Origin of the sequence: Phytohabitans maris (genome assembly GCF_031085175.1) — a bacterium.
Lineage (GTDB): Bacteria > Actinomycetota > Actinomycetes > Mycobacteriales > Micromonosporaceae > Phytohabitans > Phytohabitans maris.
This window is the reverse complement of sequence record NZ_JAVHUY010000001.1, coordinates 115,343-229,987: the sequence shown is the minus strand read 5'-3', so window position 1 is coordinate 229,987 and position 114,645 is coordinate 115,343. Positions and strand designations below refer to the sequence as shown.

Genomic DNA, 114,645 nt, shown 5'->3' with positions numbered 1-114,645 from the left:
CGGCCGCGCTCGGCGTGATCATGCTCGTCGTGCTGGGCGGCTTCTCCTTCGTGTACGTGCGCCTCACCTCGCGACAGGACGAGACATGACCCGGACCCTGATCTCCTCCGCCCAGATGCGGCGCGGGCGGGGCAAGTACATGTACTGGACCCTGCTCACCGTCGTCATCGTCGTCTTCACGCTGGTCTTCGTCGGGCCGCTGTACTGGATGGTCACCGGTGCGCTCAAGTCCGGGCAGGAGATCGCCCAGACCCCGCCGACGCTGTGGCCCGAGGATCCCCGGCTGACCAACTACACGGACGCCTGGCACCAGCTCGACCTGGCGAAGCTGCTCTTCAACACGTTCTACTACGCGGCCGGCGCGCTCGTCTTCCAGCTCGTGCTGGACACCGCGGCGGCGTACGCCCTGTCGAAGCTGCGCCCCGCGTTCGGCAACGTGATCCTGGCGCTGATGCTCGCCACCCTGATGATCCCGGCGATGGTGCTCATCATCCCGCAGTACGTGACGGTCATCGACCTGCCGATCCTGCACGTCAACCTGCTCGACTCGCCGCTGGCGCTGTGGCTGCCCGCGGTGGCGAACGCATTCAACATCTTCCTGCTCAAGCGCTTCTTCGACTCGATCCCCGAGGAGATCATGTCAGCGGCCATCATGGACGGTGCGACGCCGCTCCGTACACTGTGGTCGATCATCCTGCCGATGTCCCGGCCGATCCTCGGCGTGGTCTCCATCTTCGCGGTGACCGCGGTGTGGAAGGACTTCCTCTGGCCGAAGCTGGTCATGCCGTCGCCGGAGACCCGGACCGTCAGCGTCGGCATCTACGCGTTCTCCGGCGGCACCCCGATGAACGTGGTGGTCGCGGCCGCCGTCATCGCCGCGATCCCGACCATCGTCTTCTTCCTGATCTTCCAGAAGAGCATCATGTCCGGCCTCACCGCGGGCAGCCTGAAGGGATAGGTTCTTTCGTTGGGTGACAACCAGTGGTGGCGGTCGGCCGTCATCTACCAGATCTATCCGCGCAGCTTCGCCGACAGTGACGGCGACGGCATCGGCGACCTGGGCGGCGTCCGTGCCCACCTCGACCACCTGGCCGGCCTCAGTGTCGACGCGGTGTGGTTCAACCCGTGGTACGCCTCGCCGCAGGCGGACGCCGGCTACGACGTCGCCGACTACCGCGCGATCGACCCGGTCTTCGGCACCCTGGCCGAGGCCGAGGAGCTGATCCGGGAGGCGCACGCGCTGGGCATCCGGATCATCGTGGACGTCGTACCGAACCACTGCTCGGACAAGCACCCGTGGTTCGTCGAAGCGCTTCAGAGCGGCCCCGGCTCGACCGCGCGTGACCTGTTCTGGTTTCGCCCCGGCCGGGGTGAGTCCGGTGAGCTGCCGCCGAACGACTGGCAGTCCATCTTCGGCGGCCCGGCCTGGACCCGTACCACCAATCCGGACGGCACGCCCGGCGAGTGGTACCTGCACCTGTTCGCGCCCGAGCAGCCGGACCTCAACTGGGACAACCCGAAGGTGCGCGAGGAGTTCGAAGACGTGCTGCGGTTCTGGCTGGACCGGGGCGCGGACGGGATCCGGATCGACTCGGCCGCGCTGCTGGTGAAGGATGGCGGGCTCGCCGACTTCGACCCGGCCGACCCGCCGTTCCCGCACCCGTTCCAGGACCGCGACGAGGTGCACGACGTGTACCGGGCGTGGCGGGCGATCGCCGACAGCTATCCGGAGCCGCGGGCGCTGATCGGCGAGGTGTGGCTGCCGGACGCGGAGCGGTTCGTGGCGTACATGCGCGAGGACGAGATCCACACCGCGTTCAACTTCGCGTTCCTCGGCTGCCCCTGGGACGCGGCCGCGCTGCGCGCCACCATCGACGAGACGCTCGCCGTGCACGCCCCGGTGAAGGCGGCCGCGACCTGGGTACTGTCCAATCACGACGTTCCCCGGCACGTGACCCGGTACGGGCGCGCGGACACGTCGTTCACATTGGACTATCGCCAGCTCGGCGCCCCAACCGACCGGGCGCTCGGGCTGCGCCGGGCCCGCGCCGCACTCCTGCTCAACCTCGCCCTGCCCGGCTCGGTCTACCTGTACCAGGGTGAGGAGCTCGGCCTCGAAGAGGTCGAGGACATCCCGGACGCCCTGCGGCAGGACCCGATGTTCTTCCGCACCGCCGGGGCAAACCTGGGCCGCGACGGCTGCCGCGTACCGATCCCGTGGTCCGGCACCGCCCCGCCGTTCGGCTTCAGCCCGCCGGGCGCGACCGCGGAGCCGTGGCTCCCCCAGCCGGCCGCCTGGCGCGACCGGACCGTCGAGGCGGAGTCCGGCGACCCCGACTCGATGCTGGAGCTGTACCGGCGGGCGCTGGGGCAGCGGCGGGGCCAGCCGGAGCTCGGCGACGGCCCGTTCGCGTGGCTGCCCGGGCCCGACCGGGTGCTGGTCTTCAGCCGGGGCCGCGACGCGACGTTCGCCTGCGTGGTCAACCTCTCCGGCGAACCGGTCGCGCTGCCGGTCGCCGGGCGGGTCGCGCTGACCAGTGGTCCGCTCGACGGCGACCGGCTCCCGGCGGACACCGCGGCCTGGATGGTTATGGAGTAGAAATCCGGCTATTGCTGCATAAACCTCTCATATGCGGTTGGCCGTGAAGATCCTTCGGGTTACTCTTTTGGCCGGTCAGGGGGCATGACGGGCGGCTGAGGGGGTGCTGCGTGGCGGCGGTGATCGCGGCGGAAGGCCGGTGGGGCAGGCAGCACCTTCTCCGGCTCTACACGGTGGCGATGGGCGGCGCCGGGGTGCTCGTCACAGCGCTATCCGCGGGCCAGGTGGTGGACGCCGCGACCCGGCACCCGGCGATGTGGCTGATGACCGCGCTCGCCGTGCTGGCCGGAGCCCTCGCCTTCATCGACACGCCGGCGCCGGGCCGGTCGCCGCTGATCGTGTGCCCGACGATCTGCTTCACGTTCGCGATCCTGCTCTGCTGGGGCCTCGGCCCGGCGATCGTGGCGCAGGCGGTCGCGGTGCTGATGGTGCGCTGGAAGCTGCGCGCCCCGATGAGCGAGGGAGTCAAGGCGTGGGGGCAGTACACCCTCGCCTTCGCCGCCGCCGCGGGCGTGCTGTGGCTGGGCCAGCCGGATCCGTTCGAGCGCGCCGGGCCGACGAACATCGTCACCGACGCGGTCGCCGTCGTCGGCGCGGTCGCCGCCTGGCTCGTCGTGTACGCGGTCCTGGAGTTCGGCCACTCGGTGCTGCGCGGGGCGTCGGCACACCCGCGCGGGCTGGGCCGGGCGATCGGCAACCAGTTGCTGTTCAAGGCCTCCCTGCTGCTGCTGAGCCCGGTGCTGGCGGTGGCCGCGCACATCAACGTCGGCTTCGTACCGCTGATCTTCCTGCCGCTCTTCGCCGTGCAGCGGATGGCCCGCCTGTCGGCCGAGCGGGACCGGGCCGCCCGCATGGACCCGCTCACCGGCCTGGCCAATCGCACCGGCCTGCGCGCCGGCTTCTGCGACCTGATGGCCGCCCGCGACCGGGTGGCGCCGGACGGGGTGCCGGCACCCCGCGCGCTGTCCTTGCTGATGCTCGACCTCGACCGGTTCAAGCACGTCAACGACTCGCTCGGCCACGACGTCGGCGACCGGCTGCTGGTCGGGGTGGCCCACCGGATCGCCTCGGTACAGCCCCGGGACGCCATCGTGGCGCGGCTGGGCGGCGACGAGTTCGCGATCCTGCTCGCCACGCACACCCCCGAGGAGGCCGAACGCGTGGCGTGTTCGGTGGTCCACGCGCTCGTCGAGCCGGTGCGGCTGGACCGCCTGCAGATCGACGTCACCGCCTCGCTCGGCATCGCGTCCTATTCGGACGGCGAGGACTTCGCCACCCTGCTGCGCCACGCGGACGTGGCGATGTACGAGGCGAAGCAGCGCGGCGACGCGGTCGCCACGTACGCGGCCCGGGCCGACCAGAACAGCCCGGAGCGGCTCAAGCTCCTCACCGACTTCCGGGACGCGCTCAGCTCCCCGCGAGCCGACCAGGTCACGATGCACTACCAGCCGCAGGTGTCGCTCGCCACCGGTGAGGTGGAGGGTGTGGAGGCGCTGCTGCGCTGGCACCACCCGACGCACGGCCTGGTATCCACCCGCGAGCTGCTCAGCGTCGCCGAGCACAGCTCGGTCATGCGGCAGCTCACCATGCGGGTCATCGACGACGTGACCGCGCAGGCGGCCGGCTGGCCGGCGGCCGGGCTGGACATCCGCGCCTCGCTCAACGTCAGCGTCCGCGACCTCTACAGCGACGACCTGGCCACGCACCTGGCCCGGCGGCTGGACGAGCGGGGCGTGCCGCCGGAGCGGATCCAGGTGGAGATCACCGAGAGCTCGCTGCTCGCCGACCCCAGCCGGGTGCAGGCGACGGTCAACCGGATCGCCGGGTTGGGCGTGGCGGTGTCGCTCGACGACTTCGGCACCGGCTACTCGTCGCTGCAACACCTGCGCCGCCTGCCGATCAGCGAGATCAAGATCGACCGCTCGTTCGTCAGCGGGATGGCCGGCAACCGGGACGACGCCGCGATCGTACGCTCCATTGTGGAGATGGCCCGGACCCTCGGCATCCGCACCGTCGCCGAGGGCGTGGAGAACGAGTACACCCGCCGGCTCCTCGCCGAGACCGGGTGCACGCTGATCCAGGGTTGGATCGCCGCGCGCCCGATGCCCGGCGGGGAGCTGGTCCGGTGGATGGCGGCGGGAGAGCTGGTACGGCCCGCGGTCGGTCAGCTGCCCCAGACGTAGGCCTTCGCCGGTACCGGCACGGCGCTGCCGGCGAAGAGCGAGTTGACCCGGGATGCCTCGGCCGCACTGGGCGTGGCGTTGGCGCAGGAGACCGGCGCGCTGCTGCCCGACATGAGGTCCGAGCAGCGGCCGGTACGGTTGTCCGGCAGGCCGAGGATGTGTCCCCACTCGTGGGTGGCGATACGGGTGCGGTTGTAGCCCTGGTCGACCGCCTGCCAGCCCATGTAGATGCGGCCGGAGCCGAGCCCGGTCACGTACGCCCGCGGCCATCCACTGTCGACGTAGATGGTGACGGTCGCCGGGGAGCCGGCCTGCAGGCGGACGTTGGTCACGCTGCTGTTCCAGATCTGGGCCGCCGGCCGGCGTGACCCGCACCGCATAGCAATTGTCCCATAGCGCCCTCCACCGGCCGGCGCGCGATGATCTGTCCGTGACAGACGTGCTGGACCACCCCGTGTGGGCCGCCCTGACCGGCGCGCACGAGCACCTCGGCCGCCGCGCCGGCGACGCCGCCCGGTACCCCTCGGACGTGGCGCCGTTCGCCGCCCTACGCCCCGACGCCGGCGGGCGGGCGTGGGCCGACCTCGCCGCCATCACCGGCCCGGGCGGGGTCGTCGCCACGGTCGGCGGCGCCGTGACCCCATCGCCGGACTGGGCGGTGCTGGAGGTGTTCGCCGGCGTACAACTGGTCGACACGGCACTGCGCGCCGCGCCGGATCCCGAGGCGGTGCCGCTGGGGCCGGCCGACGTCGACGAGATGCTCGACCTCGTCTCCCGCACCGAGCCCGGCCCGTTCCGGCGGCGCACCGTCGAGCTCGGCGCATACCTGGGGATCCGGCGGGAAGGGCGGCTCGTCGCGATGGGCGGCGAGCGCTTCCACCCGCCCGGCTGGACCGAGATCAGCGCGGTCTGCACCGACCCGACCCACCGCGGCCAGGGCCTCGCCACCCGCATCGTGCGGGCGGTCGCCGCCGGCATCAGGGCGCGCGGCGAGACCCCGTTCATGCACGCGGCCGCCGACAACACCACGGCCCTGCGCCTCTACAAGTCGATCGGCTTCAGCCTCCGCCGCGATGTGACCATCACCGTGCTGAAGCGACACAAATAGATTTACCCCGGTCCGCGCCGGCTGCGGACCGTTTGCTCCCGCGGGCACCGCTCCGGCCGGCGGCTCGCTTGCGCTCGCCGAAATCCCCGGCCTCCGCTGCCAGGTCCGCGGGTTTCCCCGCGCTGTCACCGGACCGGAGCGGGCACCGAGGCCGCTACGCCCCGTCCACTTGCGACTCCGCGCACGCATCTCGAAGGCCGCCCGCGGCGTCGTCATGCCCTGACGGTCCGGCTCTCACCGGAGGTGAGAGTGGTGTGACCGCGACCAACCGCGGAGGGTGAGGCCGCGGGAGCGACGGTCTGGACCACGACGGACGTCGCGGTAGCCCGAATCTATTGAAGGGAAAGGCGCCTACCGCGCTCCGGTCACCGCCGGGAGCAGGCCGGCGACGGCGGGGGTGAAGACGTCGACGAGGTCCCACAGCTCGCGCGCGCCAGGCGCGGCGCCGGCCACCTGCGGGTCGGTGTGGCGCAGGAACGCCAGGTGCCGGCAGGCGTGCGCGGCCACGTCGACCGGGCGCACCACCGGCGGGCTCGGGGTCAGCGGGTCGGGGCCGCGCGCGTCCGGCAGGTCGAGCACGGGCTCGGCCGGCGCGGCCGGATCCGGGTCGGGCAGCGCCACGTAGGTGAGCACGATGCCGCCGGCGGTGTGCCGCCACGAGGTCGAGTGCAGCAGCCCCACACCGTGGCCGGCCAGGCTCCGCGCGCAGGCGTCCGGGTGCTCGCCGGGCCCGAGCGGCCGGGACACGGTGCGGAAGCAGAGCCGTCCGCCCCGTGCGCTCAGCAGCACGGACTCGACGAGTGCCCGGACGCCCGGGATCATCGCAGCGGAGCCCGGCGGCTCGTCACCGCCAGGTTCCATGCCGGCAACCATACCTTGTTGCCACATGCTGGCAAGAACGAACCGCACGCGACAGTCTGGGGAGGAGTCCGCTGTGCCGCCATCGCGCCTGGCTGACCGTTGCGGCCGGATCGTCCGGTCGCGCGCGTTCGAGGTGGTCATCGTCGTGCTCATCGGCGCGAACGCGGCCGTACTGGGCCTGGAGACATACCCGCACCTCGGGATCGTCGGCCCGCCGCTGCACCTGCTCGAGTGGTTCTTCCGGGCCTTCTTCGTCACCGAGATAGTCATCCGGATCCTCGCGCACGGCCGCCGCCCGCAGGACTTCTTCCGCCACGGCTGGAACGTCTTCGACTTCGTGGTCATCGCCGCCGCCTTCATCCCCGGCCTGCACGGCGACTCGCCCGCCCTGCGAGTCATCCGCATCGCCCGGGTGGTGCGGTTGGTGCGCTTCTCCCCCGGCCTGCGCACGATCGTGGCGGCGCTGCTGCGCAGCCTGCCCGGCGTGGGCGGCTTCCTGGCGCTGGCGATGGTGACCCTCTACGTGTACGGCATGGCCGGCTGGCTCATCTTCGCCGAACACGCCCCCGACGAGTACGGCACGATCGGGCGGGCCGTGCTCACCCTCTTCGTGCTGCTGTCGCTGGAAAACCTGCCCGACCTCATCGAGCAGGGCATGGCGCTGTCGCCCTGGACCCTCGTGTACTACGTCAGCTACGTGCTCATCACCGCCAACCTGCTGCTCAACATCCTCATCGCGGTCATCGTCAACTCGATGGAGGAGGCCCGCCGGCTGGAGATGACCGAGCGGATGGCGGCCGACGAGGACGGCGACGGGGTGCCCGACGAGATCGACCGCATCGCCATCAGTCAGCGGCTGGACGACCTGAGAACGCTCGTCGCCGAGCTCGAACGGGAGCTGCGCATCGAACGCGAGGAACCCGGCCACCGCGCCAAAGCACCGTTGCCGCGAAGCCCTTGATTTCCCTGGCCTGGGCGTCGGGCCTGGTGATCGGCGTGAAGGCCTGATGGCCTGGCGTCAGGTGCTGACCCGGAAGTCAGCGAGGACCTCCGCCAGAGAGTGGCGTCCGGCGGCGGCCAGGGCCGGGTTCGTGTACCGGTAGACGCGCACCGCGCCGAGCCCGGCCCGTAGCGCCCAGCCGCGCCCCCGCCGCCAGGTCGCCTCGTCCACGCCCACCACCGCGCGGAAGACGTCGCGGGTCCGGGCGGTCAGCAACGCCCAGGCGGGCAGCAGGTCGGTGGCCGGGTCGCCGGTGCCGGCCAGGCCGAAGTCGATGACCGCGGCGAGGCGGCCGCCGCGCGCGACGAGGTTGGCCGGCAGCAGGTCGCCGTGCAGCCAGACCGGCGGCCGGTGCCACGGCGGCGCGGCGAGGGCGTCCTCCCACACCGCGGTCGCCCGCTCGGCGTCGACCAGGCCCACGGCGGCCAGGCGTCCGATCGACTCGTGGACGTCGGCGTCGCCGGGACCGACCGGTAGGGCCCGGGGCGAGCGCGGCGCCCCGGCGGTGTCGATCCGCTGCAACGCCGCCACGAACCGCCCCAGCCGTACGGCCGCGTCGCGCAGGTCGACCTCGGGCCGGGCGGCGAGCGTCTCACCGTCGAGCCACCGGTACACCGACCACGGGTACGGGAAGTCGGCGTCCGGCACGCCGGCGCCGAGCGGCACCGGCACGTCCAGCGGGAGGCGGGGCGCCAGCCGGGGCAGCCACTCCCACTCCCGGCCCACCATCGGCGCCGCCCTGGGCAGGGCGGGCAGGCGGACCACAAGCTCGTCGCCGAGCCGGTAGATGAGGTTGTCGGTGCCGGCCGTGCGGACCTCGCGGACGGGCAGGTCAGCCCACTGTGGAAACTGCTTGGCGATCAGCCGGCTGACCAACCGCGGCCCGACCCCGCTCATGCCGCCGGGCCCGTCCGGCGCGCGGCCGGCCGCCGCTCCGGCATCGCCTGCCGGACCAGCACCAGCCGGCTCACCCGTGCGGTCACGGGCGAAGGGTACCGAGCGCTCGTTTCGGTTCGCGAAGCGGCTGCCGACCGCGTCCGGCCGCAAGCCGTCTACCGGGGGCGCGGCCCCTCGATGGCAAGGGCCGCGACCAGCGCGGCTCGAGCCGTTCGAAGTCGGGCTCGTGCTCGGGTGTGGCGCTCGTGGCCGCCGGGGTGGACGGCGGTGGCGGCGCCGGGGTCTGCTCCGCGGCGCACGCCGCGAGAGCCAGTGCCGTGAGCGCGGCGAGGCAGGGCGCGGGCCAGCATCAGGCGAGGCTCGGGAGCACGACCCGCTCCAGGACCGCGTTCGGCGTGCGCCACTGCTCGGGATCGTCGTAGTTGCCGGCCGCGATGGCCACGACCACGCCCAGGTCGGGCAGGATCGTCAGGCGCTGCCCGCCGTTGCCCATCGCGCCGACCCAGCGGTGGCCGCCCATCTCACCGCTGTACCAGTGGTAGCCGTACCTGCCGCCCCACTCGGTCGGCAGCCGCGGCCGGAGCATCTCGGCGAGCCAGCCGGCGGGCACCACCTGGCGGCCGTCCCACGCCCCGCCGGCCAGCACGAGCTCGCCGATGCGGGCCAGGTCCGGGGTGGCCAGGCGCAGCCCGGACGCGGCCGAGGCCACGCCGTCCGAGCCGGCCATCCACTCGAACGAGCCGATGCCCAGCGGTGTGAAGAGCACCTCGCGGGCGTAGTCCGCGAGCGGCCGGCCGGTGCCCCCCGCGATCAGCCCGCCGAGCAGGGCGGTGGCGCCACCGCTGTACGAGTACCGCACGCCGGGCGCCTCGACGACCGGCCGCTCCAGCACGAACCGGTAGCGGTCCGGGGCCAGCTCCATGGCGATCTCCGCGTTGGCCGGGCTGTCGTACGGGATCTCCTCCCTCCACTCCAGCCCGAGCGACATGGTCAGCGCGTGCTCGACGGTGAGCTGAGCCCGGGCGGGATCGGCGCCCAGGTCGGGGTACTCCGGGAAGCCGGCCAGCAGCGGCGCGGCCGGCTCGGGCACGAGGCCGTCACCGAGCGCGATCCCGTACAGCAGGGCCACCGCGCTCTTGGTCACCGACCGCACGTCGTGCGGGGTGTGCGGGCCGAAGTCGACGGTGCCGAGCGGGGTACCCCAGGTGAAGTCCTCGCCGCTGCCGTAGTGCTCCAGCACAGTATGTCCACTGTGGATCACGATGACCGAGTGCAGCCCGCCGGCCTGACCGGCCCCGATCACCTCGTCCAGCCGCTCACGTATCGACACATCGACAGCTTAGGCGGGCAGCGCCTTGTCGACCTCGGCCGCGCCGGCGACCTGGTAGACGGCGGTGACGGCGTCCCGCGGCACCGGCGCGTACACGTGCGGGAACACGCCACCGTCGGAGGACTCCTCCCAGCGGACGCTCTCCCCCAGCGCGTCCCCGTCGATGGCGGCGATTACGAGCGTGGGCTCGTCCGGAAACACCCCCAGGGCGGTGGCGCCCACCTGGGCGCGCGAGGAACAGTGGATGAACCCGGACTCATGGTCGAACGGCGAACCCTCGAACCGCCCGGCCGCCTCCCACTCAGCCCACTCGGCGGGCAGCAGGATCTTGTAGATCAGCACACGTCCCACCCTAAACGCGCGGCGCCGCACCGAGGCTGCCGCTCTCGGGAGCGCGCCGCGCCATCAGGATTCGCAGGCCACACCGTCGCCGTCGCGGTCGAGTCCGCTGCGGTAGCCAGGGTCACCCCGGTACAGGGGTGCGGCTCCGTCGCGCTTCGCCTCCGCGCAGCTGGCGTAGTACACGTCGTCGGGCTCGTCCTCGGGCGGTGGCGCCGGCGGCTTGGTGGTCTTCGGCGCCGCCGGCGGCTTGCGCACCGCGGGCGGTTTCGATAGGTCATGCTCCGGAGTGTCGTCCAGCGAGGGCGATCAATGTCAGTCCCTGTCAGGCCAGGGTTGGTTGCCGCCTCGCGGGTGCGACGCCGACGGTCGGGCGGCTGATTCCGGGAAGGCAGCGCCCACCGGGCACAGGGAGGTGTGCCGGTGGGCGCTGCTGACTGTCGCTATCGGACGATGACTCGGACCGCGTCGAAGGCGGGGATCTGGTTGGCGCGCTGCATCATCGGGATGCGGTGTGAGGCGTCGCCGGCCCAGGAGGCGCACTGGAAGATGCCCCGGTTGGCCAAACCCGGCACTCGGATCTCGATGACGTCCGGCGCGGCGCCGCCGCCGTTGTCCTCGGTGGCCACGAAGAATGCCGGCACTGGCGCGGGGTCGGGTGCGACGCGCGTGCTGTCGAGCTGGCGGCAGGCGCTGTGGAAGTGTCCGCGGACCAGGTTCTGGTCGTTGAGGATGGACATGTCCACGTAGTAGCCGCCCTGGCCGGCCGGGAGGAAGCGGTCGCGGATCAGGTTGCGGGTGCTGACCCGGATCGTGAACGGCTGGTTGACCCGTACCGACTGCGGCGCGCTGACGATGAGCAGCGTCGGGTTCTGGTCGGCGTTGGCTACCTCGCCCATCTCGGTGTCGACGCAGCGGTTGCCGTTCTGGAAGCCGTCGTGGATGTCCAGGCCGTTGCCCTCGGAGCACTCGTCCGGACCGAAGTCCAGCGGCGGCGGTGCGGTGGTCGGTGCGCCGGTGGCCGGCTGGTTGGGCGCGCCGGTGCTGTTGCCGCCGCCAGTGCTGGTCACCGTGCACGTGGCGAGCTCGCGCAGGCCCTGCGGGCGCGGGCCGGCCCGGTCGATCGCGATGGTGATGCGGTCGAGCGTGGCGCGGCGCTTGTCGGCGAGCGGGCCGAGGATGACGTTCTGCACGAAGTTCGCGCCGCCCTGGCCCTGGCTCGTGGCGAGCCGCCGGTTGGCCTCGGCGATCTGCTGCTGGAGCAGGTCGAGGTTGCGGGCCACCTCGTCGCGGGCCCGCGCCGGGATCTCCGGGAGCCGCTGCTCGACGTCGGGGCAGGAGACCGTCTGGGCGGCCGCCTGGGTGCCGCAGTCCTGGCCGTCACCCCAGTAGTTACGGACCGTGCGGCCGTTCTGCCGGGTGGTGGTGACGCCCTGACCGGCCGGTGCCGTGCCGCCCGGCGCCGGCGCGCAGGCCGGCGGGCGGTTGGCGGTGGGGCGCCGGTTGGTGTGCGCCGAGGACACCTGCGTCACCGTGATGCCGCCGCCGAAGACGGCGAGCGTACCGATGATCGCGATGACCCGGTTGCGCCGCGTGGACAGGAGACCCTTGCGCCGTCGTACCGACCTGTACATGGTGCACCTTTTCCTCGAAGCCGAATGCGGCTCTCGTTTCGGCGGGTGCAGTCACTTTATGAGTCGGCGTTGAGGCAGCGCCAAGCTGCAAATGATGATTTAAAGCTAAACGGCTTTTCCTTAACGGCGATTTATGCCCGTGCGATTCAACCGCTCAGATCAGCCGTTCGGCCGATGTCCGGGGTTCAGTCAGGCGCACCCCGAATGGGGTGACTCGCTGGACATCCGGTCGCCCCGCCGCGCGTACCCCCTCTGCTTGTAAAGCCCGACCCGGACGGGCCGGAAGCGGCACGGCGATCTGGTCGCGAGCCGGCGTGCGTCGGCGACCCGGGCCCCGCGGAACCGGCGCGAGCGACGGTGGAGTGTGACATCTGCTTTCGTCTAGAGTTGGGCTGGCGTTGTCTGGGCGTGGGTGTGTGTCCGGGCGGGAGGCGCAACCCGCTCGGCGTCGCTTGCCACCCGCCGCCCCGGCCGCGCCGCCGCATGCACCGGACCGGTCTCCTCGCGCCGTCCACCGCTCTTTACAGGAGAGGGACATGGCCCGACCGATCACGCTGTTCACTGGCCAGTGGGCCGACCTGCCGTTCGAGGAGATCTGCCGGCTCGCCTCCGAGTGGGGCTACGACGGCCTGGAGATCGCCTGCTGGGGCGACCACTTCGAGGTCGACAAGGCGGTCAACGAGGACGGATACGTCGAGCGCAAGCGGGAGACGCTCGCGAAGTACAACCTCCAGGTCTTCGCGATCTCCAACCACCTCGTCGGCCAAGCGGTCTGCGACCACCCCATCGACGAGCGCCACCAGGGCATCCTGCCGGCCCGCATCTGGGGTGACGGCTCACCGGAGGGGGTACGGCAGCGGGCGGCTGAGGAGATCAAAGACACGGCCCGCGCTGCGGCGAAGCTCGGCGTCCGCACCGTCGTCGGCTTCACCGGATCGTCCATCTGGCACACACTGGCCATGTTTCCGCCGGTGCCACCTTCGATGATCGAAAAGGGGTACGAGGACTTCGCCAACCGCTGGAACCCCATCCTCGACGTCTTCGACGAGGAGGGTGTCCGGTTCGCGCACGAGGTGCACCCCAGCGAGATCGCGTACGACTACTGGACCACGGTCAGGGCGCTGGACGCCGTGGGGCGGCGGCCCGCGTTCGGGCTGAACTGGGACCCGTCGCACTTCGTGTGGCAGGAGCTCGACCCGGTCAACTTCATCCTCGACTTCGCCGACCGGATCTACCATGTCGACTGCAAGGACGCGAAGGTCCGCACCGGCGACGGCCGCCGCGGTCGCCTCGCCTCCCACCTGGCCTGGGCCGACCTGCGCCGCGGCTGGGACTTCGTCTCCACCGGCCACGGCGACGTGCCGTGGGAGGACTGCTTCCGGGCACTCAACGCGATCGGGTACGACGGCCCCATCTCGATCGAGTGGGAGGATGCGGGCATGGACCGGCTCGTGGGCGCGCCCGAGGCACTCCAGTTCGTGCGGCGGTTGGCTTTTGACGCGCCCGAGGCCGCGTTCGACGCGGCGTTCGCGAGCAAGGACTGAGGTTTCGGCCCGACTTGGCTTGGCTTCCGCCCCTCGGGCTTGGCTTGGCCTCTCGGGGGCTGGCTCGGGGCTGGCTTTGGCCCTCTCGGCCGGGCCTGGTCCGTCGAGGGGGCTCAGCCGTTCGGTGCTGAGCCTTGGCCGACGGGCAATGCGGGCCCGGCCTTCGACTGGCCGGGCCCGTTGCTCGTGGACAGGTTCTAGACTGTGCTGTTGTTGCGCTGTGAGCTGCTGGGCCCGGTCGACGCGGCCACCGCGTCGTCCGTGCCGCCGGTGAGCTTCTCGCCGACCCGGGTGTGGGCCAGGCGGTCCTTGCCCTCCGCGTAGAGGCGGTTCGCCTGCGCCTGCGCGACGCCGGCCGCCTCCTGCACCGTCGGGTGGTCCCACACCTTGCGGGCGTTGCGGACCAGCTCCTCGTACCTCTCCCGGCCGGCGCGGGCACCCAGGACGAAGCCCGCAGCCAGCCCGCCGATGAACCACAGCTTTCCGCGCATAGCGGCTCCTTCCCAGAGGTCTGTACACCGGTACGTACCCATCCTGCCTCGCCCTCATGCACTCTTGGGCGCCGAGCGGCAGAATGTCCCGAATTGGCGCTGGCGTGTCCCCGGTAACCCGGTAGCCGCGCAGCCCCCAACGTCCTGTACTCTTGTGCAGTCGCGCAGCACCGGAGCGATCCGGGGCCAGCCCGATCCCCCATAGCTCAATTGGCAGAGCAGCCGGCTGTTAACCGGCAGGTTTTTGGTTCGAGTCCAAATGGGGGAGCTTTGCCTCCCATCGATCCACTTCTCCCCCGCGCGGCGGGTCAGTGGCCGCCGACACCGGGCGCAGGATACGATCCCCGCGCCAGCAGGGGGCGGTAGCTCAGCAGGTTAGAGCAGGGGACTCATAATCCCTCGGTCGCGGGTTCGAGTCCCGCCCGCCCCACCAAATCCGCGTTACTCGAACCCTGCACCCGCAGGGCGCAGAGGAGCGACGCGGCAGCGGTGAACCTTGGAGCGGCAGCAATGCCGCTCCTTCTGTTTGTCTGGCCCCTGCGGGGCACAGGCCGCTTCTTGGCGGTCTTCAGGGTCTCGTCTACGACTCGGCGAAGCTCGCTCTGGGTGGCCACCCCCGCGTCAGCCCTCCGGGCGTAGATGGCCGTGGCAAACGGCTCGTTCAGGTCGTCGTCCACCACCTTGACCTCCGCATCCACATCGACGTAGAGCTTCGTGAAGATCGCCTTGTTGATCACCTTCTTGACCGACACCGACGCCTCTGCGTACAGGGCTTGCGGGTTGTCCAGCAGGTCAAGGGTGGCAAGGAAGAGGTCCAGGCCGGTCTGCACGTCGCTGGGACCGCTCAAGAGCTGCGCCTCGATGCGGGTGCGATCTTCGCGCAGAGCGATGATCCGCTGGTTCAGCTTCTCTTTGGGCCACGACGGGTCGCCCACCAAGTCAAGGTAGTGATCCTCCTTGGCCTCGATGTCGGCGAGTTGCCGTTCGAGCTGCTTCCGAAGGGCGGCACGGGTGGTACCGCTCTCGGCGGCTGCCTGGCTCATGACACGCGCCGCCTGGTCGCGGAAGTCGTCCGGCAGGCGGACGGTCGCATAGTTGGCGAGCACGGCGCGTTCGACGTCCTCAATCTTCAGATAGGGCAGGTCGCAGACCCGTTCCTGCCGTCCCCGGCAGACGTAGTAGTGGTACTGGACTCCGAGCCTGCTCCGGCCGGTCATGATCATGAGACGGGCTTGGCAGCGCCCACACCAGATCACACCGCGGAGGTAGTGATCGTGGGTGCGTTCCCGTTTGCCCGCGCGCCGGTCGCCGTAGAGTACACGTTGCACCCGGTCAAACAGGTCTTGAGAGATCAGCGGCTCGTGACGGCCCTTGTGCTCGACGCCGCCCCACTCCACATAGCCGAGGTAGTAGCGCTCGCGGAGCATGTTGCCGAGGAGGTGGATCGAGATAGGGCCAGCACCACGCTTGCCGTGCGGCTTGGTGGCTAATCCGGCCTCTACAAGCTTGTCCCGCAAGCTGCGGAGGGTATAGCTGCCCGTGGCGTACAACTCGAATGCGAGCCGAACGAGTGGTCCCCGCTTGGGGTCGATGACGACCGTACGGACCTGGCGATCGTCCACGCTCTCGGTGACGTTGAGGTAGCCGATCGGGGCACGGTGCAGGGTGCCGCCTTGCTCGTGCTTGTAGCTCATTTTGCGCCGGATATCCTCACCGTCCTGGCGGGAGCGGAAGCCGTTGATGACGGCATAGATGCCCTCCAGCAGCTCACCTTCGGCCGTGTCGTCGTTGATGTTCTCCGTGGCCGAGACGAAGCGGACACCGAGCTGTTGCAGCTCCAGGAGCACCGCGCCGTTCTCTTTCCAGTTGCGGTGCATGCGGCTGGAGGCATAGGTGATGATGTAGTCCACGTCCCGCTCGCGCCGGATGCGCTCCATCATCTGGCGGAAGACCGGACGCTTGGCCATCGTCGTACCGGTGTTGCCCGGTTCCAGGTATTCGTCAACTATGACCGCGCCAAGTTCCTTGGCCTTGCCCTTGATGGTCTGCCGTTGGGCGGGCAGGGAGATGCCTTCGGGGTTGTAGTCCGTCTGCATCTGGCCCTTAGTCGATACGCGAAGTAGGGCTATCGCCCGCTTCACCGTCCGGCCGCTGTCGCGTGTTGACCTCACCATCGTTACCCTCCTTTCTCTTCGTTATGCTGCGAGCGCGAACTTCTCGCGCCGGAAGTACGACTTGAGTGGCCGTGGCCCGTCGTCAAGGAAGCCTAGGAACCGCAGGCGCTTCTCCATGTCTTCTTCGGACACGGTGAACAACCCTGCGAGCGCGGATATGTCCTGTATCCCGGCAATCCAGGCGCGCTTGAGCCAGATGCGCGGCATGAGGAGGCAGGCCGCGAAGTGGTCGCAGATGTCCTCGATGTACTGCGCTTGCCGGGCGGCATCCCCGTAGCCGAGCGCGCGATGGATGACGGACGCTGCGGTGTAGTCCAAAAGGTGCTTGAACTCGTGCGCCAGCGTCAGCCTGCGATCGGTGTGGTTGTCGTTCTTGTTGACCATGATGAAATAACGGCCGTGCGTGAACGTCGTGAAGCCCGCCAGTCCGTCCATCTTGTACCGTGGCGCGAGCTGTACTTCAACCTTGGGCAGGTCAAGAATCCAGTCGAGGTGGACGTCCGGCCGAGTCTGACCGGTGAGTTGCAGGGCATAGTTCGCCTGCCGTTCGGCAAGGGCAAAGCTCTCGCCGCGCGTTAGATGACGATGTGGCACCAAGCCCCGCAGTGCCTTAATGATGTGACGTAGTCCAGTGCTAGTGGTCTTATTCATTATTCCCCCCTTTCTTACGAGTATGATGTCGATCTGGCCTGTCTGTGTGCTTGGCAATCAGCGCTTCTATCTCACGCTTTAGCGCCGGAAGCTCGTCATCACTGACGCCATAGCCTTTCCGTAGCATGATGTCCAGGCTTGCTGCTTGCTCCGGTATCGGTAGCCCGGCGAGCAGGAAAAGGTCTGTGGCGTTCAGTTCTAAGGCTCGCGCCAGCGCGGTCAAGTGTTCAGGTGACGGTTGCTCAACTTCATCCTTGAGCAGCCGATTCACGCTGGACATCGCCAAACCGCTTATGCCTGCCAGTTGCCGCAAACTGTAGCCCGCTTCTTGACGGGCCGATTCAAGGTACTGGCCGAGCGTTTGATCCGGCCCACGTTTAGTGCTGGTCATCTTCCCTCCTGTTTACGTACATAAGTATACGTTCTTTGTTCCGCCAGCGGAACAGTAGAATTGACAACAATCTGCTTTCATTCTCTGAGAACCCGCACGATCAAGGGAACAGCGCGGTCATGCATGGTCAGCGCGAACAGGGCTTCTGCTGGATCGGGCAGCGTGCGTAGCAGCGACTGGACGGCCGTGTACCTACGTTCGTCCGGAACCGTGACGAGGACCCGCGGCAGCGGCCCGCCATCCGGCCCACACTCCTCGTTCTTGGCTAGGCCGACGTACACGAGGAGCTTGCGTCGCAGGGTCGGCAAGCTCTCAGTGGCGTTGTCCACCTCGATGGCCCACGAGTCTTCGACGTCGCCAGTTCCCACGACCGCGTAAGCGTCCGGCTTAATCCAGCCGCCCTCACTCGTGCGCCAGTAGCTCATCGGTACGGCGCAGTAGTCGACGAGAGTGCAGGCGCCGGTCCTCGATGCCTCTACGAGGCTCACGTATAGTTCCGCGACGGCCAAGTTGTGGATCATGAAGCGCGGCGTGGGTGTACCCGGTTGGCGAATGCGTCCCCTGGCAGCGTCTTCTTCGATGGCGTGGAGCCGCTGTCCGGCAGGTCCCAGCGCGAACACCAGCCCGGACGAACCGGCTCGGGTCCCGCCGATGCGTCGCTCCAAGGGGGTGAGCAGTTGCAGGCCAACGAGCCGTTCGAGTACCGCCCGTCGGGTGCGGTCGCGGTGCACTCCTTGCAGTCCGGCGAAGTGCAGCCGGTCGACCTGCTTGCCGGTTAGCACCCGGACGCGCGCCACGTCCGCCAGGATGGCTCGGTCCCGCTCGGACAGCTCCGCCGCGATCCGTCGTACCGCCGCCCCGGTCATCCGCCGCCGCTCACCCATGACTGCTGCCTCGGTCAGCAGTCATATTTCGGTGGCAGTAGCGGCCGATCTGGCGGGCTTGACCAGGGGTGTAGCGGAAGCGTGCTCGACGCGACCGGGTGAGCGATCGGGGTAGCGATCGGGCGGTCATGATTCACCTCCTTCGGGCTTGCCGGGCTTGCGTCGTCGGCCGAACGGCTGCCCCTTCGCGGGCTTGGCCTTGCCACCGTCTGCGGCTGTCTTCGGCTCGGGATCTTCTGGCGCACGGCCGCGGGCTTTGAGGGCCGCTTCGATCTCGGCGCGCGGTCGGCCGTGCCGCTGCCTGCTCGCCTCGGCCAGGGCAGCACCATCGCGGATGCTGGGCGGCAACGGCAGCGTCGTCCCGGTGAGCGGTGCGAGCGTCTGTCCGTCGACCAGCGGGCGCATGGCGAACTCATAGCGGCTCAAACCCATGAGGTCGTCGGCGGTCAGCCGTGGCGCATAGCTCGGTGCGAGCGTGGCTGCGTCGTCACGCATGGCCTGGAAGACGATCTGACTTCGCACGGTGCCGAGCAGTGCGGACTTCACTTGCTTGTCCTCGATCTGCCCCAAATGCTGATGAGCCAGGGTGAAACCGACGCCGAGGCCGCGTGCTTGAGCGAGCATGTCGGCCAGGTCGACGGGCAGCTTAAGGACGGACTGCGCCTCGTCGACGTGCACCAGCATTGTGTGACGTTCGGATGCCGGCAGCGCCACTCTGCCGAGCACTGCTTGCCAGAGCGCCGCCAGCAGCATCGTGCCGAGGAGTCCGGCTGTCTCTGCGCCGAGTGTGCCCCCGCTGAGCGGCACGAGGAGCACCCGGCGTTGGGCAAGTACCCGGTCGAGATCAATGCCCTCGGCCTGGCCGAGCATGAGGCGAATCGGGGTGCGGAGGGTCGCGGCCCGCAATTTATTCAAAATCGGGCCTATTACCTTAATTCGTTCTGCTGGAATCATTCCCCGGTACCAGCTCCAGAACGAGGCCAGGCCAGCCGGTACGCCGTCCTGTTCCGTCACGAACTTGCGGAAGGGGTTAGCGGTCAACAGCTCCGGGGTTTCGATCAAGGTGAACGGCTCGCCGTTGGCTCCCTTAGTGTTGATGAGCGACAGCAGGGCACCGCGCAGCACGTCTTCGCTTCGCGGCCCCCAGAAGTCCTTGTAAATCTCGTGCCAGATGTGGATGACGTTGTCCACGACCAGTTCGCGGCCCTGCTCGTCGTGCGCGCTCCGCAAGATGTTGAAGCCGACTGGCCGCACCGTGGAGGCTGCGTCCGCCACGATGATGTCGTTTGCCCGGTCTTCGGGCACCCGGTCCAATATGGACGCTACGAGGTCGCTCTTGGGGTCGATGACCACCACGCCATGCCCAGCCGCGATGTCCTGGAGGATGATGTTCGCCAGCAGCGTGGACTTGCCGGTACCGGTTGGTCCCAGGACGTGGAGATGCGCCAACCGGTCGGCATCTGTCAGCCGTAGCGGCACGCGCAAGTCGGGGTAGTTCGATACTCCTAACTGGATGCCTAGCGTTGGCATCCCCGGTGGGGGCGGCAGTTGCCGGGCAAGTCCGAGCGCGATACCCGGCAATGCGACCTCGCCGACCGGGATGGGCAGCAGGCCCGCTGCTTCCCGCGTACTGACGAGCAGCGGCCAGCCAATGACCGGCACCGCCAGACGGGAGAGACGCGAGACTCCCCACCGCATCGGCAGCCACCAGCGCCGGAGGATTAGGACGCCGGGAGCGTTCTCGCCCCGATGCTGGCCCCAGACGCGCCCCAGGATGGCGTAGGCGCGCGCCAACTGGTCGGCCCGGACGCCGACCCGGAGACAGGCGTACAGCGCGGCGTCCTTGTCCTTCAAGCGGGCGGAACGGATTGCGTCGCCGTCCGTCAGCTCCTCGGCTGCCAGCCACTCAGGTAGGTCGTGTTGCTGACGAGCGAGGGACGGGATCGGAGGCGGCGTGCCTGCCCCGGTGATGATCCACTGCACGACGATGGTCTCGCCGGGGTCGACGGGTTGCAGGGTGGCCAGGACGGCAGTTGCCGTAGCTTCAGCGCGGTCGACGGCCATCTGCCGCCGTTGGTTGGTCTGCGCTGCCTCTGCCGCCACGGTTAACGCTGGCCGCGTATCGAGGTAGCCGGGGACGTCGGTCAGGCGCACGCCGGGCAATGCCGCGCGAAGGCCGCTAAGTACCGTCTCCCGCAAGCGCTTCGGCGCGAGAAGTAGATGACGAATGCCGTCATGGTCGGCAACGGCCTCCAGGACGAGTGGCGGATAGCTCAGCAAGCTCCAGCGATGCGGATGGGTAGCCGCCGCTACGGTGTTGAGCCAGCGGCCAACATCGTCTGGCGTCAGACCGTACGGAAGGTGTAGCTCGACGGCCACTAACGTCTGCCGCCAACTCGCCGCATCCATCCAGCGGGCCGCCAGCACGATGCTGACCAGGCCCAGGCCGACGACGAGCAGGAGAACGGCTGTAGTCATGCCGCGTTCGCCGTCCCGCTGTCAGGCGACGCCTCATCGTCTGCTTCAGCTTCTTGGCGCGCCCGTGCCCGCTCCTCGCCGATCTGGATGAGCGCCTGCACCAGGAGGTCAAGGTCGATGTCGTCGCGCTGGTGCCCGCGCACGCGGATGCGGTGACGCTTGTTCTCTCTCGCCATACATGCTTGCCTCCCGCTTACGTTTTGCTGCACGGTCATGTGCAGTCCTATTTGTTCTTATGCGTTCCGCGAGCGGAACAGTCAAGATCTATTTTGGTGTGGAATAGACAACGAGGCTGTGGACCCACCTTCGGTCTCCTTGAGACGCCGCAGAAGCGCCGTCGCGCGTCCCCCACCGACCCGCAGCTCTCTCCGCAGCGCATCCCTCGTGATGGGCTTCCCATGCTCGGCGCGGTGCCGAACGTCAGCGGTACGGGCGGCCACCAGTAGTTCGTCCTCAGTACGGGGCTGGCGCTTGCTGGCTTCGTCCTCGGGACGGGGTACGGCACCGGGTGCAGTATGGTTCGTCCCCGGTACGGCCTGGGGTACGGGCAGGTCGGACTGCCTACGGAGCACCGCGAGGTGGGAGACAAGGCCAAGGACGACCGGTGGTATGCCGCCGACGACCACCACGACCACCCAGCTCATCCCGAGCAACCCGGCTGCGATGACGTGGTACATGGCGTTGCCGAGGAGTGAGGCAAGGATGGCCCCCACCGCATTGCGCCGTGCGAACCGTCGTGCCCGGCTGGAAGCCGTGGACTCAGACAGCCATACCCGCGTGGCGCTCATGGCGTACGCGTCGATGGTGAGCGGAAGCAGCGGAGCCATGTAAACGCTCCAGCCTGCGAGTACGGCCAGTGATCGCAGCCCCTCGAAGGACGACACTGCGGCCGAGGCCGCCGACACTGCCATGCCAGCGGCCACGAACACGTCACGCTTCGGACTACTCATCCGGGAGATCGGAGAGGTCGAGGTCTTCGATCAACTCGCCATCGTCGTCCAACCGCTCACACCACTCCCGGTGCAGTTCACGGGCGAGTGCGCGGTACTCCTCGTCCCGCTGACGCGACTCAAAATCTGCGCGTTCCCGGTCGCCATTCTTGCGGCCTCTTCGAGGCATGGAGGCACCGTCCGCTCCTTTCTGTTGTTGATTGAGAAGGCTCGACCGCAACTAGCGACGGCCCCGCAGAATGAACCACGCGATAGCACCCAGCAGGATCAGCGCGACCAGTCCGGGTACCAATGGTGCGAGCAGTTCGGCAGCAACTCGCGCACCCAGCGCGATAGCCAACAGCAGCACTAGCCCGCCGAGAGCACGCTGCCGCCAATTCATCGGCTGCATGTCGTCACCGGACTTCCGGGCTGGAGTGCCGAGCTGCTTCTTCCCACATTGCGTCACGAGCAGCGACGAAGGCCGTGTTGAGCTGTTGCAGCTGCGCGAGCGCGTCCATGTCGGCGCGCACCGTGGCATCCCGAACCGTCAGGTGCTCACCGACTCCGCCGGACTCCTCGGCGACAGCCAAGCCGAAGACCACGCCGCCGCCGAAGACCAGTGCCGTCACCAGCAGGAAGGCGAGGATGTCCATCTACATCCCACCCACGATGTTGACGGCGACCATGGTGTACGCCTCCAAGATCGCTCGGTATCTGAATTCTCCTTGCGGCGCAAGCTGGATGAGCTGCTCCTCCTCGCGGCTGAGCAGAGCCGCATTGAGGAGTGCAGTACGGGTGACGTAGCCAGCAGCATTAACGCGTGCCGCCGCCACGACAGCGCGGCCATGTTCATGGTGAACAGCCCGCTCGACATCGCGTTCAGTTCGCCGAACAGACGGCGGGCTGCCTGAGCGGTAGACGACGCCGCTGGAACGGGCGACGGCTTGAGGTTCGTGCATTGATGCAGCTCTCCCATCTGTGGAAGGGATTGGACTGGACTTCGCCGATGAGAGCAGCGTGAGGGATTGGACATCCAGATACCCAAATTTGGCCAGTGGCCAGGCCAACCGTGCAGGTCAGGGCGGATGTGGCCAGTACTAACGGGAGGGACCGGTCAGCCACCTAGGCGGCTACGTCGGACGATCCGGGCTATCCTGCTTGCTCAGGTCCACCCCCGGGAGGCTGCGTCTCCCCCTGTGCATCCTCAGCGAGTTCTGCTGCACCTTGTGCTTCTGCCTCGCGGATCAATCTCAGTCCCTCCCGGCCCAGAACCATCTCGTTCAGCTCCGCCGTAAGGGCGTCCTCGTTGGTCAATATTTCATTGAGCCATACATCAGCAGGATCTGGTGTAAACGGCTCGTTGTTACCGGGGAAATCTTCACTCATTGGATGTACCTAGTTAATCGTACTACTTATAACATTTTTGTACATATAGGTCAAGATCATCCGACTGTCGTATGATGCCCGGCACGGACATATCGGCTTCCTTGCGGGCAGGTGAAATGACAGAACAACAGGTTGCGCATGAACAGTCGAAGCTTCGGCAATGCCTGCAACTGTTATCGCGAGATCAGGGCATCTGCCGACCAAACTTATTAGAGTTTCTGAACGGCCACCTGGCTGACCTGAAGTTGTTGTGGAGCATCAATCCTGATCGCGGGGCGGAAGCTGCCCGTCAAACTATTCGGGCAAGTATTTATGCCCTCGTTGCGCAACTGGTCCCGCGACAAAGCAAGCAGCCCCTAGCACTTGAGCAGCGAGCCGTGCAGTATCAAAGAGTCGTCCTTGCGTACTTCAACGCACTTCGCGATGACCTTGGGCTGCAAGACATGAGCCTGACCCAGCGCCGCGAATGGCTGGCCGACCCGAAACGCGGACCTCTGAAGGTCGCTGTCAGAACAAGCCAACGCGACTTTGACGATGCCATCTCTCAGATTGCAGAGATGCTAACACATGGCGACTACAAGCCGATTAGGTCCGAAGACGGTGACCTGCCTACCAACAACTTGACCTCGTCCCAGCTAGGTGCCACGGAACCGGAGTCCGCACCTGCGGCCGACGCCCCTTCCGAACCGGACGCGTCACCCGCGGACCTGCCTCCCACAAGTCCCGACGTCACTGTTGACGAACTGAGGGCCTACTCGGCTCCAATACGCCAGGCCGAAGTGCCAGTGTTTGTCCCTACCGTCGATGATCTCGCGGTCTCGCTTGCGATGCGTCGGGGCATGCACAAGGTGAAGTTCATCCTGGAATACACAGCGCACGTAGGAGTAAGTGCGGGTCGTACGCCCAAGCAGATCAGCCACCGAGCCCGCAGCGCCTTGGCGGACTTGAAGCGGATGGCTGATGCACGGATGGGCACGGCGAAAATGCGTAATGCTGCTCGGCGTGCTCGTTGGTCTTCACCGACCGCCTACAGCGACTTTGACATCGACACGGAAGACGGCGCGCGCAATATGTATCGCCAGCTAACGCAGGAGGCGACGGAGGCGGTCTGTTCAGGAGAGATGTCGGTTAACGAGGTTGTGTCCATCTTACGAAGCAATGTTCTACGGCCGGACATATCCGGCCATGACCCGAACCTCATGACTGAACAGATCGCTCTGTCGGTGGACAGGATGCGGCGAGTACTGATAGGCGAAGACAACACCCTTCAAGGCCGGGTCATAGATGAGGAAGGCAACGTCATACCGGGTCTCCAGCAGGCTACCGGCGCAAGCGTTCGACGTAACCGGGATGGCCAGATCGTCGGGCATGGCGCAAATCTAATATCCAACAGCGAAATTGACGCTTGGATGCGCGGCGTCTTGGAACATACCCATCCCAGCCAGTTGGCTGCCGCCAACCTCACGTCTATTCGCATTCTAACCAACCATATGCGAGAACGGCTTGACAGGTCAGTCGAGGCGCAGAAGGCGTTGGAGCAGAAAGCTGCGGAGGCGGCCAAAGAGTTCGGCAAGGACAGCCCTGAGGCTGTCGCTGCACAGGGGGCGCTCGTTTGGGCCGAACTGGAAACCAAGCGACAGATTGCCGCCGTGGACGTGCTTGGCGACGCTATGCGGTCTGCCAGTCCGGCTAAGATGCGGTATTTTGTTGAGAACGTCTCAGGTGAGACCATCGACATGGGTGCTGCTGGCTTGATGTACATTGGACGGCTCATAGAGCTGCTGCGCGGCGATGAGGACTTTCGGCGATACCGGGGTCTCTTGGGAGGTGACTAGATGAGGTTCAAGAGACGCACCGTGATGCAGCTCGCCGATCTAATCTGCGGTAACGCCCCGACGGACGAGAGCTTCTTCGTATACCGGAGCAGCAAGTATCTGACGGAGTTTTTCTGGGAGATCGAGACCGACTACCAACATGACGGCTCTACGCGTCAACACTGGGTGGCGGACACGCTCGAAAAGATCCTGGACGAGCCTTGGTCGAATCCGACTACTCCATCCGACACGTTCGCGCGTGTCATCGTGCGGCTCATGGACCCAACGGACGCGCTCAACGAAGACGAGCGGCGTCAAGGCGCGCTAGGCCAACTCAACACCGTCCTTGCCCGCGAAGGCTTCGAAGCCTTCTACGCGACTGACAAGAAGTGCTACCTCCGGCACATCGCCACGAACACGGTCGCTGCTCCGACGCCGAACCCGCATCGGCCCTTCTCTGCCGCCGAGCTGGAGCGACGCGACCAACTGGTGGCGTACCTGGAAACCTGCTCAGAAGACGAGCTGATCGAGGAAGTCCTACTGCCACTGTTCCGGCAGCTCGGCTTCCACCGGATCACCGCGGCCGGTCACAAGGACAAAGCGCTGGAGTACGGCAAGGACGTCTGGATGCGGTACACGCTGCCGACGCAGCACGTGCTGTACTTCGGGATACAAGCCAAGAAGGGCAAGCTCGACTCGTCAGGCGTCACGAAGGGCGGAAACGCCAACGTTGCCGAGATTCACAACCAAGTGCTCATGATGCTCGGCCATGAAATCTTCGACCCTGAGATTGGCAAGAGAGTCCTGGTTGACCACGCCTTCATTGTCGCGGGCGGGGAGATCACGAAGGCCGCCCGGAACTGGCTCGGCAACAAGCTCGATGCGTCCAAGCGCAGCCAGATTCTCTTCATGGATCGCAACGACATTCTTAATCTGTTCGTCGTTACGAACCTGCCTCTACCGAGCGCAGCCTGGCAATGGCCCGCTCCAGCTCCATCCTTCGATGATCCGCCGCCATTTTAGTACCGCGATCCGCCTACGTCATCGGATCGCGGTACTTCCTTTCTACCTTGGCGACGCCACCCGTGTCGCGGAGTCCCAGATCCTTCAAGAGGATCGGTGCCGGGTGTGGTGGGAGCTTGGCTCGTGAACCGTCTTTCTCAACCGCCGTGAAACTGAAATCGAGGGTGTGGGTGTCAGTCACATTGCCGACGAGATCGCGGACTTCAAAGACACACTGAACGCCAAACGGTGGTGCTTGGCCCATGACGGCGAGCAAGTGTCCAATTGTCCCCTCGTAGCGCCACCGGAAGTTCGGGCGCTGCGAATCGTAGGATGGCCTGAGTAACCAGACATCCGGCAAAGGGTCGCCGCTACTATCAACGAACCAGCCGCTCGTCTTTTTGAGGTTTGTTACAAGGACAGCATTTGGGCCGAAGTTGTCGAAGTTGATTGTCACGATGATGCTCAGCCTGATGTCTTCGAGGTCGTCACGCTCGATAAAGGTCGGTTCGTCGGATATCATCTTGCCGTCGGCGGTTTCAAGATGGCGGTAGAGGTACCGTTCCGGAATCGACACCGAGACGTTTGGTGCCGAGGCGTCATAGCGGGTGTAGACGGTCTCCAAGAACGTACGGTGGGCTGCCTCGCGCGCTTCCTCGGCCAGATGCCTCTGTTTCACAGTCTCCTCGGCCTGCTGTTCCAGCGCAGTCCTGCTGTGTTCCAGCTCGTCTCGCTGTATGGCGATCTGCTCCGCGAGCCCATGCACCTGGCGGCGTCCCTGCAACATCGTCTCGAAGTTCAGGGCGGTGTAGCTGACGGCTGCCATGGCGGTCAGAGCCAACGACAACTGCTCCGGACGGCCTTCGAGAGGAACGTATGCCAGCCAGAAGGCACCAACCGTCAGGAGGCCCTCGATGCCCCACCGAAGCCAGTGCCAGCCGGGGGTAGGTCGCTTCACGCCGGGGAGTCTGCCACTGCGGACGCGAGCGACCTTCGTGACGCGCCGATCCGCCCGAACGCGCGTTCGGGCGGGAGCTGGTCACAATCTCGGAGTTCGCGGCCAGCAGGATCGTCTACGCCTTCCTGAGGCGCTCTTGACGGGAGTAGACCCCAGCCGGGACGATGACGAGAAATCTGGAGCAACGTGACGTGGGGAGCGATCATGCGATTGCGGTTCCTGGGGACGAGCAGCGAGCAGGGCACCTGTCCGGCGGTCTACGAGACGGATCACGGCACGCTCGCCGTGCAAGGCAAACTTGTCACTGACGACGAAGCCCTTGGCGATAGCGTCAACCTCGGCTCGGACGAAGTGATCATCGAGATCCCGCGAGAGCTGCTGCGGTTCTTCCCCCGTGAGGACTGATCTTGGCGTTGTTGACTGAGGCCGACCTGGGCAAGTTCTTCGGCAGCTTCTCAGCGAGCGCCTTCCGGTTCGAGACTCGCGACCGCTACATCAGTACGGTCGGGAAGACGCCGTTCCAGAAATACCTCGCCGGTGAGCCAGACGACCATGCCTGGCACCGCGGCTGGATGGAGATGCTGTCGCGCGACGTAGCCGTTGGGAAGACGTGGCGTCGTGTCCGCATCGTGTCGGTCCCGCTCAGCGACTACAACCGGTACAGCATCGGCATTGGCCGCCTCAGCGTCCGGGCGGGCGAGGAAATTCGATACCTGACGCGGGAGGCTGCCAGGGCGCTGAGCCTCGCGCCCCTGGACGCTTGGCTGTTCGACTCCCGCGTACTCGTACATCTGCACTTCTACGACGACGACACCTTCCGAGAGGCCGAGGTCGTCGAGGACCAGGGCGTGGTCGACCAGCACCTCATGTGGCGCGATCTGGCCTGGCAGCAAGCGATCCCGCTCGAAGACTTCGCCGCAGCGTACTCGTGAGTGCTGGAGGGCTTGGACGTCTGGCCGTCGAGGCGCTCGGTGTCCGGCTGCGAGACCTGCGCCGCGATGCTGGCTTGACGGGCCGCCAGCTCGCTTCCGCCTGTAGCTGGCCTCCGTCCAAGGTCACCAAAATCGAGTACGGCAGGCAGACGCCTTCAGAGTCTGATGTCCGGGACTGGTGCATCGCCTGCGGATTCCCAAGCGAGATCTCGGACCTGATCGCCGCGCTTCGGACGGTCGACGCGCAGATGGTCGACTGGCGACGATCGCTGAGATCCGGCACGAAGCTCCGGCAGCAGGCAGCCGTCGACGCCTACGAGAAGACGACCCTCTTTCGCATATGGGAACCAGCCGTCGTTCCCGGCCTGGCACAGACACCGGACTACGCCCGCGGCATCCTTCGCACGGTCGTTGATTTCCATGGGGTTCCGGATGACGTTGAGGATGGCGTACGAGCGAGGATCGACGCCCAGCGCGTGCTGACGCACGGCGACCGACGCTTCCTGCTACTCCTTGGGCAGGCGGCTCTCTATACGTTCGTGACGGACGCAGGTGTTATGCGCGACCAGCTCCAACGCCTGCTAGAAGTCTCCCGGATGCCACGGGTGACGCTCGGCGTCGTGCCGCTTGCCGCGCCGTACACCGTGCCGCGGAACAACGCCTTCACCTTGTACGACAACCGGTTTGTCACCGTAGCGACCTACACAGCGGAACTCACGCTGAACCAGCACCACGAGATCGCAACCTATGCCTCGGCTTTCGACCGTCTCTTGCATCTGGCGGAACGCGGCGAAGGTGCCCGGTCGCTGATCGAGGCAGCTTTAAATGATCTAGAAGAAATCTAGAGCAACTTCGTTCCCAATCGCGTCTGCTCTCCCCGATGGTTGGAGCCGCCAGGGTACGTGTCCGCCGTCCCCCAACAGCGATGACCCGGCCCCTTGGCGCACCGGGAAGACCCCGGCCGGACGTGACACGAGCCTCCGTCCGGCTGGGCGTCCACGTAGGGAGACATGTGACCACGCTGCGAACTGCTGAACCGTCGCTTCGCTCACGCTGGCTGGGCCGCCACTTGCGGGCGTCACGCGAAGATCACGGGTTTACGCTGCGGTACGTCGAGCGCACACTCGGCGTGCCCTATGCCGAGATCAAGGCTGCGGAACAAGGAGCCCATCTGCTCCAGGTGAGCCAGGTCGCTGCGGTGCTGGAGCTGTACGGCGTCTGTGACAAGGAAGAACGCGACTTGCTCCTGGAGCTGGCGCGCGACGTGCGGCACTTGCACCGCTGGGAGAACCACGTCGACGCGCCGCTGCTAACGCCCGCCATGCTCGATTTCCTCTGGTTGGAGTCGCAGGCCAGATTCATCCGGTGCTACAGCGCCACGCTGGTTCCGGATCTGTTGCAGCTCCCCGACTACGCCGAGGCTGTTGCCCAGCAGCGCATCGGCCCCACGGCCTTCCCACGTGAGGCGGCCTGGTGGGGGTGGGCATGCGAGGAGCGGCAGCGGGTGCTGAGCGGTTCACCGCAGGCCACGATTCGCGCTGTGGTCGCAGAAGCAGCGCTCCACCGGCCACCAGGTCGTGTTGCCGGAGTTCTTCGTCGGCAGCTTCATCTCCTGGCCGAGCGTTCCACGTGGCCGCACATCTCGCTCCAGGTGCTGCCCGCAAGCGCGTCGTATCTGCCGGGGATGGATACCTCCTTCGCCGTCTTCGATCTGGGGCAGCCTCGCGGCTCTGTGGCCACGGTCCACGGCCTGACCGATCCGACCATCCACGAGGAGCGGTGTGCCGCACAGTACGGCCAAGCCTTCGAGCAGTTGTCGCAGGCGGCACTGGACTCGGCAGCATCCGCTGCCGTAATCGCCGAGGCCGCCGAGCGTTCACCCAAACGAGAGGAGTAAACGGTGCCAACCAAACGGGAGCAGTTCGTCCAGACGATGCGTGCTCGGCTGCTGGGCACGGGGATGCGCGAGTTGCGCGACGAACGCGGTTTGACGCTGAAGTACGTCGCTGCATACCTGGGCGTCGAGTTCTCGACGCTCGCGCGGTACGAGCGTGCAGAGTGGCCGTTCCGGCGCGATCACGTCATGGCGCTGCTTGATGTGTACGGCGTCTTTGACGAATCCGAGCGGCAGAAGCTCCTGACCCTGGCGCAGGATGCCTGGCGCATCGACCAGTGGGAGCAGGACGGACATACCGGAGCAGCGAGCCTGACGGTGGTGAACCACTGGTGGCTCCAAGAGCGCGCTGTCGAGCTGCGTGTCTACGCTGCGATGTTCATCCCGCCCTTGCTGTGGACGCGAGATTACGCCGAGGCAGTCATCCGGGCAACGAGCGGTCCACAGGCACATCCGTCCAAGGTGGACAGCCTGGTGCAGCAATGTCTTGACCGGCAGCGTGTGCTGGACGACAAGCCGGAGAAGCGGCTGACGGTCTTCATGGAGGAACACGTACTCCGCAAGCCCATCGGGGGGCGTGCCGTGCTGCGGCAGCAGTTGGAGCACTTGGTCCGTGTCGTCGAGCGCCCGCACGTCAAGGTGCGGCTGGTCCCGCCGGCGAACTGGCACGCGGGCATGTACGGCACCTTCACGCTCTGCGAGATGGAGCGCCCCTATCCGCCCGTCGTACTCCTGGAACACCTCGGCGGACGGCTTGCCCTCGAAGCACACGCGGCGGAGAACTATCGGGAGGCGTTCGAGCACATCAGCGGGATTGCGCTCGACACCGAGGACTCGTTGAAGCTGATCGCCGACGAAGCGCTCGCCTGAGCGAAGGAGGAGTGTCATGGGCCTGCATCACTTCGCGTTGCTCCTGGAGCGCCTACCCGACAAGCGGCGAGCCGCGGCCCTGGTCGCCGAACACCAGGACATCTACCTCAACCCGGACCAGCGTGAGGTCACGGTGCAGCGGGAGGCAGGCACGCTCGCTGAGGCAGTCGCCTCCGCTATCCGCGACCTGGAGGCAGCCGACCTCCCGCCGATCCGGGTGTACGACGGCGATTGGGTCACACTCGCCCACATCGGGGAGAGGGTCGGCCGCTCCAGGGAAGCCGTCCGGCTCTGGGCGATAGGCAAGCAGGGGCCGGGCGGGTTCCCTCCGCCGCTGAACCCCGGTCGCGAGACGAAGTTCTATTCGTGGACTGAGGTCTCGGCCTGGATACGCAGGCACACCGTCCTCGACGTGCCGCTCCACGAACCTGATCTGGTCGTTGCGAACCTGCTATTACAGGCTCGGCGTCTGGCACCGCGGGTACGCGATGGCGAGGTTCTGAGCGCCCTGCTCGACCTCCACCTCCAACCGGCCGGGCTTCGCTGACTGCCTGACCGATACGGTCCTCTGGGGCGGGCGAGAAAGTTGCGCTGGTGGTCTTGGACCAACGCTGCTTCTCCGAGAGGGTCGGTCCATGTCCAAGACAGTTCCCTACGTACGGGACCTACGCATGACTGCGGCCACCGTTGTCGCGAACCACATCCGAGCGACGTGGAGCGGTAGCGGCGAAGCCGTGCCGTACGCCGTCGTTGAGGCGGGCCTCGCGCTCGCCTCGCCGTTTCTCGTAGATGCCTTCGTGATCGAGGAGGCGATGGCAGGCGTCGACGAGGAGGTACGCAACCACCCACACCGGCACCTTGAACAGCTGGAGCGCTCGGGGAAGCTATGCCTCCGCACGCTCAGCGGGAAGGCGTTGGCGCTCGACTGCGAGGGAGCCAGCGCCTGAGGCCCAAGCAAAAGAATGCAGCTCCCAGGCATTGCCACGGGAGCTGCATTACTCTTTCTGTTTGCGGACAACCGATCGTCGGGGACGCTAATCACTGCTCTTCGTCTTGTGTCGTCGGGTGATCAGCTAGGAAACGAATAACGGTTTCGTCCTCAAGTCCGTCCCAGCCGTTATAGTTGAAGCCTTCACGGTTTGCCCGGTAACTCATCTCCCGGATAGCGTCCGCTAGTAGCTGATCGTCTCCGACGAACAGAGTCTTACGTGCATCCGCGTTACTTACGAGCAGCAAGAATGCTGGCTCCGTGCGACGCGAAAAGTACCGCGCGAAGTTCGTGTAGTAGCTTCCACTACTGATGCGTCCGCGTTCGCCGATCACAACAATGCCAGCTAGAGCGTCAAACTGGCAGAGGCTATCGAGGATTTCGTCGCTGTCCGGCACCGCATCCGGGCGGAGGGCGGCGAGCGATCTCACAACATTGCGGGTGCGAGCGATCAGTCCTGGGTTGTCTTTATCGTCAAGAATTTCTGCCCGCGAGGCCATTACCTGAGCGTGCCGTAGCCAGTTCGAATAGTGGCCAAAGTCATGCCCTCTCGGTTTCCGATTTGCCAGGAACCGCACCGCCCGCCAGTTTCGGTTGCGTACCGCCAGTCCGCCAAGCCCGTAGATCCGCGCGGCAATTTCTAGCCAGAGACGTGGAGCGTCGATGTTACCTCTCCGCATTCCATGATCGTCTACCCCAAGTTCGTATATCTTCACGAACGTGTCGACGCCCCGCTCGAAGAAGCGGAGGCGTTCGTACGCAAGCGCGATAGCGGAGAAACCCGCCACACGATCAAGGAGCGTTTTCAGCTCATCAAGATCGCCGCCAACCAGTTCGGCTGCGTCTGTTTGGGCCTGCGACAACATGCGAATCAATGGGATGTCGTCGTTCCGCCGCATCAGTTCAGTCACGAGTTCATCGAATCCCGCTGCATCGAGTTTCCACGTCACAGCGGACGACGGCAACTGTTCGAGTCGTTGAGCACTGAGGTTTACGTCTACAGCGGCAAGATTCGTCCGGAACTCGGCCCGCCATGCTTCCTTCTGACGCGCCACGACTTGCTGCACGAGCCGCTTCCGGTCCGCGTCTTCCCACCGCACACTGGCTGTACCGCGGCGTACGAAGACCTCGCCCACACGGAACACGGTGGTCGGCTTTGCGCCGGGCTGTTTCTCGTAGGCGCCGTCCGCTGTGAAGATGCACCAGCCCTCCGGGTTGGGGCCGATGTAGAGTAGTACGACCATCTGGCCGCCGATGTCGTGCGTTGCGGCGCGGACGTCGAACGGCTCGGCGACGTACTTCTTCAGCTTGGCGCGCAGGGTTGCCTCGTCAAAGAGCGCGGCGAGCGTCGGCGTGAGGTCGGGTACTATCTTGCCGTGGTCATCTGCTCCCACGACGATGTAACCGCCTGACGCTTCGGCCTGCATCGCCGCCACGTCCTTAACAAGCTCTACAATGTCGCGGCGCTCGTTTAGATCTAGCGTCCGCTTGAAGTCGAGCGCCTGTTGCTCGTGACCTTCCGCCAGCACTTCGCGGAGCTTTTCTATGGTTAGGACTGGTTCGACAACCACCGACATACGTTTCGTGACTCCTCAGAACATTTGAAACGCCGGGAAGTAGCAGTTGCCCGTCTCGTTAGCGTGTCGCTTCTTCCGGCGCAGCAAGTCATCGAGGCGCACGCGCTCCTCAAGCACGGCCGTGAAGTCCATGCCGTCCATCGTGATGAAGGGCGTCGCCGCGCTGTACTCGTCGAGCGCGTCCTTCGTGAAGCCGTTGACGCTGATGAAAAGGCCGAGCGCGTTCTTGCCCTTGCGAGCGATCTTCGCCTTGAACACGTCCAGGTGCTCGCGCCCGATGGACGTCTTCCACCAGCGGGCCTCCAGGATGTAGTCGTCCGTCTCGAAGCTGAACGCGCCGTCGATCTGCTCACGCTCCAGGCTGTACGCGGCGCGCGGGTTGAGGTCGTAGAGGCCGAACAGCCGGTTGATGAACCCCTCGAACTCCTTGCCGCGCGCCTGGGCGTCGGTGCGGCTGTGCATGGCAAAGAACAGCGCCTTGAGGTCGGCGAGCGAGGCCGACAGTGCTCGGCTGCGGTTGGCTTTCTCTGCGGCTGCGGCCAGCTCGGTGGCGTACTTCTCGTGCTCCTCGACGACGGCTTGGTGTCGGCTCGTCCACTTGCGCAGCTCGGCGACGGCGGCTCGGGCCACCGCCAGCATCTGTTCGCTATCCTCCTGCTGCTCCAAGTTCGGGAAGCTGTCCATCTTGGCGACTGACAGCATGAGGGCGATAGCGACGCCCTGGTACTTGGCTTCGTTGGCCATGAGCAGCTCGACAAGCCGCCCTGCGGTCTCGCGCTTGGTTTCGCCGTTGAAGTCGAGGCGGGCCAGCAGCTCCGGGTAGTCGCGTAGCAGGCCGCGGAGGTAGCGCTCCTGCGGGCGCTTGTTCCAAAAGATCACCGCCAACGCGTCCGCCAGGGCGTTGTAGGCGTTGGGGTCGATTCTCTTGATCGTTCGGGGTGGGTTCATCGGGTTGGTACTCCTGCCATGCGGAACGCGCGGCGACGTGCGCCTTCCTACTGCCGGGCGGCAACTCAGTGTAAGCGGCACAAGCCGTTCCTCCGTTGCCACGTAGCGTTCCAAGCCCAGATTATGTACGAATCGCCCAAAGTGGACAAGGGCAAATTGGTGGTCGGGGGCATCACCGGATGTGCGAAATGGCGGCGCTAACCAGTCACCGTAAGGGCTGGCTGGCGCGTGCTTCCGCACCTGCGGCCTCACGTAGTGCGACGGTTAGCCCTTCGATGGCCCGCCGAACGCGCTTTACGTCCGCCTGGTCTTCGCTGGCGTGGTACTGGCCCCGTTCGTTGACCGGACCGTCCTGTTCCATGTTCCACGTCATGACTTCCCAGGCGTGTATCAGCTCGTCCCAGCGCCGCATCACCTCTTCGGGCGCGATGAGGTGGAGTCGCGCTGTTGTCAGATCCTGGTGAGGAGTCTCCGGCCACGTGTACGACCGCTGGAGGTCGGGATCTTCGACGGTCTCGTCCAAGCGGCCCTGTATGGCGCGCATGTAGAACATCGCATCGGTATAGACGACCAGGCGCTCGTCGCGGAGCCTCATCGCCCGCTCGCGTTGCGCTGCGAGGCGGCCCTGGATGAAGGGAACGCCCAGCGCGCAAGCCGTAGTCGTCACGAGACCGGCGACAGCGATGATCGCAGTAGCTTCCACGGCAGGAAAGCCTAGTGGCCGGTCACGGTCGGCGAGAACAACGCGGCTCCTCTCCCTCCCGGAGAGGAGCCGCTGCGCCATCCGTTTGCGGAAGGAAGGCACCAATGTGTGACCGCCAGCCTACCGTACCTAGGCCGCAGTCCGGTGCAAGTCGGATTGCCGGACGACGCGTGAATCATTAAGTAATCCTGAACTTTCGCGCTCGAAATCCACAGAAGCGGGCGTGGCTATATCTTTAGCAATGACAAAAGACTTGCAATATCGCTCGACATTCCGGGATAATTTGTCGTAACAAGTAACACAGGAACGATCCATGCAAAAAACAAACCCCTCACGAGGCTTTGCTCACTTGGGCCTCATCATTGCAATTGTAGTGGTTGTGGCGGCAGTCGCCTTTGGTGGCTGGTACGTCTGGGACAAGAACAAGGACGACAAACCCGCAAACAACTCGGCAACGAACACCAACCAAGGTAGCCAGGGCGAGGAGCAAGCCGACCCATCCGAAGGCGGCCAGTATCTTGTCATTAGCGAGTGGGGCGTACGGTTTGAGTTGCCGGAGGAGTTGAAAGGTGATGTAAAGTACGGGATCTTTACGTCTGCATCTGGTGAGCAAAGCGCCAACTTCGCAATCGGTGAGATCGATAGGCTTCCCGGAAGCAACTGCCAGTTGCAGGAGACGACGGATCCAGGTGAGTCTGGTAAGTATGGCGGCGTAGTCTCCATGCAGCGAACCCAGAAACCACCTACCGAGATCTCCCAGGAACTAGCTGTAGGCTATAGCTCAGAGACTCATATTGGAGACCAGTGGTACTACGTCTTTTCTATGCGTGACGCCTGCTTCTCGGCCGACCAAGAGGAGTTCAGCCGTCTGGCTGGTGAGATCGAGAAACTCGCAAAAGCCGCTGAAAGCTTGCAGCAAGTACAGTAAATCACAATATGCAATGTACGTCTGGTTGGGAGGCGACTCGGAAAGGAGTACATGAGTAAGGAATTCACCCAGGCAGCAACTATGGAGCAACCCCAGGACCTCACCCTGCTAGATCGTGTCCGAGATGGAGCTACAGCGCTCCGCACTAAACTCGGACGAGCCGCAGCAGCAGGACTACTTACGCTTACGGGTGCTACAGCCGTGTACACCACAGCGGAGGCCGTAGATCCGGCACCGGCAGCCGCCTACGATGCAAACACCGGCGATTATCCCTGGCATGATGCAACCGAGCTTAAGGCAAGCACGTCCGACTACGGCTACGAAACTTGTCCGAGCAACGCATCGGGATGCATGACCAAAAAATATGTCAAGGACAGCAAGACATATGGCGAATATGATGCCTGGAACTACTACTTTCGAAACTGTACATCGTATGCTGCTTGGCGTCTCAACTATGAATTTGGCGTCAATCCAAACGGCCTTGGTAATGCCACGACATGGAATAACAACGCTCCCGGCAAGGGCTGGGCCGTAGACCAGACGCCCGAGATAGGAGACGTCGCCCACTTCGAAGGTAACGATAAAGAACCCTGGAAAGCCCCCGGCCATGTCGCTTTCGTTGAGGAGATAGGGGCCGGAGCGAACGCAGGAAAGGTCCGTCTAGCAGAGTACAACCAAGGGCTTGACGGCAAGTTCAGAAGCGATAGGTGGAAGCCAGTCGGCGAGATCAGCAGCTTCATCGATGTCAACGGCACAAACCCATCGGATTTTAGTCTCAAGCTTCCCGGCGTTGGTGCTTCCGGCGGTGGTGGCAACGGCGGGGCCTCACCTGCCAGAATTGACGAACTTGCCTTCATCCGCACCAACCACTGGTCAGGCCGGACGGAAGCCGTCATCTGGGACGGTGCTCCGGACTACACGACACTACGGGCTGCGCCTCAAACGGGCTACCCGGCCATATCCGACCCCGAGAACGTAACTCCTCTGGCTCTGGATACCAATGGAGACGGAATCGACGAACTTGCCTTCATCCGCACCAACCACTGGTCGGGCAGAACGGAAGCGGTGATCTGGGATGGCTCTCCTCACTTCACCACGCTAAAGGCCGCACCCCAAACTGGTTATCCAGCCATCACGGACCCGGAGAACGTTACGCCATTGGCCATCGACATCAACGGAGATAACGTCGATGAGTTAGCCTTCATTCGCACGAATCACCCGTCCGGTAGAACCGAAATCTCCCTATGGTACGGAGCACCGAACTACGACCTTCATCACTCCACTGACAGGACCGGTTATCCGGCGATTAGCGACCCACAGAACGTCACACCGTTAGCCATGGACGTAAACGGTGACGGGAAAGACGAGTTAGCCTTCGTCCGCACAAATCACAGCTCAGGCCAAACGGAGATATCTATCTGGCATGGTGCTCCTCACTACACAACCGAGCTTGCGACATCGCGTACTGGTTATCCTGCAATCTCTGACCCGGAAAACGTGACACCGATCGCCATCGACATCAACGGCGACAAGGTTGACGAGCTTGGTTTCGTGCGGAGCAATCACATCTCCGGCCAGACTGAACTCTCGTTGTGGTATGGCACCCCCGGCTTTGGTCTTCACCACAACACAACGCGCACCGGCTATCCTGCTATCAGCGATCCTGCCAATGTGACGCCGTTGGCCATAGATTTGCCGTAGGCGGACCAGGCCATTATTCAGGGCCGAGATCGAAGGTCGAGCTAGTTATCAAGCTCTCTGCTAGGTGTAGCCAAAGCCTACGTCTCGCCCGGAACCATCGGTGCAATCTTCCGTCCGACTGTAATCGTCGGCTCGTCAGGGTAGTACCTACAGCCCTCGAAGCCGCGCCAAGCGATCACGTCGCGTGTTTGAGGCTTTGAGCCGTATGTAGCGCTTCATCTCGGCCTGGAGCGCCTCGGTTCGCTGGTTGGTCACGTCGGAGCGTCGCTTCTTTCCGTCCAGAATCGCGGTGCAGTACTCCGGTCCGTGGACGTTGCACCATGCGACGACGAGCAGCTTTCCTTCGCGATCACCGTCGTCGTCGGGGATCTTGTCGATCGTGGCGTCCTTCCAGATCGTCGGACTCGGCTCTGCGCAGGAGCACGAGACTGCAAGGTAGTCGTTGTCCGATGCCCAGTCCCAGATGGCGCCCGTCACGATCATTTCGTGGCGGTCAGCCTGTTGTGCTGCCTTGGCCGCGTAGTTGACGGCCCGGCCCGCCCACACCGGCTCCTGGTGGTCCGTCCGCGGTACGCCGACCCGCTTGACGAGCAGCGGACTGTTGGCGATCCCCACCTTGAAACCAGTCTCAGGAAGGTCCGGCCACTTCTTCTCCAGGCGGGGAACGAGGTGTTTGGAGCTGAAGGTCTTGATCGTGATACCCGCGCAGATCGCGCGCTCGCGCCGCTTGTCACCCCAGAACAGCCCGAACGCACCGTCGCCCTGGATGGCCACGAAGTCCGCGTCGAACTCGTCAAATATCTGCACGACGCCGCCAGTGGACGCCTCGTAGATGCTCGCGGTCGACGCCGCATGCTTGTTGAGGCCGAGCTGGGTGGAACTCTTCAGGTCTGCGACCACCGCCACGGCGTCCCGAAGCTTGTGCCACTTCCTGGCCGCGATGGGCAACGCATCGAGGTCGAGGTCGTGCCCCTTGTCGATCACGTCAGGCTTACTGGATAGCTCGGTCGCCACGTCGCCGTCGATGTCCTCAAGCAACGCGGTCAGGTCTACATCGGTCACGCTTCCTCCAGATCAGGATCGGGCAACGGTAGACCGTTGGTACGACATAACCCTCTCCGTGCAGGCTGGGCAGCATCTGTGAATCGATTAAATCGGTAAAGCTACGCCGTACGACCGGGCGAGTACACCCGAACAGGTGACGTGGCGTCCGATCCGGCAGACTGGTACAGGTGTACGGTGGGCGGCCGTGAGCGCCGAGGAGAGTTGGAAGTCGCTACAGCAGGTGAACGAGTGGATTCGGTTCGCCGACGCCAAGGCAGGCGCGGTGCTGGCCGCGAGCGGTGTTCTTGGCGCCCTCCTCGTCAACGCGATCCCTCGACTCGAAGATTTCAAGATTCATACGACTCGTGCTGTATTGCTGGCCCTTGCCATCGTTTGCATCGGTGTTAGTTCGCTACTGACGCTTCAGATACTGGCTCCGCGGCTCAGAACCGGCGAGGCCCGCTCGCTCATATACTTCGATCACGTTGCCCGGCGCTACGGCAATGACCGCAACGCCTTCGTGGACAACTGGGCCGCTCTCACTTGCTGACGAGACTGGACTTCCACGACACCTGGCAGATCAGATCTGGGCCAACAGTTTGGTAGCGCGGAGGAAGTTCCGGCGAGTTTCGTACGCCATACGGCTGCTCGGTCTGGCGATGCTTAGCTCAGGCACGGCGGTTGTTGTTGAGAGGTTGTGGAACTGGTGAAGAGCACGGGGACTGACTACGACCACGTTGCGAGCTACGGCCGCATCAAGGAAATTCTTGACGGTGCCGACGTCAACTACGAGGAAGTCGACTCGCTGCCGTCGCGTGACAGACTGACCTTCAAGAACGGCTACTATGCAAACTGCTCAGCAATGTTCGTAGACATCCGCAAGTCGTCGAAGTTGCCCGAAAAGTACAAGCGACCGCGGCTCGCGAAGCTCTACCGAGCGTACATTTCGGAGATCGTAGCTGTCATGGATGGCAACCCAAAATGCCAGGAAGTCAATATCGTGGGTGACGGCGTCTGGGGAGTGTTCGACACGCCGTACAAGCCCGATATCGACACCACCTTCAGAGCTGCCTATTCAGCGAACTCAGCTATCAAGATGCTCAACTATCAGCTGAAGAAGCACGACTACGAGCCGATATCGGTAGGCATCGGGCTGTCGTACGGCCGCGCCTTGGTCATCAAGGCTGGATTCTCAGGGAGCGGCATTAATGAGGTCGTCTACATGGGTGACGTCGTGAACCAGGCCGCAAAGCTTGCGGCTCACGGGAGCGAAATGTGGAACGACCGTCCGATTATGGTTTCAGATGTGTTCTACGGCAACCTGAAGGACGACAATAAGGCCCTTCTGTCGTGGAATGCAAACCGACAAGCGTGGCACGGAGACGTTATAAACAAAGGTATGGACGATTGGTATCAGGAAAACTGCGTGTAGGTGTGCGGCAGCAAGGTGCTCTTCTCAGCACCGTGGATCAAACACCCACACGCCGCCCTCCGGCCTCTCGACCACGTGGAGGTCGTAGCCGAGGTCTCGTGAGTAGCCTTCGACATCAACCTTGAGGTACGGCCGTAACCACTCTGGCGCATCGTCCACGACGCGGTAGCCTTCGCACTCCTCAAGCAGATGCTCGGCGTATGCATGCATGGAGTCCCACTCGCCAAGGTAGTGATCCTCGAAGCGATCGAGTTGTTCAGTCTGCTCCGGCCCGACGTACGCCGCCCAAGCCGCGAACGCTTGCCCGTGCTCGGCGATGCCTTGGGCGATCTTCGAGACGGTCTTGAGGCTCGGGTACTCACCGAGCAGGCTCGTTACCTCGCTGCCGAAGCCCTCGTAGTCGAAGATGCCGAACTCCTCGCCGTCGCGCTCGTGCGAGTTCCGCAGCACGAACTGCACCGCCTTGGCCAGGTCGTCGGGATCGAGCGCGGCATCCAGCCACGCGCCGTGCAGGTACCCGGCCGCGTAGTCAGCCAGGCTGCCGACCCAGATGTGCGGCGAGGTCGCACCGCCGCGGTGCTCCGTGCTTCGAGCCTGCCGGGCGTACAGGTACGCCCCGTGTTCCTCCTGGAGGTCGTGCCAGCGAACCAGCAGCTCGTCGTCTGAATCTGTTACCCAAGCCGAGCGCCTGCCGTACGGGTTGATCTGGATGACCGCGCCGCCTGGCGAGCTGCCGTAGCGGACGAGGCCGAACCAGCCCATGTCGTCGGCTGCGCCGAGCGTGGCATCTGGTTCACGGGCGAACAGCTCGCTGAGGACAGCGCTGCTCACACCTTCCTCGTCGGCCAGCTCGTCAGGCCCGCCGCCTGGCTGCCAGCGCGCAGCGTCCCGCCAGGGGTACGCGTCGATCTCGGTGCCGCCGTCCTCGTCGGCGTGCGTCGCTGTATGAACCTGGTCAGGCCAGAGCTGATACCAGCCCTCTACCGGTCCCTTGTGCTCCCGGTGCAGGGCGTAGGTGCCGAGCACGCTCGCCCACTCCAGAACGCGGGGATCGCGGCTCTGGTACAGCTCATGCAGCTCGGCGTCCAGATGCTTGTGTTCGAGGTCGCCGGTACTGGCGAGGCTGTAAAGGGCCGATCCTTGCCCATCGTGTAGTTGGACGGCGATGGCGCGGGCAACCGCGTCGGTTACTTCACGGTCCTCCGCTCGTGCGGCGTCGATGCCGAGCTGAATGGCCCGCTCGTCGCCCTCCAGCGGCGGATGACCACCTGGAGCTTCCTGCGCGTGTCGTGATGTTTCTCCTTGCATATATAGATTCCTGTTTACGTTTGCTGCTGCACTCCGGTTCGATATAGCGCTTCGGTGGGAGCAAGAGTCCGAGATATACGCGCGTCCGCTGTGGTGCGGGCCGCACGCTCCCGCGCGCAACGGTCGGGCCTTGGCGGCCCTTCCTGCCAGGTCCGCGTTTGCAAGAGCATGCCTCCGGCGGGAACCTCCGGCTCCGGGATGGCTGCGCCCATGCCATCGGCCCAGGCAAGCCAAGACGGAACCTTCCCCTCAGCCAAGGGCGCCTTCGGCGTCGCTACGCGATGGGCCTACGGCCCACCCTTGTCCGAGGGGAAGAACCCGTCTTCCCGGTGGGTGTGCCGACGGCAGACGGGATGGGCAGCTCCTTATTACGGCTCGCCTGTGATGCAGTGCCGAATGATCCACCTGGCCTTGGCGGCGACAAGCTCGTTGCGGCTGGCCGTGAGCCCCATCGTGAACGCCGCGTCGATGAGCTGCCGGGCGGTTTCCGTGGGCATGAGTTTCTTGGCCATGAGATCCACGGCGGTCCGTCGTCGGCGTTGTGGCGCTGGCGCGAGCCGTTGAGCGGCTGGCGGTTGCTCGCTGGGCATGGCCGGTCCCCAGCCAGAGAGCGGACCCTGGTAGTCCCGGTCCAGGCAGTAGCGCACGAGAGCCTGCACCCAAGGGCGGTAAATGGGTTGCTCGGCGTCGACCTGCTCCAGCTCGTCATACAGCGCGACAGTTACGGCTCCATCCATAGTGAACCCGCCGAGCGCCGTGCCCGGACCGCGGTTCAGGTGCGCGGCGATGAGTCGAGCCGCGTCACCCCGGACAGCACGCTTCGCCCAGGTCGCGCGTTCAATAGCCCGCTCGATCTTGAGCCGATCCACCGGGTGGGGTGCGCGCACCGCGAACTCTTGGTCGGCGGGATAGCGTGCGGATGCTGTGCTGGGACCACGCTCGTCGGCCCAAGCGAGGTGGACGTACGGTCCCGCTCGGCCGACGTCCGTAATCCGGGCCGGACCAAGCACGGGTTCCCGCGCCAGGTCGCCGCAGGCCAGGCTTCCCGCCGGTCGTGGCACGAGAACGAACTGCGGCTCGCCGGGGCGAGCGGTGGCCCGCATCGGTAATAAGTCTCCGATGTGTGACTTGTGTTGTTCCATTCATTTGGTTCTCCTATTTAGTTGTGATTGAATAGATGAAGGCTCCGAGGTGGAGTCTTGAGAGGTGTTTCCAATGGGCCTTATTGGCACATGGAGGCACCTTTTCTCTTTGGGTGAAATGAATACTGGCTGGACACGTTTGGCTGCCTGTGTCACAGTGAGCGCGTGGAAAAGGAGTTTGAAGATCTGCTGCGTGCCAAACTATCCCCGGAGGCGGTCACGCTGACGCTGACGCGCGCCGGATGCTTCCTGTCCGCCTACGAGTTGATTAAGTCCGAAGTTGTCGAGAAGGTGCATCAGTTCTTCTGGCGAGGCTTCCAGGATGGGCAGCATGTGTACGACGAGGAGCGGTACCGGCAGACCGTGCTGTTCCGCAGTCCAAAGAGCAAGTACCGTGCGTCGTGTGCCTGGCTGGTCGAGATGGGTGCGCTCACCGCGGAGCAGGTGGCCACGCTTGAGCAGATACAGGAGCACCGGCAGGAGATAGCCCACGAACTGCCGAAGCTTCTGATAGATCCCACGTTCGACGTGCGTGCCGATTTGTTGGTCGCAGCCGTGGAAATCGTCCGGAAGCTCGGTGTCTTTTGGGGTTCGATTGAGGTGGACACAAGCGCGGAGTGGGACGGCAAAGAAGTAGACTATGAGGGCATCAAGTCTGGCTCGTATCTCCTGATGGATTACCTGCTCGTGATTGCCGAGCTGTCACCGGACGCTGATAAGCAGGCCGAACCGGTGCCTTAACGGTGCGGGAAGGCCAGCCGTCGCCGAATCGCCGCCACCTCCGATGGCTCGACGCTGAGCCTGCCGCCAATCCGTACCTTGGATTGCCTTTCGGCCCAACGCTCCCAACGGTCGTACGCCTCGGCTTCAGTAGTGCCTGCGGCAGCAGCTACCTCGGCGAGAGATGCACCGGCTGCGAAGGCCCGGTGCATGGAGAGCGGCTGCCAGCGAGACCACCAGGCGACAACGGCCGAGGACAGCGCCAGCTCGGCCAGGTGGTGGCTGGAATCTTGGGGTCGCTCGCCGTCGGTAGTAACGGTCAACGCGTGGTCGCGCAGTTCGGTCAGCAGCGTGTACGGGTTGTGCTGCTCGGCCTCGGCGCAGGTCAGGGGCACAGGTGTCTCGGCTTCGCGCTCGTAGATGACCGGCTCGTCATGCGTGGTGATGTCCCTCGCGGCTCCTCTCGGTTGGTTGATCTGTTCCATATGTACTTGTTCCTTGCTTAGGTGCTGGCCGTAGCCGGGTATGGCGAGGCGGAGCTGCCCTGAGGGACAACTCCGCCTGAACGCCGTTCATGCCGGGGGCAGCTTGGTGACCTGGCCGTCGAGACCCGTACCCTCCGAGCCGTCAAGACCTAGTGCCAGACGGACATGTTCCAGCTCTCGCCGGAGGTCGGGCAGGTTCGAGTAAGACTCCAAGAGGTCCACCCGACGCGTGCCAGGCGCGCCCGAGTGCGGGCCGGCCCGCCATCGACACGGGCCTGGCGCTGTCTCCGGGCGGTCCAGGCTGCGGCGACAGCCGGGGCGGGACCGACCTGCGAACGGGCATCAGCCGGTGCGGCGGTTGCTCCATTGGCGCTGGCTCTGGACCGGGCCACGACCGCCCGGGTACTGGCCCTTGCCGTGCGGCTGCGACTGTGCCGACGACTTGCCCTTACCCTTGGCGCGCCGCTCGGCTCGATTGGCGAAGACGGGAACGTCCGGTGCGGCGTCGTCAGCGGGCGCAGATCGATCATCCGACGTCTCGTCGGGCTCGCCCATAGGCGTCGTATTGTCCGGCATCGAAGCCTCCCGAAGTGACCGGCGCGGTGGCGTGGACGACGCCTGCCACAGCGTAACCTGCGCCTCGCGGGCGCGGCCAAGACGCGCGTTCGGGTTCGGGCGGGGGCCACGATTTCCTATCGAGCCGCGCCTACTCCTCTACCTGGTGCGATGGCCACTAACGTTCACCGGGGTGACCGGCGACCTTCGGCCCCATGGTCACCCGGGCCGTCAAAGGTTAGTGGCCACCGCACCAGCCGCCAGCGAGCTCGCCGGCGGCTGCTCACGCTGGATCGTCATCGGCGAGCAGGGCGTCGCGATCAGGTGAGCAGCGGCCGCCGCCACCGTTCGAGGATCCGGTCGATGTCGTTGCGGGCCCGCTCCCGGGCCCGCTCCCGCGGCACGCCGGCCATCGGCAACGCGGTCCTCATGCCGCACCGAGGCGATCACAGCCCGGGGTCACGGCGTCTGGGTCGAGCGCCCGACCGGCGGCGCTGCGCCCCACCCGGCCGCTGCCGCGGGTACCGGTGTGTCGGCTGATCGCCGCCGCCCGCTGCGGTGGGCGGCCCGGGAGCAGCCGGCCGATCTGCTCGGCCAACTCACGTAACGCTGGCGCGTCAGCGCCTGCTCGGCGGCGGTCACCACCCGACGCTCCAGCTTCGAAGCGGGGCTGCATCGCCGGCAGGCTACCCGGTGCGGCGCTCAGCCGGTCGCGACGGGGCCCGCGGACGAACCCGAGGTTCGACGGACTGGTCCCCGGCGGCCAGCTCCGGTGCGGGCAGCACGCCGTCGCCGGCGAGCGTCGGGACCGCGGACGTACGGCGGAGCAGGTCGCGTAGCAGCTGCCGGTCCAGCATGTCCTGGCGGTGAGTCTGTGCGACCGACACATGACGGATGGGGGCACGGCTTTACGGGCGGGGGCGTGCGAGATCGCTCAGGAGGTCGTCGAGCAGGCGTTCCTCCATCACGGCGCGCCCAACGCGGCTCAGCGCGTCCGCGAGCGTCGGGTCCCATGGGCTCTCCGCCCGGGTGCCGAGCAACGCCGGCCCAGATCCGGCGGCCCGCAGGTAGTCGTCGCCGGTCATGCGCCACGGCACGGCGTTCGGGTAGCGGGCCAGCGCGGCGGCGGTCAGGCGGAGGCCGACCCAGTCGAAGTCGTTGCGCCACCTGATCGTCGCGTCCGCCGCATACCGCAGGAGCTGGTGCGCGGCGGCCGAAGGCGTGCCCTCGGTGCAGGCCAGCGGCCTCGCCCCCGGGCCGAACCGCGCGGCGGCGGCGCGCAGCACCGCCGGGTTTTCGCAGACGAAGATCTCGTCGCACTCCAGCCGCAGGGGCCCGAGGCGGAGCTGGTGGAGGGTGAGGCGCATGGGTACGCCGGCCTGCCTTGCCTGGCCGAGCCAGCTGCCCACCAGGCCACCCGAGGCGGGCAGGTTGAGCACGAGGACCTGGCTGGCGAGGTCGTCCGGCACCACGCCCACCGACTCCCAGAGCGCCCGCTCCTGTTCGGTGTTGGCCGGCGCGGCGACCTCCTGCCAGGCGGCCAGCGCGCGCAGTACGAGGCCGCGCACCGCGCCGTCGGCAAGGGCCTTCGTGTCGTCGAGGACCCGTTCGGCGAAGACGGGCATCGGCTCGTCGGCCGCCGGCAGCGCGTCCAAGACCCTGACGACCTCCGTGAACGGGAGTCCGGTGCGGATCACGCGGGTCAGCGTGCCGTCGCGGCGCATCCCCTCCAGCCACTCCTCGTACCAGCCGGCGGTGCCGTGGCGCCCCTCGCGGGCGATGGAGAGCAGCGCGTCCCGGGCGACGGCCTCCTGTTTGAGCTCGCCCGGCCGGTTGCGCAAGGGCTTGGTCACGGAGAGGACGTCGGCGAGGCTGGCGCCGTGTGCGGCCCGGAGGAAGGCGTCGAGCTCCGCCAAAGAGACGGTCAGCCGCTGCGCGGTCGCCGACCGGTGCGCGCCGGTGACACCGATGACCACCAGGCGCTCGGCTTCGGTGGGCGCGGTCACGGAGATGCTGCCGTCGAGCGAGCCGCCGCTGCGTTCCAGGCTGCGCCGGGCCGCCGCGAGCAGCCGCACCCACCCGGGGTCCTCAGGCGGCCCGCTCATTCGTCCATGCCGTCGAGGGCAAGCTGTGCGGGCGCGCCCCCATCAACGGCCCCGGGTCCGGAAACGACGGAAACGGCGGGTGCGCGACGGGTCTCGGGCGAGCCGAGGGCGCGGGCGAGGCTTCCGTCGAAGTCGGCCACGTTCGCGGAGCCGTCCCAGACCAGCAGGACGGTGGAGACCGTGTGCTCGACCGCGGAGTGTGACAGGTCGTAGTGGGCGGCAGCGCGCACCGCCGGGTGGGCGGCCCAGAGGTCGTACCCGGTCATGAACAGGTCCAGGTCGAACTGCCTGGCCAGCGACATCAGCTCGCCGCGCCCGTTGTCGTCGACGCCGGCGAACGCCTCGTCCAGCCCGAGCAGCCGGGGCGCGTCCGGGCGGGCGGAGCCGAACAGGGCGTTCGCGGCCGCGAAGAGCGGCAGGTGCAGGGAGACCGACTGCTCGCCGCCGGAGAGCTGGCTGTGCCGGGCGCGGGTGAGTGCCTCGGTGCCGCCGCCGGGGCGGTGCAGCGTGAACGCGAATACCCGCCACCGCCGGTAGTCGAGGACGTCGGCCAGCAGGTCCCGGTACGGCTGCTCGGGCGCGGTCGCGCGGGCCGCCTTGATCCGGGTGGCGAAGTGCCGGCGGAGGGTGGTGAGCTGGGCGGGCCCCAGGCGGGCCGGATCGCGCTCCAGCAGCTTGCAGACCTCGCGCTGCTCCGGGTCGAGGTCGTCGGAGAGCCGCCAGCCCACGCCGACCGTCATTCCGGACGACATGCGCCGGGCCCGCATCTGCGCGTCCATGCTCTCGACCAGGTCGCGGGCCTCGATGGTACGGCGGTGGATCTGCCGGGCGAGCTGGCCCAGCAGCGCGTCCTCGAGGATCCGCTGCTCGGCGTCGGTGAGCAGCTGTTCCTGGTCGGCCCGCTCGCGAGCGATCCGCTCGGCAAACCGGGCGACCGGACTGAGCCCTTGCTCGTCGGCGACCCGTACGACGATCACGCCGTCGTCGGTGTCCCACTCCGGCCGGTGGTCGAGGCCGGACGCGGGCAGCTGCGCCTGTAGCTCGGTGAGCGCGGAGGTCAGCCGGGTCGCGCTCTGCTTGAGCGAGGTCTCCGTCGGGCTCAGCTCCCGGGTGGCGGCGAGGATCGCGTCGTGCAGCGCCACCACCTGCGGGTCGAGGGCGGCGTCGGTCGCGTCGCCGTGCCCCGGCCAGCGCAGGTCGGTCGGGCAGCGCAGCAGGCCCAGCAGGTCGGCGTGGGAGAACGGGCGCAGCCGCAGCGCCTCGTGGTGCGCCTCCTTCCCGGCGTCGGCCAGCGACTGCTCGCTCAGCTCGACCCGGGCACGGGCGCCGGCGCACCGCTCCCGGGCGGCGGCTACCTCCTCGCGCGCGTCGGCCAGCGCCGTCTCGGCCGCGGTAACCTCCCCCTCCACCCGTGCCACGTCGGCCAGGACCTGCTCGGCCTCGGCCCCGATGGCGGCGCGCAACGTCTGGTACGCCTGGTCCTTCTCCTCGTACCGGAGGGTCGCCTCGTGCTGTGCGGCCTGCGCCTCGACCAGCCGGTCGTGCGCCTCGGCGTGCCGCCCCTCCGCCTCCCGCGCGGCGTCCGCGGCCCGGGTCGCGGCCGGACCGGCGGTGTCGAGGCGTACGCCCTGGTTTTCAAACCGGGCCGTGGCGTCGGCGACCTCGTCGACCCGGTCGGCCGGGAGCGAGCGGTCGGCGGTGACCCGACGCAGCGCGGCGCCGGCGGCGGCCTGCTCGGCGAGCGCCTGGTCGAGGCGTTGGGCGGCGGCGGCCGCGGCCTGCTGGTGGGTGCGCAGGGTCACGGCGGCCCGGTCCAGCTCGCGCAGCGCGGTGTGGATCGGGGCCAGAGACGGCAGGTCAGCGGCGGCTGCCTCGACCGCGGCCAGCACCTCTTCGATCGCCGCGCGCTCCCGCTCCACTCCGGCGATTTCGGCGTCGAGTGTGGACAGTGTGCGGTCGCACTCGGCGATCCGGACGGCGCGGCGGGCGGCCCGCGCGGTCGCGCCGATGTACTCCGGTGCCGCCTTGCCGTACGCGCCGAGCGTGACGTCCTGGGCGTACTGGCCGGAGCGGCCGATCGTCGTGGGTGCCGGCGCGTCCGGTGTGACCGTGTCGGCCAGCGCGATCGATGCCAGCACCGCGCGGATCTGTCCGGCCGGTACCCCGTCCTGCTCCTCGGGCAGCAGCACGTCGGCGAGGATCGGCCCCGCGGGTCGGCGGCTCTCCGGCAGCGCGACGAGGTAGCCGTCCTGCTCGCCGGCGGCCAGGGCGGTCGCGGTGGCCGGCGTCGTGGGGTGTACCCAGGCGTCCAGCAGCCCGGCGGCCTGCAACGCCGCCTCGATCGCGGCCGCCTCCGGGTCGTTCACCTCCTCGGCGAACCGGACCAGCCGCCACAGCGGGGCCCCGGCCCGGCCGTCACGCGACGCCGGCCGGGTGAGCGCGGCGGGCGGGGCGTCGTCGTGCTCGGCGGCGATCCGGGCGCGTTCCGCCGCGACCTCGGCCCGCCGATCCCGCAGCGACGAGCGGCGCGACCGCAGCGTGGCGAGCGTGTCGCGCCGGGTGGCGACGGCCGGCGTGGTCGCCTCGGCGTACCCCTCCTTGAGGGTCTGGGCACCGGCCTCGCCGGCCTGGTCGACGGCGGCGCGCAACGCCGGCGCCAGCTCGGGCAGGGCGATCGCGGCCAGCAGGTCGGCGTGCCGCCGTTCCCACCGGTCCAGATCGGCGCCGACCTGGCGGCGGGCCTCGCCGGCGGCGGCTTCGGCACGCCGCTCGGCCCGCTCGGCCTCCTCGGCCGCGGCCGCGGCGGCGGCCGCGTCCTGGGCGGCGCGCACGTGCTCGCGCTCGGCCTGGGCGAGCCGGGCCGCGTGCTCGCGCACCGCCCGTACGTCGTCGCGCCGGGCGGTGACCCGGGCGCTGATCCGGGTGGCGAGGCCGTCGCCGCGAGCGTCTTCGGCGGACCAGGGAATGCCGGCCGCCTCGGCGTCCAGCAGCAGGTCGGCGGCGAGCCGTTCGACCGCCGCCCGGGCGTCGCGGGCGGCCGCCGCGGCGCGGTCCCACTCGTCGCGCCGCCGTGCGACCGCGGTCCGCTCGGTCCGCGTGACCGCGGTCGAACGCTCCACTGCGGCGGAGAGGTCGTGGACGTGCCGCTCGAGGTCGGCGAGCTGCTCGTGCGACCGGTACGCGGCCGAGCTCTTCAGGCTGTCCAGGTGGGCGCGGAGCCGGCCGGGCGCACCGTCGACGAAGTGGAGCCGGTTGGTGGCCGCCTCCTCGGCGGTGGTGGCTCCGGCGAGCGCCTCCCGGGCGGCTGCCAAGGCCGCGCGGCGCTCGTCCGCCGTGGCGCGCCTCGTGCTCAGCGCGTCCGCGGCCGCTCGCGCGTGCGTCCGCAGGTACGTCGAGTAGACCGCGAGGAACGCGGCGGTCGCGGCGTCGGCGGCGACGAGCCCTTCCAGGGTGCGCGCCACCGCCTCCATGTCGTCGAAGGAGGCGGCCGCCTCCACCAGCAGGTGGTCGTCGACCGGCCGGAGGCCGCGCTGCAGCGTACGGGAGAGCTCGACCGGGTTGAGGTCCTTGGCGAGCTGGGGTTTGCGCAGCGTCAGCACGAGGTCGAGCATCTGCTCGTACCGGGCCGGCCCGAGTCCGAAGAGCCGGGCGTCGACCAGGTGGCGGTACTCCTCGGGCGAGTCGCGCACCGCGTCGGCGCCGAGCTGGGCGATCAGGTCTCGCCGGCTCAGCGGCCGGTCGTCCGCGTCGAGCAGGGAGAAGTCTTCGCCGACCCGCCCCTCGGTGACGAAGTGCCAGCGGGTGACCCGGTCGACGTGCCGGTGCGCGCGCAGGCCGATGCCGATCGTGACGTACTGGCCGGCACGGCCGAACTCCATCCAGACGTACGAGTGGGCGACGTCCTGGCCGCGGTAGAGCAGGTTGGACTTCATCGTGCGGTCTTCGCTGGCGAACGGGTTGAGCCGGCGCGGCTCGATCCGCCCGTCGAGCAGGAACGGGAACAGGACTTCCAGCGCCTTGGTCTTTCCGGAGCCGTTCGGCCCGCGCAGCACCAGCCAGCCGCCGGCGAAGAGGAACTCCTCGTCGCGGTAGTCCCAGAGGTTGATGATGCCGGCGCGGGTGGGCGCGAAGCGTCCGTCAGGCATGGGCTCCTCAGTCAAACGAGCGTCCGTTTTCGAACCGTCGCCACGGTGTTGCGGTAACGCCCGACCAGGGGGCGGACCAGGACGCCACCCGGCACCACGATCACCGCGCCGAAGCGGGCCAGCAGCGCGACCGCCTCGACGCGCAGCCGCTCCGGGTCGGCGTGCCACTGCGCACCGAACGCGGAGGCGTACCGGCGCAGGAGCTCCTCGACGGCGGTACGCAGGAAGCTGTCGGTGACGAACGGCAGCTTGACCGGGTCGCCGTCGCCCTCGTCCGGCTCCGCCACGGCCGGCGGCCGGCTCTCTTCGATCGCGACGAGCGTGGCGGTCGGCAGTCCCGCGTCGATCTCGGCGATCACCGCCTGGTGCCGGTCGCGCGGGTCCGGCGGGGTCATCCGCTTGACCCGGCGGCCGTCCGGGTCGGCCACCCGGTCGGCCATCTCGGTCGCGAGCAGCACGGCCGCCTGGGCCACCGAGCCGGTGCCGGGAAACCGCTCGGTGGAGAGGTTGGCGGTGTCGACGAGCAGTACCCCCTCGGCGCGCCGCTCCACCCTGAGCCCGGTCAGGCGCTGCAGGTCGGCGGCGAGCACCGAGCCGCGCAGGTGGTTGGCGGCCGCATCGTCCACATCGGAGTAATAGACGACGGGGCGCTCCACCACGGCGCGGCGGGCGGCCTGCGCGGCGGCGCGGCGCTCGGCGTTTCCGCTGTTGGCGATCGAGCGGGACAGCAGCGCGGAGACCGAGTCGAGGTGCTGCAGCACGCGGCTCGGCCGGAAGAGCGCGAACACCACGTCCCGCGAAACGTCGTACAACGCCTCGCCGGCTCCCGGATCGCTGGCCCACGCGGCGGTGGAGCCGTCGGCGAGGCGGAGCGCGCCCCGGTCCTCCAGCCAGCCGACCGCGTCGACGAACGCTCGCCGGTCAGCGCCCCGGTCCGGGTCCAGGCCCAGCCCGGCGATCCGGCCGGCGTCGGCGGCGACCGACTCGGCCAGCTCGCTCAGCGCGATCTGCACGCCGGCCCGGCCGAGCACGGCCAGGCAGAGCGCGAGATAGGCGTACCGCTGGCGGTCGAACGGGCGGTCGGTGCGGGAGACCGCGGGCTGGGTGGCGTCGAGCTGGTCCTTGGCGCGCACCAGCCGGGCCGTCGAGCCGTGCAGCTCCAGCCGGTACCCGAACGCGTCGGCGAGGTCCTGCCGGAGCGTGGCGCCGAACCGGCGTACCCGGGAAAGGGCCTTCTCGTCGGGCCAGGTCGCGGTGATCAGCGGGTGGCGCAGGACGAGGCGCACGGCGCGCTGGTAGTCGCCGAGCTCCAGGTCGGAGATGTCCCGGGCGAACCGGCCCTCGCTCATACCGCGACCAGCTCCCGCTGCCGGGCGGCGGTGTGGCCGGCGGGGTCGACCGAGAGGGTGAAGCCGTCGAGGTACAGCGTCCCGCCGGCGGTCGGCACCGCGGTATACCGGCCGGCGGCCGGGGTGAGGGTGAGCCGGATGCCGTACGCGGCGGCGGCCAGCGCGACCCCGGCGCGCCCGGGGACTCGCGCCGCCAGGGCGATGTCGAGCATCCTGAGCAGCACCGCGGTCTGCGGCTCATCGAGCGGCTCCGCGCCCAGCGCCAGCTCCACCAGCCCGGCGGCCGCCTGCGCCGAACGCCGCTCCTGCGCGAGCTGTGCCTCGCGCAGCCGGGCCCGCGACTCGGGTGCCCGCTCCACCCGCGCCGGGCGGCCGTTGCCCTGGCCGGGCGCGCGGCCAGCCTCGACAAGCGTGCGGGACAGCTCCACCGCGGGCGCCTCCCACCACGAGTGGCGGGTCGGGATCGCCTCCGGATCGCTGTGCGCCACGCCGACGTGCCGCGGACCGCCCAGCCCGAACGCCGCGTCGAAGAGCGCGTGCGCCGCCTCCTGGCTGCCCGCCGCGGTGAACCAGGCGGCCAGGTGCCGCAGCTGCGACTCCCGGCTCACGCCGCCCCGGCGCGCCTCGGTCACCCGGCGCAGCAGCGCCAGCACGTCGCCGATGGCGGAGATAGTCGCGTCGGCAAGCCGGTCTGCCTCGCTGAGCTGGTCGCTGCCGGGCGGCGCCAGCCAGGACCGCAGCCCGTCCCAGCGGCGCCGCCAGTCGGCCAGGCGCTCCGCCGGGGTGCGGAAGATCCGCTCGTCCACCTCGGCCGCCGCCTCGATCATGCGCTCCAGCCCGGTCTCCTCGACCGCGTACACGGCTTCGCGCAGCCGGGGCGTGTATCGCTGGAGCTCGTCGTGGAAGTCGCGCAAATGGGCCAGCAGGGCGTCCTTGTGCGCCAGGAACGTCTCCGGACGGGCGTCGTTGGTGCGGCTCAGGTCACCGAGCATGTGGTAGAACCGCGCGGCCCGCTCGGCGATGTCGGCCAGCGCCCGGTCGAGCCGGTTGAGCTTGCGGTAGACCTCCTCCGCGTCGCCCGCCGCGTTGGCCGAGGCGAGCGCCGCGAGGTCGGCCAGCAGGTCGGCGAAGACCAGGCGGGACAGTGTCGTGTCGTCCATCGTCGCGGTGAGCACGCTCTCGACCGCCCGGTGCGCCCGGAAGCCGGCCTCGGTGAACTGGTACACCGAGTGCCGGTTGCGGTACTCCGCGAGCGTGGTGGCGCGGGTGCCGTCCTGGCCGCGGTCGAGCACGCCCCAATCGACCAGCGCGTCGAGCAGCCGGGGCAGCTCCAGGTCGTCCGGGTCCGGGCAGTCCTCGTGCGCGCCGTGCAGGCCGGCGAGCGCCGCCGCGACGTCGGAGGTGTGCAGGAGCACGTGGTAATTGGCACGGGCCGCGTCGAAGGCGCGCAGCACCCACAGGTACGCCAGCCGGTTGTCGGCCGTCACGTATCCGAACAGCCGCATCCGATCGTCGAGCCCGAAGACGTCGAGCCCGAACGCGGTCCGGCTTGCCCGCTTCTCCTCCATCGCGCCGCCCACCCTACCGAGCGGGCCCGACAAGCCGCCGCACCCGCCCGGGTGAACGGCCACGACCAGGCGGCCGACACTCATGAAAGAGATGTGAGCTGCCGCGACGTCCGCGGTGGTCCAGACCGTCGCTCCCGCGGCCTCGCCCTTCGCGCCTGGTCGCGGTCACCCCTTCTACCGCCGGCCGCGTGCGCGGCCCGCGCCGGGGCCGGGACGTCGACGCCGGATGGCTCTGAGTAAATCGTGGTATTTGGTATGAATGTGGATCTAGAACACTTAGGGCGCTATATCATCCCTAGATGTTCTAGATCTACTTGGTCCGGTCGCAACGACCGAGCCGGCGGAGTTGACGAAGAGCGCACCGCCAATTGCGCGAACGGCTCCCGAGGGGCGGTTGCGTACCACGATCTGCGCCCGCCGGCCGGCGCACCCGGCGGCCGGTCAGGTTTCGGGGGCCCGAATCGTGCGGAGCAGGAAGCCGCTCAGGGTGAGGTCGCGGCCGTCCCAGTCGGCGGCCACGCCGATCTCCTCGACCTCGGTGCCGACCCACGCGGGCGCGGCGAAGGGCGACCGCAGGTACTCCTCGGTCAGCCCCCAGCCCTCCCCCGCTCGCAGCGACACCGCCAGCACGAAGACGGTGGCGCCCGGCGCGGCGAGGCCAGGCAGCAGCGCGAGGTACGCATCCGCCTCGTCGTCGCCGCGCCGCTGGAGGCTGTGCAGCAGTCCGGAGTCGAACACCGAGTCGAACGGCGCCGGCGGCAGCGACAGGCGGGTCGCGTCCTGGACCTCGAAGCGCACCGCGAGCCCCTCGGCGGCGGCCTTGGCCCGGGCCATCTCGATCGCGACGGGTGAGATGTCGACCGCGGTCACGTCGTAGCCGCGACGGGCGAGGGCGAGCGCGAGGTCGCCCGTGCCGCACCCGGCGTCGAGCACCTTCGGCCCTTTCACGCCCTGGTCCAGCACGGCCGCGAGCGCCGGCTGCGGACCGCCGATCTCCCAGGGTGGCCCGCCCAGGCCGGCGGTCTCCTGGTAGACCGCGTCGAAGTCGATCCGCTCGCCCACCGTGACCTCCTCGGCGGTCAAGAAGCCCGGACCCACCCAGCCTGCCACAGCACCGCTGGCGGCGGTGGTGCCTTTCAGGTGAGGACGACGCGCGGGATGGGAGCCGTGTCGGCGTTCCAGGACGGCATCGGGCGGGTGCTGCGGACCGGGCGGCGGGCCGGGCGGGTGCGGCTGGCCGCCTGGCGCACGCGGAGCGCGGCCGAGATCGCCTCGGTGTCGAGGCTCCGCTTGGCGGCCACCGCCACCTCGGCCGCCTGCCACGCCGCGCGTTCCACTTCGGACAGTGTTTCGCACGCGCGGCGCAGGCGGTCGCGGCGGGCGACGCGCAGCCGGGTCTCCTGCTCGAACGGATGGCGGCGTGGATCCCAGCCGTTTCGGCCGGAAATCACGTCACCGAACTGGTCGGCGGTAAGGTCTCCGCGGCGGTACGCGGCGGCCGCCGCCCGCTCCAGATAGCGGCGGCGCGCAGATACATCATCCACTGTAGATGGTGTTTTCGGGGTGCCGAAAGCCTCCGCCTGGATGGTCCGCAATGCCGCCTCGGCCGCCTCGTCGTAGGCGCGCCAGGCCGCCTGCTGGGTGCGGGAAACCGCGGCCCACTCGGCGCGCCGCCGCTCCGCCGTGACCGCGGCATGGCTCGCCGCCACCGCCACCTCCTCCGCGTACCGGCGCAGCTCGGCCTGGCGGGCGGCGGGCGACTCGCGCCGCGACCTGACCCGTCGCTCAGGCCGCGGCCGGCTCCGGCGCCAGCGGCGCTGGGCGGAGATGGCCATCGCCACGAACGGTGCCGCGCCCACGGCGACGAGCGCCAGCCAGATCATGGCGGCGCCGCGGACGTCCAGCAGGAAACCATGGAAATCGATCTTCACGGGATACACCTCACCCACGGAATCGAGGGGTACGGGAGGGAGGTTGTGCCGGGATCAGCGAGCCGGCCGGGGCGGAGCGCGCTCGCCCGTCGCCGACCGGTCGGCGCTTTCGACGGTGACCCGCTCGGCGGGCACCGGCGCCTGGGCGGCCCGCGGCTCGACGGCCCCGGGCACGGGCGCGGCGGGGGCCTCGGCCACGGCCGCCGCGTCGATCTCTGTGGAGACTCCCGCCTCGACACAGACGCTCACCGGCGTCGTGACCTCGGGTGGGGGCGCCGCGTGGGCGGACCCGGGGGCGGCCAGCACGGCCAGGAAGGCGAGGCCGACGACAAGACGTCCGCGCAGGCGACCCCGCTCGCGGCGGGCAGGCGCGGCGACGGACATCCATATACGTTATCGCAGTCGGGAACCGGACACGCCCGAGCGCCGTCAAAACGAGATGACGATCGCACCCGGCTTTCGCGCGGCCGCTGCCGCCTCCCTGTTTCTGCTGGTCGCGTGCGCGCAAGATGGCGGTGACAGCGCGCCATCGGGCGACACGCCGGTCCCGCGCGACGCGGACGCCGTGGCGTTGCGGATCGCCTACACCGGCGGCTTCACCACCCCCGGCGACAGCGTGGCCCGGTTACCGATCGTGACGATCTACGGCGACGGACGCGCCATCGTCCAGGGCCCGCAGCCGGCGATCTACCCGGGCCCGGCGCTGCCCAACCTCCAGGTGATCAAGATCTCCAGCGCGGACGTCGACAAGCTCGTCGAGCGGGCCACCGACGCCGGCGTCGGCACCGCCGGAGACCTGGGGCGGCCGCCGGTCGCCGACGCACCGTCGACGCGGTTCACGGTCGACACCACGGGCGGGCCGGCGACCACGGAGGTGTACGCGCTGAACGAGACCGCCGACACCGGCACCGGCCTCACCGCCGACCAGGTCGCGGCCCGCGCCAAGCTGCGCGACCTGGTCACTGCGGTCAGCGACCTGCACGGCACGCTCGGCGTCGCGTCCGGGTCGGAGCAGCCGTACCAGGCGGTCACGCTGGCCGCCATCGCCTCGCCGTACGTGACGCCCGAGCCCGCCGCCGGTTTGAAGCAGCCCGAGGTCGCCTGGCCGGGTCCGGCGCTGCCCGGCACGTCGATCGGCAACGGGCTGGACACCGGATGCGTGACGGTCACCGGCGCTGACACGGGCAAGGTGCTGTCCGCCGCGGACAAGGCCAACGCGGCGACGCCGTGGACCTCCGAGGGTCGCAAGTGGACGGTCATCGTCCGCCCGCTGCTGCCGGACGAGAAGGACTGCGCCGACCTGCTCGACGGATAGGGAGCTTCCGGCGGGTCTCGGTGGATGTCGGCGGACCCACGGAGACCCGCCGGGCCTACCCGGGTCAGTCGGAGCCGGGCCAGGGGTCGCGCCAGCGCAGCAGCTCCGCGAGCCGCGCGTTGTACGGCACGAAGTAGTCGCGCAGCGACCGGGCCACCTCCGCCGGCGGCCCACCCCGCTCCACCCGCCGGGTGTGCTGGGCAAACCGGGGCGGCAGAAACGGCTCCAGGTCGAGAAACTCCAGCAGCTCCGCGTACGTCGAGGCGGGGTCGGCGTAGAAGTCCTCGCTCCGCACGACCATGAGGCGCTCGCGCGGCACGTGCCGGAGCCACCGCTCCAGCTGCTCCGCGTACCGCCCGCGGGCCGCGTACGAGTACCGGCGTAGCACCGCGTGGGCGGCCCGGCTGTCCGGCCCGGCGCGCAGCGCCCAGGCGAGCCGGTCGTGCTCGGCGGCGATCGCCTCGGCGAAGGTGAGCGGCTCCACGCCGTACGACCGGGTTTGCAGGTAGTGCGAGTAGGCCCGCTCGACCGGGTCGCGCAGCAGCGCGATGAAGCGCCCGTTCGGCAGCGTCGCCGCCGCCCGCTCGGCAGCGCGCGGGTGAAACAGGTAGTACGGGCTCGCCTCGAAGCTCAACCGCCCGGCCATCGGCGCCGGGAAGTGCCCCCGGTACCAGCGCTCCCCGCGTCCATAGTGGATGCTGAAGAACTGGATCTCCTTGCCGGCCGCGGCGCGCACCTGCGGGTGCTCGGCGAGGTACCGGTGCAGCGAGGTGGTGCCGCACCGCTGGCCGCCGATCACGAGGAAGTCGGGCAGCGCGCCCGGAGCCACCGCGCGAGCCCAGGCGCGGGTGCTGCGCACGGCCCGGCGCACCGTGTCGACCGCGGGACGGCGGTTCATGACGCCGGCCACGCCGCTACCACCCGTAGCGCCATGGTCACCTCCCGAGCGGTCCCGTCACGGACGGCTCAGAGTCTGCCACAACCGCGTGCCGCCACTTCGCGAGGGCGGTTCACCTTTACCGCCCCCCGCCGGCGGGCCCGCCTCAGCGCTGCCGGTCGATCGCCGAGCCGGCCAGGGCCACCAGCGCGTCGCGCGCGTCGGCGGAGATCGGGGCACCGGCGAGGGCGGCGACGGCCGCGTCCGCGCGTACCCGGATCATCTGCTCGATGCGGTCGAGCGCGCCGGTGTCGACGATGATCGCGCGCAGCTCCTCGGCGCCGCCGGCGTCGAGGTCCGGGTTTCCGAACAGGTCCCGCAGCCGGGCGGCCTGTGCCCGGTCGGCGCCGCTGCGGGCCAGCGCCATCATCACGGTCGGCTTCCCCTCGCGCAGATCGTCCAGGATGGACTTTCCGGTGAGCGCGGGGTCGCCGAAGACGCCGAGCACGTCGTCGCGGAGCTGGAACGCGTCGCCGAGCGGGTCGCCGAACGCGGCGTACGCGGAGTGCAGCTCCGCCCCTCCCCCGGCCAGCCCGGCGCCGATCTGCAGCGGCCGGGTCACCGTGTAGCGGGCCGCCTTCATCCGGATCACCGTGAGCGCGCTCGCCACCGAGCCGTCGCCGACGCCGGAGACCAGGTCGAGGTACTGGCCGGCGATGACCTCGGTGCGCATGTGCGCGAAGACGCCGTACCCGCGGTGGATCTGCCCGGGCGGCAGCCCGCACTCGTGAAACATCTGGTCGGCCCAGGCCGCGCAGAGGTCGCCGCAGAGCAGCGCGGTGTTGCGCCCGAACGAGGCCGGGTCGCCGCGCCACATCGACTTGGTGTGCAGCTCGGCGAAGACCTTGTGCACCGACGGCTCGCCGCGGCGCCGGTCACTGCCGTCCATGATGTCGTCGTGGATGAGCGCGAACGCGTGGAACAGCTCCAGCGCGGCGGCCGCGACGACCACCTCCTGGCGGTCCAGGCCGCCGGCGCCACGCCAGCCCCAGTAGCAGAACATCGGCCGCAGCCGCTTGCCGCCCGCGAGCACGAAGCGGCGCAGCGTCGCCAGCACGCCCCGCGGCGCGCCGTCCGGCCAGTCCGGGTCCTGCCGGTCGATGAACGCCGCGAGCTCGGCGTCGAAGCGTCCGCGCAGGTCGTCCAGTTCGGACCCCTGGGCGACGACAGCGGTCATGACGTCAGCCCGGCCAGGCTGAGCAGGAAGCGCTTGACCTCCGTCGCGGCGAGGTGCGGGCGGGCCGCCGAGCGGTCCGAGCAGATGAGCACGGGGGCGTCGTTGGGGTGCGCCGGGAGCCGGCCGTGGCTGCCGCGCACCGCTTTCGCGCCGGCGTCCAGGCCGACGACGCTCATCATGTAGCGCATGCCGAGCTTCTTGCGGGCCAGCGCGGTGGCCGCCCGCCGCTTCGCCGCCGCCGGCGCGGCCGGATCGAAGAAGAGCTCGGCCGGGTCGTACCCGGGCTTGCGGTGGATCTCGACGAGCCGGGCGAAGTCGGGGGCGCGGGCGTCGTCGAGCCAGTAGTAGTACGTGAACCAGGCGTCCGGCTCGGCCACCAGCACCAGCTCGCCGGAGCGCTCGTGGTCCAGGCCGTGCGCCGCCTTGCCCGCCTCGTCCAGCACCTCGGCGACGCCGTCCAGAGTGGAGCAGAGCTTGGCGACCGCGGGGATGTCGGCCGGATCCTTCACGTACACGTGGGCGATCTGGTGGTCGGCGACCGCGAACGCCCGGGACGTCCACGGATCCAGGTACTCCATACCGTCCTGTGTGTACACCCGGAGCAGGCCCTCGCGGCGCAGCATCCGGTTGACGTCGACCGGGCGGCTCGCGTCGGTGATGCCGTACTCGGAGAGCGCCACCACCGTCGCCTCCCGTGCCTTGGCCGCGTCGAGCAGCGGGCCGAGCACCCGGTCGAGCGCCGTCGCGGCGGCGACCGCCTGCGGCGAGGAGGGGCCGAAGCGTTGCAGGTCGTAGTCGAGGTGGGGCACGTACACGAGGGTGAGGTCGGGGTTGTGGTCTGCCATGATCTTCTCGGCCGCCTTGCAGATCCAGGCCGAGGAGGGCATTGCGGCGCCCGGACCCCAGTACGTGAAGAGCGGGAAGCCGCCCAGCGCGCCGACGAGGTCGTCGTGCAGCTCCGGCGGATCGGTGTAGCAGTCCGGTTCCTTGCGCCCGTCCGCGTAGTAGATGGGGCGCGGCGTGACCGTCCAGTTGACGTCGGCGCCCATCGCGTACCACCAGCAGACGTTGGCCACCGTGTAGCCGGGCTGGGCCTTGCGGGCCGCGTGCCACAGCTTCTCGCCGCCGACGAGCGCGTTGTGCTGGCGCCACAGCAGCACGTCGCCGACGTCCCGGAAGTACCAGCCGTTGCCCACGATCCCGTGCCCGGCGGGTGTCTCCCCGGTCAGGAACGTCGACTGCACGGTGCAGGTGACCGCCGGCAGCACGGTGCCGAGCGAGGCGTGGAAGCCGGCGTCGGCCACGGCCCTCAGCCGCGGCATGTGCGCCAGCAGCCGGGGCGTCAACCCGACCACGTCGATGACGACCAGCGGCGTCATGCTGTTGCCTCCTCGCTCATCAGGGCACGGGCAAAGGCGAGCTCGGCCGCGATCCCCGCGGCCACCTCGGCGTCAGTGCGGGGGCGCTGCTCCTGCGGGAGCACACCCCACGTGTACGTCTCCACGTCGAAGTGGTCGCACGCCGGCTCGGGAGTGGCCAGCAGCTCGCGCATGGCGGCGCGGAGCACCGGCACGGTGGAGGCGAGCGGCGCGGCCGGCTCGGCGTGCAGCGGCACGTGGTAATGCACCCGCCACGGGCCTTTCAGCTCCCGTTCCAGCGCCTCGTCCAGGTCGTCGGCGGCGTCCCCGTACGCCGAGCGGGTCTGGTGCAGGAAGCGCGGCTCGACGTACCCCTGGAGCACCTCGGCCGCGGCGACCGGGTCGGCGGCCTCCAGCGCGGCGGAGACCTGCACCTTGACCACCGGCAGGCCGGCCGCCCGGAGGCGGGCCAGCGCCTCGGCCGGCTCCTCCCAGGCGCAGGCGAGGTGGGCCAGGTCGAGGCAGACACCGAGCCACTCGGTGTCCACACCGGACAGCGCGGTGACGGCTTGGGCGGTGGTCTCCACGACGCAGCCCGGCTCCGGCTCGAACGCCACCCGCACCGGCCGGCCCGCGCGCTCGGCGATCCCGGCCAGCCCGGCGGCCAGCTCGTCCAGCATCCGCGCGGCGGCGCCCGCCCGGCCGGCGTCCCACGGCTCGCGCCAGGCCAGCGGCAGCGTGGAGATGGAGCCGCGGGCCGCGTGGTCGGGCAGCAGGTCGACCAGGACGCGGGCGAGGTCCAATGTGTAGTCCAGGCGGCGCCGGTCGGTCCAGTCCGGGTGGTAGACGCCGAGCTTCACCACCGGGGCCTGAAACGCCTCGTACGGAAAGCCGTTGAGGGTCACCACCTCCAGCCCGCGCGCGTCCAGCTCGCGGCGGAGCCGCTGGCGCAGCGCGGCATCGGCGGCCAGCTCGGCGGCGAGCGGGGCGGCCAGCCACAGCCCCAGCCCGAGCACGTCGGCGTCGAGGTGCCGGCGGATCGCCACGGCGTACGTGTCGAACTGCCGCACGATCCCGTCGAAGTCTTCGGCCGGGTGCACGTTGGTGCAGTAGCTCAGGTGCATCAGCTGCCCCCGCGCAGGATCGAGTTGCCGGCGAAGGTGGCTTCCTTCTCCACATCGGACAGATCGAGGCGGCCGGACTGCCCGTAGAAGTCCACCGGGTTGCGCCACAGCACGCGGTCGACGTCGTCTTCGCTGAAACCGGCCGCCAGCATCGCGTCGGCCGTCGTACGGGTCAGCAGCGGATCCGAGCGTCCCCAGTCGGCGGCCGAGTTGACGAGCATCCGCTCCAGCCCGTACTCCCGCAGGATATTCACCATGCGCGGCGGCGACATCTTGGTGTCCGGGTAGATGGAGAAGGCGAGCCAGCAGCCGGAGTCGCGGACCAGCCCGACGGTCACCTCGTTGAGGTGGTCGACGACGACGTGCCCCGGCTCGATGCCCGACTCGGCGACGACCGCGAGGGTCCGCTCGGTGCCGCGGGCCTTGTCCCGGTGCGGCGTGTGGACCAGCGCGGGCAGCTCGTGCTCCACCGCGAGGGCGAGCTGGGCGGCGAAGACCTCGTCCTCTTCGGGGGTCATCGAGTCGTACCCGACCTCGCCGACCGCGACCACACCGTCCTTCTCCAGGTAGCGCGGGAGCAGGTCGAGCACCTCGCGGCAGCGGGGGTCGTTGGCCTCCTTGGGGTTGAGCGCGATCGTGGCGTGGTGCCGTACGCCGAACTGGCTGGCCCGGAACGGCTCCCACCCGACGAGCGAGTCGAAGTAGTCGGTGAACGAGCCGACGCTCGTACGCGGCTGCCCCAGCCAGAACGCCGGTTCCACGATGGCGGTGATGCCGGCGGCGGCCATCCGCTCGTAGTCGTCGGTGGTCCGGGAGGTCATGTGGATGTGCGGGTCGAAGATGCGCATCAGAGTCCCTTCAACCGGTCGAGCAGGGCGAGCGCGTCGGGGGCCATGTCGCGGCCGGCCGCCTGGCGCTCCTCGACCAGCCCGCGGAGCATGGTGGCGAGCTCGGCGTCGGCCCGCTCGTCGAGACTGTCCACACTGGAGAGCGGCAGCCCCATGAAGACGCACTTGAGCACCGCCTGCCGCCAGGCCGCGTCGTCCAGGTGCCGGGCGTACGGCCCGAGGGCGGCGGCCACCAGCCGGGTGTCGTTGGTGCGGATCGCGTCCTGCAGCAGCGGCACGCCCTCGTCCGCGATCGGCAGCAGCGGCAGGGCCTTGAGCACGGCCCGCTTCTCGGCCGCGTCGCCGTACCGGTAGAGCCCTTCCGCCTCGGCCGCGACCCGGTCCGCCGGCAGCGCCGCGAGCAACTGCACCCGCGCCGCCTCGTCGGCACTCCAGCCCGGTACGTCCGCGAGCGCGTCCCGCCCGACCCGCCGCCCGGCCGCTGGGAAGAGCCGCCCGATCGCGCCCGGATCGCCCGCGACGCGCTCCAGCGCCTCGCCCAGCCACCCCTGCGCGGGTACGGCCGCCCGCAGCTCATTCAACGTTGTCATACACAGCCTCCCCATCCCGCTCGGCCTTGCGGAGGAACTCGACGGACTGGGCGGCGACCGTCGGGGCGGCGTGCGAGTGGCGGGGCAGCTCGACGGCGACCAGGCCGGTGTAGCCGGCGTCCGACAGCGCGCGGAGCACCGGCGGGAAGTCGATCTCGCCGGTGCCGAACTCCAGATGCTCGTGCACGCCGCGGCGCATGTCGTCGATCTGGACGTTGACCAGGTGGTCGGCGACCGCGAGCACGCACTCCGGTACGGGCAGCGGCTCCAGGCAGCGGCAGTGTCCGATGTCGAGGGTGATGCCGAAGCCGGGCGGGGCGCCCAGGTCGGCGTGGAGCCGGCGCCAGGCGGCGATGTCGTCCACCAGCATGCCGGGCTCGGGCTCGAAGCCGAGCGTCACCCGCACCGCCGCCGCGAACTCGACGATCTCGGCGCAGCCGCGGACCAGGCGGTCCCACGGGTCGGCAACGCCGGCCGGGGTGACGCCGGACCAGAACGAGACCGCCTCGGCGCCCAGGTCGGCGCCGATCCGCACGGCGCGGCGCAGGAACTCCAAGCGCTTGGCCGGGTCGTCGTGCAGCAGCGTCGGCGCGTGCTTGTGCCACGGGTCGAGCAGGTACCGGGCGCCGGTCTCGATGACCACCGACAGGCCGAGCCGGTCCAGTGTGGACGCCACCGCGTCCGTGCGGCGGGCCAGATCGGGCGCGAACGGGTCGAGGTGGTCGTGGTCGAGCGTGAGCGCCACGCCGTCGTACCCGAGGTCGGCGATGACGGCCAGCGCATCGGTGAGGCGGTGGTTGGCGAAACCGTTGGTCCCGTACCCGAACCGGATCGTCATGTCGGTGAGACCTTCCGGGCGAGCCGGCGGGCGAGCGGCGCGAAGGCCGCGACCACGACGCCCGTGGCGGGCGCGCCGGCGCTGGCGGCGAGCGCGCCCTGCAGCGGCGGGAGGCCGGTGATGCCGGCGCCCACGGCGGCCCGCACCCGGGCCGCGGAGGGGTCGGCGGCGACCCGGGCCTGTGCCGCGCCGTAGCCGGCCGCGTACCACGCGGCGAGCGCACCCGGCACCGCGGCCGCCCCGCGGCCGTTGCGGGCCGCGGGCAGGCCGGCGGAGAGGGCGACGGCGGCCGTGCCGGCCAGCGTCGCGGCGGGCAGCGCGCGGTCGGCGCCGGAGACCTCGCGGCGGGACAGGGCGGTCACCGTGTACGTGTGCGCGGCGACCGTCAGCGCCGCCGGCAGCGCCCGGACCACCCGGCCGGGTGCGGCGCCGAGCAGCACGTCCAGCCCGCGGCAGGCGGCCATGACGGCGGGACCGGCGGGGGTGTTCTTGGCCCGCAGGTCGTACGCCCACACGGTCCCGGCGAGCGGGAGCGCCACGGCCAGCGCGCGGCGGCCGCCGGCCAGCGCGGCGAGCGCGACGCCCGCGACGGTCAGGCCGGCCGCCACGCCGAGGGCCTGCGACGGTGTGACGCGGCCGGACGGGATGGGGCGTTCGGGGCGCTCCACCGCGTCGAGCTCACGGTCGGCCCAGTCGTTGGCGGCCATGCCGGACCAGTAGAGGCAGACCGACGCGGCGGCGAGGCCCGCCGTGCGCGGCCGGAACGCGCCACCCGCGGCCGCGCCGGCGACGACATCCCCGGGTACGGAGAGTGCGGCGGGCGCCCGGACCAGCTCGACCAGGGCGCGCAGGCTAGGCATCGGCGAACCCGCGGACGAACGACGCGAGCAGCGCCCACTGCTCGGCGAGCGCGTGCGGCACCGTCCCCAGTGGATCCTTGAAGAAGAAGGCGAGCTCGGTCAGCGGCCCGCTGCGGCCGGACTTGTGCGCGGCGGCGGTGAGCCGGGCCAGGTCGAGCACGAGCGGCGCGGCCAGTGCGGAGTCGCAGCCGTGCCAGGTGAACTCCATCCGCATCGAGGTGCCGAGGAAGCCGCTGAACGTGATGAGGTCCCAGGCGGTCTTGAAGTCGCCGATGTCGTCCACGTACTCGATGCGGGTGTTGCCCTGCGGCTCGTAGCCGAGCGTCTCGCCGAGCACGCGCTGCTTGCTGGTCGCCTTGGCCGCGTTGGCCCCCGGGTCGGCCAGGTTGGCGCCGTCGCCGCCGCCCAGCAGGTTGGTGCCGGACCAGGTGCGCACGCGCAGGTGGCGCATCGCGAACATCGGCGCCAGCACCGACTTGACCAGCGTCTCGCCGGTCTTGCCGTCGTGCCCCGCGTACGGCACGGCGTGCCGGTGCGCGAGCGCGTCGAGGGCGGGCAGCCGGGCGCCGGTCGACGGCGTGAAGTCCACATAGGAGCAACCGGCGGTGAACGCCGCGTACGCGTAGAGCGAGCTGGGCGGCAGCACCGCGCCGGGCACGCCGAGCGCCTGCCGCAGCGCGTCCGCGTCGCCGTGCGCGGGATGCGGGGCGGGAGCCGGCTCGGTGGAGGAGACGTTGACCACGACCACGCGTTCCAGGCTGTGCCGGAAGCGGAACGCGGCGATGTCTTCGGCGATGAGCGCGGCGGTCTCGAGCTGCGTGGCGGCCGCCGGCACTGGCCGGATCTCCGCCTCGACGGTGGCCAGCTCCTCGGTGAGCGCGGCGACCAGGCGGGCCGGCACCACGCCGGCCGCGGCGAGGGCCTCGGCCTTCTTGCACAACCGGGTGGACGCCGGGTCGTGGCCGCCGAAGACCAGGTCGCCGAGGGCCGGCAGCGCGGGGCTGCGTAACTGCTCCAGCTCGGTGACGCAGCCGGTGGGGTCGGCCAGCCCGGCCCGGATCGCGGTCGCACCGACAATGCTGGTCACGGCGACTGAACCGCGCCCGCCAGCGAGCCATACACCTGTCGCCATGGTGACCTCCCACCTCGATTAGATACCAACGATGTTTCGATCGCTGGTTGGGCCCCGCCCACCCGCCTGCCGGATGGCACCACCGAAACGGCGCCGGAGTCGGCGGCAACGACGCTGTCCCGGCCCGGCGGGCAGGGCGGACGGGGCTGTGGTGAGCGGGACCGGTCGGCGTCCGTTCCCGCCCTCCACGTCTAGGCTCCGGCGCTATGCGGCCCCGGAGGTACTGGAGAACTCGACCCAGTTGAGGTTGACCAGCCCGGTGGTCGGGCCGCCCGACACCGCACCGAATACCAGGTAGAGCCGTTGCGTGCCGGCCGCGTAGCTGACCGGGACGCTCTGGCTCGCCCAGGAGTTGGTGCCGCTGGTCGCGTTGAGCGTGGCCGTGGCGACGACCGGGCCGGTGGGCGAACCCGCCCGCAGCTCGACCGTTGCCCGCGGCGTGCCGGCGGTGGCGGTACCACCGCTGGCGTAGCGGAAGGTGACCGAGCTGACGCCACCCAGGTTGACCGGGTCGAACGCGATGTGGTCACCCGCGTCGATGCCGGTCACGTGCTGGCCGCCGCCCGTGTCGTTCGTGTTGGCCAGCGTCACGCCCTGCTGCACCTGGGCGAACTCGGCCTGCTGCTGGCGCACCTGGATGACCGCCTGGCCGACCGTGGTCAGCGCCGGCTGGCCGTTGCCGCCCAGGTCGGTGTAGGAGGCGCTGATCCCGCCGTACAGGTAGCCGCCCGCGTGGTCGGCGCCGTCGGGCGGGCTGGGCAGCGTGCCCGTGCACCCGGTGGTGGCGGTCATCTCGTGGCCGTGCGTGTCGTGTCCGAGGACGAACGACACCCGTACCCGGCTGCAGTCGATGGTGCCGTCTTCGGGGTCGGTGACGGTCACCGTGTACGGGATCGTGTCGCCCCAGTTGAAGAACGTGCCGGAAACCGGAGCGGTCACCGTCACCGTCGGTGCCGTGTTGCCGACGACGATCTCACGGGTGAGCACAGCCGTCTTGCCGGTGGAGTCGGTCACGGTCAGCTTGGCGTTGAAGACGCCGTTGGTGGTGTAGGTGAACGACGGGTTCGGGTCGGCCGAGTCGACCGTGCCGTCGCTGGTGAAGTCCCAGGCGTACGAGATGGACTCGCCCGGGTCCGGGTCGTACGTGCCCTCACTGCTGAACGAGACGGTCAGCGGGGTCTGCCCGGAGGTGGGGGTGGCGGCCAGCTTGGCCACCGGGGCGCGGGTGCCCTTCACGTACCGGATCATGGCGAGCTGCGCGTCCGGGTTGGCCCGGAAGAAGCCGTCGCCGTACTCCAGGAAGTAGATGTTGCCCTCCGGACCGATCTCCATCTCCATCAGGTTGTCGAAGACGAAGCCGGGCAGGAACTGCTCGACGCCGGTCAGGTTGCCCTTGCCGTCGGTCTGCATCACGAACATCTTGTCCCGGGTGAACTCACCGAAGAAGACCGCGTTGTTGTAGTACTCCGGCAGCTTCGTCTCCGAGTCCAGGTTGGCGTCGTACTTGTAGATCGGGCCGCCGTGCGGGCCGACGCCACCGGTGCCGATCACCGGCCACTTGAAGTCGCACGCGGTCGGCGGGGTGGACAGGTAGGCGCCCGCGCACGGGGTGAGGGCGTTGTACGTGTACCAGAACTGCGGCTGCTGCACGGCTGGCAGCACGGTCCGGCCGGTGTTGCGCGGCGAGTTGTTGACCGGTGCGCCGCAGTTGAACGGCTGGCCCGAGGTGCGGGTCACGAAGTCGAAGTCGATGTACGGCAGGCTTGGCGAGAAGCAGTACGGCCAGCCGTAGTTGCCCGCCGTCTTCGTGGCGAACCAGCGACCGACGCCCTCCGGGCCACGGGTCGCGCTCGGCACCCGCGAGTCCGGCGAGTAGTCACCGACGTACACCATGCCGCTGGCGTCGACGTCGAAGCGGAACGGGTTGCGCAGGCCCATCAGGAAGATCTCCGGACGGGTCTTGTTGTCGTAGTCCTGGGTCTCCGGGAAGAGGTTGCCGTTCGGCACGGTGTACGTCCCGTTCGCCTTCACCTTGATCCGGAGCACCTTGCCGCGCAGGTCGTTGGTGTTGCCGGCGGAGCGCTGCGCGTCGTAGCCGGGGCCCTGGGTGGGCGACTCGTTGATCGGCGTGAAGCTGTCCGAACCGCCGGCGTTGGTGTCGTCACCGGTGATGAGGAAGAGGTTGCCCTTGCCGTCGAACTTCACCTTGCCGGCGACGTGGCAGCAGATGCCGCGGTCGGTGTTCACCCGGATGATCTGCTGCTCGCTGGAGAGGTCGAGGTGCGGGGTCGGTGACTCCACGAACTTGAACCGGGACAGCTGGTTGTACCCCTTGAACTTGTCCCAGACCGTGGGGTCGTTGCTCGTCGCCGGCGCGTCGCCCTCGTTGACGCTGGGCGTGGCCGGGTCGTCCATCGGGGTGTCGAGCCGCGGCGCGTAGTAGACGTAGACCCACTTGTTGCTGGCGAAGTCGGGGTCGATCGTGACCGTCTGCAGGCCGTCCTCGTCGTGGCTGTAGACCGGGATGGTGTTGATGACCGGGCTGGCGCCGGTCTCCGGGTCGTACAGCCGGATCTCGCCGCCCCGGGTGTTGTGCAGCACCCGGCCGTCGGGGAGCACCGACAGCGACATCGGCTCACCCGGCTCGTCGTTGAGCGTGACCTTCTCGTAGTTGGCGAGCACGGTCGCGCCGCAGTCGCCCTCGACCACGCCGGCCGACCACTGGATGCCGCCCAGCAGGTGCTTCTTGAAGCTGCCGTTGCGGTAGGTCTCGATGGAGTGGCCGAGCCCGGTGTACCACGAGCGGCCGCCCTGGTAGTCCTTGCACCAGGCGACCGGGTGGTCGTAGCCCATCGTGCCGCCGCTGTAGCCCTTTTCGTCCACAGTGGCCAGCACGTGCGACACGCCGCGGACGTTGGTGGTGTAGTTGTACCACTCCTCGTTCAGCGACAGCTCCCGCGGCACCGTCTCGGTGGACGGGTGCGCCCGGTCGGCGACCTTCACGGTCGCACCGTCCACTCCGGACGCGCCGGAGACGCCGGTGCCGAGCACGTTGCGGTAGAATGTCCAGTCCTGCTCGGTCTCGGCCGCCGCGTGTACGCCGACGTAGCCGCCGCCGGCCCGGAAGTACGCCTCGAACGCGGCTTCCTGAGTGGGGTTGAGCACGTTGCCGGTGGTGTTGAGGAAGACCACCGCGCGGTAGTTGGCCAGGTTTTCCGCGGTGAAGGCGCCACCGTCCTGGGTGACGGTGACGGTGAAGCCGTTGTCCGCACCCAGCGCCCGGATCACCCGCACACCGTCCTGGATGGACGCGCGGCGGGCGCCGTCGGTCTTGGTGAAGACGAGCACCTTGTAGGACTCGGGGGCGCGGGCGTCGGAGCGCAGGGCCTCGGGACCGTTCTCTTGCGCGATGAGCGGCTCAGGTGTAGGTGTCGGTGCGGCGGTCGCTGGGGCGGCGGCCATCAGCGGGATGGACAGCGCGGTAGCGGCGGCCACGGACAGCCACCGTGAGCGGGGCCCCCGCGAAAACGTTCTTCGTAGCTCCACGTTTTCGTGGGGTGCTCTTGCGGGTGAAACCATGTAACCCTCCGGGGTCTGGGTGTGGGTTCCCTACCCCTGGCGCGGTGCCATTGCCCGCCAAGGTCGTGCGAGCGCGCGTTTGGTGCTGGTCGTACGGCGCGGCTGAGTCTGGGTTCAACCGCGCCGTACGGCCGCCCCGGAGCCCGTCCATCCGGACGCGGGGCGCAACCGCGTCCGGACCCTCGCGGGCGGGCCCGAGGTGTCGAGGTGGGCACGCGCCACCGCGCCCACGTTGGGTGAGGTCAGGCGGCGACTCCGGCGAGTGCCGGCGCCACCTCGGTCCACGCCGAACCCTGCTCCGCCGAGCGGATCACGGCGTCCATCACGAGCTGAACCTGGAGAGCGTCGACAAAGGAGGGTGTGGGGTCCGCTCCGGTGCCGACAGCCTCCAGGAAGTCGCGCATCTCGTGGGTGAACGTGTGCTCGTACCCGATGATGTGCCCCGGCGGCCACCAGGCCGACAGGTACGGGTGGTCGGACTCGGTCACCAGGATCCGGGTGAAGCCCTGCTCCGTGCCGGGCGCGGTGGCGTCGTAGAACTCCAGCTCGTTCATCCGCTCGAAGTCGAACGCGACCGAGCCGAGCGAGCCGTTGATCTCCACGCGCAGGGCGTTCTTGCGGCCGGTGGCGAAGCGGGTGGCCTCGTACGTGCCCACCGCACCGCCGTCCAGCCGGGCCAGGAAGAGCGCGGCGTCGTCCACTGTGACCTCACCGGTCGCCGACCCGTCCGCCACAGAGCCATCTGCTTGGGCTCCGCCCAAAGGAGCGAGGCCGGCGGCCGCCGACGGCAGCGGGCGCTCCTTGACGAAGGTCTCGCTGAGCCCGCTGACGCCGGTGATCCGCTGCCCGGTCACGAACTGGGTCAGGTCGATGATGTGCGCGCCGATGTCGCCGAGGGCACCGGAGCCCGCCTTGTCCCGCTGCAACCGCCAGACGAGCGGAAACTGCGGATCCACGATCCAGTCCTGCAGGTACGCCGCGCGGACGTGCCGTACGACACCCAACCGTCCACTCTCGACGAGGTGGCGCATGATGGCCACGGCCGGTACGCGGCGGTAGTTGAACCCGCACATGGACCGTACGCCGGCCGCCTGGGCCTGGACCGCCGCGGCGACCATGGCCCGTGCCTCCTCGACGGAGTTGGCGAGTGGTTTCTCGCACAGGACGTGCTTGCCCGCCTCCAGCGCGGCGATCGCGATCTCGGCATGGCTGTCGCCCGGCGTGCAGACGTCGACCACGTCGATGTCGTCGCGGGTGATCAGCTCACGCCAGTCGGTCGTATACGCCTCCCAGCCGAGTCGCGTGGCGGCCTCGGCCACCTTCGACTCGTCACGGCCGCAGATGACGGACATGCGGGCGCGTGCCGGAAGGTCGTACACGCGGTTCACGGTGCGCCACGCCTGCGAGTGCGCGGCGCCCATGAACGCGTAGCCGACCATGCCGACCCGCAGCTCTTTATCCATGGTGGACAAGGTGGGTCTCCCCCCGTTACGTCAGAACCCGAGCTTGAGGTAGTTGCTCGCGTTCTCCTTGGTGATGGTCTCGGAGGCGAGGATGATCTCCTTCGGGACCTGCAGCTCGACCAGGTCGGACATGCCCTTGTTCTGGGCGATGAGCCGGGCGAGCGAGATCGCCGACGAGGCCATCGAGGGGCTGTACGTGACCGTTGCCTTGAGGACGCTGTTGTCGGCCTGGATCGCTTCGATCGCGGCCTTGGAGCCGGCGCCGCCGACCATGAGGAACTCGCTGCGGTTGGCCTGCTGGATCGCGGCCAGGACGCCGATGCCCTGGTCGTCGTCGTGGTTCCACAGAGCGTCCATCTTGGGCAGTGCCTGGAGCAGGCTGGCCGCCTCGCGCTGGCCGGAGTCGGCGGTGAACTCGGCCGCCCGGCGGTTGCCCACCTTGAAGCCGGCCTGGGCCAGCGTGTCGGCGAAGCCCTTCGACCGCTCCTGGGTCAGCTCCAGCGAGTCGATGCCGGCGATCTCGCCGATCACCGGGCTGGCGACGTTCTTCGCCTTCATCTGGTCGATGATGTAGTGCGCGGCGGAGACGCCCATGCCGTAGTTGTCGCCCTTGATCTGCAGGCGGTAGGCGAGCGGGTCGGGGAAGGCGCGGTCGAGGTTGACCACCGGGATGCCGGCCTTCATCGCCTCCAGGCCGAACGCGTTGAGCTCCTTGCCGTCGTGCGGCAGCAGCACGATGATGCTCGGCTTCTGCGCGACGAGCGTCTGGAGCGCGGCGCGCTGGGCGGCGGCGTCGGCACCGGCCTCGACCGTCTTGAATTCGACGTCCGAGTACGCGGCGGCCTGCGCCTTGGCGTTGTTGGTAATCGCGGCGATCCAGCCGTGGTCGGCCGCCGGCGCGGAGAAGCCGATGGTCACCTTCTCGCCGGGCGCGGCGTTCTGGTTGTTGCCGGCGGCGGCCGTCTGCGCGCCACCGCTCGGCTCGTCCTCCTCGTTGCTGGTGCACGCGGTGAGCAGGGCTCCCGCGCCGAGCGCGGCCCCACCGAGCAGCAGCCGGCGACGGGACAGGTCGGACGCGTGTTTCATGACGACCTCCGGTATTGGGGTGCAAGGGATCCGGCGGCCGTCCCGGGATCGGACGGTCACCAAGGGGTATGGGTAACTAGCTGGTGGTGATCTTGCTGTTCTTGGCGAAGAACTGCGTGACTGCCTTGAACTGGATCTGCTGGATCAGAACGGCGAGGACGATGATGCCGCCCTTGACCATGTTCTGGACCTCGGTGGAGAGGTTGTTGATCGCGAACAGGTTGGTGATGGTGGAGAACACCAGCACGCCCAGGAGCGAGCCGATGATCGTGCCGCGGCCGCCGCTGAGCAGGGTGCCGCCGATGATCGCCGCGGCGATCGCGTCGAGTTCGTACAGGTTGGCCATGGCCGCCTGGGCGGAGTTGGCCTGCGAGGTGAGCATTACGGCGGCGATGCCGCAGCAGAGGCCGGACAGCGCGTACAGCAGCAGGGTGTGCCGCTTGACGTTGATGCCGGCCAGCCGGGCCGCCTCCACGTTGCCGCCGACCGCGACCGTGCGCCGCCCGAAGGTGGTGCGGTTGAGCAGGACCCAGCCGGCGGCGACGACCGCGGCGAGGATGTAGACCAGCACCGGTACGCCGAGGAAGTCATTGGCGGCGATGCCGTTGATGAAGTCGCTGGTCGACACCTGGGTCTGCTTGCCGGAGATCTGTGCCGCCAGGCCGCGGGCCGCGACGAGCATGGCGAGGGTGGCGATGAAGGCGACCAGCCGCCCGTACGAGATGAGGATGCCGTTGACGACGCCGACCCCGATGCCGACCGCGAGCGCGCAGAAGATCATGCCGCCGGCGCCGTAGTCCTGGGTGGCGAGCGTGGTGCTCCACACGCCGGCGAGGGCGATGATCGCGCCGACCGAGAGGTCGATGCCGCCGCCGATGATCACGAAGGTCATGCCGACCGTGACCACGCCGATGACGGAGGCCAGCTCCAGGATCGTGAAGATGTTGTTGCGCACCCAGGTGCCGTCACTGTAGAGTTCGGGCTTGGTGATGATGCCCGTGATGATCAGGATGGCGAGCACGGCGACGAGGGCGAGGTTGCGCCAGAGCCCCTCGGTTGAGTCGAGCTGCCACCAGCGCCGTTCCCCGGCAGCCGGCTTCTCCGGGTCTTTCTTCACCGGCGCGGCCGCGGTCTGCGCTGTCATATGGTGACCTCCTCAACTTGCAACGAACCCGCCATCACGAGGTCAAGCACGGTCTCTTCGTCGAGCTCGCCGGCCGGCGCCTCGCGGACGACCCGGCCTTCCCGCATGACGAGCACGCGGTCGGCCAGGCCCAACACCTCGGGCACCTCGCTGGAGACCAGGAGGACGCCCACGCCCTGGGCGGCGAGGTCACGGATCACGCGGTAGAGCTCGGCCCGGGCGCCCACGTCGACGCCGCGGGTCGGCTCGTCGAGCAGCAGCAGCTTGGTGTCGCCGAGCAGCCAGCGGCCCACGACCACCTTCTGCTGGTTGCCGCCGGAGAGCGTGCGCACGGCCCGCCGCACGTCGCGCGGGCGCAGATCGAGGCGGTCGGCGATGCGGTTGGCCTCCTGGACCTCGCGCCCGACGTTGGTGAAGCCGACCCGCGAGTACTCGCTGAACGTGGAGAGTGTCACGTTTCGGTAGATCGGCTCGCCGAGCAGCAGCGCCTGGCTCTTGCGCTCTTCGGGGGCCATGCCCAGCCCGGCCCGGACCGCCGCGCTCACGCTGCCCGGCCGCAGGTGCTTGCCGGCCATCCGCACCGAGCCCGCCTCGGACCGGCGGGCGCCGAAGATGGTCTCCAGCAGCTCGGAGCGGCCGGAGCCGACCAGGCCGGCGATGCCCACGATCTCACCGCTGTGGACGGTGAGGGAGATGTCGGCGAACTCGCCGGAGCGGGTCAGCCCCTCCACCCGCAGCAGCTCCTCGGCGCCGCTGACCTCGGGCGCGGGCTCCGGGAAGACGTACTCGATGGTGCGGCCGGTCATCCGGCTGACCAGGTCGCGGGTCGGCGTGGTGCGGGCCGGCAGGTTGGCCGCGGTGGTGCGGCCGTCCTTGAGCACCGTCACCCGGTCGCCGATCTCGCGAATCTCCTCCAGCCGGTGCGAGATGTAGATGACCGCGATGCCGTGCGCGGTGAGCCCCCGGATGATCCGGAAGAGGTTGGCCACCTCGTCGTGGGCGAGCACGGCGCTCGGCTCGTCCATGATGATCAGGCGGGCGTCGTGGGAGAGCGCCCGGGCCATGCTGACCACCTGCTTGCCGGCCGCCGGCAGCGAGCGCACCAGGCGACGCGGCGGGATCTCGGCGTGCCCCAGCTTGCCCAGGATCTCGCGGGTGTGGCGGGCCATGTAGCCGCGCCGCACGAAGCCGAAGACCCGCGGCTCGTGGCCGAGAAACGCGTTTTCCGCGACGGAGAGGTCTTCGACGAGGTCGAGCTCCTGGTAGATGGTGGCGATGCCGGCCCGCATCGCGGCCTGCGGGTTGGCCGGCGCGAACTCCTGGCCGAGCCACTCGATCTGCCCCTCGTCGGGGCGGTGCACGCCGGCGAGCACCTTGATGAGGGTGGACTTGCCGGCGCCGTTCTGCCCCAGCAGGCAGTGCACCTCGCCGGCGCGCACCTCGAGTTGCACGCCGTCGAGGGCACGCACGCCCGGGAACGTCTTGACGACGTCGGTGAGGCGGAGGACGACCTCGGCGCTCTGGTCTTCGGTGGTCTCGGTCATGACGCCTGCTCGAATGCCACGTCGCTGGCGAGCACGCCGGCGCCGGTGACGCCGGCCCGGGGTCCCAGCTCGGAGAGGACGACAGGAAGGTTGCCGGTCGCCAGCGGGAGCGAGCGGCGGTAGACGACGCTGCGGATCTCGGCGAGGAGGATGTGCCCGAGGTGGGCGAGGCCGCCGCCGATCACGATCATCGAGGGGTTGGCGAAGCTCACCAGCCCGGCCAGCACGCCGCCGACCCGCCTCCCCCCGTCACGGATGAGGCGGATGCAGGTGACGTCGCCTTCGCTGGCGGCCTCGGCGACGTCGCGGGCAGTGACCGTGCCGTTGGCGGCGAGCCGGTCGGCGAGCGCGGGCGACGTGCCGTTGCGCGCGGCGAGCGTGGCGTCCTTGGCGAGCGCGGCGCCGCTGAAGAGCGCCTCCAGGCAACCGACGTTCCCACAGGTACACATGGGACCGTGCGAGTCGACCTGGATGTGGCCGATGTCGCCGGCGCACCCATCGGTGCCGCGGTAGACGTCGCCGCCGAGGTAGATGCCGCAGCCGATACCGGTGCCGATCTTGACGAAGAGGAAGTCGTCGACCGAGTGGGCCACGCCGCCGTGCCGCTCGCCGATCGCCATGATGTTGACGTCGTTGTCCACCACGGCCGGGCAGCCGTGCTCGCGGGTGAGCAGCTCGCGCACGGGGAAGCGGTCCCAGCCCGGCATGATCGGCGGGGAGACCGGCACGCCGTCGCGGAAGCTCACCGGCCCGGGGACCCCGATGCCAACGGCGTCCAGCTTCTCGTACGCACCGTCCACTTTGGCCTTGGCGAGCAGCTCGTTGACCCGCTGCAGGATCACCTTGGGGCCGGAGCGGATGTCGGCGCTTTCGTTGTAAGCGGCGATCGGCTCGAGCCGGCCGTTGGTCACCTCGACGTCGACCGAGCTGGCGCCGAGGTCGACGGCGGCGAAGCGCAGCCCCGGGTTGAGCTCGACCAGAGTGGACCGCCGACCGCCGCGGGAGGCGGCCATGCCGGCCTCGGCCACGTAGCCGAGCGCGACCAGCCGGTCCAGCTCGCCCAGCAGCCGCGGGCGCGGGATTTCGAGCCGGTCGGCGAGCTCGGCGCGGGAGATCGTGCCGTGGTCACGCAACAGGCGGAGAAGCCGCAGGTGCAGTGGTTCGGCCATACGCACGGAACCCTCCCTCGGAAGTGGTTCACATCGACGCAACGTCGGCGTGTCGTGTCCGACACACTAGGAGCCTTCCGCTCCCGATGTCCAGACCTTTACTCGTACTGAGACACAACTTTTTTCAAAGTCAGCAGAAGTTGTGATCGGGGCGCCCCGTTGGAGCGCCCTGATCACCGCCTCATTACCGCTTGTAGATGGTCAAGTCCGACATGTTCTTGTAGCTGATGTCGGCGAACGAGAGGGACTGGCCGGGGTTGGCCGTGCCGCCGGGAGCGGTGTCCTGCTCCCAGTTGGCGTGGTGGATGTCCTGCTCGCCGATGACCTCGAAGAACTGCTGGAAGTTGATGTCGCCCTCGCCCAGCGGTGTCATCACGTACCCGTTGGTCTGCTCCGGCGCCTTGTCGCCGTCCTTCGCGTGGAAGAGCGGGAAGCGCTTGGTCCGGTTCGCCACGTTGATGATCGGGTCGAAGATGTCCGTCCTGACCTGTCCACGCGAGTTCGTGTAGGTCTGGTGCTTGAACCGGGCCACGTAGCCCCAGTAGATGTCGAACTCGAAGAAGACGTACTTCGGGTCGGTCTTGGCGAAGAAGTACTCCAGGCGGCGCACGCCCGACGAGCGCGTGGGGCGGCCGTTGGCGTCCAGCGGGCCGGAGTCGAGCAGGAAGCTGTACGCCACGTCGTGGTTGTGCGTGTACAGCTTCATCTTGCGCTCCTTGGCCTGCCGGCCGAGCTCGTTCCAGAGGTCCGCGGCGGCGTCCCAGTCCGACTGGTACGAGCTGTTGGTCGGGTCGGAGCCGGTGCCGATGTGCGCCATGCCCAGCTCCTCGGCGATGTCCAGCTGCTGCTGGAAGGTCGCCGCGTTGATGGAGGTGTGCGTGCCGTTGGCGACCAGGCCGTTGTCATCGAGGATCTTGCGGATCTCGGTCGGCGTGATCTGGCGGCCCAGGATCGAGGTGTTCTGGGTGTACCCGGCGAACTCGACCTCTTTGTATCCGATCTCGGCGAGGCGGGCGAGGACCCGCTCGAAGCCGTACGGGACTCCACTGTCGTCCGGTGCCGCGGTGATCCGGTCGCGCACGCTGTAGAGGATGATGCCGCGGTTCTGGCTGGGGATCAGCGGCTCCACGGTGATCTTCTTGTCACCGAGGGCCGGAGTGCTGGTCTGGAGCACCGGCAGGCCGGCGGCGCCGATCGCCGCGGCCGTGCCAGCCGAGGCCTGGAGCAGGCGGCGGCGGGTCAGCGCTTTCTTGGACTGTGGCTCGGACATGTAGCTTCTCCACCTTTCTTCGGCGGCCGGGACCGCCGTCGACGACGAGAGCAGAGGTGTGGTGGGACGTGTGAACGGAGAGCGGGTGCGGACGACCCAGCCCAGCGCCGCCGACGCGCCGGACCTGCGTGAATAGGGGGACTGGGAACCGTTTGTGTCTCACGTGTTACGTCTGTGGAGACGCTAGCCCCCAAGGTCGCCGAAAGATAGTGCCCGAACCAACAAACTTTTGCCTGTACGGACGAAAGATTTGCCTGTGGCGGGAGAAAGCGCTCTCTAGCTCATCACTTGCACAACAACTTCGCCATCCGCCGCGAAGCGATCATGAGGCCGATCGCCACCGCCGCCAGCAGGTACGCCACGTCGAGCCAGCCGGACGCGCCGAGCGTGCCGGTGCTGATGCCGCGCAACAGGTCGACCGCGCGGTAGAGCGGGGTCACCTCGATGACCCAGCGCAGCACCGACGGGTACGACTCGGCCGGGACGAATGTGCCGGAGAAGAGAAACAGCGCGAACTGCGCCGAACCGACCAGGTCGAAGTCCTGCCAGCCGCGCATGAACGTGGAAAGCGCCATGCCCAGCGCGCCGAACGCGAAACCGACCAGCACCGCCGCCGGAAACGCGACCAGTGCCCGCGGACCGGTGGTGAGGTCGAGCGCGAACATGACCACGAGGAACGCGGCCGAATAGAGCGAGCCGCGCACCATCGCCCAGGCGAGCTCGCCGAGCGCGATCTCGAACGGCTGCACGGGAGTGGCGAGCACCCCGTCGTACAGCTTCATGAACTTCATCTTCCCGAAGAAGTTGAAGGTGGTCTCCGACAGCGCGCCGGACATCGCGGCCGAGGCGAGCATCGCGGGTGCGACGAACGCCGCGTACTCGACGACCTGTCCACTGGGGAGCGTGAGATCGCCGACCAGGCCGCCCACCCCGACGCCGATCGACAGCAGGTAGAGCAGCGGCTCGAAGAAGCCGGAGATCAGGACGATCCAGTACGCCGACTTGAGCGCGGCGACGTTGCGCTCGGCGACCGAGGCCGAGCGGCGCCCGGCGCCCTCGAAGCTGACCAGCCGGGGAAGGACCAGCGCGACCACTAGATCACCAACCGCTTCTTGAACCGGACGCGGGCGATCGCGTAGCCGCCGGCCGCCCAGAGGGCCAGGTAGAGCAGGTGCCCGGGGATCGACCACTCGGGCGGGGCGCCGAGCGTGGCGGCGCGGGACAGGTCGACGCCGTGCCACAGCGGCGACGCGTACGCCAGCCAGCGCAGGCCGACCGGCAGCGACTCGACCGGGAAGAAGACGCCGGCGAACAGCGACATCGGGATCACCGCGAACCGGAACAGCAGCGCGAGGTAGCTGTCGCTGGTGACCGACGAACTGTAGGCGAACACGGGCGCCGCGAAGGCGAACGCGAGCAGCAGCGACACCGGCAGCACGGTCAGCGCCCACCACGAGTGCAGCGCCCCGAACGGCAGCGCCACCAGCAGGAACGCCACGGCGCCGGTGAGCGCCCGAAAGACCACGTAGGCCAGGTTGCCGCCGAGGATGTCGTCGAGGCGTACCGGCGTCGCGGCCTGCCCCTCGTAGGTGCGGACCCAGTTGAAATTGCTCAGCACCGGCCAGGTCGACTCGAACATGGCCACCTGCATGACCGTCGAGGCGATCAGGCCCGGGACGATCCAGTCGAGGTACGGCACACCGCCCACGCCGCCGTCGACGTAGTCTCCCACGCCGAGCCCGAAGCCGAGCACGGTGAGCAGCGGCAGCACGAACGTGGAGAGCGCGCTGCCCCGCCACACTCGCTTGTACGTGACCAGCCAGAACTCGAATACGGCCGTCATGTCAGTCCACCAGCGTCCGGCCGGTCAGGTGGAGGAAGACGTCCTCCAGGGAGCTGCGGCGCACGAGCACGCTGGCCGGTGCGAGCCCGCGGGCGTGCACGTCGGCGACCGCGGTGTCGCCGGCGCCGACGTACAGCAGGATGCGGTCGGGCAGCACCTCCAGCCGCTCGCCGAGGCCGCCCAGCTTGCCGGCGAAGTCTTCCTGCGACTCGGCGACGAAGCGCAGCTCGACCACCTCGCGGGTGGAGTGGCGCTCGATCAGCTCACGGGGTGAGCCTTCGGCGACGATGCGGCCGCCGTCCATCACCACCAGCCGGTCGCAGAGCTGCTCGGCCTCGTCCATGTAATGGGTGGTCAGCACCAGCGTCACGCCCTGCTGCTTGAGCCGGAACAGCCGCTCCCACACCAGGTGGCGGGCCTGCGGGTCGAGGCCCGTGGTGGGCTCGTCGAGCAGCACGATGTCGGGCTCGTTGACCAGGGCGCGGGCGATCGTGAGCCGCCGCTTCATGCCGCCGGAGAGGGGCTCGACCTTGCTGCCGGCCCGCTCGGCGAGCTGCACGAAGTCGAGCAGCTCGGCCGCCCGCTCGCGAGCGACCCGGCGCGGGATGCCGAAATACCGCGCGTACGTCGTCAGGTTTTCCTGGACGGTCAGCTCGGGGTCGAGGTTGTCGAGCTGGGGACAGACGCCGAGGCGGGCGCGGATGGCGGGGCCGTCACGGGTCGGGTCCTTGCCGAGGATCCGCAGCGTGCCGCCGGTGGGCGGGGAGACGCAGCCGATCATGCGCATGGTCGAGCTCTTGCCCGCGCCGTTGGGACCCAGAAAGCCGAACGCCTCCCCCGGCCGCACGTCGACGTCGATGCCATCGACGGCCGTGAAGTCGCCGAACCGCTTCACCAGCCCCCGCGCTTGGATGAGTGGTTGGGTGTTGGCCACCCGGGCACACTAGCCCCGCGGTACGACAAGGTCCCAGCCACTTTTCGAGGACTTTTGATGTCTCTGGAGAAAGTTCCCTCCGTATCGACCAAACTTTGCGCTATCTTGGCCGAATGGTTGGAGTGTGGCCCGACAATCGGCACCAGGCGGCGGTCCTCCGCCTCCTGCGCGACGGCGGGCCCCGCTCCCGCGCCGAGCTCGTCGACGCGGTGGGACTGTCCCGGTCGAAGCTCGCGGTCGAGATCGACCGCCTCATCGACCGAGGTCTCGTCGACACCGCCGGACCGGCCGCCTCTCGGGGCGGCCGGCGTTCGTCGGTGGTCCGGATCGCGGCGTCCACCCGCTTCCTGGGTATCGACATCGGCGCCACCACGCTCGACCTGGCGGTCACGGACGGCGAGATGCGCATCCTCGGCCGGGTCACCGAGCGCACCGACCTGCGCAAAGGCCCGACCGCGGTGATCGGCCAGGCGCTCGAGATGGTCAACAAGCTGCGCGTGGAGACCGCCACGACGCGGTTCACCGGCGCCGGCGTGGGCATCCCCGGCCCGGTGAGCTTTCGCGAGGGGATGCCGGTGTCGCCGCCGTTCATGCCGGGGTGGCACCGGTTTCCGGTACGGGAGACGCTGGCCGCCGAGCTGAGCTGCCCGGTGCTCGTGGACAACGACGTCAACATCATGGCGCTCGGCGAGATGCACTCCGGGATCGCCCGCTCGTTCGAGGACTTCCTGTTCGTGAAGATCGGTGCCGGCATCGGCTGCGGCATCGTGGCCGCCGGCGAGGTCTACCGGGGCGCCACCGGCAGCGCCGGCGACATCGGCCACACGTCGGTGGACCCGCACGGGCCGGTCTGCGTCTGCGGCAACAGCGGCTGCCTGGAGGCGTTCTTCGGTGGTGCCGCCCTGACCCGCGACGCGCTGGCCGCCGCCCGCTCCGGCCGCTCCCCCCACCTCGCCGACCGGCTGCGTGAGACCGGCGCCGTCACCCCGGTCGACGTCTCGGTGGCGGCCGCCGACGGCGACCCGTTCGCGATGGGCATGGTCCGCGACGGCGCCCGCCGGGTCGGGCAGGTGCTCGCCGGCCTGGTCAGCTTCTTCAACCCGGGCCTGATCGTGATCGGCGGCGGCGTCGCCGGTATCGGCCACGCGCTGCTCGCGGAGATCCGCTCGGTCGTCTACCGCTCGTCACTGCCGCTGGCCACCGGCGACATGCCGATCGCCCTGTCCGAGATGGGCGACGAGGCCGGGCTGGTCGGCGCCGCCCGCATGATCAGCGACCACATCTGCCACGACCAGGGCGCCAGCCACGCGGCCCGCCCGGCCTGAGAGTCACTCGTAGTGGTACCGGCAGGAGATGATCGTGATTTCATCCGGCCCGACCGCGTAAACCAGACGGTGCTCATCGTCGATGCGACGTGAGCGCAGGCCGGCGAGATTGTTACGGAGGATCTCGGGTTTACCGATGCCCGGCCCGTCCGGGTCTCGTCTGATATCGGAGATCAGCGTATTGATTCGCTTGAGGGTCTTACGGTCCTGGGTCTGCCAGTAGAGGTAGTCGTCCCAGGCGTGATCGGTCCAGCTCAGCTTCACTCGCCGGCATCCGGCTCGCGCTCAGTCGCACGCCCGGCACGCCACTGCTCGACACTCTCCATCAGACGCCGCGCGTTGGCGGGAGACCTGAGCAGGTAGTTGGTCTCCATGATCGAGTCCCAGTCTTCCTTGCTGACCAGCACGGCATTGCCCCGCTTGGAGACGATCTCGATGGGGGTGTGGTCTTCGTTGACCCGCTCGATGAGTGGGAAAAGGGTCTTGCGAGCCTCGCTCGCGCTGATTGCCGCCGTCATGATCTCTCCTCACGACTCGTACCGAATATGGTACCAGCGCTCCGGCGTCACGCGGGGGTGGTGGTGGCGCGGGCGGCGGCTACCAGGTCGTCGACCGTGGCCTCGTCCTTGGGGGTGCCGGGGTCGTAGCGGACCGTCCAGGTCAGGCCGTCCACGCCGCTCACCCGCCGTGCCACCACGCGGACGCCGCCGCCCTCGGGAAGGGGGTGGTGCTCCGTGTACGCGACCGAGCGGGTCACCCGGGCGCGCACCTGGTCGGGTACGTCGCCGGGGTCCAGCAGGAGCGTGGAGAGGATCGGCTGGTCGGCGACCACGGTGTAGCCGGCGCCCTCGCCGACCACCGCCGCGGGGGTCACCACCAGCTCGCGCCCCGACCAGACGGCCTTGTGGACCTCGTGCCAGCCCATGCGGTGCAGGCCGGGCAGCCACAGGCCGCGGTTGGTCGCGACCACCACGCCGGCGTCGCTCGTGGGAGCCCAGGCGAGGATGCGCTCGTCCGGCTCCAGGGCCGGGCGCTGGTCGGCCGGCAGCTTGGGCTTGCGCCTGAACAACGCCATCCGCCTACAGACCCCCGACCGCCTGCTCGCGCAGTGCCCGCGCGTGCTGCTCCAGGGAGAAGAGTTCCCCGGCGAGCGCCAGGTACTCGTCTTTGCTGGTCACCGGGTTGACGCGCTGCACCTTCGACTTCAGCTCGCGGATCCGGGCCGCCACCGAGCCGAGCTGGAGGCGGGCCAGCGTCACCGAGACGTAGCGGGGGTCGGGCTCGGTGTCCAGGCGCAGCGGCTCGACGGCGAGCTCGCCCACGAGGGCCTTCGCGGCCAGGTCGGCGCCCGCGTCGCGTACCCCCTCGATCCAGACGGCCCCGGCCGCCGCGGAGGCCGCACCGCCCGCGGCGGCGATGGCTTCCCGGACCGCCACGTGTACCGGGTGGCGGTAGACGTCGGCGCCCAGCGCGTCGAACATCGGCCCGGCCAGCGCCGGCATCTGCAGCGCCAGCTTGAGGCACTCGCGCTCCACCATCGCCAGTGGACTGTCCACAGCGGACTCCACCGGCGCGGGGCGGCCCGGTGCCGGCTCGGCGCGGCCCGCGGCGGCGGCCACGGCACGCTGCACCGGCTCGATCTCCATGCCGAGGTCGCCGGCGAGTTTCCGGACGTACTCCGGCCGCTTTTCCCGGTCTTTGATCTTCGCGACCAGCGGCGCGGCCCGGCGCATCGCGTCGACCCGGCCCTCGACGGTGTCCAGGTCGTGGCGGGAGAGCACCTGCCGCAGCGCGAAGTCGACCAGCGGCTCGCGGCGGGCGATCAGGTCGCGGACGGCCATGTCGCCCTTGGCCAGCCGCAGCTCGCACGGGTCCATGCTGTCCGGGGAGACCGCGATGAACGTGCGGCCGACGAACTTCTGGTCTTCCTCGAACGCGCGCAGCGCCGCCTTCTGCCCGGCCGCGTCGCCGTCGAAAGTGAAGATGATCTCGCCGGTGAAGCCGTCGGTGTCCATCAGCAGCCGCCGCAGCACGCCGATGTGGTCGCTGCCGAACGACGTGCCGCAGGTCGCCACCGCCGTGGGCACGTCGGCGAGGTGGCAGGCCATCACGTCGGTGTACCCCTCGACGATCACCACCCGCCCCTGCTTGGCGATCTCCCGCTTGGCCCGGTCGACGCCGTAGAGCACGTGTGACTTCTTGTAGATGGGCGTCTCGGGAGTGTTGAGGTACTTGGGGCCGTCGTCCTGGTCGAAGAGCTTGCGCGCGCCGAAGCCGATCACGTCGCCGGTGAGGTCGCGGATCGGCCAGAGCAGCCGGGCCCGGAAGCGGTCGATCAGCGAGCCCGAGCGCGCCTCCCGGGCCAGCCCAGCGGTGATCAGCTCCTGTGGCGTGTACCCCTTTTGCCGCAGGTGCTTGGCGAGGTGGTCCCAGGCGTCCGGGGCGAAGCCGCAGCCGTACCGCTGGGCGGTGTCGCGGTCGAAGCCGCGCTCGGCGAGGAACTCGCGGGCCTTGTGCGCGGGTGCCGTGCCGAGCTGGTCGGCGTAGAACTCGGCGGCGGCCGCGTGCGCGGCGACCAGGCGCTGCCGCTGCCCCTGGCCCTGGCGCACCGGCGCCGGCCCGGCCTCGACGTAGCGCAGCTGGATGCCGGCCCGCCCGGCCAGCCGCTCGACCGCCTCGACGAACGAGAGGTGGTCGATGTCCATGAGGAACTTGATGGCGTCGCCGCCGACCCCGCACCCGTGGCAGAAGTACACGTTTCGGCCCGGGGCGACGGTGAACGAGGCGGTCTTCTCGTCGTGGAAGGGACAGAGCCCCTTGAGGTTGCCGCCACCGGCCGCCTTGAGCGTGACGTGCTCGGAGATCACGTCGGCGATCGCCGTCCGATCACGGACCAGCGCGATGTCCTCGTCTCGGATGCGGCCAGCCATGACCTACATCCTGCCTCACCCGTCACGGGCGCCGCGGCACCTCCCTGGGGTCACCGGTCGTTCGGGGCGCCCCGGCGCCGGCCGAGGACGCGCAGGCCCGCTCCGCCGCCGACGAGCGCGGCACCGGCGGCGACGAACGCGCCGATCGCCAGCCCGGTGCGGGCCAGGCCGTCGCCGCCGCCGCTGGGCCCGTCGGTCGGGCTCGGCGACGGGCTGGACGACTCGCTCGGTGATTCGCTCGGCGAGGCGGTCGGCGACGCGGTCGGCGACGCGCTTGGCGAGGCCGTCGGGGACGGCGAGGCCGTCGGGGAGGCTGGCGCGATCGACACCTCGATCTCCACGTTCGCGGTGGGTTCGATGCCTTCCGGCGCCCCGGCCGGCGCGGCGCCCGGCGCGCCGAGCAGCGCGAACGCCGCCGCGACCAGAAGCACGGCACGGCTGCGCGGCGTCGTGGCCAACGTCACCGCCTCGGCGGAGCCGTCCAGCCCGGCCGCCGCGGCCAACCGCCGGGCACGCCGCCGCCAGAGCAGCCAGAACAGCAGCAGCCCCACGACGAGCAGGAGCACCGCGACGAGGAGCCACGGTACCGCCCACATCGAGCGGGACTCGGTCAGCGAGAGCGCCGTGTTTTCGACCTGCGGGTTGACGGTGACCTGGGCGTCGAGCCACCCGGCCGGGAAGACCCCCGCCAGCTTGCGGGTGATCCGGATCTCCGAGTCGGGCAGCAGCTCCGGGATGTCGATCACCTCGCTGTTGGCGACCCGGATGCCGAGCGGTCCGCGTACCTCGATCCGCGCCTTGCCGCCGAAACGCACGTTGCCGGTGTTCGCGACCTGGTACGTGACGGTCATGTCACCGCCGCCGAACGGGACCGCCGGGTTGTCGTACTGGACGTCGACTCGGGTGATCTCCGCGGCCGGCTGGACCGGTCCGTCGACCCGGAGGTAGACGCGGGCCGCGATCCGGCGCTCGACGTTCACCTGCTGACCCTGCTCGTTGGTGGTGCTCTCGGTGGCCGACGCGATCAGGCCGCCGATGTGGTCGCCGGGTTCGGCGTTGGCGGGGAGCTTCACCTTGAACGGGATGTCCACCCGCTTGCCCACCGGCACCGTGTAGTCCTTGCGGGGCAGCGTGATCCACGACCCGACGTCCTTCGGCTGCTCGCTCGCGGGGAGCAGGGCGAAGCCACCGTCCGGGGCGTTGAACGCGTCCGTGCCGTACACCGACACCTTCAGCGGCTTCTTGCCGAGGTTGCTCACGGCGACCCAGTCGGACACCTCCTCGCCCGGTTTGAGCCCGTACTCGAACCGGCTGCGCACCGTCGGGCCGGTCGGGCTGGACGGTACGACGCTCCACTTGAAGTCGTCCCCGGGCGCCTTGGCCGGCGCGGTCGGCGCCTTCGCCGGAGCAGCGGGGGCGGCGCTCGCGGCGGCGGGCGGCTGCGCCGCGAGGAGCACGGCCAGCAGAGCGAACAGAAGCCCGGCGCGCGCGGCGAGCCGGGATCGGACGGGTCGGGCGGGTGTCATGGCTCGGGCTCCTCGTGGGGTCCGGAAACAGGCATGCGGCGGAGGTGCCGCGGGCTATCGCCCACGACACCTCCGCCTAGGTCAACCCGTGGCTGGGCTCGATCGAGGTGATCAGGCCAGCGTCAGGGTCAGGGTGGCGGCGTACCCGCCCGGCGCGGCGGTGTCCGGCACCGACAGCGTCAGGCCGGCGCCGCAGTCGAACACACCGGCGCTGCTCGACTCGGCGGCCGTGCAGAGGGTGCGGGTGGCGCCGAGGTCGGCACCGGCACCCGCCGTGACCGAACCCGAACCGCTGGTCTTGCTCGCGGTCGGCGCCCAGGTCAGGTTGGCGGCCCCGATCGCGGTCGTGGCCGGGGTGGTGTTGAAGTCCTCCAGCTGGCCGGTCAGGTCCCAGCCCGCGTTGCTGCCGCGCAGGTCGGTCACCGTGGCCGTCTGCAGGTCACCGGTCGCGGTGCCACCGACGGTGCCGCCCTCGAGGACGGCGCTGTTGCCGGCCACCGCCAGGCTGAACGCGCCCGGCGTGATGTCCGCGACGATCTCCTGCGCCGCCGCCGGGCCGTCGCCGAGCTCGACCGTGACGGACTGCGGCGAGGAGGTGGAGGGGTTGAACGCCGACGCGTTGGCCGGCGTGAAGACCGCCGTGATCGAGTGGGTCCCGATCGGCAGCGACGTGGTGGTCAGCGTGGCGGTACCGCTGGCGACCGGCGCGGTGCCGATCACGGTGCTGGCGCCCCGGCGGAACTGCACGGTGCCCTCAGCGGTGGACGGAGCGACGGTCGCGGTCAGCGTGACCTCGGCGCCCGACTCGACGGTCGCCGGGGAGACGGCGAGCGTGGTGGTGGTGTCCTCGGCCACCGGCCCGCTGTCGACCCGCCAGTTGGTGCCCTCGACGACGATCGGGAGCTGGAACTCGTCGGCGTGCCGGCCCGCGGTCAGGCTGAAACACTCGATGATGATCAAGTAGCTGCCCGGCGTAACCGTCGTAACACCCAACGCCTGCGCCAACGACCGGTTCGGCGCAATCGTCACCGGAGCCTGGTCGTACCCGCCCCCGCCCAGCGGACGGCCCAGGTTCTGGTACGGACCACCGACCGGACCGACCCGCAGACCCGCGTTCTCCCCGAACGTGCTCGGGCACGGGGCCGACGACGTCGCCGACGTGAACATCGGGCTGGCGTCCACGGTGCCGTTCGCCGGCGTGATGTCGATCCCGCCCAGCGACGCCGCCTGCGCGGGCGACGCGACCGCCACGAGTACGCCCGCCGACATGACGGCGGCACCAAGCAGCGCGCCCGCACGAGCGAACATGCGCTTGCTCATGAATCACTTCCTCTCGCTGAGGATGATGCCCAGGCCAGGTCCTGGTGACCCGACCGGCAATCAGGCTCTCCAGCAGCCGTGACCCGGTAGGCAGGCCAACGTCACCGCCGAACGTGCGGAAGGCGAATTCTCGGTGCGCCTTCATCAGGTGAAGGGCGTGAGCAAAAGACCATTCGGATGGCCGCGCATGGGCCGAAGGCGGCCGGCTTTACGGCGTCAGGGTGATCAAAGCTCCCCTCAGGTCGTTCTAGCGACGTGAGGGGAGCTTTGATCACAGGCGGGTCTTCTCAGCCGAACCGGCCATGGACATAGTCGGCAGTGCGAGGGTCTTGTGGATGGTCGAACATCGCCGAGGTCGCGCCGTGCTCCACGATCACGCCGGGCGTTCCCTGCGAGGCGAGGAAGAACGCGCACAGGTGCGAGACGCGGGCGGCCTGCTGCATGTTGTGCGTGACGATGACGATGGTGACCTCGTGGACAAGCTCGGCGATGGTCTCTTCGATGCGCCGCGTGGAGGTCGGGTCGAGCGCCGAACACGGCTCGTCCATCAGCAGCACGCGGGGGCGTACCGCGAGCGAGCGCGCGATGCAGAGCCGCTGCTGCTGCCCGCCGGAGAGCGCGCCGCCGGGCTGGCGCAGCCGATCCCGGACCTCTTTCCAGAGCCCGGCCTTGGTCAGCGTCTCCTCCACCAGGTCGTCCCGCCCGCTCCGGGACACCTTGACACCGGTGAGCTTGAGCCCGGCCACGACGTTGTCGTAGATGGACATCGCCGGAAACGGGTTCGGCTTCTGAAACACCATGCCGACCTGGCGGCGGGCGTCCGTGATGCGCCGCTCGGCCGAGTAGAGGTCGCGCCCGTCGAGCAGTACCTCACCGGCGAGCGACGCGCTGGGTACGAGCTCGTGCATCCGGTTGAGGATCCGCAGGAACGTCGACTTGCCACAGCCGGAGGGTCCGATCAGCGCGGTCACCTTGCCCGCCGGCATGGTCAGCGAGACCCGGTCGAGCACCTTGTGGTCGCCGAACCAAGCGGAGATCGACCGCGCATCCAGGCTGGCCAGGCCGTGGGCCGCGGGCCGGGGCACCGGCGCCGTACCGGCGACCGGCGGGCCGAGGTCGACCATGGTCGCGTCGTCGAGCTTGGTCACGGCACTATCCTTTCTGGACTATCCCTATAGGAGGTTGGGCAGCAGCCGCGCGGCCTGGTCGGCGATGGCCAGCCCGAAAGCGAGCAGGACCGGCGCGCCGACGATCCACGCCTGCCAGCCGCCCCAGCGGGCCCGCAGGTAGGTGATCGCGAGCGTGGCGAGCAGCAACCCCTGGCTCCAGAGCATGAGCGGCGTCCAGGCGGCCGGGTCGGTGGCCAGCGCGGCCTCGGCGGGCGGCAGCGACGCGGCGGTGAACTTGCGCGCCGGTGCCAGCTGCGTCGGGCTGGTCAGCTCGGCGTCGACGCGCAGGATGTCCCGTGGCACGAACGGATCGCCGTCGGCGGTGACCAGCGTCATCCGCCCCTTCCCCTCGGCCAGCGGTGCCGGGGCGGGCTCGCCGGGGTAGCGGAGCCCGAGCACCCGGTACTCGTGCTCGCCCTGGCCGGTCGTCACGGTGATCCGGTCGCCGGGCAGCAGCAGGTCCAGGTCGCGAAACGGCCCGCCGTACGACGCCCGCCGCCCCATCACGACGGCGGTGCCGGCCTGCCCGGGCAGCACGCTGTCCCGGCGGTGCCCCGGGCCCTGCTGGAGCACCTCGCCGCTGGTCCCTTCGAAGACGACGGTGCGCAGGCCGATCGCCGGGATCCGGAGCACGGCCACGGCCGACCCGGGCTCGACGAGGCGCTCGGTGCCCTCCTCGGCGCCGTCCGCGAACTCCACCCGGGTCTGCCCCACCGGCGCCGTGCCCCGGGCGAGCTCGGCCCGGAAGTCCGCGTACGCGGTCTGCTGGTTGCGCTCGTACTGCACCTGGGACAGCAGCGTCAGGTGCACGACGAAGCCGAGTGCCACCGCGGCGAGGATGCTCAGCGCGATGCCCGGCACCTGGAGCGCCAACCGGATCGGGGCGGACCCGGGCCGCGGTGGTGGCGCCGGCGCCGGCTGGGGTGACGGGGCGGGCGCGGAAGGCGGCGGGACCGGCGCCGCCGGCTCGCGAGGCGGGCTCGCGGCCGGCGGCTGGTCCATCGTGACGGTCATTCGGTCTCGTCCGGCCAGCTCACCGGCTGCGGCTCGGGGCGCCGGCGGCGGGTCAGGAGCATCGCGCCCGTGCCCACGCCGATCAGCGCGAGGCCCGAGGCGCCGATCGCGATGAGCGGCGTACCGGTGCTGGCCAGCGATCCCCCACCGCCGCCGTCCCCGTCACCATCTCCGTCGCCGTCGCCATCTCCATCGCCGTCCCCGTCGCCATCCCCGTCACCATCCCCGTCACCATCTCCATCACCGTCACCGGTGATCTGGTACGTCAGGGCGGTGGAGGTCGACGCCTTGAAGGCGTTGGCGTCGGTCGGTGTGAAGACGGCGGTCAGCGTATGGCTGCCGACCGACAGGGCGCTCGTGCTCACGCTGGCGACGCCGTTCGCGACCGCCTGGTCGGTGCCGATCTGCGTGGCACCGTCCATGAACCGCACGGTGCCGGCGGCGGTGTTCGGAGCGACCGTGGCGGTCAGCGTCACGTCCGTACCTTGCGCCTGCGGCGAGGTCGGGTTCGGCACCAGCGTCGTCGTCGTGTCGGCCGCCCCGGCCGGTGCCTCGCCGATCACGTACACCTCGGTGAGGTCGTCCGATCCAGCGATCGCGACCGGGTCCGTCGGGACGAAGCTGGCCGTGAATATGTACCGGCCGTCGGCGAGTCCGGAGACCTCGGCCTGCGCCGACCCCGCGGTGAGTGGCACCGTACCGATGGCCGTCTCGGCCGAGCCCGCGGTCTCCGGGCGCCAGGCGAACTTCACCGAGCCGGCGAGCTGCTCCTCGGTGTTGCTGAGCACCGCGGCGGACAGCACGATTTTGGCGCCGGACGGCGCCGGGCTCTCCGGCGTGACGGTCAGTTCGGTCTCCGTTGGTGTGCCCCCGCGGAAGATGGTGACCTCAACCTCGCCGGATGTCGAAGCCAGGAACGCGTTCGCGTCGGTGGGAGCGAAGGCGGCGGAGACCAGGTACTGCACCTTGTTGCCGCTGGGCAGGGGGAGATCGGCGTCCGGCAGCGTCGCCTTGCCGTTGGCGTCCACGGTCACCGGCTCGCCGATGTTCACCGAATCCGTCGTGTCCTTGACCTTCCGCCGGAACTGGACGGTGCCGGCGGCCGACGCCGGGCTGACGGTGGCGGTCAAGGTGACGGGCGTGCCCACCGGCACATCGTCGGAGGGATCGGCGGTGAGGGTCGTGGTCGTCGCCGCGGCGCCCCCACAGGCCGCTTCCGTCGTCCAGGTCGCGCCGTCGCAGACCACGATGGGGAGCTGGAACTCGTCGGCGTGCCGGCCCGCGGTCAGGCTGAAACACTCGATGATGATCAGGTAGCTGCCCGGCGTAACCGTCGTAACACCCAACGCCTGCGCCAACGACCGGTTCGGCGCAATCGTCACCGGAGCCTGGTCATACCCGCCCCCGCCCAACGGACGGCCCAAGTTCTGATACGGACCACCAACCGGACCCACCCGCAGACCCGCGTTCTCCCCGAACGTACTCGGGCACGCCGCCGACGACGTCGCCGACGTAAACATCGGGCTGGCGTCGACCGTGCCGTTGGTCGGCGTGATCGTGACAGCGCCGAGCGAGGCCGCCTGTGCCGGAGCGGCGAACGCCAGGACGACACCGGTCGCCAACACACCGCTGGACAGCAGAGCCGCCAACGCCAGCGCGAACCAGCTGCGACGCCGTTGCCTACTCATCGCTCACTTCCTCCGGTCGGGTCGTCTTCCAGGGGTGGGGGCCGGGACGCCGTACGGTCCGGACGGCCTGGTGGGCCGCCCGGACCTCAAATCGGGTACGTGCTCAGCTGGTGAACCGGAGGCTGGTGTAGCCGCAGTTCGCCTCCAGCGGGCTGGAGAACGTGCCGCGGTAGCCGAAGCCGAACAGCTCGATGACCCGCCGCTGCTGGCCGTTGACCGTCACCGTGTCGCTGCACACCGCGGAGCCGGTACCGACGAACGTGCTGGCGATGGTCGGGTTCGACAGGTCAGCCGTGGGCACCACGTTGTAGACGTCCCGGCGGAAGGGAGCCGGGAAGTTGACGTTCAGCACGCCGCCGACGACCGGCTCCGTGTTGGGAACGGTGGTGGTGCTGACCGCGACCGGGTGGGCGAAGCCGCGACGGTCGGCGACGGTCACCGGCGCCAGCACGTCCTCGATCACCTCGTGGTTGCTCTGGGCGACGTACTGCCCGGCCGAGAACGGGATGACGTGGGTCGGGTTGCCGTTCAGGACCGTACCGTCGTGCTCCTGCACCCGGGCGTGCACCGGGATGGCGGGGGTGGTGATGTTGTTGTCGTTGTCCACCGCCAGGCAGGGGTAGTCGCCCGCGTTGATCTCGTTCTCGGTGATCGCCATGCGAGCCGGCTGGATCCAGAACTCCCAGGTGCCCGAGCCGGTCTGGATCATCCGCGGCACGACCGCGTTGCCCGCGACCGCGGTGTCGAAGCACTTGTAGACCCGCTGGATCTGCGCGAACGACCACTGGAACGGCAGGTCGCCGTTCTCGTGGACGGCCAGCGTCACCGCGTCCACGCCCGCCGGGATGTAGGTGTACGGGCCGCTGGCCGACGGGGTGCTGCCGCCGCCGTAGCTCGACGAGCGGGCGAAGTCGACGCAGCCCTGGATGTTCACACCGGTGGCGGCCGGGAACTGGCCGGCGGTGCCGGGGCCGGCACCGTCGAGGTCCTCGCCCTCGGACGCGCGCAGCGCCTGGCGACCCTGGCCGGAGCCGTTGGGCCGCTGGAACGAGCAGCCGCTCGCCTTCGTCTTGATGGTGGTGGTCGCGCCGGCCGGCGGACGGGCGTCCCACGAGGCGACGACGTCACCGGCGCCGAGCGCTTCGCCGAGACCGTTGCCGAGGTCCTGGGTGGTGTCCGAGCCGACACCGGCCAGCTGGCGGAACTCGGTGGCCGGGTCCGGGTCTGCGACGGCCGGGGTGGCCGCCACAGCCAGCGCGACGATGGTGCCGATGCCCATCACCGCCGCTCTGCCGATGGTCTTGACCTTCATGCGTGCTCCCTTTCTGCGGGACTCAGAGGCCTGGCTCGCGGGCTGAGCCATTCGACCCAGGCCCTCCGGGCAAGACGCTCCGACTCGCCTCCATGCCAGACGAGCCGGAGCAATCGTCGCGTCGCCGGATTGACCGCCGAAACCGATGCCAGACAAACGTTTCGCGCGTGTGTCTCTCGCCAACACGTAGGCCGGATGAACAGGGTCTGGCGAAATGACCCTTCCGCTGCGATGGTCATTTTCTGCCGGACCGGATCGCGAATCGCTGCATGATCGGACCGGCGATGCCGCCGAGCAATCCCATGACCAAGGCGGCGATCAGAATGAACCGGATGATCCCTAGTGGACTGCCGAGCGTCGACTGCGACTGCGCGGCGGGAGCGGCCGACGGCGGGGGGCCGGGCGCCGGGGTACCGGCCGACGGGGTGGCACCGCCGCTGGGTACTCCGTCGGTGGGCGCCGGCGCCGCACCGGGGTCGGGTCCGCCGGAGTTGTCCGCCGGTGGCGATGTGGGCGTCACCCAGTTTTCCAGCTGGCTGGCGGCGATCATCGTCTGCTCCCGCAGCGCGGCCGGCAGCGGGACGTAGCCCTCCGGCAGCTGGCCCCACGCCTCACCCGGGTCCTGGCCCGAGCCGGCGGCGTACCGCAGCAGCTTCGCGTACTCGCGCCGGGCCTCGACCGGCTCGCTGGTGTCGGCGATCGCGTACGACACGGTCGTCAACGGGTACGCCCCTTGCGTCGCCCACGCCTTGACCGGATCGACGACCTTCACGCCTTCCACCTGGCTGCCGACCGCGGTCGCGGCGGCGGCGTTCACCGCCTCGTCGGTCGGCGTCCGGCAGTCGTCCGGCATCACCAGCTTGCCGAGCGAGTCGCGTTTGGGCTTGCAGAGCTGGGCGGTGAAGAGCCCGTACCGGGCGGCCGACGCCGAGTCGGTGACCGACATGACGAACCGGGAGCCCGGAAACTTCCGGGGCAGGTCGGAGTAGCGGCAGCACGGGGTGTTGTCGGTGGTGTTCGGTACCGGGCGAAGCGGCAGGTCCTTGCCCTTCGTCTGGGCCCGTAGGGTCTGTAGCGCCGCCTCGTTCATCGAGCCCATGTACGGCCATTTGTCGAGCGTGCAAAGGGGAAACGTGACGTTCGCCCCCTGGATGGGTTCGAAGCGCTCCTCCTCGTGGCAGTCCGGATCGGCCTTCGGAAACGTGTCCGGCGCGGTGCTGAACATGTCTTTGTAGACGGGGTTGACCCACATGCCGTTCTCGTCGGGGTTCTTGCCCTGGATCCACGTCCTCGCCTCGGCGTCGCCCAGGATCCACTGCCAGACCTCACGTGCGGCCACCGAACTGCCGACCGAGACCATCAGGCCGTCCAGCGTCACGGCCCGCTCCCGGGGCCAGTGCCGGAAGACCGGGTTGAGGGTCAGGAACTCCTCGTCGTAGCGGATGCTCTCCGGGTTGCCGGCGGTCTGGTCGCGCTCCTTGTCGGTGATGTCGTCGCGGGTGTAGCTCTGGGTGAGCACCTTGGCCAGCAGCCGCGGCGTCAGCTTCAGATCGGTCAGGGCCAGCCCGCGCAGCCGCTCGATCTCCGGCGGAGTCGGCGGGCCGCTGACGTGGTTCGGGAGGATGATGTTGTAGTCGATGTTGACGGCGATCACGGTGCTGCTCAGCGTGACCGGCGCGTGCACGACCGGCGGGTTGCTGGAGACCACCGGATCCGCGCTGTAGACCAGGCCGGGCGCGCTTTCCGAAGCGCTGACGACCTGCTGGGCCGCCTCGAAGTCACTGATCGCGGAGTAGCCGTAGATCGGGCCGTCGTTGGCGCAGAGCACGGGCTGCCAGGAGGTCACCGCCTCGGCCACGGCCTCGGCGCCCGCGGTACGCCGCTCCGCCTTGTCGAGCGAGCAGCCCCCCTCCACGGGCGCGAACTCCAGCGGTACGACCATCCGGTGCTGCCAGACGACCGGCTTGAACGGGGAGCCGCTCACGGCCGGGTTGGAGTCGTTGGTGACATCCACGCCGGTGTACGGGTGGTGGTATCCCCTCGGGACGATCACCAGGTAGCACGGGCGTGGCTTCTGCTGGCCGTCCGGAGCCTGGTACGGCGCCCCACAGCCGAGGTGCGGGGCGAGCCGGTCGTTCTGTACCTCGAAGGTGACCCGGCCGGTGCCGTCGGCCGCGGTCAACGCGTACGGGTACTCGTTGGTGGTCTCCTTGGCCAGATACCGGGTCATGACGTCGACATCTGTCTCTTCGAGGTCAGGACCGCCCGACGGGTTCGGCTTCGTGCCGAACGGTTGGCCGGGGCTGCCGTCCCGGGAGCGCTCGCCCGTCACCGTCTTGAACGGCACCATCTTGGCGCCCGCCGCCAGCCCGGTCTTCTCCGGGCTCTCGTCCGGGTCGGGAGCCGGGTAGCCCGCCGCGTAAGGCGTGTCGGCCACGCGGCGCCGCCCGGCGTCGATGGCCACCGCGCCGCCGGGACGCTCGGGCACGTCGAGATCCATCCCGTACGCGCAGGTCTCGCGGAAGTCCTTCGCCTCCGGGCTTCCCCAGCACTGCATGAGCGAGAGGAAGTCCGTGCCGGGGTAACCGAGCGGCGAGGGCCGGGCTCCCGTCCAGGTCACGGTGATCGCTTCGTTCGTCAGGTTCCTCGTCTTCGACACGGTGACCGCGAGCCCCGTGAAGTCCTCGAACCCCTGCTTGGTGCCGTGCACGGTCACCGACGAGCCGCCGTTGCCGCCACCCCCGCCGCCGTCCTCGGCGGCACCGCGCGCGGGATCGGCGCCCGGGTCCACGACGAAGAGCAGGCTGGCGGCGGTGAGCGCCACCAGGAACCCGGCGACCGTCCGGCGGCTCATCCCTGCCCCCCGGGGTCGCGGCGGCCGCGCAGCGCGTTGGCGAGCAGCGGCGGACCGAGGATCAGGCCGAGGAAGAGCAGCGCGGCGATCACCATGATCGTGTGCCGCAAGCGCCAGCCGCCTTCGCCGTCGAGCGACACGGGTACGGCCGCGACCTGCTCGCCGTCGCCGGCACCCGCGCCCTCGTCACCCGCGGGCAGGCCGGTGTCCGGGTCGACCGGCGCGGCGCTGGCCGGCGGGCCGGTCGTGGGCGAGCCGCTGGGCCCGCTGGTGTTTGCCCCGCCGTTGTCGGCGGTGTTGTTGCCGCCGCCGCTCGACGCACACCTGGCCGAGGCCTTGACCGGGGTGTCCTCGGGAGCGCCGCCGGTGGCCTTCGGGTTTTGCGTCGACCCCTTCTTGTCGCAGGCCGGCGGGCGCGCGGCGTTTTCGAGCAGGACGTTGCGACCACCCCGGAACGTCGGGTTGTTGCAGCCCGCGACGTTGATGTCTCGCTGCTCGGCGCCGGGGATCCGGCGCACCTGGTTCAACCCGGCTTCCACGAGGTTCTTCGGCAGTGGCGAGTAGCCCAGGACGTCGGCCTGCTGCTGCCCCTCGCAGAGGAAGTAGTAGGCGAACAGGCCCAGCGTGTATCCCTTGTCGAGGGTCATGCTGCCCACGTCGACCCGGTCGACCGGGATGATCATGTACGAGTACGACGACAGCGGGTACGTCCGCGGGTCGTCGAAGCGGTACACGTCGTCGAGGATCTGGGTCAGGTAGCCCGCACTGCGCTGGTTGGTGTTGATCCGGGCCTTGGTCAGCGCGACCGCCACGTTGGAGGCGGTCGGCTCGGTGTAGTACCCGGCCCGGTTCAGCACCTTCGCCACCGGAAAGCGCGAGTTCCGCGCGTACGAGTACTCGACGTAGGTGATGGCGCCCTCGGCGTTGCTCTGCGAGACGTAGCCGGAGACGCCGTTGGAGCCGGTCTGGCCGATGAAGCCCTCGTTCGGCCGGTACGGGTACTGCGAGGTGAGGCCGCACGGCGCGGGTTTGTTGAACTTCCGGCAGTACGCGTCCCAGATCGACCCGTGCTCCTTGCTCATCCAGAGCGTGAACTGCGCGCTGGTGCCGGAGCCGTCCTGGCGCACGACCGGCACGATGGCGCGCGCCGGCATGGTGAGCCCCGGGTTGTCCGCCACGATCGCCGGGTCGTTCCATCGCTTGATGACGCCGGTGAAGATCTTCGCGACCACCTCGCCGGAGAGCCGGAGGTTGGTGACGCGGCGCCCGCCGATCCGCAGGTTGTACATGAAGGCCGTGCCGCCGGCCACGATCGGCATGTACGCGTACGTGCGCGTGGGGGGCGGGTCGGTGCCGGCGAATCGGTCCGTCATGCCGTACGGGATCTCGGACACACCGAAGTCGACGGTCCCCTGCTTGTAGCGGTTACGGCCGTCGGTCGAGCCGCTCGCGTTGTAGTTGACCGTGATGCTCCGCCCGACGTTGCGCCGCCAGTTTTCGATCGCGTTGGAACTCCAGGTCGAACCCGCGCCGTTGATCGGTACCTTTCTCGGCGCCGCTGACGCCGGCGCGGGCGGCCCGGCGAGGAACACCAGCATCGCCGCGAGGACAGCGGCGACGGCGCGGGCCAGGCGGTGGGTCACGCCGGTCCACTCTCTGGTCATCAGCTCAGTTCCCTACTGTCGGTCGTTGCGATGCCATCGGTCTGGGTCGCCAACGCCCGGCGGGCGCGCTCGCGGGCGGCGAACCGCCGCGCGTCCCGGCGGGAGGCGTGTGCCCGGCGGCGCCGCTGGCCGCGGCTGAGCTGCCCCGGGATCCGACCGCCGATGAGACGGGCCAGTACGAACAGGAAGAGCACGAGGATCATCAGCACGGCCGCCGCGCCGAAGCCGCGGGCGATCATCGTGTCGGACGGCGTGCGCACCAGCTGGAACGTCACCAGCGGCAACGACATCTGCGGGTTGTCGATCGGGTTGAGGTTGGTGACCGCGGTGGCGCCGACGGTCAGCAGCACGGGCGAGGTCTCACCGATGCCTCGCGCGGTGCCCAGGATGACCGCGGTGGTGATGCCGGAGCGCGCGGTCGGCAGCACGACGTGCCAGATCGTGCGCCACTGCGAGGCGCCGAGGGCCAGCGACGCCTCGCGGAGCGACCCCGGCACCAGCCTGATCACGACGTCCGCGGCGCGGATGATGATCGGCAGCATCATCACGCTCAGCGCGATCGAGCCGGCCAGGCCGGAGAGGGGGACGCCGAGGGCGAGGATGATCGTGCCGTACACGAAGAGACCGGCCACAATGGACGGCAGCGCGGTCATCGCCTCCACGATCGTCCGCACAAACCGGCTGTACGGCCCGGGAAGCTCGCTGAGGAAGACCGCGCCGATCACGCCGAGCGGCAGGGTGATCGCCAAGGCGATGCCGATCTGCTCCAGCGTGCCGATCATCGCGTGCCGCACGCCCCCGACGTCGAGGGGCTGCAACGGCCCGGCGGCCTGCATGTCTTCGTAGTAGAAGTTGGGGTGGGACAGCGCCTCCCGCCCCCGTACGAAGGTGAAGACCAGGACCACCACGAGGGCGAGCAGCATCAGGAACGCGAGGCTGTGGATCACGACCCCGGCCAGCCGGTCGCGCACCGCCGGCCCGGACTCGTCGAGCGAGACCAGCAGCGCGTAGAAGGCGAGAAACAGCACGTACGACACGACGACGAAGCCGAGTACGCCGTCGAAGGGCGTGAGCTGGGTGAAGAGCACCGCGGCCAGGCTGACCGCGGACGCCGCCGCGCCGAGGAGCGCGAACACGTCGGTCCGGCGGGTGGTGCCCGTCGTACGCCGCGCCTCCGGGGCCGCCGGCTCGACGGTGGCCCGGGGCAGCGTGGTCTCGGCCGGCTCGGTGGTCACCGCGGGCCGCACCTCGGTCGTCATCGCCTACACCTCGCTCGCCGCGCCCGAGCGGCTGCGGTTGATGATGATGCCGGCGCCGAAGTTGACGATCAGCGTGACGCCGAAGAGCACGAGGCCGGCGGCCATCAGCGCGGCGAAGCCGACGCCGAGGTCCTCCGCGTACCGGAGCGCGATCAGCGCGGAGATCGAGCCGCCGCCGTTCTGCAGGATGTGTGGCTGGATCACGAAGACCACGGAGACGACCAGGTAGACCCCGATCGTCTCGCCGAGCGCCCGGCCCAGCCCGAGCATCGTCCCGCCGACCATGCCGCCCCGGCCGAACGGCAGCACGACCGAGCGGATCATCCCCCACTTGGTGGCGCCGAGCGCGTACGCCCCCTCGCGCTCGCCGAGCGGGGCCTGCGAGAAGACCTCCCGCATGATCGACGCGATGATCGGGGTCACCATCATCGCCACGACGAGGCCGGCGACGAACGTCGACGCGGTCAGCGACGTCGGGCTCGCCAGCGGGTCGCGCGGGTCGTAGTCGTCCACCTGGAAGAGCGGGATCCAGCCGAAGTAGGTGGCCAGCCACCGGGGCAGGCCGTCGCCCTGCTCGCCCACGACGAGGATCTTCGGCTGGAGCAGGAACAGGCCCCAGATGCCGTACACCACGCTCGGCACCGCCGCCATCAGGTCGACCAGGTTGACGAGCAGCGGCTTGAGCCGGTTCGGGGCGTACTCCGAGATGTAGAGCGAGGCGCCGAAGGCGAGCGGGACCGCGACGCTGATCGCCACCATGCCGATGAGCACCGTACCGACGAGGACGCCCGCGACGCCGAAGTCGCCGCCCTGCGGGTCCCACGCCTGGGTGGTGAGGAAGCCGAGGCCGGCCTCCCGCCACGCGGGCAACGCGTCCCGGGTCAGGAAGATCCCGACCAGCAGCATGATCGCGAGGACCGCCGTACCGCCGGCGCGCGCGACGCCCCGGAACAGCAGGTCCGACAGCGCCCGGCGCTCGCGGATCCGGCGTGGGCGGTCCGGTGGACCCTCCGGTGTGGACGGTACGTTCGTGGCTGGTGGGTCGGTCGACGTTACGGTCATCAGCCCGCGTTCCGAAGCTCTCGGTTGGGTCGCGGTGGTGGGTCGACGACGCCCGCCCGCCGCCGCCCGCGCCGGACGCTCCGGGTGCCGGCGACGACCTCGGCCTTCGGCACCGCCTCCAGAAAGCGCTCGAGGTTGTACGAACACTCCCGGGCCCGCAGGTACGACCGGCTGGACACCGCCACCGGCTCTCCGTCCAGCTCGATCCGCCACGACCACTGGCCGGTCAGTTCGACCGTCGTCTCGACCGGCTTGACCCGCTCGCAGTTGGCCTGGAGGTCCAGGACCGCCTGGCGGCAGGAGCCGTACGTCTCGTGGTAGGTGGTGCCGCGACCAAGCGGGCGGTTGTTCGGCGAAACCAGCATCCAGAGAATGCCTTCGGCCCCGTCGCCGTCCTTCGACTCGGGCATCGGCGCGGCGAGAAACACGAACCGTGAATGCTGCACCATTGTCCCTTCCGCAATGCGCACTTTGGTGCGCATGGCTGACCGCGCTCCCCAACGCGCTCGATCAGTGGGATCAGCCTCGTGACGGACGATGTCCGCGCGCGCAGCCGTAGACTCACGCCGGACATGCAAGAGGTGAACAGCGGGTAAGGGCGTATCCACCGTTCGGATAGGGCGGCCGGACGAATGCATGGCCAGGAACTGCTTCGTCATGATTTCGACGATTTCTTTCATTGACGCTTATATATTTGTAGACGTTCGTCGCCGGGCCCCGTCCGAACGGTCAGTTCGCGCGGCGCCGACGGGTCAACAAAGCGACCGCGCCGACGATTCCGAGCACCACTACCACCCCGCCGACCCACATCGCGCTCGCCAGCGGCGAGGCGGAGCCGGACCGGTCGTTGCTCGCGAGCTCGGGGTCGGGGACCGCCGGCGCGGTGGTCGCCGGGTCCGGCGTACCGGCCTCCGGCGCGCCGGCGGTGGGCGTGGCCGGGCCGGAGGGAGCGTTGATCGGTACGGTCGGCTCCGGCGGGGGCGGTGAGTCCAGGGAGGCGCCGCCGGCCGGCTGGCCCACCTTCCACTCCCGCCCGGCGACGGTGAGCGGGGTGATGAACCGGTCGGGGTGCTGGCCCCGCGTCAGGCTGTAGCACTCCACCACGACCCACCACTCGCCGTCGGCCGGCGCGCCGCCGATGGCCCGGCTGAAGGAGCGGTTGGGCTTGACCGAGACCGCCTTCTTGTCGTACCCGCCATCGCGCAGCGGCGTGGCGACGTTCTGGTACGGGCCGCCGGGCGGTCCGATCCGCACCTGCGCGTCGCTGCCGTACCCGTCCGGGCAGGGCTTCGAGGCGGACGCGGTGGCGAAGATCGGCGACTGGTCGACGGTGCCTTTGGCCGCCGAGAGCCGCACGGTGCCGAGCGGCGCCGCCGCGGCGGGTGCCGGAAACGCGACCGCGGTGAGGGCGGTGACGGCGACGGCGGACAAGGTGGCGAGGGTGGCTCGGACTCGAATCACACGGACGGTCTATTCAGCCCGCGCGAAGGCCATGTCAATGCCAGACGCGCGCCAGACGCACAACAGGTGAACGGGACCGGCGCCGAACACCGTCCCCGCGGCGTATCCCGCCCATCCATTCACCGGGAATTCACCGTCCATCAACCGTGCGGGCTTCCCGCCCCGACCACCATCGGGCCGTGAAACGCCTTTGGATCATCGTCACGACCGTGGTCGTGCTGGCCGCCCTCGGCGCCGGCATCGGCTGGTACCTCGGCGTCGACCGGCTGGAGACGGTGCGCGGGGTGGTCGGTTCCGAGAAGGCGCCCTTCTTCGCCGACCAGCGGGTGAAAGACGCGTTCGCCAGCCACGGGCTGCGGGTCGAGACCGACTCGCGCGGTTCGCGGGAAATGGCCACGACGGTCCCGCTCGACCGGTATGACTTCGCGTTTCCCGGTAGCGCGCAGGCCGCGCAGCGGGTGGCGCAGGCCCGCGCGGCGACCGGCAGGTTCACGCCGTTCTGGTCGCCGCTCGCCGTCGCCACGTTCACGCCGGTCGCCGACCTGCTCGCCGCCGAGGGGGTGGCCCGCCGGGCGCCCGAGGGGCACTGGGTGCTCGACCTCGGCAAGTACCTCGACCTGGCCAAGCGGGATGTGCGCTGGGACCAGCTGAAGGGCAACGTGGCCTACCCGGCCCGCCGCGACGTGCTGGTCACCACCACCCACCCCGGTGACTCCAACTCCGCCGGCGTGTACGCCTGGCTGGCCCTGCAGCAGCTCGGCGGCGGCGCCAACGCCCTCGACGAGGTGGTCAAACTCTTCACCGACCAGGGCGGGCTGGAACGCTCCACAGAGGACCCGTTCGAAAAGTACCTCGCCCAGGGCCTCAACTACACGCCGCTCGTGCTCGTCTACGAGGCCCAGTACGTCGACGCCGGACGGGCCGGCACGCTACCCGCCAACGCGACGCTGCTCTACCTGTCGCCCACCACGCCCAGCGCGCACACGGTGGTCGCCTTCGACGGCGCCGGCGACGAGGTCGGGCGCCTGATCGCCAACGACCCCGAGCTGCTGCGGCTCGCCGCCGAGCACGGCTTCCGCACCGCTGACGAGGCCGCCACCGCGTCCGTACTGGCCCAGGTGCCGGCCGGCGGCGCCGCGCTCCCGACCAAGCTCGCCGACATCGTCCCGGCGCCCGCGCCCGAGGTCGTCGACTCCCTCCTCACGACGCTCGACCAGCGCCTCCGACCATGACAAGGATTTCCGTGCGACGCATCCTGGCCCTTTCCCTCGCCGCTCTGTCGCTGGTCGCCGCCTGTGACACCCCGGCGGCGCCACAAGCCTCCGAAGGCCCGTTCAAGAAGGGCTCCGGCACCCTGCGCGTGCTCGCCGGCAGCGAGCTGCACGACCTCGCGCCGATCCTCGACGACGTCAAAGCCGCCACCGGAGTGACCGTCGAGCTCACCGAGATCGGCACCCTCGACGGGATCGAAAAGGTGGCCGCCGGCACCGCCGTACGCGACCACGACGCGATCTGGTTCTCCAACAACCGCTATCTGGAGCTCCACCCCGAGGCCTCCGGCCGGATCGACGTCAGCACCAAGGTGGCCAACTCCCCCGTCGTGCTCGCGCTCCGCGACAGCAAGGCCAAGGAGCTCGGCTGGGACCAGCACCGTCCAACGTGGAGCGAGATCGCCGAGGCGGCCGGCGCGGGCAGGTTCACGTACGGCATGACGAACCCCGCCGCCTCCAACTCCGGCTACTCCGCGCTGGTCGGCGTCGCCGCCGCGCTGGCCGGCACCGGGCGGGCGCTGACCAGCGCCGAGATCACCTCGCTCACGCCGCGACTCCAGTCGTTCTTCGCCGGGCAGTCGCTCACCGCCGGGTCGTCCGGCTGGCTCGCCGACGAGTACGTGCGGCGGCAGGCCGGCGGTGTGCCCGTCGACGGTCTGGTCAACTACGAGTCGGTGCTGCTGTCGCTGAACGCCGGCGGCAAGCTCAAGGAGCCGCTCACCGTCGTCTACCCGGCGGACGGCGTCGTCACCGCCGACTACCCGCTCACGCTGCTGTCCGGCGCCGCCGAGCAGGCCCGCACCAACTACGCGGCGGTCGCCGACTACCTGCGCCGCCCCTCCACCCAGCGCAAGATCATGGAGACCACGTTCCGGCGCCCGGCCGTGCCCGGCGTCGAGCTCGCCAAGTCGTTCGGCCCGGCCGGCGGCGGCCTCGTCGAGCTGCCGTTCCCGGCCCGCTACGACGACGCGACCGCGCTCGTCACCGGCTTCGGCGACAGCCTGCGCAAGCCGGCCCGCACCATCTACGTGCTCGACGTCTCGGGCTCGATGAAGGGCGCCCGCATCAAGGGCCTGCAGACCGCGCTGCTCGGCCTCTCCGGCGCGGACAGTTCGCTCTCCGGCGAGCTGACCCGCTTCAACGGGCGCGAGCAGGTCGTCATGCTGCCGTTCAGCACCACGCCGAAGACCCCGCGCCGCTTCGACCTGCCGGCCGACAACCGGCAGCCGGTCACCGACCAGATCCGCGGGTACGTGCGCGGGCTGGCCGCCAACGGTGACACCGCCATCTACGACGCGCTCACCCGCGCGATCGAGCTGGCCAAGCAGCTCGACGCCGCCGACCCCAACCGGTTCACCTCGATCGTGCTGCTCACCGACGGCGAGCGCACGGTCGGGCCGAAGCTGCCGGCGTTCAAGACGTACCACGCCAAGCTCCCCGCGAAGATCAAGACGGTGCCGATCTTCACGCTCCTCTTCGGCGAGGGGAACGTCACCGAGATGACCGAGCTGGCCCGGATCAGCGGCGGACGCACGTTCGACGCCCGCGGCGGCTCGCTCGCCGGTGTCTTCAAGCAGATCCGCGGGTACCAGTAAAGTTCACGCGACGTTCCGGCGGGTGTTCCACCTCGGCGCCCGGCAGGGGTTTGCATCAGCCCGTGATGACCTCATCGAAACGCGTCCGGGCCGCCGCTCTGGCGGTGGCCACGGCCGCGACCTTCCCGGCGCTCCCGGCGTCCTCGGCGTCGGCTGAGCGGCCCAGCTCGCGCTGTTCCCCGGACGCGTCGCTGCTGGGCTTCTCCGACGCGCTCGACAAGACCACCTTCGCCGGCACCCCGGTGTCCGGCCTCTCCGCCCTCGCACTGACCCAGTCGTCGCGCGGGCTCGCGCTGGTCGACAACATCGGCACCACGCCGGCCCGGGTCTACGACCTGGCCCTGGACGCCGGCAAGCGCGGCGTCTCCGCCAAGGTGCGCGGCGTCACCGTGCTCACCCGGCCGGACGGCACGCCGTACAACGGCGGCGACTTCGACGGCGAGGGCCTGGTCGCCGAGCGCGGCGGCAAGACGGTCCTGGCCAGCTCGGAGCGGGAGCCGTCGATCCGGCGGTTCCGCCTCTCCGACGGGCGCGAGCTCGCCAGCCTGCCGGTGCCGGCCCGCTTCCAGGTCACCCCGGCCGGCGAGGCCGCGGTCAACCAGACCTTCGAGTCGCTCACCGCCACCCCGGACCACCGCACCCTCTACGCCGGGATGGAGGGGCCGCTCTCCGGCGACGGCCGCGACGCCGAGGGACGCGGCCTGCAGCGGATCCTCGAGTACGGAAGCTGGAACGGCACCTCGTACACGCCGGTCTCGCAGCTCGCCTACCGGACCGACCCCAACCTCGGCCTGGTCGAGCTCGTGGCGCTCGGCGACGACCAGCTGCTCGCGCTGGAGCGGGGCTTCACGGCGGGCGTCGGCAACACCGTACGGGTGTACCGGGTCACCGCGACCGGCGCGCCCGACGTCACCGGCGTCGCGTCGCTCGCCACGCTCACCGACCAGCGCGCGTGGCTGGGCAAGGAACTGCTCGTCGACATCGCCGACTGCCCACCCTCCGGCGCGGTGGCCAAGCAGCCGCAGCCCAACCCGCTGCTGGACAACATCGAGGCGATGGCGCTCGGCGAGGCGCTGCCCGACGGCCGCCGGCTGCTCTGGCTGCTCTCCGACGACAACGGCGGCGCCACGCAGATCACCCGGGTGTACGCGCTCTCGGTCGAGCTGCGCCCCGCGCCCTCGCTCCGGAGCCGCGCGCTGCTCTCCGCGACGGCGTACCAGCCGGGTCCGGTCTCCGGCACCCAGCTCCCGCCGACCCCGGTCAACGGCGTCACGCCACCGTTCCCGGGCCAGCCGATCCCGGGCTTCTCCGCGGTGATCCAGGGCCCCGGCAACCGCCTGCTCGCCATGCCGGACAACGGTTTCGGCGCGAAGGACAACTCGGCCGACTTCCTGCTGCGGGCGTACACTGTGGAGCCTGACTGGCGCGGTCACGAGGTGGACGTCAAGGGCTTCATCAGCTTCCGCGACCCGGGGCACAAGGTGCCGTTCCCGATCGTCAACGGCGCGACCCGCGAGCGGCTGCTGACCGGCGCCGACTTCGACATCGAGTCGCTGGCCCGGGACTACCGGGGCGACCTGTGGCTGGGCGACGAGTTCGGGCCGTACCTGGTCCGCACCGACAAGACCGGCAAGGTGCTCCAGGCTCCGATCCCGCTTCCCGACGGGGCCAAGTCGCCGCAGTCGCCCGACCTCGCCCCGGGCGAGACGCCGACCGTACCGGCCAGCCGCGGCTTCGAGGCGATGGCGGTGAGCCAGGACGGCAAGTGGCTGTACCCGATCCTGGAGGGCGCCAAGACCGACGACGCGGACCAGCGGCGCCGCATCGTGTACGAGTTCGACGTGCGCGCCAACCGCTACACCGGCCGTACCTGGTGGTTCCGGGCCGCCGATCCGTCCCTTGTGGTCGGTGACGCGGGCGTACTCGACGGCCGGCGCCTCGTGCTCATCGAGCGGGACAACGCGATGGGCCCGCAGTCGGTGGTCAAGCGCCTCGTGGTCACCGACCTGGACGAGGTGGGCGCCGACGGCTACCTCGGCCGGCGTACCGCGGTCGACCTGATGCGCGTGGCGGACCCGCGTGGCGTCTCCACCCCGGCCCGCCCCAACGAGTACGGCGTGGGCAAGCTCTTCTCGTTTCCGCTCCAGTCGGTCGAGTCGGTGCTGCCGCTCGGCGGTGACCGCGTCCTGGTCGCCAACGACAACAACTTTCCCGGCAACGACGGCCGGATCCCGGGCCGCGCCGACGACACCGAGATGATCGTCCTCGACGTACCCGGCCTCCGGTAGGTCCACGATGGACGGCCCCGGCGCGTCCCACGCCGGGGCCGTTCCCATTCCCGGCGCCCTTTCTACCCTCCATGGCCGCTCGTCCAGGGCGGCCATCGAGACCGTGGTACATAGGTGCCCCCAGAGGGGCACTGGAATACCACGATCACCCCGCATCGACCGCGCGGCGAATCGCCGCGCCCTGGGCGGCGCGCCCCACCGCGGCGCCGCCGCCGTGGGGCCGGGCTGTGCCCCGTTTGTGCGTGCAGCTCGAGAGCTCCACGCACGCATGCATGCGTCTCTGCCGGTCGACCCCGCGGTCGCGGGCCTGGACGCCCGGATCTCGTCCGGGTGCGGCGGCAGCGCGGGCGCTAGGCGACGACGCGGAGGCGCTGCAAACCCAGGTCGAGCATGTCGCCGGGGCGCAGCGGGGTCTGCACCTGCAGCCGCCAGCCGTTGATCCGGGTGCCGTTGGTCGAGCCGAGGTCGACCACCATCCACTGCCCGTCGACCGAGGTGAGCATGGCGTGCCGGCGGGACACCGAGTCGTGGGTCAGCCGCAGGTCACACTCGTAGTCGCGGCCGATCAGGTAGCGCCCCGGGGCGGGCGGCAGCCGCAGGTCGAGCAGGGCCGCCTGCCGCTGCCCGAACGTGCGGTCCCACCAGCCCTGCACTGCCGCCTCGGCCCGCGCCCAGAGGCCGGCCGGCGGCAGGTCACCCACGGCCGCGTCCAGGTCACGGCGCCTCCGGGCGTCGATCACCACGCGGAGCCGGTGGAGGAACGTGACGTCCGACATCCGCCCCTCGCGGGCGCTCTCCCGCAGCGCGCGGACAGCCCGCAGCCGCTCGCGGTGGGACACGCGCGCCTGTTCGGGGTCGGCCGTCATCGCCCCATTATCGACGCTCCCCACTACCACGCCCAGCCCCGATTTCCGCCCGGGCACGCCAGGCCGGCCGCGCAGCCGGGCCGGGCCGCGCCGCCCAGCGGGAAAGGCCGGGTCAGGCGGCCAGGACGGAGACGGCGGCGGCCAGGTAGAGGGTGCCGCCGAGGCAGACGCCGGCCCCGGCCAGCGCCGGCACCCAGGCCGTCGACCACCGGCGGGTACGGCCGGACAGCAGCGCCCAGCCGCGCAGGCTGAGCACGCCCACGGCGGTCAGCGTGGCGGCCATCCCCACGCCGAACGCGACCACCAGCACCACCGCGCCCAGCGCCCGGCCGGTCAGCAGGCCGCTGACCAGCACCACGAACGCGGACGGCGACGGCAGCAGGCCACCGGAGAGCCCCAGGGCCACCAACCCGCGCCGGGACCACGGGTCCTCGGGTACCTCATGGTGGTGGTCGTGCGGGTGCTCGTGGTCGTGGTCGTGACCGTGGGAGTGCGCATGGGCGTGCGCGTGGGCATGGGCGTGCGAGTGCGCGTGGCGGCGCTTACGGACGTGGCGCCACAGCAGATGGGCACCGACGCCGATCACCACCAGGCCCGCGGCCACCTGCATCCACGCGGTGACCGTCTCCGTGCCCAAGCTGGCCATACCGGACACACCCACCCAGACCAGCGCGAGGACCAGCACCGAGAACGTGTGCATCAGCGCCACGATCAGGCCGAGCCGCACGGCGTCCCGGTAGCGGCCGCGGGTGCCCACCAGGTACGCGGCGGTGATGCTCTTGCCGTGGCCGGGCGCGACCGCGTGGGCGGCACCGACCGCGACAGCGGTGACCAGCGCCAGCCAGAAGACCGCCTGCCCGTCGAAGAGCGCGACCAGCCGGTTGTCGAAGCCCGTCACGACCGCGCTCCGGCCGGCCGCCGGTCGCTGCGGGCCCGCTGGCGGCGGGCGAGGAAAAACCCGAGACCCAGCACGAGTACGGCGGCCGTGGCGATCGCGACCCTGACGACCGACCGGCGTACGCCGCTGCCGCCGGACGCCGCGAACGTGATGTGCTGCGTCGGCACGGCGGCGGTGAAGAGCGCCTGGTCCGGCGTCGCGGGAGTGTCGGCGCGGAGCACCGTCCGGTACGCCTCGTTGACGTCGGTCAGCGCGGTCACCGTCAGGTCGACCTCGGCGACCTGACCCGGGCAGTCGAACGTGAGCCTTGCCCCCTGGGCGAGGACATCCTCCAGCTCGGCCAGGTCTGCGGCGCACGGGCGCCCGCCCTGGCTGACCGCGATCCGTCCGAGCAGGTAGTCCCGGACGCCCGGTGAGCGGCGGAGCAGCTCGGCGCCGGTCACGTCCGGGCTCGCGGTGTCGAACGCGCCCACGTGGCGGCCGAGCGCGACCCAGTCGTCCTCGGCGGCCTGCCACGATACGGCGACCCGCGAGCCGTCGGCGCTGACCCGCGCGGTCGACGGTGGGCCGAACGGGTGCGCCGCCGCGGGGGTGGCGGGGAGCAGGAACGCCGCCGCGAGCGCGGCGGCGACGACCAGGACTGGCCTCACCGTACCTCCGTCCAAGATGGACACGGGTGGGGCCGCCGGGGGGGGGGGGGGGGGCCCCCACCGGGCGGGGGGTGGGGGGGGGCCCCCCCCCCCCCCGACCTGGCCCGCCGGGGGGCCCCGGGGGGGGGGGGGCCGCCCCCCCACGACGCGTCACTTCGTGATGGTGATGATCGGGCTGGTGATGTGCTGGTTGGCGCTGTCCAGGCGGAGTACGTGCGTGCCACCCCGCTTGGCGCTCGGCGGCACCTGGAAGCTGAACTCCACGCGGCCCAACTCGTCGGCCTCCTGGTAGCCGATGAAGACGCCCTTCTTACCCTCGCCGGCCTTGGTGCTGCGCAGGTAGACGGTCACCTCCTCGCCCGGGTCGTACCCGTAGGCGTTGACCTTGATCCGCCCCTTCTCCTCGACGGCGGTCTTGTTGACCGTGACCTGCTCGCCGACGGTGTTCTCCGGCGTGCGGATCTCGTTGACCGTGCGCTCGCCCGCGTCGTTCTTGCGGATGAGCACGCCGTCGTGGTGCTGGCCGTTGGCGTACCGGGCCTCGTACCGGATGGTGTCGCCGGTGACGTCGATGAGCTGGTACAGCTGGGTGTCCTGGCTGCTGCTCATGATGTCGGCGCCGTTGCCGGTCCAGTTGTCGCCGCTGACGTCGTACATCTTGCCGCCGGACACGGAGACCGCGTACACGGTGCTGTCATGCACCGTCACCGACTTACGCGACGCCACCGTGCCGCCCCGGCCGTACGTGTGGTCGTGCCCCTGGAGCACCAGGTCCACGCCGTACTTCTCGAACAGCGGGCCCCATTGCGCCCGGACGATCGGGTTGTTGCGCCCGGAGGCCGTCGAGTACACCGGGTGGTGGAACGTGACGACCGTCCACTTGTTGGGGTTGTTCGCCAGGAGGCCCTCGAGCCACGCGGTCTGCGCGGCCATCAGCGTGGCGTTGCTCTGCAGGTTGGAGTCCAGGCCGATGAAGCGCACGCCCTGGTAGTCCACGTAGTAGACGGTCTGCTTGAGCTCCGGGTTACCCGGCCCGTTGTCCGGGTACGGGAACTGGGGCCGCCAGAACGTCGACAGGCCACCGCTGTACTCGTGGTTGCCCGGGATCGAGATGTTGTTGATCTGGGCGTCGATGAAGCTACCGGCCTTGAACCACTGACCCCACTGCTCCTCGCTGTTGGCGGAGTCGATGAGGTCACCCGCGTTCACGATCGCCTTGGCCTGCGGGCGGTCGGCGAACGCCTGGCGGAAGACGCGCGGCACCGCGGTGTCGATGTAGTTCTGCGCGTCGCCGTAGTAGATGAACGAGAACGGCTGGAAGCCGGTGGCGGCGGTGGTGAAGTCGATCCACTCGCTCCAGTTGGTGCCGTCGCCGACCCGGTACGTGTACCGGGTGTTGGGCTTCAGGTTGGTGAACTCGGCGGTGTGGTACGTCGAGGCGTACCCGAGCGAGGTGTTGACCGGCGTCGTGGCCATCGCCTTGACGTTGGTCACCGCCCCGGTCGGGGGCGCCACCTGGCCGAGCGCCTTCGGCGCCTCGAGGATCTCCGCCTGGGCCCACTCGGCGGTGGCCTCGGCGCGCCAGGTGACCCGCTGTGAGGTCGCCGGCGTATCGGTCGGCGTGAGGACGATGCGGTCCGGCACCGGCGACGGCTTGTGGATCTCCGCGGCCGGGTGCTTGCCCGGCGCGGCGTCGCCGAACGCCGACGGGCCGACGGCGAAGCCGCCGGCGAGCAGCGCGGCGGCGCCGATGCCAGCGAGCAGCGCCCGCCGCGGCCCGGTCGACCACGGTCTTCTCAGGTCAGACAAAGCTGGTTCACCCCTCGGGGTATGGAGGACAGCCGCCACCGCCGGCAAGCGGTGGCTCGACGGGCCATTCAGCCAGCGGCGCCCAACGCCCCCGCGACAGGAGGCTTGACGAGCGGTTAACTCATGATCGAATACGCCGGTACGTTTGCGTTGTTCGTCCGTCTCTTCGGCACTGTTCATCTCGTGGCGGCCAGCGCGCCGTCGGGCCGTGATGCCAGGTTTGAAGATCAATTTCTACGATGCCGTTCGCGATGGTCACTTCACTGGGCGCGCGGCGGCTCGCGCGGGCCGCGGGCATCCTGCTCTCCGCGGCGCTGCTGGGCGGGCTCGTCACCGGCGCCTCCCGGCCGGAGGCGGTGGTCAAGGACGACACCTTCCTCGACGCGGAGACGCCCGGCGTCCTCAACATCGAGGCCGGCGAGTGCTTCGACGATCCCGAGTACGACGTCGCGTTCGACGGCGTGATCGTGCTCTACCGCCCCTGCGTCGAGGGCGCGCAAAACCAGTCGTACGGCTTCATCCGGGCACCCGACGGCGACTGGGACGAGCCGAGCCTGCGCGCGTACGCGTGGGACGGCTGCCGCCGCGCCCAGGCCCGCCGCTGGCCGGCCGGCGACCCGGGCGTCGCCCTGTACCCGGTGCTCCCCACGCGGGAAACCTGGGCCGACGGCGACCGCACGGTGATGTGCGTCCGCTACCGCCCCACCGGCCGCCTCTCCCCCGAAGACACCCGCTGACTGCGCGCACACGCTCCCGTGATCGAAGCTCCCCTCATGTCGCTAGAACGACTTGAGGGGAGCTTCGATCACAGCGTCTCAGACCCGGGTTAGCACCACGTCGGGCGCCGCGCGAGCCGGCTCGCGCACCGGGCGGCCCGGCCACCAGACCTTCCGGCCCACGTGCACCGCGAGCGCCGGGATCAGCAGGCTGCGGACCACGAACGTGTCGAGGAGCACGCCGGCCGCGACGATCACGCCGATCTGCACGGAGGGTACGAGCGGCAGGATGCCCAGTGCCGAGAACGTCGCGGCGAGCACCAAGCCGGCGCTCGTGATCACGCCGCCGGTGACGGTCAGTGCGTGCAGCATGCCGCGCTGGTGGCCCAGTTGCCCGGCCTCTTCGCGCGCGCGGGTCATCAGGAAGATCGTGTAGTCGACGCCGAGCGCCACCAGGAACAGGAACGTCTGCAGCGGAGCGCCGAAGAAGAGCTTGGTGTAGCCCATCGCGCCCAGCACCAGCCCGGCGACTCCCAGCGCGGCCGCGAACGACAGCACCACGCTGGCGATCAGCAGCAGCGGAGCCACCAGCGCCCGCAGCAGCACCACCAGGATCAGGAACACCACCGCCAGGATCAGCGGGATGACCACCCGCTCGTCCCGGCTGGACGCGCGGTCGGTGTCGAGGTCGATCGCCGTCTGGCCGCCGACGAGCGCGTCCGCGCCCGGTACCGCGTGCACCGCATCCCGCATCCGGTCCACTGTGTCCTTTGCGGCCGCGCTGTCCGGTTCCGCGGCGAGCACGGTGCGGATCAGCACCCACTGCCCGTCCGGCGACGCCTCCGGGCCGGCCACCGTCGCGACGCCGTCGACTCCGCGCAGCGCGGCGGCCACCGCGTCCGCCGCTCCGGTACGGGCCGTGACCTCGGCCGGCATCGCGGAGCCCTCCGGGAAGTGCGCGGCGATGATGCGCTGGCCGGTGACCGAGCCGACCTCCTTGGTAAACGTCTCCCCGCTCGGCAGCCCCACGCTCAGGTTGCCGATGCCGAGGCTCAGCAGGCCCAGCACGACCACCGTGCCGACCCAGACGCCGCGCGGTCGCCGCCCGACGAACGCCGCCACCCGGCCCCACACGCGGTGGTCCTCCGCCACGTCGTGCGCGAGCGCGTCGGGGCTGTAGCGGGGTACGAACGGCCAGAACAGCCACCGTCCGAAGAGGACAAGCACGGCCGGCAGCAGCAGCGTCATCGCCAGGAACGCGGTGGCGATGCCGATCGCGCCGACCGGGCCGAGGCTACGGGTGGAGTTGAGGTCGGCGGCGAGCAGGGTGAGCAGGCTGAGCGCGACCGTCGCCGCCGAGGCCAGGATCGCCGGGAACGAGCGGCGCAGCGCCACCCGCATCGCGTCGTGCCGGTCGCGGTGCCGGCGCAGCTCCTCGCGGTACCGGGCGATCAGCAGCAGCGCGTAGTCCACGCCGACGCCGAAGACCAGGACCGTGAGCACGCTCTGCCCCTGGAAGTCGATGGTCAGCCCGGCGTGCTTGGCCAGCAGGTACACCACGGCGCTCGCCACCTGGCTGGCCACGCCGACGCAGATCAGCGGGATCAGCCACAGCACCGGGCTGCGGTACGTGAACAGCAGCAGCAACGCGACCACGCCGGCGGTGACCAGTACGAGCGTGATGTCCATGCCGCCGAACGCGTCGAACAGGTCGTCGGTGGCGCCCGCCGAGCCGGTCAGCCCGGTGCGCAGGCCGGCCGGTGGCGCGTTCGCCAGCTGGTCCCGGACCTCCCCGGTCGACTCGGTCTGCTGGTCCTCGTCCCCGGCGAGCGGAAACGAGATCAGCAGCGCCTGGCCGTCCTCGCTCTCGATGGCCGGCGGCACCTGGCCGCCCGCGGCGTACCGCGCGAACGCCGCCCGGTCCGCCTCGGCCTTGGCCCGGTCGGCGCCGGTGAGGCCGGTGTCCCGGGCGTAGACCGCGACCGCGACGAGCCGGTCGGAGCCGGGGAAGGCCGCCTCCGCCCGCTCGAACGCCTGGGTGGCCTCGGCGGTACGGGGCAGCCACGCCACCGCGTCGTCGGTGACCACGTCGGCGAGCTTGACGGCGAGCGGGCCGACCGCGGACGCGACGACGAGCCACAGCGCGATGGCCAGGAACTTGGTGCGCCTGCCGGACGGCAGTCTCGTGATCCAGTGCCACGACATCTTGGGTTCCTCCCTCGGAGACTGTCGCCTTCGATCCTTCGGCGGGCGTGGGATCCGGACACTGGTCACAGCACCCCGAGGCGGGTGGGGCTAGCCCTACCGGCAGCGGCCGCCGGGTCGGCCAGAATGGATCGGGTGAACGGGGAGCTGACCGCCTGGATCCGCCAGGGCCTGACCGCGAGCGTGCGGGGGTTCTGGATCGGCGTGCTCTTCTACGTCTGCGGCGTCGTGCTGCTGGTCCTGTCGATCATCTCGATCTCGTTCCTGGCGCTCTTCGGCGCCGGCCTCTTCCTCGTGCCGCTGATCATGGTCCCGGTCCGCGCGCTCGCCAACGAGCGGCGCAAGCTGGCCGGCCAGTGGTCCGGCGTCGAGATCCCCGCGCCGTACAAGCCGCGCCCGCCAATGGCGCCGTTCGGCCTGGTGGGGGCCTGGCAGCGCTGCCGCTGGCTGCTCGGCGACCCGGCCACCTGGCGCGACCTGCTGTGGCTGCTCTGCTCCCCGCTGACGCTGGCGCTCGGCATCCTGCCCGCGGCCGTGGTCGGGTACGGGATCGAGGGCATCCTGGTCATGCCGACCGTGCTGCAGTTCGTCGACGGCTACCACTACGGCCCCGGCTGGCTGATCGACATCCCGCTCGAGGGGATCGCGGCGATCCCCCAGGGCATGCTCGTGCTCGCGCTCGGCCTGGCCATCGCGCCGGCGCTGCTGCGGCTGCACGACCGGTTCACCAAGCAGCTGCTCGGCCCCACCCGCCAGGCAGCGCTCGACCAGCGGGTGCGGGTGCTGACCCGTACCCGGGCGGAGACCGTCGACGCGCAGGCGGCCGAGCTGCGCCGCATCGAGCGCGACCTGCACGACGGCGCGCAGGCCCGGCTGGTCGCGCTGGGCATGAGCCTGGGCCTGGCCGAAGACCTGGTCACCCGCGACCCGATCGCCGCGCAAAAGCTGCTCGCCGAGGCCCGCGACGCCAGCGAGCGGGCCCTGTCCGAGCTGCGCGACCTGGTGCGCGGCATCCACCCGCCGGTGCTGGCCGAGCGCGGGCTCGACGGCGCCGTGCGCGCGCTCGCGCTCACGCTGCCGATCCCGGTCGAGGTCGACGTCGAGCTCGGCGGGCGGCCGCAGGCCCCGGTCGAGTCGGCCGCCTACTTCGCGATCGCCGAGGCCCTGGCCAACGTGGTCAAGCACAGCCACGCCACCCGCGCCTGGGTGCTGGTCCGGCACGACGGGCGCGGCCTGGGCATGACGGTCAGCGACGACGGGGTCGGCGGCGCCGACCCCGCGGGCGGCACCGGCCTGCGCGGGATGGAGCGGCGCCTGGCAGCATTCGATGGAACGGTCGTCGTGAGCAGCCCGCCCGGCGGCCCGACCGTCGTGACCATGGAGCTGCCGTGCGAGTTGTCATCGCCGAAGACCTTGCCCTCCTCCGGGACGGGCTGATCCGGCTGCTCGACGCGTACGACTTCGAGGTGGTCGAGGCGGTCGACAACGGGCCGTCGCTGCTCCCCGCGCTCCTGCGGCACCGGCCGGACGTGGCCGTGGTCGACGTCCGCCTGCCGCCCACGTTCACCGACGAAGGGCTCCAGGCCGCGATCGCCGCCCGCGAGCAGGTGCCCGGCCTGCCGGTGCTGGTGCTGTCCCAGCACGTCGAACAGCTGTACGCCCGCGAGCTGCTCTCCGACCGCACCGGCGGCGTCGGCTACCTGCTGAAGGACCGCGTCTCGCACGTGAGCCAGTTCGTCGACGCGGTCAAGCGGGTGGCGGCCGGCGGCACCGCGCTCGACCCGGAGGTGGTCGGCCAGCTCCTGGCGCGCCGCTCGGCCGAGGAGCCGCTGAAGGCGCTCACCCCGCGCGAGCGCGAGGTGCTGGGGCTGATGGCCGAGGGGCGCTCCAACAACGCGATCGCCAGCCGCCTCTTCGTCACCGACAAGGCGGTGGGCAAGCACATCAACAACATCTTCACGAAGCTCGGCCTGCCCCCGTCCGACGACGACAACCGCCGGGTGCTCGCGGTCCTCGCGTACCTCAACGGCTAGGTCTCGACACCTCGTGCCCATAGGGTCCATAGCTGATCCGCAGCTATAACAGGTCGTCCGTTCGCACGAGGCATTCCGGGTGTCAGGATGCGATGTTCGAGGAGCCAGTCGCTGCGTAAGCGGCTTGCCGTCGGGAGCGGCCGGCGGCGACCGTGGGCGAGACCACGCCACGGGCCCTCGCCCACGGTCCCCAAGCCGGGCATCTGGCCGTGCCATTCACGGCTCAGGGCCCACCTGGTGGGTCTTGTGGCTGCTTCGCCTCGCACCCACGAGACCCACCAGCTGAGCCCGGATCCCGCCCGCCCGCCGCGGCAACGACGGACGGGCGGGGGGCCTCTCCCCGTCCCGTCGCCTACGGGTAGAGGCCAGCCAGCACGGCAGCGGTCTGCACCGGGTTGGTCACCACAAAGTAATGACCGCCGTCCACCACGTGCGTACTCGCGACCATCGACGGGCGGAGGCGGGCGGCGACGCCGGGCAGCGTGCAGAGGGTGTCCTCCGCGCCGACCAGCACGTGCACCGGGGTCTCCAGCGTTGG

Annotated in this window: 105 protein-coding genes, 2 tRNA genes and 1 pseudogene (2 of these 108 only partly in view); 32 read left to right on the top strand and 76 right to left on the bottom strand. The window is 69.6% G+C overall.

Annotated elements, in window-relative coordinates:
• The 4 genes from RB614_RS01060 to RB614_RS01045 form a co-directional block, all read left to right on the top strand.
• A protein-coding gene (locus tag RB614_RS01060) for a carbohydrate ABC transporter permease (RefSeq protein WP_308710378.1) crosses the window boundary here: on the top strand, positions 1-89 show its end. It extends 868 nt beyond the left edge of the window; only the last 89 of its 957 coding nucleotides appear in the window; the start codon falls outside the window, past its left edge; it ends in the stop codon at positions 87-89.
• Positions 86-958, top strand: coding sequence for a carbohydrate ABC transporter permease (locus RB614_RS01055; RefSeq protein WP_308710377.1), 873 nt, complete (start codon positions 86-88; stop codon positions 956-958). Before RB614_RS01060 ends, RB614_RS01055 begins: the two co-directional genes overlap by 4 nt.
• Before the next feature lie 9 nt (positions 959-967).
• On the top strand, positions 968-2,599 hold the full coding sequence (locus tag RB614_RS01050) for a glycoside hydrolase family 13 protein (RefSeq protein ID WP_308710376.1): 1,632 nt from the start codon (positions 968-970) through the stop codon (positions 2,597-2,599).
• A gap of 110 nt (positions 2,600-2,709) precedes the next feature.
• Complete coding sequence (locus RB614_RS01045) at positions 2,710-4,782, top strand: putative bifunctional diguanylate cyclase/phosphodiesterase (protein WP_308710375.1); 2,073 nt, start codon at positions 2,710-2,712, stop codon at positions 4,780-4,782.
• Here RB614_RS01045 and RB614_RS01040 read toward each other — a convergent pair.
• Positions 4,764-5,162: a snapalysin family zinc-dependent metalloprotease gene (locus tag RB614_RS01040; RefSeq protein ID WP_428982888.1), complete on the bottom strand. Its 399-nt coding sequence runs from the start codon at positions 5,160-5,162 to the stop codon at positions 4,764-4,766. The two genes, RB614_RS01045 and RB614_RS01040, sit on opposite strands and share 19 nt — an antisense overlap.
• Positions 5,163-5,212: 50 nt before the next feature.
• Here RB614_RS01040 and RB614_RS01035 point away from each other — a divergent pair, with 50 nt between their 5' ends.
• Entirely contained in the window at positions 5,213-5,890 is a 678-nt protein-coding gene (locus RB614_RS01035; RefSeq protein WP_308710374.1) for a GNAT family N-acetyltransferase, read from the top strand.
• Positions 5,891-6,241: 351 nt separating this feature from the next.
• On the opposite strand, the gene RB614_RS01030 is transcribed toward RB614_RS01035, so the two are convergent.
• Positions 6,242-6,751, bottom strand: coding sequence for a hypothetical protein (locus RB614_RS01030; RefSeq protein ID WP_308710373.1), 510 nt, complete (start codon positions 6,749-6,751; stop codon positions 6,242-6,244).
• 73 nt (positions 6,752-6,824) lie between these two features.
• Here RB614_RS01030 and RB614_RS01025 point away from each other — a divergent pair, with 73 nt between their 5' ends.
• Positions 6,825-7,712 (top strand): ion transporter, encoded by an 888-nt coding sequence (locus RB614_RS01025; RefSeq protein ID WP_308710372.1) that lies wholly within the window; start codon positions 6,825-6,827, stop codon positions 7,710-7,712.
• Positions 7,713-7,769: 57 nt separating this feature from the next.
• Here the strand turns inward: RB614_RS01025 and RB614_RS01020 are convergent, their stop codons facing one another.
• From RB614_RS01020 to RB614_RS01000, 5 genes are all read right to left on the bottom strand, one after another.
• Complete coding sequence (locus RB614_RS01020; protein ID WP_308710371.1) at positions 7,770-8,648, bottom strand: aminoglycoside phosphotransferase family protein; 879 nt, start codon at positions 8,646-8,648, stop codon at positions 7,770-7,772.
• 349 nt (positions 8,649-8,997) lie between these two features.
• Positions 8,998-9,972: a serine hydrolase domain-containing protein gene (locus RB614_RS01015; RefSeq protein ID WP_308710520.1), complete on the bottom strand. Its 975-nt coding sequence runs from the start codon at positions 9,970-9,972 to the stop codon at positions 8,998-9,000.
• 15 nt (positions 9,973-9,987) lie between these two features.
• Positions 9,988-10,320 (bottom strand): DUF952 domain-containing protein, encoded by a 333-nt coding sequence (locus tag RB614_RS01010; protein WP_308710370.1) that lies wholly within the window; start codon positions 10,318-10,320, stop codon positions 9,988-9,990.
• Between the two features lie 63 nt (positions 10,321-10,383).
• Positions 10,384-10,575, bottom strand: a complete 192-nt coding sequence (locus tag RB614_RS01005; protein WP_308710368.1) for an excalibur calcium-binding domain-containing protein — start codon at positions 10,573-10,575, stop codon at positions 10,384-10,386.
• A 185-nt stretch (positions 10,576-10,760) separates the two neighbouring features.
• Positions 10,761-11,951, bottom strand: coding sequence for a hypothetical protein (locus tag RB614_RS01000; RefSeq protein WP_308710367.1), 1,191 nt, complete (start codon positions 11,949-11,951; stop codon positions 10,761-10,763).
• 536 nt (positions 11,952-12,487) lie between these two features.
• Here RB614_RS01000 and RB614_RS00995 point away from each other — a divergent pair.
• A complete protein-coding gene (locus tag RB614_RS00995) occupies positions 12,488-13,495 on the top strand; it encodes a sugar phosphate isomerase/epimerase family protein (RefSeq protein ID WP_308710366.1) in 1,008 nt (335 codons plus the stop codon).
• Between the two features lie 113 nt (positions 13,496-13,608).
• Here RB614_RS00995 and RB614_RS00990 read toward each other — a convergent pair.
• Positions 13,609-13,986, bottom strand: a pseudogene (locus tag RB614_RS00990) (hypothetical protein).
• A gap of 195 nt (positions 13,987-14,181) precedes the next feature.
• Here RB614_RS00990 and RB614_RS00985 point away from each other — a divergent pair.
• Both RB614_RS00985 and RB614_RS00980 read left to right on the top strand, forming a co-directional pair.
• Positions 14,182-14,254 (top strand) — tRNA-Asn (locus tag RB614_RS00985).
• A gap of 88 nt (positions 14,255-14,342) precedes the next feature.
• A tRNA-Ile gene (locus tag RB614_RS00980) sits at positions 14,343-14,419 on the top strand.
• Here RB614_RS00980 and RB614_RS44200 read toward each other — a convergent pair.
• The 10 genes from RB614_RS44200 to RB614_RS00925 all read right to left on the bottom strand — a co-directional run bounded on the left by RB614_RS44200 (position 14,376) and on the right by RB614_RS00925 (position 22,882).
• Positions 14,376-16,082, bottom strand: coding sequence for a recombinase family protein (locus tag RB614_RS44200; RefSeq protein WP_428982895.1), 1,707 nt, complete (start codon positions 16,080-16,082; stop codon positions 14,376-14,378). The two genes, RB614_RS00980 and RB614_RS44200, sit on opposite strands and share 44 nt — an antisense overlap.
• A gap of 99 nt (positions 16,083-16,181) precedes the next feature.
• Positions 16,182-16,754: an ImmA/IrrE family metallo-endopeptidase gene (locus RB614_RS00965; RefSeq protein WP_308710519.1), complete on the bottom strand. Its 573-nt coding sequence runs from the start codon at positions 16,752-16,754 to the stop codon at positions 16,182-16,184.
• Between the two features lie 49 nt (positions 16,755-16,803).
• Positions 16,804-17,202, bottom strand: a complete 399-nt coding sequence (locus RB614_RS00960; protein ID WP_308710361.1) for a helix-turn-helix domain-containing protein — start codon at positions 17,200-17,202, stop codon at positions 16,804-16,806.
• Between the two features lie 77 nt (positions 17,203-17,279).
• On the bottom strand, positions 17,280-18,086 hold the full coding sequence (locus RB614_RS00955) for a replication-relaxation family protein (RefSeq protein ID WP_308710360.1): 807 nt from the start codon (positions 18,084-18,086) through the stop codon (positions 17,280-17,282).
• Positions 18,087-18,212: 126 nt separating this feature from the next.
• On the bottom strand, positions 18,213-20,564 hold the full coding sequence (locus RB614_RS00950; RefSeq protein WP_308710359.1) for a type IV secretory system conjugative DNA transfer family protein: 2,352 nt from the start codon (positions 20,562-20,564) through the stop codon (positions 18,213-18,215).
• A complete protein-coding gene (locus RB614_RS00945; protein ID WP_308710358.1) occupies positions 20,561-20,779 on the bottom strand; it encodes a hypothetical protein in 219 nt (72 codons plus the stop codon). Before RB614_RS00945 ends, RB614_RS00950 begins: the two co-directional genes overlap by 4 nt.
• A gap of 42 nt (positions 20,780-20,821) precedes the next feature.
• Positions 20,822-21,514, bottom strand: a complete 693-nt coding sequence (locus RB614_RS00940) for a DUF2637 domain-containing protein (RefSeq protein WP_308710357.1) — start codon at positions 21,512-21,514, stop codon at positions 20,822-20,824.
• Positions 21,515-21,909: 395 nt separating this feature from the next.
• Positions 21,910-22,149 carry a hypothetical protein gene (locus RB614_RS00935; RefSeq protein WP_308710356.1) on the bottom strand — a complete coding sequence of 80 codons (240 nt, stop codon included), beginning with the start codon at positions 22,147-22,149 and terminating at the stop codon, positions 21,910-21,912.
• Entirely contained in the window at positions 22,150-22,455 is a 306-nt protein-coding gene (locus RB614_RS00930; protein ID WP_308710355.1) for a hypothetical protein, read from the bottom strand.
• Positions 22,456-22,645: 190 nt separating this feature from the next.
• Positions 22,646-22,882 (bottom strand): hypothetical protein, encoded by a 237-nt coding sequence (locus tag RB614_RS00925; RefSeq protein ID WP_308710354.1) that lies wholly within the window; start codon positions 22,880-22,882, stop codon positions 22,646-22,648.
• A gap of 74 nt (positions 22,883-22,956) precedes the next feature.
• Here RB614_RS00925 and RB614_RS00920 point away from each other — a divergent pair, with 74 nt between their 5' ends.
• Entirely contained in the window at positions 22,957-24,717 is a 1,761-nt protein-coding gene (locus RB614_RS00920; RefSeq protein ID WP_308710353.1) for a hypothetical protein, read from the top strand.
• Entirely contained in the window at positions 24,718-25,719 is a 1,002-nt protein-coding gene (locus RB614_RS00915) for a hypothetical protein (protein WP_308710352.1), read from the top strand.
• A 13-nt stretch (positions 25,720-25,732) separates the two neighbouring features.
• Here the strand turns inward: RB614_RS00915 and RB614_RS00910 are convergent, their stop codons facing one another.
• Positions 25,733-26,656: a hypothetical protein gene (locus tag RB614_RS00910; protein ID WP_308710351.1), complete on the bottom strand. Its 924-nt coding sequence runs from the start codon at positions 26,654-26,656 to the stop codon at positions 25,733-25,735.
• A 204-nt stretch (positions 26,657-26,860) separates the two neighbouring features.
• Between RB614_RS00910 and RB614_RS00905 the strand changes: the two genes are divergently transcribed.
• From RB614_RS00905 to RB614_RS00875, 7 genes are all read left to right on the top strand, one after another.
• Entirely contained in the window at positions 26,861-27,061 is a 201-nt protein-coding gene (locus RB614_RS00905) for a hypothetical protein (protein WP_308710350.1), read from the top strand.
• A gap of 2 nt (positions 27,062-27,063) precedes the next feature.
• On the top strand, positions 27,064-27,588 hold the full coding sequence (locus tag RB614_RS00900) for a DUF6879 family protein (RefSeq protein WP_308710349.1): 525 nt from the start codon (positions 27,064-27,066) through the stop codon (positions 27,586-27,588).
• On the top strand, positions 27,585-28,433 hold the full coding sequence (locus tag RB614_RS00895; RefSeq protein WP_308710348.1) for a helix-turn-helix domain-containing protein: 849 nt from the start codon (positions 27,585-27,587) through the stop codon (positions 28,431-28,433). The genes RB614_RS00900 and RB614_RS00895 overlap by 4 nt, the downstream gene beginning before the upstream one ends.
• A 167-nt stretch (positions 28,434-28,600) precedes the next feature.
• Positions 28,601-29,485, top strand: a complete 885-nt coding sequence (locus RB614_RS00890; protein WP_308710347.1) for a DUF5753 domain-containing protein — start codon at positions 28,601-28,603, stop codon at positions 29,483-29,485.
• A 3-nt stretch (positions 29,486-29,488) separates the two neighbouring features.
• Positions 29,489-30,352, top strand: a complete 864-nt coding sequence (locus RB614_RS00885) for a helix-turn-helix domain-containing protein (protein ID WP_308710346.1) — start codon at positions 29,489-29,491, stop codon at positions 30,350-30,352.
• A 16-nt stretch (positions 30,353-30,368) separates the two neighbouring features.
• On the top strand, positions 30,369-30,899 hold the full coding sequence (locus RB614_RS00880) for a hypothetical protein (protein ID WP_308710345.1): 531 nt from the start codon (positions 30,369-30,371) through the stop codon (positions 30,897-30,899).
• 88 nt (positions 30,900-30,987) lie between these two features.
• The gene (locus tag RB614_RS00875) at positions 30,988-31,299 is read left to right on the top strand and encodes a hypothetical protein (RefSeq protein ID WP_308710344.1); all 312 of its coding nucleotides are present in this window, start codon (positions 30,988-30,990) and stop codon (positions 31,297-31,299) included.
• Positions 31,300-31,390: 91 nt separating this feature from the next.
• Here the strand turns inward: RB614_RS00875 and RB614_RS00870 are convergent, their stop codons facing one another.
• From RB614_RS00870 to RB614_RS00860, 3 genes are all read right to left on the bottom strand, one after another.
• Positions 31,391-32,917 (bottom strand): AlbA family DNA-binding domain-containing protein, encoded by a 1,527-nt coding sequence (locus tag RB614_RS00870; RefSeq protein WP_308710343.1) that lies wholly within the window; start codon positions 32,915-32,917, stop codon positions 31,391-31,393.
• Positions 32,918-32,932: 15 nt separating this feature from the next.
• Positions 32,933-33,865, bottom strand: a complete 933-nt coding sequence (locus RB614_RS00865) for a restriction endonuclease (RefSeq protein WP_308710342.1) — start codon at positions 33,863-33,865, stop codon at positions 32,933-32,935.
• A gap of 205 nt (positions 33,866-34,070) precedes the next feature.
• Positions 34,071-34,649 carry a hypothetical protein gene (locus tag RB614_RS00860; protein WP_308710341.1) on the bottom strand — a complete coding sequence of 193 codons (579 nt, stop codon included), beginning with the start codon at positions 34,647-34,649 and terminating at the stop codon, positions 34,071-34,073.
• A 268-nt stretch (positions 34,650-34,917) separates the two neighbouring features.
• On the opposite strand from RB614_RS00860, the gene RB614_RS00855 reads away from it, so the two are divergent.
• Together RB614_RS00855 and RB614_RS00850 are read left to right on the top strand one after the other, a co-directional pair.
• Positions 34,918-35,496 carry a hypothetical protein gene (locus RB614_RS00855; RefSeq protein WP_308710340.1) on the top strand — a complete coding sequence of 193 codons (579 nt, stop codon included), beginning with the start codon at positions 34,918-34,920 and terminating at the stop codon, positions 35,494-35,496.
• Between the two features lie 201 nt (positions 35,497-35,697).
• Positions 35,698-37,197 (top strand): CHAP domain-containing protein, encoded by a 1,500-nt coding sequence (locus tag RB614_RS00850; RefSeq protein ID WP_308710339.1) that lies wholly within the window; start codon positions 35,698-35,700, stop codon positions 37,195-37,197.
• Between the two features lie 147 nt (positions 37,198-37,344).
• On the opposite strand, the gene RB614_RS00845 is transcribed toward RB614_RS00850, so the two are convergent.
• Positions 37,345-38,259 (bottom strand): nucleotidyl cyclase domain-containing protein, encoded by a 915-nt coding sequence (locus tag RB614_RS00845; RefSeq protein WP_308710338.1) that lies wholly within the window; start codon positions 38,257-38,259, stop codon positions 37,345-37,347.
• A 187-nt stretch (positions 38,260-38,446) separates the two neighbouring features.
• Here RB614_RS00845 and RB614_RS00840 point away from each other — a divergent pair, with 187 nt between their 5' ends.
• The 3 genes from RB614_RS00840 to RB614_RS00835 are packed head-to-tail and all read left to right on the top strand — an operon-like array spanning position 38,447 to position 39,673.
• Positions 38,447-38,791 carry a Pycsar system effector family protein gene (locus RB614_RS00840; protein WP_308710337.1) on the top strand — a complete coding sequence of 115 codons (345 nt, stop codon included), beginning with the start codon at positions 38,447-38,449 and terminating at the stop codon, positions 38,789-38,791.
• Complete coding sequence (locus RB614_RS44195) at positions 38,745-38,951, top strand: Pycsar system effector family protein (protein WP_428982887.1); 207 nt, start codon at positions 38,745-38,747, stop codon at positions 38,949-38,951. Before RB614_RS00840 ends, RB614_RS44195 begins: the two co-directional genes overlap by 47 nt.
• Entirely contained in the window at positions 38,939-39,673 is a 735-nt protein-coding gene (locus RB614_RS00835) for an adenylate/guanylate cyclase domain-containing protein (RefSeq protein ID WP_308710336.1), read from the top strand. Before RB614_RS44195 ends, RB614_RS00835 begins: the two co-directional genes overlap by 13 nt.
• A gap of 24 nt (positions 39,674-39,697) precedes the next feature.
• On the opposite strand, the gene RB614_RS00830 is transcribed toward RB614_RS00835, so the two are convergent.
• Complete coding sequence (locus tag RB614_RS00830; RefSeq protein ID WP_308710335.1) at positions 39,698-40,981, bottom strand: antirestriction protein ArdA; 1,284 nt, start codon at positions 40,979-40,981, stop codon at positions 39,698-39,700.
• Between the two features lie 368 nt (positions 40,982-41,349).
• Positions 41,350-42,123, bottom strand: a complete 774-nt coding sequence (locus RB614_RS00825) for a hypothetical protein (RefSeq protein WP_308710334.1) — start codon at positions 42,121-42,123, stop codon at positions 41,350-41,352.
• Between the two features lie 165 nt (positions 42,124-42,288).
• Between RB614_RS00825 and RB614_RS00820 the strand changes: the two genes are divergently transcribed.
• The gene (locus RB614_RS00820; protein WP_308710333.1) at positions 42,289-42,864 is read left to right on the top strand and encodes a hypothetical protein; all 576 of its coding nucleotides are present in this window, start codon (positions 42,289-42,291) and stop codon (positions 42,862-42,864) included.
• Here RB614_RS00820 and RB614_RS00815 read toward each other — a convergent pair.
• The 10 genes from RB614_RS00815 to RB614_RS00770 form a co-directional block, all read right to left on the bottom strand.
• Complete coding sequence (locus RB614_RS00815) at positions 42,861-43,328, bottom strand: hypothetical protein (RefSeq protein WP_308710332.1); 468 nt, start codon at positions 43,326-43,328, stop codon at positions 42,861-42,863. The genes RB614_RS00820 and RB614_RS00815 overlap by 4 nt on opposite strands.
• Positions 43,329-43,670: 342 nt before the next feature.
• Positions 43,671-43,883 carry a hypothetical protein gene (locus tag RB614_RS00810; protein WP_308710331.1) on the bottom strand — a complete coding sequence of 71 codons (213 nt, stop codon included), beginning with the start codon at positions 43,881-43,883 and terminating at the stop codon, positions 43,671-43,673.
• Positions 43,884-44,569: 686 nt separating this feature from the next.
• Positions 44,570-44,770, bottom strand: coding sequence for a hypothetical protein (locus tag RB614_RS00805; protein ID WP_308710330.1), 201 nt, complete (start codon positions 44,768-44,770; stop codon positions 44,570-44,572).
• A gap of 21 nt (positions 44,771-44,791) precedes the next feature.
• A complete protein-coding gene (locus tag RB614_RS00800) occupies positions 44,792-45,988 on the bottom strand; it encodes a TIGR02679 family protein (protein ID WP_308710329.1) in 1,197 nt (398 codons plus the stop codon).
• A complete protein-coding gene (locus tag RB614_RS00795; RefSeq protein WP_308710328.1) occupies positions 45,985-50,133 on the bottom strand; it encodes a TIGR02680 family protein in 4,149 nt (1,382 codons plus the stop codon). The genes RB614_RS00800 and RB614_RS00795 overlap by 4 nt, the downstream gene beginning before the upstream one ends.
• A gap of 11 nt (positions 50,134-50,144) precedes the next feature.
• Positions 50,145-51,482: a DUF2398 family protein gene (locus RB614_RS00790; protein WP_308710327.1), complete on the bottom strand. Its 1,338-nt coding sequence runs from the start codon at positions 51,480-51,482 to the stop codon at positions 50,145-50,147.
• Entirely contained in the window at positions 51,479-53,134 is a 1,656-nt protein-coding gene (locus RB614_RS00785; protein ID WP_308710326.1) for a TIGR02677 family protein, read from the bottom strand. The genes RB614_RS00790 and RB614_RS00785 overlap by 4 nt, the downstream gene beginning before the upstream one ends.
• A 357-nt stretch (positions 53,135-53,491) precedes the next feature.
• A complete protein-coding gene (locus RB614_RS00780) occupies positions 53,492-54,112 on the bottom strand; it encodes a class I SAM-dependent methyltransferase (protein ID WP_308710325.1) in 621 nt (206 codons plus the stop codon).
• Positions 54,113-54,186: 74 nt separating this feature from the next.
• Positions 54,187-54,981 (bottom strand): hypothetical protein, encoded by a 795-nt coding sequence (locus RB614_RS00775; RefSeq protein WP_308710324.1) that lies wholly within the window; start codon positions 54,979-54,981, stop codon positions 54,187-54,189.
• 54 nt (positions 54,982-55,035) lie between these two features.
• Entirely contained in the window at positions 55,036-55,365 is a 330-nt protein-coding gene (locus tag RB614_RS00770; RefSeq protein WP_308710323.1) for a hypothetical protein, read from the bottom strand.
• Between the two features lie 55 nt (positions 55,366-55,420).
• Here RB614_RS00770 and RB614_RS00765 point away from each other — a divergent pair, with 55 nt between their 5' ends.
• Positions 55,421-56,296: a hypothetical protein gene (locus RB614_RS00765; protein WP_308710322.1), complete on the top strand. Its 876-nt coding sequence runs from the start codon at positions 55,421-55,423 to the stop codon at positions 56,294-56,296.
• 64 nt (positions 56,297-56,360) lie between these two features.
• On the opposite strand, the gene RB614_RS00760 is transcribed toward RB614_RS00765, so the two are convergent.
• The 19 genes from RB614_RS00760 to RB614_RS00670 form a co-directional block, all read right to left on the bottom strand.
• Entirely contained in the window at positions 56,361-57,194 is an 834-nt protein-coding gene (locus RB614_RS00760) for a sulfotransferase family protein (protein ID WP_308710321.1), read from the bottom strand.
• A 145-nt stretch (positions 57,195-57,339) separates the two neighbouring features.
• Positions 57,340-58,410 (bottom strand): polyprenyl synthetase family protein, encoded by a 1,071-nt coding sequence (locus tag RB614_RS00755; RefSeq protein WP_308710320.1) that lies wholly within the window; start codon positions 58,408-58,410, stop codon positions 57,340-57,342.
• Positions 58,407-59,789 (bottom strand): alkaline phosphatase family protein, encoded by a 1,383-nt coding sequence (locus RB614_RS00750; RefSeq protein WP_308710319.1) that lies wholly within the window; start codon positions 59,787-59,789, stop codon positions 58,407-58,409. The genes RB614_RS00755 and RB614_RS00750 overlap by 4 nt, the downstream gene beginning before the upstream one ends.
• Positions 59,786-60,892, bottom strand: coding sequence for a metabolite traffic protein EboE (eboE, locus tag RB614_RS00745; protein ID WP_308710318.1), 1,107 nt, complete (start codon positions 60,890-60,892; stop codon positions 59,786-59,788). The genes RB614_RS00750 and eboE overlap by 4 nt, the downstream gene beginning before the upstream one ends.
• Positions 60,892-61,740, bottom strand: a complete 849-nt coding sequence (locus RB614_RS00740) for a TatD family hydrolase (RefSeq protein ID WP_308710317.1) — start codon at positions 61,738-61,740, stop codon at positions 60,892-60,894. The genes eboE and RB614_RS00740 overlap by 1 nt, the downstream gene beginning before the upstream one ends.
• Complete coding sequence (locus RB614_RS00735; RefSeq protein WP_308710316.1) at positions 61,740-62,330, bottom strand: EboA domain-containing protein; 591 nt, start codon at positions 62,328-62,330, stop codon at positions 61,740-61,742. Before RB614_RS00735 ends, RB614_RS00740 begins: the two co-directional genes overlap by 1 nt.
• Positions 62,314-63,168: a sugar phosphate isomerase/epimerase family protein gene (locus RB614_RS00730; protein WP_308710315.1), complete on the bottom strand. Its 855-nt coding sequence runs from the start codon at positions 63,166-63,168 to the stop codon at positions 62,314-62,316. The genes RB614_RS00735 and RB614_RS00730 overlap by 17 nt, the downstream gene beginning before the upstream one ends.
• Positions 63,165-64,028: an SCO3242 family prenyltransferase gene (locus RB614_RS00725; RefSeq protein ID WP_308710314.1), complete on the bottom strand. Its 864-nt coding sequence runs from the start codon at positions 64,026-64,028 to the stop codon at positions 63,165-63,167. Before RB614_RS00725 ends, RB614_RS00730 begins: the two co-directional genes overlap by 4 nt.
• Positions 64,021-65,160, bottom strand: coding sequence for an inositol-3-phosphate synthase (locus RB614_RS00720; RefSeq protein ID WP_308710313.1), 1,140 nt, complete (start codon positions 65,158-65,160; stop codon positions 64,021-64,023). The genes RB614_RS00725 and RB614_RS00720 overlap by 8 nt, the downstream gene beginning before the upstream one ends.
• A 204-nt stretch (positions 65,161-65,364) precedes the next feature.
• On the bottom strand, positions 65,365-68,655 hold the full coding sequence (locus tag RB614_RS00715; RefSeq protein WP_308710312.1) for a ThuA domain-containing protein: 3,291 nt from the start codon (positions 68,653-68,655) through the stop codon (positions 65,365-65,367).
• A 326-nt stretch (positions 68,656-68,981) separates the two neighbouring features.
• Entirely contained in the window at positions 68,982-70,202 is a 1,221-nt protein-coding gene (locus tag RB614_RS00710) for a Gfo/Idh/MocA family protein (RefSeq protein WP_308710311.1), read from the bottom strand.
• Positions 70,203-70,232: 30 nt separating this feature from the next.
• Positions 70,233-71,288 carry a substrate-binding domain-containing protein gene (locus tag RB614_RS00705; RefSeq protein ID WP_308710310.1) on the bottom strand — a complete coding sequence of 352 codons (1,056 nt, stop codon included), beginning with the start codon at positions 71,286-71,288 and terminating at the stop codon, positions 70,233-70,235.
• A 76-nt stretch (positions 71,289-71,364) separates the two neighbouring features.
• On the bottom strand, positions 71,365-72,432 hold the full coding sequence (locus tag RB614_RS00700) for an ABC transporter permease (protein WP_308710309.1): 1,068 nt from the start codon (positions 72,430-72,432) through the stop codon (positions 71,365-71,367).
• Positions 72,429-73,976, bottom strand: coding sequence for a sugar ABC transporter ATP-binding protein (locus RB614_RS00695; protein WP_308710308.1), 1,548 nt, complete (start codon positions 73,974-73,976; stop codon positions 72,429-72,431). The genes RB614_RS00700 and RB614_RS00695 overlap by 4 nt, the downstream gene beginning before the upstream one ends.
• A complete protein-coding gene (locus RB614_RS00690) occupies positions 73,973-75,151 on the bottom strand; it encodes an ROK family transcriptional regulator (RefSeq protein ID WP_308710307.1) in 1,179 nt (392 codons plus the stop codon). Before RB614_RS00690 ends, RB614_RS00695 begins: the two co-directional genes overlap by 4 nt.
• A gap of 178 nt (positions 75,152-75,329) precedes the next feature.
• Positions 75,330-76,415, bottom strand: coding sequence for a sugar phosphate isomerase/epimerase family protein (locus RB614_RS00685; RefSeq protein ID WP_308710306.1), 1,086 nt, complete (start codon positions 76,413-76,415; stop codon positions 75,330-75,332).
• 284 nt (positions 76,416-76,699) lie between these two features.
• Positions 76,700-77,509, bottom strand: coding sequence for an ABC transporter permease (locus RB614_RS00680; protein ID WP_308710305.1), 810 nt, complete (start codon positions 77,507-77,509; stop codon positions 76,700-76,702).
• Entirely contained in the window at positions 77,509-78,258 is a 750-nt protein-coding gene (locus tag RB614_RS00675) for an ABC transporter permease (protein ID WP_308710304.1), read from the bottom strand. The genes RB614_RS00680 and RB614_RS00675 overlap by 1 nt, the downstream gene beginning before the upstream one ends.
• A 1-nt stretch (position 78,259) precedes the next feature.
• Positions 78,260-79,192 (bottom strand): ABC transporter ATP-binding protein, encoded by a 933-nt coding sequence (locus RB614_RS00670; protein ID WP_308710303.1) that lies wholly within the window; start codon positions 79,190-79,192, stop codon positions 78,260-78,262.
• Between the two features lie 113 nt (positions 79,193-79,305).
• On the opposite strand from RB614_RS00670, the gene RB614_RS00665 reads away from it, so the two are divergent.
• The gene (locus RB614_RS00665) at positions 79,306-80,517 is read left to right on the top strand and encodes an ROK family transcriptional regulator (protein ID WP_308710302.1); all 1,212 of its coding nucleotides are present in this window, start codon (positions 79,306-79,308) and stop codon (positions 80,515-80,517) included.
• A gap of 3 nt (positions 80,518-80,520) precedes the next feature.
• Here the strand turns inward: RB614_RS00665 and RB614_RS00660 are convergent, their stop codons facing one another.
• The 16 genes from RB614_RS00660 to RB614_RS00585 form a co-directional block, all read right to left on the bottom strand.
• Positions 80,521-80,781: a Txe/YoeB family addiction module toxin gene (locus RB614_RS00660; RefSeq protein WP_308710301.1), complete on the bottom strand. Its 261-nt coding sequence runs from the start codon at positions 80,779-80,781 to the stop codon at positions 80,521-80,523.
• The gene (locus RB614_RS00655) at positions 80,778-81,035 is read right to left on the bottom strand and encodes a type II toxin-antitoxin system Phd/YefM family antitoxin (RefSeq protein ID WP_308710300.1); all 258 of its coding nucleotides are present in this window, start codon (positions 81,033-81,035) and stop codon (positions 80,778-80,780) included. Before RB614_RS00655 ends, RB614_RS00660 begins: the two co-directional genes overlap by 4 nt.
• A 47-nt stretch (positions 81,036-81,082) precedes the next feature.
• Positions 81,083-81,592: a hypothetical protein gene (locus RB614_RS00650; RefSeq protein WP_308710298.1), complete on the bottom strand. Its 510-nt coding sequence runs from the start codon at positions 81,590-81,592 to the stop codon at positions 81,083-81,085.
• A 4-nt stretch (positions 81,593-81,596) separates the two neighbouring features.
• The gene (gene dnaG, locus RB614_RS00645; protein WP_308710297.1) at positions 81,597-83,447 is read right to left on the bottom strand and encodes a DNA primase; all 1,851 of its coding nucleotides are present in this window, start codon (positions 83,445-83,447) and stop codon (positions 81,597-81,599) included.
• A 50-nt stretch (positions 83,448-83,497) separates the two neighbouring features.
• Entirely contained in the window at positions 83,498-84,973 is a 1,476-nt protein-coding gene (locus tag RB614_RS00640; RefSeq protein WP_308710296.1) for a WxL protein peptidoglycan domain-containing protein, read from the bottom strand.
• Between the two features lie 111 nt (positions 84,974-85,084).
• Complete coding sequence (locus tag RB614_RS00635; RefSeq protein WP_308710295.1) at positions 85,085-86,293, bottom strand: Ig-like domain repeat protein; 1,209 nt, start codon at positions 86,291-86,293, stop codon at positions 85,085-85,087.
• Positions 86,294-86,580: 287 nt separating this feature from the next.
• A complete protein-coding gene (locus RB614_RS00630) occupies positions 86,581-87,417 on the bottom strand; it encodes a phosphate ABC transporter ATP-binding protein (protein WP_428982894.1) in 837 nt (278 codons plus the stop codon).
• Positions 87,418-87,465: 48 nt separating this feature from the next.
• Positions 87,466-88,476 carry a sortase gene (locus RB614_RS00625; RefSeq protein ID WP_308710294.1) on the bottom strand — a complete coding sequence of 337 codons (1,011 nt, stop codon included), beginning with the start codon at positions 88,474-88,476 and terminating at the stop codon, positions 87,466-87,468.
• Positions 88,473-90,164, bottom strand: a complete 1,692-nt coding sequence (locus tag RB614_RS00620) for an Ig-like domain-containing protein (protein WP_308710293.1) — start codon at positions 90,162-90,164, stop codon at positions 88,473-88,475. The genes RB614_RS00625 and RB614_RS00620 overlap by 4 nt, the downstream gene beginning before the upstream one ends.
• 103 nt (positions 90,165-90,267) lie before the next feature.
• Positions 90,268-91,476: a hypothetical protein gene (locus RB614_RS00615; protein ID WP_308710292.1), complete on the bottom strand. Its 1,209-nt coding sequence runs from the start codon at positions 91,474-91,476 to the stop codon at positions 90,268-90,270.
• Between the two features lie 235 nt (positions 91,477-91,711).
• Positions 91,712-94,330, bottom strand: coding sequence for a hypothetical protein (locus tag RB614_RS00610; protein WP_308710291.1), 2,619 nt, complete (start codon positions 94,328-94,330; stop codon positions 91,712-91,714).
• The gene (locus RB614_RS00605) at positions 94,327-95,994 is read right to left on the bottom strand and encodes a phosphate ABC transporter substrate-binding protein PstS (protein ID WP_308710290.1); all 1,668 of its coding nucleotides are present in this window, start codon (positions 95,992-95,994) and stop codon (positions 94,327-94,329) included. The genes RB614_RS00610 and RB614_RS00605 overlap by 4 nt, the downstream gene beginning before the upstream one ends.
• Positions 95,994-97,253, bottom strand: a complete 1,260-nt coding sequence (pstA, locus tag RB614_RS00600) for a phosphate ABC transporter permease PstA (protein ID WP_308710289.1) — start codon at positions 97,251-97,253, stop codon at positions 95,994-95,996. Before pstA ends, RB614_RS00605 begins: the two co-directional genes overlap by 1 nt.
• A 3-nt stretch (positions 97,254-97,256) precedes the next feature.
• Positions 97,257-98,315 (bottom strand): phosphate ABC transporter permease subunit PstC, encoded by a 1,059-nt coding sequence (gene pstC / locus RB614_RS00595; protein ID WP_308710288.1) that lies wholly within the window; start codon positions 98,313-98,315, stop codon positions 97,257-97,259.
• On the bottom strand, positions 98,315-98,764 hold the full coding sequence (locus tag RB614_RS00590) for a hypothetical protein (RefSeq protein ID WP_308710287.1): 450 nt from the start codon (positions 98,762-98,764) through the stop codon (positions 98,315-98,317). The genes pstC and RB614_RS00590 overlap by 1 nt, the downstream gene beginning before the upstream one ends.
• Before the next feature lie 280 nt (positions 98,765-99,044).
• A complete protein-coding gene (locus RB614_RS00585; protein ID WP_308710286.1) occupies positions 99,045-99,746 on the bottom strand; it encodes a hypothetical protein in 702 nt (233 codons plus the stop codon).
• 209 nt (positions 99,747-99,955) lie between these two features.
• Here RB614_RS00585 and RB614_RS00580 point away from each other — a divergent pair, with 209 nt between their 5' ends.
• The 3 genes from RB614_RS00580 (at position 99,956) to RB614_RS00570 (ending at position 104,930) form a co-directional block, all read left to right on the top strand.
• Positions 99,956-101,008, top strand: coding sequence for a hypothetical protein (locus tag RB614_RS00580; RefSeq protein ID WP_308710285.1), 1,053 nt, complete (start codon positions 99,956-99,958; stop codon positions 101,006-101,008).
• A gap of 11 nt (positions 101,009-101,019) precedes the next feature.
• On the top strand, positions 101,020-102,642 hold the full coding sequence (locus tag RB614_RS00575; protein ID WP_308710284.1) for a vWA domain-containing protein: 1,623 nt from the start codon (positions 101,020-101,022) through the stop codon (positions 102,640-102,642).
• 65 nt (positions 102,643-102,707) lie between these two features.
• Entirely contained in the window at positions 102,708-104,930 is a 2,223-nt protein-coding gene (locus RB614_RS00570; protein WP_308710283.1) for an esterase-like activity of phytase family protein, read from the top strand.
• Between the two features lie 350 nt (positions 104,931-105,280).
• On the opposite strand, the gene RB614_RS00565 is transcribed toward RB614_RS00570, so the two are convergent.
• The 4 genes from RB614_RS00565 to RB614_RS00550 all read right to left on the bottom strand — a co-directional run bounded on the left by RB614_RS00565 (position 105,281) and on the right by RB614_RS00550 (position 109,153).
• Positions 105,281-105,796: a DUF1707 and FHA domain-containing protein gene (locus tag RB614_RS00565; RefSeq protein WP_308710282.1), complete on the bottom strand. Its 516-nt coding sequence runs from the start codon at positions 105,794-105,796 to the stop codon at positions 105,281-105,283.
• Between the two features lie 112 nt (positions 105,797-105,908).
• The gene (locus RB614_RS00560) at positions 105,909-106,694 is read right to left on the bottom strand and encodes a nickel/cobalt transporter (RefSeq protein ID WP_308710281.1); all 786 of its coding nucleotides are present in this window, start codon (positions 106,692-106,694) and stop codon (positions 105,909-105,911) included.
• A complete protein-coding gene (locus RB614_RS00555; RefSeq protein ID WP_308710280.1) occupies positions 106,691-107,344 on the bottom strand; it encodes a hypothetical protein in 654 nt (217 codons plus the stop codon). Before RB614_RS00555 ends, RB614_RS00560 begins: the two co-directional genes overlap by 4 nt.
• Positions 107,345-107,494: 150 nt before the next feature.
• Positions 107,495-109,153, bottom strand: a complete 1,659-nt coding sequence (locus tag RB614_RS00550; protein ID WP_308710279.1) for a purple acid phosphatase family protein — start codon at positions 109,151-109,153, stop codon at positions 107,495-107,497.
• 251 nt (positions 109,154-109,404) lie between these two features.
• On the opposite strand from RB614_RS00550, the gene RB614_RS00545 reads away from it, so the two are divergent.
• Positions 109,405-109,890, top strand: a complete 486-nt coding sequence (locus RB614_RS00545; RefSeq protein WP_308710278.1) for a hypothetical protein — start codon at positions 109,405-109,407, stop codon at positions 109,888-109,890.
• A 78-nt stretch (positions 109,891-109,968) separates the two neighbouring features.
• Here the strand turns inward: RB614_RS00545 and RB614_RS00540 are convergent, their stop codons facing one another.
• Entirely contained in the window at positions 109,969-112,074 is a 2,106-nt protein-coding gene (locus tag RB614_RS00540) for an MMPL family transporter (protein WP_308710277.1), read from the bottom strand.
• A gap of 135 nt (positions 112,075-112,209) precedes the next feature.
• On the opposite strand from RB614_RS00540, the gene RB614_RS00535 reads away from it, so the two are divergent.
• Together RB614_RS00535 and RB614_RS00530 are read left to right on the top strand one after the other, a co-directional pair.
• A complete protein-coding gene (locus tag RB614_RS00535; protein ID WP_308710276.1) occupies positions 112,210-113,511 on the top strand; it encodes a sensor histidine kinase in 1,302 nt (433 codons plus the stop codon).
• Positions 113,463-114,107, top strand: a complete 645-nt coding sequence (locus RB614_RS00530) for a LuxR C-terminal-related transcriptional regulator (RefSeq protein ID WP_308710275.1) — start codon at positions 113,463-113,465, stop codon at positions 114,105-114,107. Before RB614_RS00535 ends, RB614_RS00530 begins: the two co-directional genes overlap by 49 nt.
• Before the next feature lie 352 nt (positions 114,108-114,459).
• Here RB614_RS00530 and RB614_RS00525 read toward each other — a convergent pair whose 3' ends face one another.
• On the bottom strand, positions 114,460-114,645 hold the 3' end of the coding sequence (locus RB614_RS00525) for an AMP-binding protein (RefSeq protein ID WP_308710274.1). 1,974 nt of this gene lie beyond the right edge of the window; only the last 186 of its 2,160 coding nucleotides appear in the window; its start codon lies off the right edge, out of view — the gene reads right to left on this strand; its stop codon occupies positions 114,460-114,462.

Coding starts and splice junctions, on each gene's coding strand:
- RB614_RS01055 (WP_308710377.1), top strand. CDS start 86: ATGACCCGGACCCTGATCTCCTCCGCCCAGATGCGGCGCGGGCGGGGC.
- RB614_RS01040 (WP_428982888.1), bottom strand. CDS start 5,162: ATGCGGTGCGGGTCACGCCGGCCGGCGGCCCAGATCTGGAACAGCAGC.
- RB614_RS01030 (WP_308710373.1), bottom strand. CDS start 6,751: ATGGAACCTGGCGGTGACGAGCCGCCGGGCTCCGCTGCGATGATCCCG.
- RB614_RS01020 (WP_308710371.1), bottom strand. CDS start 8,648: ATGAGCGGGGTCGGGCCGCGGTTGGTCAGCCGGCTGATCGCCAAGCAG.
- RB614_RS01000 (WP_308710367.1), bottom strand. CDS start 11,951: ATGTACAGGTCGGTACGACGGCGCAAGGGTCTCCTGTCCACGCGGCGC.
- RB614_RS00995 (WP_308710366.1), top strand. CDS start 12,488: ATGGCCCGACCGATCACGCTGTTCACTGGCCAGTGGGCCGACCTGCCG.
- RB614_RS44200 (WP_428982895.1), bottom strand. CDS start 16,082: ATGCAGACGGACTACAACCCCGAAGGCATCTCCCTGCCCGCCCAACGG.
- RB614_RS00960 (WP_308710361.1), bottom strand. CDS start 17,202: ATGACCAGCACTAAACGTGGGCCGGATCAAACGCTCGGCCAGTACCTT.
- RB614_RS00955 (WP_308710360.1), bottom strand. CDS start 18,086: ATGGGTGAGCGGCGGCGGATGACCGGGGCGGCGGTACGACGGATCGCG.
- RB614_RS00950 (WP_308710359.1), bottom strand. CDS start 20,564: ATGACTACAGCCGTTCTCCTGCTCGTCGTCGGCCTGGGCCTGGTCAGC.
- RB614_RS00945 (WP_308710358.1), bottom strand. CDS start 20,779: ATGACCGTGCAGCAAAACGTAAGCGGGAGGCAAGCATGTATGGCGAGA.
- RB614_RS00940 (WP_308710357.1), bottom strand. CDS start 21,514: ATGAGTAGTCCGAAGCGTGACGTGTTCGTGGCCGCTGGCATGGCAGTG.
- RB614_RS00935 (WP_308710356.1), bottom strand. CDS start 22,149: ATGGACATCCTCGCCTTCCTGCTGGTGACGGCACTGGTCTTCGGCGGC.
- RB614_RS00930 (WP_308710355.1), bottom strand. CDS start 22,455: ATGCACGAACCTCAAGCCGTCGCCCGTTCCAGCGGCGTCGTCTACCGC.
- RB614_RS00925 (WP_308710354.1), bottom strand. CDS start 22,882: ATGAGTGAAGATTTCCCCGGTAACAACGAGCCGTTTACACCAGATCCT.
- RB614_RS00920 (WP_308710353.1), top strand. CDS start 22,957: ATGCCCGGCACGGACATATCGGCTTCCTTGCGGGCAGGTGAAATGACA.
- RB614_RS00915 (WP_308710352.1), top strand. CDS start 24,718: ATGAGGTTCAAGAGACGCACCGTGATGCAGCTCGCCGATCTAATCTGC.
- RB614_RS00905 (WP_308710350.1), top strand. CDS start 26,861: ATGCGATTGCGGTTCCTGGGGACGAGCAGCGAGCAGGGCACCTGTCCG.
- RB614_RS00880 (WP_308710345.1), top strand. CDS start 30,369: ATGGGCCTGCATCACTTCGCGTTGCTCCTGGAGCGCCTACCCGACAAG.
- RB614_RS00875 (WP_308710344.1), top strand. CDS start 30,988: ATGTCCAAGACAGTTCCCTACGTACGGGACCTACGCATGACTGCGGCC.
- RB614_RS00870 (WP_308710343.1), bottom strand. CDS start 32,917: ATGTCGGTGGTTGTCGAACCAGTCCTAACCATAGAAAAGCTCCGCGAA.
- RB614_RS00865 (WP_308710342.1), bottom strand. CDS start 33,865: ATGAACCCACCCCGAACGATCAAGAGAATCGACCCCAACGCCTACAAC.
- RB614_RS00860 (WP_308710341.1), bottom strand. CDS start 34,649: ATGGCGCAGCGGCTCCTCTCCGGGAGGGAGAGGAGCCGCGTTGTTCTC.
- RB614_RS44195 (WP_428982887.1), top strand. CDS start 38,745: ATGACCGCAACGCCTTCGTGGACAACTGGGCCGCTCTCACTTGCTGAC.
- RB614_RS00830 (WP_308710335.1), bottom strand. CDS start 40,981: ATGCAAGGAGAAACATCACGACACGCGCAGGAAGCTCCAGGTGGTCAT.
- RB614_RS00825 (WP_308710334.1), bottom strand. CDS start 42,123: ATGGAACAACACAAGTCACACATCGGAGACTTATTACCGATGCGGGCC.
- RB614_RS00815 (WP_308710332.1), bottom strand. CDS start 43,328: ATGGAACAGATCAACCAACCGAGAGGAGCCGCGAGGGACATCACCACG.
- RB614_RS00810 (WP_308710331.1), bottom strand. CDS start 43,883: ATGGGCGAGCCCGACGAGACGTCGGATGATCGATCTGCGCCCGCTGAC.
- RB614_RS00800 (WP_308710329.1), bottom strand. CDS start 45,988: ATGAGCGGGCCGCCTGAGGACCCCGGGTGGGTGCGGCTGCTCGCGGCG.
- RB614_RS00795 (WP_308710328.1), bottom strand. CDS start 50,133: ATGCCTGACGGACGCTTCGCGCCCACCCGCGCCGGCATCATCAACCTC.
- RB614_RS00790 (WP_308710327.1), bottom strand. CDS start 51,482: ATGAGCGAGGGCCGGTTCGCCCGGGACATCTCCGACCTGGAGCTCGGC.
- RB614_RS00785 (WP_308710326.1), bottom strand. CDS start 53,134: ATGAGTGTCGGCCGCCTGGTCGTGGCCGTTCACCCGGGCGGGTGCGGC.
- RB614_RS00770 (WP_308710323.1), bottom strand. CDS start 55,365: ATGTCCGTCGCCGCGCCTGCCCGCCGCGAGCGGGGTCGCCTGCGCGGA.
- RB614_RS00765 (WP_308710322.1), top strand. CDS start 55,421: ATGACGATCGCACCCGGCTTTCGCGCGGCCGCTGCCGCCTCCCTGTTT.
- RB614_RS00760 (WP_308710321.1), bottom strand. CDS start 57,194: ATGAACCGCCGTCCCGCGGTCGACACGGTGCGCCGGGCCGTGCGCAGC.
- RB614_RS00755 (WP_308710320.1), bottom strand. CDS start 58,410: ATGACCGCTGTCGTCGCCCAGGGGTCCGAACTGGACGACCTGCGCGGA.
- RB614_RS00750 (WP_308710319.1), bottom strand. CDS start 59,789: ATGACGCCGCTGGTCGTCATCGACGTGGTCGGGTTGACGCCCCGGCTG.
- eboE (WP_308710318.1), bottom strand. CDS start 60,892: ATGCACCTGAGCTACTGCACCAACGTGCACCCGGCCGAAGACTTCGAC.
- RB614_RS00740 (WP_308710317.1), bottom strand. CDS start 61,740: ATGCGCATCTTCGACCCGCACATCCACATGACCTCCCGGACCACCGAC.
- RB614_RS00735 (WP_308710316.1), bottom strand. CDS start 62,330: ATGACAACGTTGAATGAGCTGCGGGCGGCCGTACCCGCGCAGGGGTGG.
- RB614_RS00730 (WP_308710315.1), bottom strand. CDS start 63,168: ATGACGATCCGGTTCGGGTACGGGACCAACGGTTTCGCCAACCACCGC.
- RB614_RS00725 (WP_308710314.1), bottom strand. CDS start 64,028: ATGCCTAGCCTGCGCGCCCTGGTCGAGCTGGTCCGGGCGCCCGCCGCA.
- RB614_RS00720 (WP_308710313.1), bottom strand. CDS start 65,160: ATGGCGACAGGTGTATGGCTCGCTGGCGGGCGCGGTTCAGTCGCCGTG.
- RB614_RS00710 (WP_308710311.1), bottom strand. CDS start 70,202: ATGGATAAAGAGCTGCGGGTCGGCATGGTCGGCTACGCGTTCATGGGC.
- RB614_RS00705 (WP_308710310.1), bottom strand. CDS start 71,288: ATGAAACACGCGTCCGACCTGTCCCGTCGCCGGCTGCTGCTCGGTGGG.
- RB614_RS00700 (WP_308710309.1), bottom strand. CDS start 72,432: ATGACAGCGCAGACCGCGGCCGCGCCGGTGAAGAAAGACCCGGAGAAG.
- RB614_RS00695 (WP_308710308.1), bottom strand. CDS start 73,976: ATGACCGAGACCACCGAAGACCAGAGCGCCGAGGTCGTCCTCCGCCTC.
- RB614_RS00685 (WP_308710306.1), bottom strand. CDS start 76,415: ATGTCCGAGCCACAGTCCAAGAAAGCGCTGACCCGCCGCCGCCTGCTC.
- RB614_RS00675 (WP_308710304.1), bottom strand. CDS start 78,258: ATGACGGCCGTATTCGAGTTCTGGCTGGTCACGTACAAGCGAGTGTGG.
- RB614_RS00665 (WP_308710302.1), top strand. CDS start 79,306: ATGGTTGGAGTGTGGCCCGACAATCGGCACCAGGCGGCGGTCCTCCGC.
- RB614_RS00655 (WP_308710300.1), bottom strand. CDS start 81,035: ATGACGGCGGCAATCAGCGCGAGCGAGGCTCGCAAGACCCTTTTCCCA.
- RB614_RS00650 (WP_308710298.1), bottom strand. CDS start 81,592: ATGGCGTTGTTCAGGCGCAAGCCCAAGCTGCCGGCCGACCAGCGCCCG.
- dnaG (WP_308710297.1), bottom strand. CDS start 83,447: ATGGCTGGCCGCATCCGAGACGAGGACATCGCGCTGGTCCGTGATCGG.
- RB614_RS00640 (WP_308710296.1), bottom strand. CDS start 84,973: ATGACACCCGCCCGACCCGTCCGATCCCGGCTCGCCGCGCGCGCCGGG.
- RB614_RS00635 (WP_308710295.1), bottom strand. CDS start 86,293: ATGAGCAAGCGCATGTTCGCTCGTGCGGGCGCGCTGCTTGGTGCCGCC.
- RB614_RS00630 (WP_428982894.1), bottom strand. CDS start 87,417: ATGGTCGACCTCGGCCCGCCGGTCGCCGGTACGGCGCCGGTGCCCCGG.
- RB614_RS00625 (WP_308710294.1), bottom strand. CDS start 88,476: ATGACCGTCACGATGGACCAGCCGCCGGCCGCGAGCCCGCCTCGCGAG.
- RB614_RS00620 (WP_308710293.1), bottom strand. CDS start 90,164: ATGAGTAGGCAACGGCGTCGCAGCTGGTTCGCGCTGGCGTTGGCGGCT.
- RB614_RS00615 (WP_308710292.1), bottom strand. CDS start 91,476: ATGAAGGTCAAGACCATCGGCAGAGCGGCGGTGATGGGCATCGGCACC.
- RB614_RS00610 (WP_308710291.1), bottom strand. CDS start 94,330: ATGAGCCGCCGGACGGTCGCCGGGTTCCTGGTGGCGCTCACCGCCGCC.
- RB614_RS00605 (WP_308710290.1), bottom strand. CDS start 95,994: ATGACCAGAGAGTGGACCGGCGTGACCCACCGCCTGGCCCGCGCCGTC.
- pstA (WP_308710289.1), bottom strand. CDS start 97,253: ATGACGACCGAGGTGCGGCCCGCGGTGACCACCGAGCCGGCCGAGACC.
- pstC (WP_308710288.1), bottom strand. CDS start 98,315: ATGACCGTAACGTCGACCGACCCACCAGCCACGAACGTACCGTCCACA.
- RB614_RS00590 (WP_308710287.1), bottom strand. CDS start 98,764: ATGGTGCAGCATTCACGGTTCGTGTTTCTCGCCGCGCCGATGCCCGAG.
- RB614_RS00570 (WP_308710283.1), top strand. CDS start 102,708: ATGACCTCATCGAAACGCGTCCGGGCCGCCGCTCTGGCGGTGGCCACG.
- RB614_RS00565 (WP_308710282.1), bottom strand. CDS start 105,796: ATGACGGCCGACCCCGAACAGGCGCGCGTGTCCCACCGCGAGCGGCTG.
- RB614_RS00545 (WP_308710278.1), top strand. CDS start 109,405: ATGGTCACTTCACTGGGCGCGCGGCGGCTCGCGCGGGCCGCGGGCATC.
- RB614_RS00540 (WP_308710277.1), bottom strand. CDS start 112,074: ATGTCGTGGCACTGGATCACGAGACTGCCGTCCGGCAGGCGCACCAAG.